Origin of the sequence: Marinobacter profundi (genome assembly GCF_002744715.1) — a bacterium.
Taxonomy (GTDB): Bacteria; Pseudomonadota; Gammaproteobacteria; order Pseudomonadales; family Oleiphilaceae; genus Marinobacter; species Marinobacter profundi.
Genome location: NZ_KZ319373.1, coordinates 115,344 through 220,440, shown reverse-complemented (window position 1 = coordinate 220,440; position 105,097 = coordinate 115,344). Strand labels below are relative to the sequence as shown.

The window sequence follows — 105,097 nt, the reverse complement described above, 5'->3', positions numbered from 1 at the left end:
AGGCCGCAGCGTGGAAGATAAAGTCCACGCCCCGGGTAGCATTCAGAATGCTGCTGTAATCCCGTACATCGCCAATGTAGAACTTAAGCTTGGGATTGGCGTAGCGCTTGCGCATGTCATCCTGTTTTTTCTCATCCCGGCTGAAGATACGGATTTCTTCGATATCGGTATCCAGGAAGCGGTTGAGAACGGCGTTACCGAAGGAGCCGGTGCCGCCGGTAATGAGAAGCGTTTGCCCGTTAAACATAAACCAAATCCAATTTGTACAAATTAAGAGGGAAGCGAGGTTAAAGAGGCATTACTCGTAATAACGTACCCGAGAATCCGGCTCGCCGGGATTGGAGGGAATACTGGTTGGTAGCCGACCAGTTTGTTCAATTTCAAACCGCTTATACTCCCACTGTCGGTATACCTCAGTACGCAGATGAGACCATATCCAGCCTACCTTGCCTGCTTTCCAAGCGCCCAGCACGAAGAAGTGGTAGCCAAATAAAATCAAATAACGCCCAGGCACTTTCCAGAAGTTACGTTTGAGCCACATCCGTCGCTCAAGAGCATTACCAAATAACTTCGGAGGCACTGCAAGTGGCTTGTTCTGAGATTGGCTGATTGCTTCAGCTGTTGTGTAACGATTCTGCTTAACTACCCAGTGATCCAAACTTGGGCTATCCATATGCTTGACCTCTCCAACTAATATACCTGGAGGATCTTCGCTGATTGCATGTTCATTCGCTTGAACGTCACTAAATTGCACCGTTCCTGTTTTCCAGAGTCTCAACAACCTGAGAACGCTCGAAAGCCTCTTTCCCATAAAATAAAGGCGAATTGGAACCGTAAAGCTTCTATCAGCTGCTTTTTCAACCTTTTCGATTATTTCTTGCTTGAGGCTGTCGCTCAACCTTTCGTCGGGATCCAGCTTCATCGTCCATGGCGCACAGATGGGAAGCTCCCTCAACGCGAAATTCCATTGATCGCCAAACCCGCGAAAAGGCCGCTGCACAACATGAACACCATATCTCAAAGCAATATCCACAGTGGCATCTGTACTGCAGCTATCAACCAAAAAAACCTCTTGAGCCCACCCTTTGAGATTCTCAAGCACAGCTTCCATATTGTGCGCCTCATTCAGAGATATCATAACCACTGACACAGGAGCAGTTCCCGGCTCCCAGGTGGAATTGACTAATGCCATACTTGAAACCTTGACCTGTAACTTCCGAGTTTAATCAATGATTACGTGGTCGGGCTTATCACCACGACACAAAAGCCATTGATAAGTGTCTAGCATGTTCTTGGCAACTCCACTCCAAGCGAACTCTTCTTCCATCCAAGCCCGGCCATTTTGACCCATCGAACGAAGTCGATCGGGAGGTAACGCCATTGCATTCCTCAGTGCTGCCGCCAAAGACTTCTCGCCGATCTCCGGCCACCACCCCGCATCCTTTAGCTCCAAACCCTGCCAAGGGGCTCCTTGGCTCACCACTGCAGGAGTTCCGCTAGCAAGAGATTCAGCTACGGTCATACCGAAGTTTTCCGAATGTGTGGGTAAAACATACAACTCTGCAGCCCGGTATGCCTCGAATTTACTATCGCCGTACAGCGGCGCATCAAAGGCTACCCTCTTAAGACCAAATTGAGCGGATATTGATTTAAGATGCCGTAGGTATTCCCCATCACCTTCGGGGCCCACGATCCTCAACCTCCACTCAGGGAAAACATTTTGAAGGTCTCTCCAGGCTCCCAATAGATGATCAATACCCTTAACCGGATGTAGTCGACCTAAGAACAGCAAGGTTCTCTCACTATCCGCTCGCGCTTTAAAGCTCTCAGGGAAGCCCGGCAAATCAATACCGTTAGGGATAAGCGTAACGGGTTGGCTAAAACCCATGCGCCGAATGTCCTCATATTCAGAATAGGCTGTGGCATGAAAACAGGCAGCGTGTTTTATCGAAGGTTTCTGGATTAGCGGCCAGAAAATTTTCTTGATACTGGAGCCACTACGCATCGCCCATTGCGATAAAGTCCCCCGTGGTGAGACAACATATGGAATCGGAGTCCCTTTGGTCTCCCACCCGGGATATACATTCGGCATCATCCAAAGACTATGATTATGAACAATATCAACGGAACAAGATGTGATCTCTTGATTCAACCAGCGGCGCATTGATGGAGAACAGCCCAGACGTTGTGGGCCAAAACCGCGCGAGAAAGACTCAATAAAGGGGGTATTATCAGCATTTCCTATCAGAGCCAGAGTAGTTTCTTGCTTCAATGTGTTCAGCGCCTTGCATAGGCGAACGACAGAGTAACTCGGCCCTGCTGCCTCGGCCCCGATGTCGGGCATCGTATGAATTAGTCTCATACCACCTTTTGATCTTTAATCAGTTTGAAGGGTTATCCAGAAAGCCCAACCAGCGCCTGGAAGGGGTTTAAAGGGAGCTATCACTAGCCTTCAATCTCACAGGCTAAAGACAAAAACTCCTAATGTCTGCAATCCGAAAGGCTATGGTGCATCCAAGGGGGTTGAGGTAGTTCCGTCACCCCATCAGTAGACCTAATAATGTCCGTAAGGTACCGAGCTCCCTTTTTCCCACCAACGCAACGAGCCCACTCCGCAAGTTCCAGAGTCTGCTGCTCACTTAGCCGACCTTCACGAATCTTTGCATTTAAAAGATCGACCAAGTCATCAATACTGCCAGACTTAAATACCCCACCATACCCACTAGCCTCGGCTACAACCGCCGAACCGCAGGCGTCACTACAAATGGCGGGCGTACCACTCATCAGTGCCTCAGAAACAACCGCACCCCAACCATCGTGGCGACTGGGCAGCACCAAACAGTCCGCCGCAGCCATCTGGACCCGCACGTCATCCATCGGCAAACTACCAATCCATTCCACTCGCTCTGGCAGGGTGTCTTCGGCCAACTGTCTTAACTGCCCCTCAAGAGGACCTGAACCTACAACCGCCAACTCCACGTTTTCAGAGTCTATACGAGACATTGCGGTGATTAACAAATCCAGTCGCTTTCGCTCAATAAACTGTCCAACAAAAAGTACCCGATAACGATCGGACCTTTCCCGTTGGGTAATGGAAGGCTTCGGTGCGGTTTCAGGTAAAAAGTACGCAAAGGGAAAAACCTTTTCCGCCGGCACGCCACGGTCAATCAGCCAGTCCCGCGTATTCTTGCCATTGGCCAGCACCCCTGAAAGATGAGGTGACAGCTTTTGGAACAGGCGCTCATAGACAGCTCTTTTGATAAAGCCTTGCCAGCCGGTATCGTCAACCGTTTCCAAGTTGACGAACTGTCGTCTACCCAAGTCCTTGAGTGCTTGTTGGGCAGGACCGACTACACCGTTTGCTCTCACTCCTTGGCAAATATGTACCGCTTCCGGCGGGGCGGCCTTGACCAACGAAACCGCAGTTTCCTGATCAGTCGCCAAAACAATCTTCGAGCCACCAACATCCGGTACTGTCCACCCTTGGCCAGCCCGATCTGCCGACATCTCTCGCTCGGCAACGAAGGTCACTCCATGGCCAAGTTCAGACAAAGATTTTGCAAGGTTCGCCATGTGGGGGCTTATTATCAACTGCCAAAACCAGATATCCATTGCAGTTAAATCACCTATTAATGCCTAACGTCGGCAAGCCTTCGGCCAGAACCAGCCCAGCTAACCCCAATAAGAATCAACATCCCCAAGCCGCCGGGTGAAAAAAAGGTACTCTCGCCCATATTGATCAAAAGGGCTGTGCCAACAAGCGCCACACCAGTTACACCGGAAAGAGCTGCTTTGCGCAATACTGAAACCAACCAGGCGAACACCAATAACGCTCCTGGAATACCCAACTCTTCAACAATCACTATTGGCAAAACGCCCTTTTCAACAGCTGCACTGACCGGTAGCCCGAGAACAGGATCACGTTCAACAACCATCAATTCAAGCTCAGAGCCAATACCAAAACCTATACCCGTCAGCGGATTTTCTTTAATGTTGGCGACCAGCCTGTCAATCAAACCGCCACGTGACTTGTCATAAGCCTCCGCAATACTCTCAACCGAACCTGCCCGCCCAGATTTTGAAATATAATGGCCAACTTTGTCCCCAATTTGCGGCGCGAACATGACGCCTAAACATAAGACGACACCTGCGATACCCCAGACACGCCGGCTACGCAGCCCAGGCAGAACGGCTACTACACGCCGGCCCGAAAGCACCGGCACAGACGCAATAGCCAGACAGAGCCCAATGATCAGTGCCAACCCCGCAGTGCGGGCTTCGCTTGCCATAATAAACAACAGGGAAACGCCAAATACACCCAGGTATTGCCAGGACGGCCTCTTCTCCGCGAACAGCTTGCTGGCCGAGATAGCGCCAAGTATCGCCATGGCTGGGCCAAAAGCTTGCGGATGGTTAAGAATGCCCTGAAAGCCACTACCGTTACGCAAGTATCCAAGAGGTAGCACAGTCAACGGCACACTCACGACCATAATGACCACCAGCCCAAAGTAAAGTTGCCGGAAAAGCATCTCTCGTTCCTCGTGAGCCAAGCCAGTCCAAGCAGAGAAAAGCGTTGCGGTAACCATTAACCAAGATACTGCTTTCAGAATGGAAACATCCGGCATGGGGCTGATAAACAGCGAATGGATTACAAAAAATACTCCAAGCCCAACCGTGGACAACACAATTTTTGAACCTCGTGGCTGCCCCGTCAGAATTCCGCTACGGACAAAGACCGCCACAAACGCCCCCATAAAAACGGCGTAGCGGCCCACGCTTCCGAGGGGCGCAGGTGGTGCTATTCCGGGGCTGATCATTGTGAGAAGCCAGGACATTCCTAACGCTCGAATTGCTTGGGCTCGACCGGTAGTAGCGTAAGCGGCTAAAAGGAAGAAGCTTAGGTTTGCGGTTGGGGTGGAACTGATTCTGAGAGCAAGGACTAGAAATAGCCCTATAATCTCTCCGGGAGAGCATCGAGAACTGGAAAGGGATATCAATGATTAAAACCCAAAATGTTAGACTTATTGAGACTAAAAGATCAGCCCAGAAGACTGAAGCAAAAAGCTAGACCCAAATCTTGTGAAGTATAGAAAATAACATTCCATAATTCAAAACAAGATTTATTTTTGGCGAATAAACCTCGCTGGATTACCACCAAACAAACAGCAAGATGGAATATCTTTAGTTACAACTGAAGCTGCTGCAATTATACTGGAGGAACCAATAGCGACCCCACCCAAGACGATTGATCCAGCTCCTAACCATACGCCACTCTCAATACTAACAGGTAACGAATAACCGCGACCCGCAGCTTTTCCATTCATCTTCCAAAGCTCATGAGTACCAGTAACGATAGTTACTCTAGGAGCAATATCAACATCTTCGCCTATGATAACTTTTGCATCGCCACCAATTATTAATACTTCATGGCCTATCCATGTCCCACTACCAATCTCCAACTCTCCACTCATATAAAACTTTGCACTAGATACAATTCTTACATTATTTCCTACTTTCGCTCCAGCCCAACGCAAGAGCCGAGCCTTAACAGAGAAAAGCTTGGTCGGAGGAAGTAAAGAAAATAGGACATTGACCAAGTTGAGACGAAGCGTATTCATCACAGTAACGTTCTTTTCCTCGCAAAACAAACAGATAGAAAGATGAGAATTAAGGAGGCCACACCATGTGAAACAGCTCCCGCCCAAACCCCTAAATCTGAAAATAATAAAGTGAGCGCAATCAAAGTGAAAAACCATAAAAATGTTATGGTAAACCAAGCTCTCTGTCCATCTCGTGCAACAATTGCATTACCAACGGTATTTGCGGGAGCGGACGGGATTGCCGCCACTAAGAATGCAGCAAGCAACCATTGATTTATGGCGAGATTGGTGCCGTAGAGAGCAATTAATAAGGGAGACAGCACAACGCCGATGATGGCTAAAAGTATCGCAAATATCAGAGCCAACATCGCACCAGAGCTAACAAGTTTTCGTGATTCCGAATCAGTTCCGTGCAATTCATTTTGCATTTTTACCAGACGAGGCAGTAGAACTCTAGACACCATTCCTGGCAAGAAAAGAGCCAGCGCCATCCACTGAATACCGATAGCGTACAGCGCGAAATTCTCTGGACCAGAAGGCCCAGAAAGTATAATCCGACCCACTAACCAGGATCCGGACGCAGAAAGTAGGGAAACACCTACCATCGGCCCTGCAAACTTTAAAATAGCTCCAACGCTGTCTTTACTTAACCTCGCGGAGCTAAGCAACCCTCCTATCCCAACGATATGTAAAGTAACCAGAAAGTTTCCTACTGCATTTATTGCATTCGAGATAACCAGCACCCACATCGCTGACACAGGAGACTGGAATTTAACTGCTGCATATGAACCAAAGAACAGAAAACTTGCAGTGACACACGCCACTGAAAACGCCTTCCTGTATTGTTCAAGACCTAAAACAGCTCCGGCCGGTACGATACCTAAAGATGTCGAGAATACCCCAACCGCGAGAAGCCAGCGAGGAATATCCAAATCCTCCTCAATGAGCCCGGCCGGTAAAATCAAGGTAACTACTAAGGCTACAACCCCTCCTATTATAGAAAGCACCCAAAGCGCACCAACAGGATAGCGTTTTACATTTGTAGCCCCTTGGAATTCCGAGAAAAATCGAGACGCAGTTACGCCGAACCCAAGTGCTGCGTATGCAGCAATCATTGATATTGTTAGTTGAAAAAGACTATAAGCTGCGAACCCTGAAGAATCTAAGTTTCGCGCAAGAATCATTGACACAACCACCAAACTCCCGCGCGCTAGCAGGTGGTTTGCTGCAGACCACGCGGCATTTTTGATTAAAACTTTACTGCTCAAAATAAAATACCACTTAATGTTCTATATCAGCTTTTAATTAATCTCTGATCAGCCTTTTAACGAGCACATCAAGATTTTTCGGCTCAACAATCGACTCATCCTAGATTATTAGATTCTAAGCTCGACACTCCAGCCATATTAGTGTGCACGCATCAAGATTAACAAAGCCTCACCATATGAGTGATTAAAAAACCAAGCCTTACCTTAAAACCTATGGAATATCTCTATCATTAAGATTGATAGTCGTAATTGTAGTAACCATAGCCATAGTTGGAGGCTTTCTTCTTTACGGCATTGAAGATTACACCCTTAACCTCTATGCCATTTTGCTCAAAGCGGCGCTTGGTAAGTTCCAGTTCTTTGGCAGAGTTGGCTCCGAAGCGGGCTACCAGCATTGTGGTCCCGGCGTGCTTGCCTACGATGGCTGGGTCCGTCACCGCCAGGATTGGCGGGGTGTCTACGATGACCAAGTCATAGCTGGCGCTAGCCTGCTTGAGGAGCTCGTCAAAGCGCTTGCTCATCAGCAGTTCAGAGGGGTTGGGCGGTACGGTGCCGCGGCTGATGAAGTCCAGGCCTTCAACACTGGAATGTCGCAAAGAGTCGTCCAAGGTGGCTTTGCCGGCCAGCAGGTCGGAAAGGCCGATGTGGTTGCTTACGTTGAATACATCGTGGGAGAAGCCACGGCGCAGGTCCGCATCTACCAGAAGTACCCGTTGGTTGGCCATGGCCATGACGGCGGCCAGGTTGACGGACACAAAGGTTTTGCCCACGCCGGGACTAGGGCCGGAAATCATGAGGATGTTGTTGCGCGCGTCCATCATTCCGAAGTGCAGGCTGGTGCGCAGGCTGCGCAGGCTTTCTACCGCCAGATCTGCCGGGTTGACGACGGCCAGTAGGCCGGAGGTGGGTTCCTGGCGGTTCCGTTTCTTTTTAGCCATGTCCGCCTGGGTATCTGACAGCGGTACGGTGGCGTAGACCGGCAGGCCGAGTTTTTCGATGTCGTCCGGGTTTTCTATGCCTCGGTTCAGCATAGCCCGCACCAACACAATGGCGGTGCCGATCATGCCGCCCAACAGCAAGGCTGCGGCGGCGATCATTCCGCGCTTCGGTTTTACCGGGGAAGTGGTGTTAACCACGGCTTCGTCGACGACCCTTACGTTACCTACAGTGCCTGCCCTAGCAATGTCCAGTTGCTGCACGTTGGACAGCATTTGCAGATAGATTTTGTTGCCCACTTCTACATCACGGCGCAGGCGTACCAGTTCTTGCTGGGTGGCAGGCAAGCGGCCCAATCGATCGTCCAGCTCAGCGCGGCGGGCTTTGAGTTCCGCCATTTGCGATGCCCAGGCTCGGTAACGGGGGTGTGTGGGCTGGAACCGTTGTTCGATTTCGGCACGCTGGAATTCCAGTTCGGAGATACGGGTTTCCAGGTTGACGATCTGCTCCAGCACGGCGGAACCTTCGGCCGTGATATCGATGGTTTCTTCTTCCACTTGGTACTGGTTGAATTTCTGCTCGGCCACTTCGAGATCACGCTTTACGTCCGGCAGGGAGCTGCGCAGGAATTCCAGGGATTTAGCGGCTTCGGCGCTGGCGCGCTCGACGTTCTGGCGCACGTAGTTCTGGCCGACTTCTGCCAGTACGTTTTCGGCCACATCTGGGTTGGTGTGCTCGTAGGCCAGCTCGATGATGCCGGAGCTTTTGCCTTTTTCTGACGCGGACACGGCCCTTTGTAGATCCATGGTGGCGGCGTAGTGGCTGCGCTTGGTGACGTTGAAGCGGGTACCGGGGCGGGCGACCAGTTCCGTTACCATTACGCCAAAGCCGTTTGCTTCGGCCGGGGTGTTAGTTTGGCCTTGCAGTATCGGTTCTTCATTTCCGTTGAGCAGTGTCCAGACGCCGTTCTCGCCGGTTTCGAGGATGTAGTTGCCAGAGCCACCGGGTACGTTCATGCGGGTGATAGTGAGCTTTTCGCCTCCCCAGGCGTAGCCATCACGCCCCCCTTCACCCCATAGAGGCTCTGCCAGTTCACCAGGCGCTCCGCTGAAGCGGCGGGCGATGGTGGCGCCAATGACCGGGAAGTAATCCGGGGTGGTAATGATGTCCAGGTTCAGGTTGTCTACCACCTGGCCCAGTACCCGACGGCTTTTGATCAGTTCGATTTCCGTAACCGCTTTTGAAGTGGACTCCAGCAAGCCGCTGAGGTCTTCCATGCCCGGCAGGCCGCCCTGCTTTTCTTCTACCTGGATCAGGGCATTGGCGCGGTATACCGGCGGCTGGATCAGGGCATAGAACACCCCGATGGCGGTGAGTACCACGGTGACGGCGGCAATCAGCCATTTGCCGTCCCACAGGGTGCCGATCAGCGCGAGCAGGTCGATTTCGTCGTCTTGCGGGGCGCTGTTATAGCCTGGGTTGGTAGAAAGATTGCCGGTCGGACTGGATGCGGTGGTATCGGTCATGTAATTCAGTTACCCAGGTATTTGAGCCAGCTTGCGGTGGCTTGGTCTATCAGTTTATAGGCGTGTTCGAAGGCCGGGCGCTGTTGCCGGTAGGGGTCTGGTACCGGCTGGTCATTCTGCCATTTGCCCAGTAGGAATGCGCGGCCGCGGATTTGCGGGGCGATTTCGTGCAGGCGTTTCAGGTGGCCTTCTTCCATGGCCAGTATCAGGTCTGCCCTGGCCAGCATCTCTTGCGTGACTTGCCGGGCCCGGTGGGCGCTGGCGTCTATGCCCTGCTCTTGCAGCAGCTCCTGCGCGGTAGCGTCTGCCGGTTTATCTACCAGCGCACCGATTCCTGCGGAGTGTACCTGTTTGCCGCTGTGTTCAGGCAGGCGCGCTCTCAGCAGGAATTCGGCGATGGGGCTGCGGCAAATGTTGCCCACGCATACGATGAGGATGTTGTTGAACATCGGGATTGGTTAGTCGGTCAGTTCACGTTCGGTGACGGAGCCGAAGTACACCATCTGAACCGTTGGCAGAATCTGCGTGATCAAACGGTTCCAGCGGGCGATGGGCGCGGCGGTTACGTAGACGATATCCCGCGGTTGCAGGACGAATTGGTCGGCCAGCACCAGCGCGGTGGCGTTGCGGGCGTGCAGCTGGAACACTTCGGCGATCTTGCCGGTATCGTCTGGCGCCTTGCGGACCACGAACACGCCGCTGGCATCGGCGGTAGCCTGGACGAAACCGCCGGCATCGGCGAGGGCTTCGGCCAGGGTGATGTCGGAGCGGCCAATGTTGAGGCTGGTGGGTTTGCCTACTTCCCCGAGTACAAAGATTTTGGCGGCGTCGTTACGGGCTACGTGGATGATGTCGTTGGGGCGCAGCAGGAGGTTTTCCCGGGTGTCGCCCTGGCGGTACAAGTCCCGCAGGGAGTAGCGCTTGGTTTCGCCGTTGCGGGTAAGAGTGACGTTGGTCCAGTCCGCCGCTTCGGTCAGGCCGCCAGCATTACTGACCGCTTCCAGCAGGGTGAGCGGTACGTTGGTGATGGGCTGGGTGCCGGGTTGTTTCAGTTCGCCGGTGAGGTACACCCGCTTGGAGCGGAACGAGGCGACGGTGACGTCTACCTGGGGTGTGGCGATGTACTTGGCGAGTTCTTTACGCAGGATGTCGCGGATTTCGGTGACTTTCAGGCCGGCGACTTTTACTTCGCCCACGTAGGGGTAAAAGATGGTGCCATCACTATGTACCCAGTTACCCGCTTCAGACGGGCTGCGGTCTGAGCCTGCGGGGATGGTGAGTTCCGGGTGGTCCCATACGGTGATGTTGAGGATATCGCCCCGGTTTACCGTGTAGTCGTAATCCTGGATTTCCATTTCCAGCTGGTGGTTGAACACCGGTGTGGTTTCCGGTTTGGCCATCCGCTCCCGGAGAAGCTTGGGGGTAATGGCGTAGATATCGACCATTTTCTCCAGGTCAATGCTGTCATCTTCTTCCTGATTAAAGGGAATATGCGCGCCGGGAATAACTGCGCAGCCGGACAGGCTGAGGATAACGAGCAAAGAGAATAGAGCTTTCATCCGGTTCTGGTTTCCGTGCTTACTTCAAAGTTGCATCGCCATGGGGCGATCCAGGGAATGATACGGGATTTTCTTGGGGGGGTAGGATAACAACAAGGGCTGGCAATGCCAGCCCTTGTCAGGCGACATGCCGATCAGGCAGTGCCGGTACCACCTGTTGCGCCGGTGGCGCCGGTGGGTTCTGTCGGCTCTTCAGTTTCTACCGCTTGCTGGATTTCTTCCTGGGCGACGGCATCTTCCGCAGCCTGGGCTTCGATTTCGGCGGTGGTCGGTGCGACCGGCACAGAGGCTGTAACTACGGAGTCGGTAGTGGCCGTCTTCAGTTCGTTAAGGGCCAGACCGTTGGTGTCGGTATCAACTGCTTCCTTGACGTCTACCACGTCCAGATTGTTGACGAGGGCACCGAACGCGGCGGTGGTGTCACCGTTGGCGTTGGCTTCGGCGGCCGGTACCAGGGTAGCGATTTGCTCAGACAGCACCTGGTTGATCAGGTGGAGCTTCGCAGCTGTTCTTTGTTCCTGGCTGGTCGCTGCGCTGTCTTTGGCCGCAATCGGATCAAAGGTGGTCAGGTCGAGGCCGTCAACACCGAGCTCGGTAGCCAGCTCTGCGGATGCCGCAGCTTTCAGTTCGGCCAGAGTCGCTGTGGAGCCGGTCGCCAGGGCGCTTTCGACTTTCATCTGGATCACGGTGCTGAAGCCGCTGATGGCCTGACTACCGGCAGGCGCCAGGAACTTCAGGTTGGGATCGGCCGGGAGACCGGTGTCCAGGTCAATGGTGTTTGCGTTGGCTTGCAGTACCAGCGGGGTCAGCAGCTGGGCGTCGGTCAGGCCTTCCAGATTGAACTTGCCACCTTCAACCGTGGTTGCCGTCGGCTCACCGGTATCACACTGCTTGTTCAGGTTCTCATCCACGCAAACCGTAGCACCAACCAGGTAGCCGTCGTAGGCGAAGCCTTCGGTGGTTCCGGTAGGTGTTTCAACAACCGGCGGCGGAGTGGTGCTGCCGTCGTTATCGGAGCAACCGACGATGGCCATCATCGGGGCCAGAATGGCGGTAGCGATCAGTTTGCGCTTGAAGGATCCGTTATTCGTCTGGGTCATGGTTAGCCTCTAATCTCCTGAATGAGCTTTTTGCACGTTTTTGATTTTGCTTGTTGGTATTGGCTGCGCCACCCGGATGCTGCGGCGCCCTGACGCTGGTGGCCGGTTAGGGCCGGTTGTGGTTTTCACTATAGGTACTGCATGTTAAAACGCAATGAAATCTTGGCCTTGGGGTAGAGCGGGGACAGACCTGAGGTCAGTCCCCTTTGGTCCGGCCTGGGGACTGACCTTGGGTCTGTCCCCTTTGGGGTTTGGCCTGATCGGGGACAGACCTGAGGTCAGTCCCCTAGTTTGGCAACCGCCCGCGGTTCAGGTACAGGTACTGAATCGGGTTGGCGGACCGGACGATGGCGGCACCTCCGAAGGCGGTGAGGTTCTGGTCTTCGTTAATGCGGGTCTGCACGCTGTAGTTCCAGTCGGCGTTGCCGCGGATCTGGGTGTAGCGGAATTGTTTGGTTTTCGTTGGCGTGAGCGGGATGACCCAGCCCAGGCTGATGAATTCCGCGTCGGTGTTCTTGTAGGACAGCGTGAGGGCGTAATCGCCGAACCAGAAGCGGCTGTCGACCCGGAAACCGGTGTCTTCGGCGAAGAACTGGCCGCCGTAGACGTCAAACTGGGTGTCCAGCTGCGGGTTGTAATAACTGTAGCGGGCCAGCATCTGGTCGCGCTCGACGTTGTCGTAGTCGCTGTGGCGGAAGGTGCCGCCCAGGTAACCCAGGCTATGACGGCCATTAGGGGTCAGCAACAACGTCTCGTTCAGCAGGCCATCCCAGTCCACCGCGTAGCGACCAGCATGGAAGCTGGTGTAGAGCTGGGGGTGCAGCTTGACGGTTTGCTGCACTTCCGCCTCGATCAGGTCGGTGCGCTGGCGTTCGTTGTAGAACACCCCGCCCTTCTCGAAGTCTTCCGTGGCGTAGATTTCCGCGTTGTAAGTGGCGGAAGCCAGGGCGCCGGTCCACAGGGAAACGGCAGTTTCCGCACTGACGCCCACGGAGGCATCCCACACACCGTATTCGGTGGCGACACCGGAGCTGATGGTGGGGCTCAGGGTAATGCGTGGCTTCCAGGTTGGCCCGTAGCTGCCTTCAAAGTCCCATTGGCGGGGCTTGCTGAACACGGTGGCCGGGGCGAATTGGGAGGCGATGGCGTAGAGTTTACTGACTTCTCGGCGCTCTTCTGCCTCACCGTGATTTATACCGCCCGCAGATAAACGGGCCTCAATTGCGCCGCTCTTATTTGTATCGCTCTCAATTGCATCGCGTGCTTTTACCTCGCTCCCATCTGACCCAGTCTCAACTGCGTCTTCGGCATTGGCACGGTCGTCCCTAAGAATCACCGTGCGTTCGGCGACCGGGATGTTCTGGTTCAGCAGGGTGAGCCTGGCGGTGGCGTGAGTGCCAGCGGCGGCGCGGACTCGCTTCGCCACATCGACAATGGCGTCCCGCTCATCGCGAACGTAAATGTTGTTTTCCCACTGGACGTGGAGGGTGTTGCCTTCACTGGCTACAGAAACGCGGTCGTAGCCGGCGGTGACGAGTTGTTGGCCGAGGGTATGAGCGGCGGCTTTGCCGAGGTCTACGACGTTTGCAGGAGTTCGTGCTGCAAAGGAGCTTTCCACCGGGGCTGATAACGCTGCGGATTCAACAGGCTTGGGCTGCAGGCGTTGCTTGGAAGGTGCGTTGCCAAAGGGCAAGGACACGCCCACTAAGAAGAAATTGCGACCGTTGTCCGAATCACCCTCGTCGTAGGCCAATAACTTGGCCTTTACTTGCAGCCCGTACGGCAGCCAACCTTGGGGCGATGATGCGCCAACACCCAGGCGCACGTCCTGGCTGTCGTGCTCCGCCATCAGGTTGAGCCAAGGCAGTGGGCGATAGGATACGGCACCAAATGCGCCATCCAGATAGCGGGGTTGTGTTTTCGGGTCGCCATAACCGAGCGCCAGCTCTACGGGACCTAAAGTTTTGCCAGCCACTAAGTAGACCGACTCAAAGTCGTCCGTCTCGCCACCCAGATCCTGGACACCAGCTGCGAGGGTAAACCAGTCCTCGGGAATGAAGGGGGCCTGGATTTTGAGGTTGGCGGAAAGATCCCGGATACCGCAATCAGACTCTGTATAGCCGTTGCAGTGCGTCTTTTCCCAGGTCAGCCGCCCACCTACTTCAACATTCGGGAAGATACCGAAGGTACCGCTGACATTGTTGTAGTACCCATATCCGTCACTACTATCCCGGGTATTAAGGGCCTGATCCGAATACTGGACATCCGCCTGGCCACGGGAAAGGACTGTCGCGGACGGCACGTTAAGAAAGCCGCTGTAACCGGGAAATGCCAGATCGCGCTGGGTTGCATGAGCAAGGCCTGACAGGAAAACTCCGGCCAACCCCGCCAGAATAACCGGCTTCAGGCACGCTACCGCCCCACCGACCAGGGTCCAGTGTTTTGAGGTCATATCAATCGTCTGTGTCTGAAAGGCAAAGCCAAGGCGGGAGCGTTGAGGCCCCGACTGAGTCCCTGTCAGGAATTTTTATGGTTTTGGGTGGCGCTATCGGGGACAGACCCGAGGTCAGCCCCCATAGTTGCCAGGCCGGTGGGGACTGACCTTGGGTCTGTCCCCAGTCTGTCCCCGCCTTTCCACCAATAATTGTAGAGTTTTGCAAATTTGTGACGGGATTCTACGCGAGATCGGGTTACAGACAAGTGACAAACGGTGAGATTGGCCTAAGTGACTGTCACTGCTGCGTAAAAAATTGTGAAATGGTTGCTTTGCGAACAGATAGGGTGCTTGGTAGGCCGGGGGCAAAGCACAGGGGACTGACCTTAGGTCTGTCCCCGATGAGGGATTGGGTGTTATTGGGGACAGACCCAAGGTCAGTCCCCTGAGAGATGCGGTCAGTCCCCGGAATGCACCTCGCCTTTCAGGATCTCGCATATTTTGAAATCCAGTTCTTCGTCTATGTCGAATGATCTGGACCGTGGCATCACCGAAGCTCGCAACTCCTCTGTGAACAGGGTGCCTTTCTCCTGCAATACACTTGTCGGAGCAACGTATACGGCGCCGTTCAGACGATACTCTTTCTGGTAATCCTGGGACCGCTTGCCAGTCACATCAATGCCTTTGAATCTGGCGCTGTCTCCGATAACGCCAACCCAGGCGCTGGGGTGGTCCACTTCGCAAACGGTTACTACGGTATCTGCACACCCGCCTTCACGGTATGTCTGCAGCGCGGCCTTGACATCCGCGGCGTTTCTGAGGGGCGAGGTGGGCTGGAGCAATATCAGGGTTTTGGGCTGCCGCCCTGCTCGCTGTTCAGCGGAGATTGCGTCGATCAGTGTGTCGGTGGTGGTGGCGGTATCCGTTGCCAACTCATCGGGTCGTCTGTGGGCGATCACGCCTCTGGACTCATACTGACGTGCGAGGGCGAGAATTTCCTCATCGTCGCTGCTGACCATGATGCGGGCTTCCAGGCCCGCTTCCAGCGCAGCTTCTATGGTCCAGCAGATGAGGGGCTTCCCGGCCAGCGGCAGTACATTCTTGCGCGGTAACCGTTTACTGCCGCCCCGGGCCGGAATTACGACAAGGATGTCGCCGAGCTCAGTCATTGAGCAGGCCCCGCACTCTGGTTTGCGCTTTATGGAAGTCATCCATACGCCCGATATCGAGCCAATATTCGTGGATGGGGAACATATTAACCGGCTTGTCGTTCTCGATCTGCTGTTCGAGCAAGGTTGGCATATCGATCCGGGTACCGGGTATCACGCTTTTCACCAGTTCCGGTGCGAGCAGGTAGATACCCGCGTTGATGAAAAACCGCTGCACCGGTTTTTCAACCATGGAGCGGATCCGGGTGCCTTCGCTGGTGATGACTCCGTAGGGCACCTGATGCTCGTATTCACGTACGCACATGGTGGCGAGACTGCCGTGAGATTCGTGGAACTCCAGGAAGCTGTGCAGGTTCAGTGACGTCAACAGGTCCCCGTTCATCATGAACATCGGTTCGTTAATTTCATCATGCGGCAATAAACCCAGCGCGCCGCCGGTGCCCAGTGGCTCCTCCTCGTGGACATACTGGATGGTCACCCCCCACTTATCACCGTTGCCGAAATACTCACGGATAACTTCCGGCATGTAGTGGGTGGAGATATAAAAGCGGTGAAAACCCGCCTCGACGAAATTGAGCAGGATCTGCTCCAGAATCGGCTTATCACCCACTTTCAGCATGGGTTTGGGGCAATTGTTGGTCAGCGGGCGCAAGCGGGTACCGAACCCTCCCGCCATCAGGAAAACCGGGTTATCGTGGCGGTGCTTGTTCAGCAGGTCGTGAAGGTTCTCCAGGCCAACCAGCCGGCCCTGGCTGTCCACCACCGGCATCTGCAGTAACTCATACTGTTCCATGACCGCCAGAATGCGGCTTTCGGTCCAGCTTTGCTCCGCCGTGCGCGGATTGGTATTCATGACTTCGCTGACCGCTGTTGCCAGGGACATATGCTTCAGCAACGCCCGCCGCACATCACCATCGGTCAAGGTGCCCTGTAACCGCCCCTCGTCATCCACAACCAGAGCAATGCGCAGGGCCGCTTTGTCCAGCACCTCAATGGCGCCCTCGAGGGTAACGTTGCCTTTCACAAGGGCATTACGCCATGACTTCATCGCTTGCTCCTTCTTTAAAGGGAGTTCAACTAGAAAGCTTCCGCGGCAGGAAGGTTATAAAAGGATTTCTTCAGAATTCGGTCCAGCGGGTATTCGGCCAGTACTTTGGTGATCGCTTCACTGGCACCGCCAGTGCCGTAGGGGTTTTCGACAGACGCCAGGGTTTGCTGGAATTGCGGAGAATAAAGGTGTTTGAGTGCCTTGCTGATCGCCTGCCTCGTGGGCTCACAATCGATCACACTCCGGGCCTGAAGGCGCCCCTTTTGCCGGTCGCCAATATTGATGGTGCCGATTCCGAAAGAAGGTGCCTCCGCCAAACCACTGGAGGAGTTGCCCACCACTGCGTCCACCTGGGCCAGGCAGGAAAAATACCGTAACTGCCCCAGCGAAGTGAACACCCGGGCGTTCGGATGGCTATCCACGAAGGCCTGCACCATGGCGCTCAATTCGCGGCCACCGGTATCAGCATTGGGCATGGTGAAAATCAGGTGGGTATCCTCAAGCGCTTCAAGGGCAGCCAACAACTCATCCATCTGAGCGGACGAACTTGCGCCGCCTTCCAGAGTTACCGGGTGGAAGGTAATCAACAGATTCCTGGCACCCAGTGTGAAATCGAGTGATTGCTCCAACTCCTCACGGCTCAGCAACTTGATGCGCTTAATCGCATCAATACCCATGCCACCCACGTTAAAGACCCGCTCGGGCTGCTCGCCCAACTGGATCACCCGGCGCCGATATTCATCGGCCGCCACGAAATGCAGATGTGACATTTTGGTGATGGAGTGGCGAATGGCCTCGTCGAACGCGCCTTCTGTGGTTTCTCCACCATGGAGGTGAGCCACCGGCAGGCCCGCAATCAAGGCAGCCGAGGTGGCCGCAAAGATTTCGAAACGGTCCCCGAGAACCACCACAATATCCGGTTGTAGCCGCTCATAGGCATCGGCAAAGCCAATGACACCCAGCCCCATGGACTTGGTTACGGCGGTATTGGTGTCGGCACTCAACAGCATCTCCACCCGGGCATCGATGACGAATCCGGCCTCCTCAATCTCCCGATAGGTGGAGCCGAATTCCGGCGAAAGGTGCATGCCCGTGGCCACCACCTGCAATTCCAGCGCCGGTGTGTTGGCAATCTCCTGCATCAGCCAGCGCAGCAGGCCAAACTCGGCCCGGGTACCGGTGACAACACAGACTTTGCGACTCATAGCTCAATCAACTCGTCGGCACAAAAGTCCCGGGGAGCCCGTCTGCCCATCACCTCGTCCCACAACATCGGGGATACGCCGGTGCCCGGGCGCTTCGCCGTCAGATTTTCAGGGCTGAAGGCCTCGCCGGCTTTGATGTCGCAGGCGGCCACCAGGGATTTGCGGGCAATGGGCTTGTTCTTCAGCTCGCTGGGGCTTGGCCGCTTGATGCCATCCCCCAGTGCCCGCTCGATATTGCGGATGCCCGCAACCATCGCCTTCAATTCGGCCGGCTCCAGGCTTGCCCGGTGATCCGGCCCGGGCAGGCTGCGATCCAGGGTAAAGTGCTTTTCGATCACGGTAGCACCCAGCGCAACGGCGGCGATGGGCACCTCAATACCCGGCGTGTGGTCCGAGTAACCCACTGTCACCCCCAGTGCCTTGCCAATGTTAACCATTGCCATGAGGTTGACGTCGTCCATCGGCGTTGGATATTCCGTGGTGCAATGCAACACAGTGATCTGGCTTCTTGGCGTGCCCGCCTGTTCAACCGCATCAATGGCGGCTTCGATATCCCCCAGATTCGCCATTCCGGTTGAGAGCAACAATGGCGTGCCCAGGCGAGAAACGTAACGCAGATAGGGCAGGTTGGTCAGTTCGCCGGACGGCACCTTGACCAGATCGCAGCAACCCAGCTCTTCCAGCAGATCAAAGCTGTCATTGTCGAATGCCGTTGAGAAAAAGCCGATGCCCCTTTTCTTGCACTCGGCGATCAGCTCAAGATGGTTCTCCCTGGTCAGTTCGAGCTTACGTATCATCTCCTGCTGGGACTCTTCCGGGTCCGTCGTGCCCTTCTGATACTCTGCCTTGGGTGCACTGCGAGACGTAATCTTGCTGGCAGTGAACGTCTGAAACTTGACGAGGTCCGCTCCGGCATCCGCAGCCACCGCGATAAGCTCTTTTGCCAGCGCCATATCACCGTTGTGATTGACTCCGGCTTCAGCAATGATAAGTGTCTTCATTTAATCCTCTTTGCCGGTACACCCGCGTAAACGCCATCTGGTTCACAGTCCCGGATCACCACGGCACCGGAACCAACCAGTGCACCTTCATGCACGGTGAGTTTACGATGATTGTCGCCCTGGTTGATGACTGCTCCGGCGCCAACCCAGCACCCGGCTTTCAGGTGAACGTTGCCTGAAATATTGGCACCGGGAGCAACATGGACATACTCATCGATGATGCAGTCATGAGCGACCGTAACGTTCTGGTTAAAAATGCTGAAGTCACCCACGGTTATCCCGCTGGTAAAGCGAGCGCCCGCCGCCACAATCACGCCCTGGCATTGATCCAGCCGGCTTTTCTGATCCCGCCCGAACGTGGCACTGGGGTGTACCAGGTTGGTGAACCGCACCCGATCGGCAAAGCGCTCGGCCACTTTACGGCGAATACGATTTTCTCCGATGCCAATGACAAACCGGAGCTCGGGGTCTTGTTGAAGGTAGCGCTCGACTTCACTCTCAAGGATGATGGCGCCGGGATAACCCCAGGTGTCCCTTTCGCTCTCATCGCGCGCAACGTAGACCGGCTCAAGGCCCAGGGCCCAGGCAATATCCCCGGCTTCCCTGGCCATGCCGGACGCGCCAAAAATTCCGACCCGGTTCATCAGCCCGCCTTGACCACGACACTACTCGGCAAATTAACCACCCGCGCCTCCAGCCACTCGGCGTTGTGCAGATCGCCCTTGCGGCACTGCTGATACATGGCCAGGTGGTTCATCAATGCCCAGATCGGCCTGGTCATCACGCCCTGGTCGTTGGTGCTCTTCAGCAAGGCATCCCGCTGGGCCTTGTTCTCACAAACCACAGCATTGAGCCAGTAATTGGAGCGGCATTCCGCCGGCTCCTTCACGAACTCGATGTCTCCGCCCCGGAAAAACGCTTCGTAGCCGGCGGCCAGGGCGCGCTTGGCTTCAATAAACGACTCCAGCTGCTCCAGCTGCGCACAGCCGAGCGCGGCATTCAGATTGGGCAGGCGGTAGTTATACCCCACCTCATCGTGAATATACTCGTAGGGGTGCGGCTTCTTGGCGGTGGTCGTCAAGTGCTTGGCATGGGCGCCCAGCTCCTCACCGGCCAGAATCATGCCACCGCCACCGGTTGTCATGATCTTGTTGCCGTTAAAGCTCAGGGTTCCCAGGGCCCCGAAGGTGCCGGTGTGCCGGCCCTTGTAGAAACTTCCCAGGGACTCGGCGGCGTCTTCAACCAGGTTAAGGTTCCAGCGCTGGCATACAGCCACCAGCCCATCCAGATCGGCAGGGTGGCCAAAGGTGTGCATCGGCACACACGCGCGGATAGCCTTGTTATCGGCCTTTGCACGGCACACCCCTTCAGCGTCAAGTTGTGCATTGTCTTCAAGCCAGGTTTCCAGAGCCTGCGGTGACAGGCCCAGCGTGTGGCGATCCACGTCTACAAACACCGGTTCGGCACCGCAATAGGCGATAGCATTACAGGTCGCCACAAAGGTCAACGGCTGGGTAATCACCAGGTCACCCGACTCTACACCCGCTAGCCTGAGCGCGATATGAAGCGCCGCCGTGCCATTGACTGTCGCGACCGCACGGGGAGCACCGGTGTAACTGGCCATGTCCTGCTCAAACCGGTCCACATAGGCACCCACGCTGGACACGAACGTTGAGTCGATGGTGTCAACAACGTAGTCTTTTTCCCGGCCGGAGAAAACCGGAGCATGCAGCGGGATGAAATCGCTGGTGCCAAAGTAATCCCGGATAAAACTGATCAGTTGTTCGTTCACCTCATCCTCACATTTTGCTATCGAGGTATTTGCCGGTTTCCTTGTGCCCGAAATCCGGAATCATTTTATAAAACAGCTCTACCAGGTCTTCCTTGCTCCAGGCCAGGTCCTGTTTCAGACCGGCGATGCGGGATTCAAACTCGCCCAGCAGCTGCTCATCGAAAACAGCGTCATTCTTGATGATACCCAGGTTGTTGAACCGGGCCATATCGAGCACTTCCCGGTCAGTGAAGAACTCCTCGAAGTCCTTTTCACCGGTGGTATCGCTGCCGGCAAACAGGCAAGGCCATTTGCCCTGGTGCGGCAGGGTTTTGGCCAGCTCGCGGGCTTCGTCTTCATCGCTGCACAGTACCGGCTCGAAGCCCTTCTGCTCAAGATACTTTATGGCAATGTCGGAAAACGAAATCAGGTGCAGGTTTTCACTGAGTTTCGGGAAGAAAATGTCACGATTATCGCCAAAAATACACGACATCAGGCACAACTCCCCGGACTCCTTGGGCGTGACAAAGTAACGCCGGACGTCATTTGGTGCCACGATCGGCTGGCGCTTTTCGAGGCGCTGGTTGAAGCCGTGCAGCAGAGAGCCGTCGGAAAACGCCACATTGGCGAAGCGGGCGGTAGAAATATCAATCTGCAGGCTGCGGCGCATCAGGAACATTTCCATAATCCGCTTGGACGCGCCCATCATGTTGACCGGGTTGGCAGCCTTGTCCGTCGACACGCAAAAATACTTCTTCACCCCGGCATCGACTGCCTGCTGCAGGGTTTTGTCAGTATTGAACACGTTGACGTCAACCATTCGCATCAACGTGAAAGGGTCTTTCTCACTGCGGACATGCTTGAGCGCGGACAGGTTCAGAATGTAATCGTACTGGCCGTCCGCCTTGAAAAAGGCATCGTACTCGACCGAGCCGATGTCCAGGGCAAAGGTGCGGAAATCCCCGGGAATGTAGCCAAAGCTGCTGCGGATGTCCCTTACCAGCTCCACCAGGTTGTTTTCGCTGATGTCCACTACGTGGAGCTTGGCAGGATTACGCTTGAAAATTTCCTTAGTAACCGCCTGCCCTATTGAGCCGGCGCCTCCCAGAACCAAAAATCGTGAATTGCCGACAATTTCAGACAATTGGGAATCGTGGGAAGCAATATCGACGGAAAACAGCTCTTTTTCTCTGCCGATCAAGTGAAGAATAGAGTTCATAGCGTAGTCCAAGAAATCCTTTGACCGAAGACAAATGGGAAATGAGCGTGCTGTCGGGCCGAGGCGGCTAAATTCAAGCACCCTGATAACAAGATTGGAACAGGGATCATACCGGTTTTTGTGCGAGCGGGAGAAGTTTGCGTGGTTCAGGGGTTACAGCTGGACGGGGGGGCATGAGTAAGGGGACAGACCGGAGGTCAGTCCCCAATAACAGGAGGAAAGGCTGGAGGTCATTCCCCTTTTCCGCAGTCAGGCCCAACCACAGCAACTACTAGCAAGCACGCTCTAGCTTTCCGGCGTCGATGCCATCAACTGATCCAGCGTTACCGCCCTGCCAACATGCCGACTTGCAAGCTTCTCGTCATCAGTCACCAATACAAATCCGCCGTAAATTGCTGTAGCAGAAATTATGCTGTCCGGAAGTTTGAGTGACGTGTTTTTTTCGAACCTTGACCGCAGCATCCTGTATCGGTGGATCCAACTCGATAACCGCCAGGTTCTGTAAAATTTCCCGAAGTTTGAGCTCGTCACCTGGAGTCAAGGCCGGCCAGGACAGCAGTTCCATTTTTGTAATCACGGACACAACATACTGGGCGACAGGAAGCTTTAATTTTCGGTTAAAGGCATAAATAATGGCATTGGTGTCAAGGAGGTATCTACCACTCATCCCTCATTTCCCTTTGTATGGCTACGGCATCCTTTCCCTTGAACGCCTCTATTTCTGTGTCACTAAAATCCAGAGGCGACTGCTCAACCATCGGTAGAGCTTCATCCCTCACCATTACAACAATTCGGGCGTGGGCATCCTTCAAATGAGCGTATTCCGCGGGGATCTTCACCATTCCGCTTCTAATGTCTGCCTCAAATTCGATAGCGTACATCGCTCAACTCCGTATTAACTCGCCTTCCGGGCACTATAGCAGGTAACCGCAAAAGTGGCATGGCTCAGCCAATGCAGCGGACAGCAACGGCGAGGGGACAGACCGAAGGTCAGTCCCCGGAAGCGAGGCCAAGCAAAGGGGGACCGACCTAGGGTCTGTCCCCGGAGGGAGGCAAAGCAAAGGGGACTGACCTTGGGTCTGTCCCCGGAGGGAGGCAATGCATAGGGGACTGACCTTGGGTCTGTCCCCGGAGGGAGGCAATGCATAGGGGACTGACCTTGGGTCTGTCCCCTACCCATCGAGTAAACCCAGAAGTTATGTGGCCACCCCGATAATCCAGGAACCGAGCCTGCCCCGAAGGTCCTGTAATCGCTCATCAGGAATATGGCCAAGGCTTCCGAGCAACAACGCTCCATCCAAAACCGCAATCCGGGACAGTCGAAATACGCTGGCTAATTTCAATCCGGAATCGGGAAATTCAGAATCGCCCTCGTGCAATACCCAATCCAAATCCGGATCGGCCTGACGTAATTGCGATGAAACCATACAAACAAGCCAGTCATCTTGGGAGTTATTCAATTTTCGAAGCAGCAGAACCGGCCGCCTCTTACTGTTTGCAAGATTAGTGTAGGGAAATGGCATGAGAGCAATCTGGCCCGGCTGCTTCACTACCACCGCTCCTTCAAATCGTCGTCAGAATAGAGCTCCGGCTCTTCCTCCAGGCCACGCATCGCCTGTTCAGCGCTCATTATTTCAAACTGCGCCCTAAACCAATCGGCGTGATCGTGGTTGGATACAGTACCGTATCGCTGCTCCAGAAAAGTCACAAAATCAATCACCTCCTGCTGCCGAGACGGCGGAAGGCGGCTCACTTTAGTGATCAGCTCATCTAGCTGCATGGCCAAAGCTCCTGCGGGGTTCTGCTCTTCAAATACCAACTCAAGATAGCATATCGGCTGCTACAGCGTATGCATCGCTTTTAGCAAGGGGACAGACCGGAGGTCAGTCCCCTGAGGGGAGGCAAAGCAAAAGGGGACTGACCTTGGGTCTGTCCCCGAAGACTGAGCGCGCAATACTTCATCCGCCAACCCGGTTATTCGAGCGCCGCCCCCACATCCTGATTACGAAGAATACGGACGATAATCACACCACTCTCATCAACTCGAAAATAGATAGAATGGCTTTTGTACACGCTAAGCCGATAACCAGCCCGGACATGATCTACAGCGAGGTACAGCTGCGGCTGATTAGCTATTTGTTCAAACCGCGCTTCAAGGCCATCGGCGTATGCATCCGCCTGAACCACGCCGAAATTCAGCAGTCCGTACACATAAATGGATTCGAAATCTTCATCGGCCCGCTCACTTAGCCTGTAACTTGCCATTCTTTTGTAGCCTCTCCATGGCTTCTTCGCGAATCTGTTTAGGGGTACGGTTGCTTAGTCCGCTCTGCTCACCCTCCAGAAGGGCAGCACGCAATTCTTCCAGCCCGGCATTACGCTCCTGGTCTCTGCGAATCAAATCGCGAAAATACTCGCTATCGTTCGTAAAATCGCCTCGGGCGATGCGGGACTTAACCCAGTTGCTCTGAGTGTCTGTCAGGGTAATTGTCTTGCGAACCGTAGCCATGAGACCTCCTGCACCAAAGTTCATACTATTGATACCAAAAAGCATACACCCGCGACAACATCGGAGAAAGGGTTGAAAATGGCCGCATGCCGGTTTTTCTAGCGGCGGGAGAGGTTTGCCGGGTGAAGGGGACACAATACCGGGGATGAGCAAGGGGACTGACCTTGTGTCTGTCCCCTGAGGGAGGCAATGCATAGGGGACTGACCTCGGGTCTGTCCCCGGTGAGGGATTGAATGCGGTTGGGGACAGACCCGAGGTCAGTCCCCTTTTCCGCAGTCAGCCCTGCCGCCGGATCGCTCCAACCGGCACTTTCACCAGCTGCTGCTTCTGCATAAAGCTGATCAGTACGATGGCCCGCTCTTCGCCGTCGTAGGCCTGGAAGATGGCGTTGATGCCTTTGAAGGGGCCATCGTCCAATTCCACTGCCTGGCCGGGCTTGATGCCGCCGTGCTCGGCGACGGTGTGGAGGCTGTCTTTGATGTGCAGGATGACGTCGTCGCTGATTGGCGCTGGTTTGTTGGCGAAGCTGACAACCCGCAGCACGCCCCGGGTGGAGCGGAGCTTGGCCCACATGGGGTCGGTTTGTTCAAGGTTGACGAACAGGTAGCCGGGGAACAGCGGCTCGAGTTTTTTGCTGCGCTTGCCGGCTTTGATTTTTTCTACCGTGATCTTGGGGTAGAAACAGGCGATGTCCTGGTTCTGCAGGTGCTCGACCGCACGGTCACCTTGGGCGGGTTTGTGTTGGAGGGCGTACCAGGTCATGTTCGAGTCCGTTCGGTTGGTTCTTTGGGGCAGCGGGGCAGACAGCAGGCCTGTCCCCTTTATGCCGCATATTACTCGGATCTGCCCTCTCTCGCACGGCCTGCAAGTTACCGCCCGGAGGCCACAAAGTGCGGGTTAAGCAGGTCTTCCTTGCCGTAGGTCAGTGGTTCGCCGTTGAGTTTGTTCACGGTGCCGCCCGCGGCGAGGAGGATGGCGTGGCCGGCGGCGGTGTCCCATTCGCTGGTGGGGCCGAGGCGTGGGTAGATGTCGGCGTGGCCTTCGGCGATGCGGCAGAATTTGAGGGAACTGCCGGCCTGGATCATCTCATGGGGTCCGAGGGCGTCGATGAAGGCGCGGGTTTCCGGGTTGAGGTGGTTCTTGCTGGCCAGCACGCGGACTTCTTCCTTCGGTGTGGCAACGCGGATGCGATGGATTTTGCCAGTGCGGTCGCGCTTGAAGGCCCCCTCACCTTTGGCACCCCAGTAGGCTTCCTTCAGAGCCGGCGCGGTGACCACCCCCAGCACCGGCTCGCCGAACTCGATCAGGGCGATATTGACGGTGAACTCCCCGGTGCGCTGGGTGAAGTCCTTGGTGCCATCCACCGGATCCACCAGCCAGAAGCGCTGCCAGCCCTTGCGCTCACCCCAGGCGATATCGGCGCCCTCCTCCGACAGTACCGGGATGTCCTGGCTGATACTTTTCAGCCCGTTCAGGATGATCTCATGACTGGCCTCGTCCGCCGCGGTAATCGGCGACTGGTCGGCCTTGAGGCGCACCTTGAAATCCGACTGGTACACATGCAGCACCTTCTCGCTGGCCGCATCAGCAATTTTCAGGACATCGGGGAGGAGGGAGCTGTAGTGCATGGTGTTATCCGTTCATAGTTAAGGTGGAATTGGGGACAGACCGAAGGTCAGTCCCCGGACTAGAGCTAGGGGACTGACCTTTGGTCTGTCCCCGGATTGGAGTTAGCGGACTGACCTCGGGTCTGTCCCCGGATTGGAGTTAGAGGACTGACCTCGGGTCTGTCCCCAGATCGGAGTTAGGGGACTGACCTTTGGTCTGTCCCCGAAAGGATCAGGATACCCCGTGGGGTTTCTTGGTGACAGACCTTCGCCCCGCTACCCACCTGGAGACTCGACCTGGTGGGCTTTGCGCATATGTTCGAGCGCCGCCTCTGTCAGAAAAGCAGACCTGGATCTCGCAGCTTCCGGGTGGTCCTGAACGTATCGGTCGATTTGGCGAAGCACGAGACTGGGTACGGTAATGTTGATTTTCTCCGCCTTGCCGAGAAATGGTGTGATGTCAACTTCAACAAAACCCCAGACAGCTCCTTCATAATCCGCATTACTGCGATGCTGAGCTATGGGCCTCGCGGACGGAATATCATTGCCCAGTTCAGCCAACACTTCCAAGTGCCCGAGAATCGCCTCCTTGGCATTGTCCAGCGCCTCATCCTCATTGTCACCAGCGGAAAAGCAGCCTGGGATGTCGGGCACAGTCACGCCGTAGCTTTTGCCATCATCTGTGTGAAGTGCAACCGGGAAACGCATAGGTATTACCTCATTAATTACATAAAAAGGAGACGGACCTTTCGGGGACAGACCCGAGGTCAGTCCCCTGGCTCCAGTCAGGGGCAGGTCGAAGGTCAATCCCCCGAGTACAGTCAGGGGCGGACCCAAGGTCATGCCTTTTACTCCAATCTTGGGGACTGACCTTCGGTCTGTCCCCTAGCTCCGGTCTGGGGACAGAGCTGAGGTCCGTCCCCGACACATGCGGATCTCCCGACACCTCAATTGTCCGGCCATGGGTTCATCCCCATGACCACCCGGCCTGCTTCCAGATACTCCGGAGCGTGCCTTTGGGTATATCCGACTTCGGGTGCGGTAGCGTGACAAGCCCGGGCTTTGTCGGGTGTTTGAAATGATAATGACTACCGTTAACCCGAACCAGTTGCCAACCGTCTTTCTCCAGCTTCCTTTTCACCTCGGAGCTCTTCATGGAATCTTCCTTAACTCCATAGTTGTTACTATACCCACCATTATGCGATTATCAACACTATACCCACCAATTCAGATACGCTCTCGATCAACCCATTCGGTATTGGTGACATGCTTCGACAGGTATAAATTCGCGGGGACAGACCGAAGGCCAGTCCCCAGTTGCATACCGGAAGCCAGGGGACTGACCTCGGGCCCGCCCCGTGATTGGTACCAGGGGACTGACCTCAGGTCTGTCCCCGTGATTGGCGCATGAGGCCGACCTCGGGCCTGCCCCGTGATTGGCACCAGGGGACTGACCTTGGGTCTGTCCCCGGAAGGCCTATCTCTACTCCACCTCCGCGGAGCCCGTCACCCGGTTGGTGGCGATGGCTTCCCGAATCACGCTATCTGCCGGTGACTCAGCGGTATCGGACACGAAGCTTCGATAGCAAGCAATCCGGCGGGCCGGGGTGTCGGCGAGCGCTGTAAATGCTGACGGCTCGTCGAGCCAGTCGGATATTTCACGTCCGATACGCGCCGGGTAGCTGGACCAGGGATACCGCTCTGCCTCATCAACCAGTCCGGCCTTTACGGGATTCAGCTCCACATAGCGACAGCAGCCCAGCAAATAGGCATCCGAGTCGATGGGACTGGTTTTGTAGCGGCCTTCCCATATTAAACCGCTGCGTTTGCGCCGTTGGTTCGTAAATCTCGTCTGCCGTCCTGCCAGTCGCTTCATAAACTCCGGGATAGTGGCAGTCTCGTCCGTTACGCCCACCACGAGGTGGACGTGGTTGGTCATCAGGCAATAGCTGTATACCGTAAGGCCGAGAGCCTGCTTCCACTCTTCCAGATTGGACAGGTAATACTGAAAATCCCGGTCATCCTGGAACACCTGCTGGCGATTGTGGCCACGCTGGACAATATGGTGGGGCAAACCCGGGATGATTAATCGCGGCTGACGGGGCATTGGCTTCTCCTTGCCGTGGTTGTGAGTTGGAATCCGTTCCGGGGGGGGTAGTTTAGTGGGATAGTTGGGCTGGGGACAGACCCAAGGTCAGTCCCCGGGATTGGCACTACGGGACTGACCTCGGATCTGCCCCCGGGATTGACACTACGGGACTGACCTCGGATCTGCCCCCGGGGAGAATCTGCGGAACTGGATATTGGGGACAGACCCGAGGTCAGTCCCCATAGCAACCCCCAGTCCTCATGCCCTCCCCTGCAAACACCTACACAGATCAATGACATTGCCAGTTTTTCCGGTGCATACTGGGAAAGGATTGGGGACAGACCGAAGGTCAGTCCCCGATATCCCGACCCAGGCTCGCAAGAACATTGATCACCCATTTTTCAGAAGGACCTTGCTATGAAACTGCGCTTCCTCGGCGGTGTAGGCACTGTGACCGGCTCCCGTTATCTGCTCTCAGATGACCGGCACCGGTTGTTGGTGGACTGCGGCATGTACCAGGGTGTGAAAACCCTGCGCCGGCGGAACTGGGCGCCGTTTCCGGTGGATCCGTCCACCATTGATGCGGTGGTGCTCACCCACGCCCATATCGACCACTCCGGCTACCTGCCGGCGCTGGTGAAGAACGGCTTCCATGGCAAGATCTACTGCACCAAGGCCACCCATGAGCTGTGCAAGGTGCTGCTGCCGGATGCGGGCTTCCTGCAGGAAGAGGATGCCAAGTACGCCTTCCGCAAAAAGTTCTCCAAGCACGAAAAGCCGGAGCCGCTGTTTACCGAGAAGGACGCTTGGGAGGCCCTCAAGCACTTCGAGTCCCTGCACTACCACGAGACCTTCGAGCCGGTGAAGGGCTTTGAGGTGCAGTTCACCCCGGCAGGCCACATCCTGGGTTCCTCGTGCGTGCATGTGCATCACAAGGGCGACGACCGCACCGTGGTGTTCAGTGGCGATCTGGGACGCCAGAACGATATCCTGATGCGCCCGCCCGAGCCGATCAACAAGGCGGACGTGCTGATCTGCGAATCCACCTACGGCGACCGCCTGCACGGTGAAGTGGACCCGGAGAGCGACCTGACCGAGATCATCACCAAGACCGCCGCCCGCGGTGGTATTGTGCTGATGCCGGCATTCGCGGTAGGTCGTGCGCAGATGCTGCTGTACCTGGTGCACAAGCTGATGGGCGAGCACAAGATCCCCAAACTGCCGGTGTACCTGAACAGCCCCATGGCCATCAAGGCCACCGAAATCTTCTGCAAGCACCACAAAGAGCATAAGCTCAGCGCCGCCCAGTGCGAGCTGATGGACGATAAAACCGAGTTTGTCCGCACGGTGGACGAGTCCATCGAGCTTAACAACGTGCGCTTCCCCTGCATCATCATCTCCGCCAGCGGCATGGCCAGTGGCGGCCGGGTGCTGCACCACCTCAAGACCCTGCTGCCCAATCCCCGCAACAGCGTGGTGTTCGCCGGCTTCCAGGCCCCCGGCACCCGCGGCGACGCCCTGGTCAACGGCGCCGATGACGTGAAGATCCACGGCGAATACTGGCCGGTAAAAGCCGAGATCCACAACATCGACTCCCTCTCCGCCCACGGCGACTACGCGGAGATTCTGGAATGGTTGGGGCAAGGCAAGCTGGCGCCGGAAAAGGTCTACATCACCCACGGCGAACAACTCGCCAGCGACATCATGCGCAAGCGGGTGTGCGAGCAGTTCGGCTGGGATGTGGAGGTGCCGGAGCTGTTTGAGGAAGTGGAGATTTGAGGGGGTAACACTGGCCCGGGGACTGACCTCGGGGCTGTCCCCGCGCAACATGAGTTAGGGACTGACCTTCGGTCTGTCCCTTCAGGCATCTGGCGGGGTTATTGGGGACAGACCCAAGGTCAGTCCCCAATAACCCCCCTACCGCATCTGAAACAACTCCTGATGGAAGTGCCGGGGTGAGAACCCGTTAGCCACAAAATCCTCCCGCAAGGACTGCCCGAATCCGGGCGGACCGCAGAACCAGATGCTGGCGGACTGCCAGTCCGGAACAGCGGCGCGAATGGCGTTGCCATCAAGCCGGCCGCCCTGCCCGCTCACCAGCAGGTGCAGACGCACCCCGGCGGCCGCGGCGTCCGCCTTGAGCTTCTCAATTGCCGCCGGCTCGAAATCCGCGGTGGGATGAAACAGGTCGATCTCCTTCATCCCGGGCGTGGCTGCGAGCTCCTTGAAGCGGGCAATAAACGGTGTAATACCGATACCGGCCCTCACCCAGATCTGCCGGGACGGAGAATCCCGGAAGTCAAAACAACCGTAGGGACCTTCCACTTCCACCGGCAGGCCAATCTTTAACCGGTCCCGCAGCCGCGCCGTGTGATCTCCCAGTGCCTTGGTAATGAACACAATGTGGCGATCATCCGGATTCCAGGCCGACGCGATGGTGTAGGGATGTGCTCCCTCCTTTTTATCCGAGGTGACAAAAGCAAACTGCCCTGCAGCATGGCCCGGCCATCCCTTCGGCAGCGACACCGCGGTTTCGAGCACCCTTAACGCCGGGTAATAGGTCAGCGAGTCCACAACACCCGACACCCGCCGGCTTGAGCCGATACGACCGGCGATGGAATACACCGCCGCCACCGTGCCGACCGTCAGCATCAGTGCCAGCACCCAGCCAACGGGCTGTGTCCAGTACTCAAATTCGGTCAGAATTACCGTGTGGAACACCAGCAACAGATACACCGGCGCCAGCAGCTTGTGGGTTTTGGCGAACAGGTGATAGGGGAAGCGCTTGACCAACGCCAGCACAATCAACAGCGCCGCACCATAGAACGCCCACTCCCCGACCGACTCCGCAAGCCCCCGCTGACTGCGCAGCGCGCCCTCGATCAGCCCGAGCTCGCTCCCACCACCACTGCCCCGCACCGGCTTCTCAAGCCAACCCCAGCCAACCATCCACTTGGTACCCTGCGCCCACCACCAATGCAACACCGCCACCACCAGCGCCGTAATCCCCAACCACTTGTGCAGCCGGTACATCTTGTCCAGCCCCTTCAAGTGCGGCTCCAGCCACTTCGGACGCATCGCCAGAAACATGGCCAGACTCATCACGCCCATGGCAATAACGCCACTGTACTGGATGAATACAGAGCGGAAGGCGAAGTAGGTGAAGGGATCTGGCACCAGGGTGTCGGCGGCGAGCCAGAGGGCTGTCAGGAATACCAGGAAAATCAGGTAGGTGTATTTGATGTTTTTCATGTATCAACCGATGCCGGGAGGTGTCGCAGGCTGGCGGTGGAGATAAAGACCGGGGACCGACACTGGGTCTGTCCCCCGTAGTCCACGTGCCTTTGAGGTGCCTGACTGGGAGCTGGCGGTTAGTGTAGCGAAAGTGGCGAGGGTTGGGCTGACTGGGCTCAATGTTTACGTGGATTTTACGCTTGGGGGACAGAGACGATGTGAGGTAGAAGGTAGTAGCCAGCCTTGGGGGTGTCTTCAGCCTCAACTGGTACGTGACTATTATTAATCCTGATAGGAACTCACCTTGCCGGAGGACAACCCGTGCTGCCAAAACCTCGGATAATACCGAACATTCGAATCCAATGTTAAATATTTATCAACACTCATTGACTTATAATACGACGCCACATCTTTTATCCAAAAAACCGAAACAAGAAAACATAAAGCGACAACAATTGAGCGCATCAGGACTTGACCGCCACCATTAACTCTATCAGAACTGACACTCTCAGCCTTGGCATATCCTAAAACCGCCCATAACATTGAAATACAGATCAAGCCTAAAGCCATGGACTTTGGCATGAGCAAGACACCCGATACTCCAGAATGAATTAGCCCACCCAAAACCGACAAACATAAGCCTGCAGCAAAAGTATTCGATTTCAATTCAGTATCATGCATCCTCAACTTGAAATCTGACACCCTTTTGAAAATACCAAAAAAGACAAGACACAGGCCGACAACCGCCATCCATCCATACTCAGCCGCAAACAATAGATACATATTGTGAGGGTGACCATGACGCAGTGGTTCATAAAAATTCTGTGAAATCACGTCATGCAACACCCAGGATTCCCCTCCCATACCAAACGGAAATCTCTGAAAACTCATTACTAAAGCTTCTTGCCAGAGCATTACCCTGCCCAAGTCATCGATTTTCACTAACCCTCTTGAAGCACTACCACCGAGATGGCCGCTTAGCCCGGCAACAATGCACCAAACAAAAACTGCGACAATCAATGAGAGAGCAGCCCACCTCGCACAACCTCTAATCCAATGCCAGTCATATATAGCCATAAAAATAAATGCCAAAACAACAGAGATTAATGTTCCCTTTACTGACACTGAGACTATTACAAACCAGAACAATGAAAGACTAAAAAACACTAACACCTTTGCCAACGTTGACTTAGAGATGCGTTCATCCAACATCCCCGCTGACAACAAAGGAATTACCCACGTCGCAACCTGGCCAAAAAAATTAATATTAACAAACCCGGAATTGATTAATATATTGTTATAATTTACGTCATTACCTATTGATAACGAAAAAACAAACAGATAAAGTGCCGAAAATATTAGAGTTCCTGACAATATCGCATAAAAAGCACAATATAAAACTTTCTCTCGTTCTTCAAACGGAAAACTAGAGAAAAAGAAGGGAACAAATAATAGCGAAAAGAAAAACAATATAAAATTAGAAAACCAATATTTTGACAAACTCTGACTAAGGTAATCAGACAATAGAGCGGAACACGAAAATATTATTACCCCAACCAAAAAAAGCAACCCACTCCTACTTGGACGTTTGAACTCCAACCGAACAAGAGAAAGCACGGTAGATACTGAAAGAAAAAGCACCAGAAGCCAACGCCCACCATCAAAAGAACCAAAACTTACTAGAGGAAACATCCCAGATAGAAAAGTGGACAAAACAACAACAAGAAGAAAAATACAGGAAAAGAAGAATATAACCGCCTGAGAAAGTGATCGGATGACCATTCCAACTCCTAAAAAAATCCGACCTCACCATTGGCAAGGTCGGATTTTCTCACTCAACTATATTAGGTTGAGGTAGCACGACGACATTCATTCGGAATTCGGTTGTAGAAAGAGGACGCAATATCTGTCCAGCAAACTACAGCCAAACCATTTGACGATGGTGTCAGGGTGAACTTCAGCTTTTTACCATCCAGATTTGTTGCATCACCAGTGTTACCCAAGGTGAGCTCTACCAAAGTAGCGTCGGAAGACGTTGCGCCAGCAGTGTAGTCGGCAGTCGCCACCAGATCTGAACTGTTTTGAACCTTGTCAACAATCACTTCACCGTCGGCATCAGCCGGCCAGCTGCCATCTGAAACCAACCGCTCGTAAATATCGACCTTAGCTGCTGACATCAATGATACCGGTTCAGCCATTCGAGCCCGAGTTGTATAGTCCTGATAGGCCGGAATCGCTACTGCGGCAAGAATACCAATGATCGCCACAACGATCATCAATTCGATCAAAGTAAAGCCTTGTTGAACTTTTTTCATATTTTTCTCCAAGTTTCTTTAGTGTCGCCCCTCATCAGAGCGGCTTAGCCATTCCCAAGCACGCATCGTGCCAGAACGACACCCAAATATAAAATCTCGTTAAATGACAGACGATTAGGGAATCCGGAACAGGAGATCAAGACAAAAAGCGGACTATTCCGACTGCCTTTTTCTGACACGACATGACAACTTTTGTCACATTGATTATGCGGTACAGCAGTTTTTGATATCCGTCATACCTCGTGCTTACGGGCTTTCAAAAGGCAGTCTAGCCATCTAAACTCACACTATTCCATTTGAAACCGTGTTTCAGCCACATAGCAGACGCTCTTAACTTCCTATGGCAACAAATAAAAGCAATGTAACTCTTACCGGCCTCGCGAGGCGGTTTGTAGACGATGGCCTACTCGACGAGACAACCGCCAAGGACGCGTTCATTCAGGCAGCTAACAACAAAATACCCCTGATCACATACCTGGTTCAGAACAACCTTGCGGCGAGCAAGGGGTTGGCCTATGCCGCTGCGATGGAATTTGGTGTTTCGGTTCTGGATCTGGGAGCATTTCTCCCGGAGATGCTCCCGGAGAAACTTGTCGATGAAAAGCTCATCCGGAAGCACAATGCGCTTCCGCTATATAAGAGAGGAAACCGGCTCTACATTGCCCTTTCGGACCCAACCAACATCCAGGCTCTTGATGAGATAAAGTTTAATACCGGCCTGAGTACGGATGCAGTGCTGGTCGATGACGCCAAACTCAGGGAGGCCATAGAGAAGTATCTCGAGTCCCAAGACACCACCATGGGAGACCTGAATGATGCAGATCTTGAAGGCGTAGAAACCGAGGGTGGTGAGGGCGAGGACGAGACCGCGATTTCAGCCAGCGACATTGACGATGCGCCGATCGTCAAATACGTAAACAAGATGCTTTTAGATGCTATCAGGGGGGGCGCCTCGGACATTCATTTCGAGCCCTACGAGAAAACCTATCGGGTCCGATATCGGACCGACGGCATTCTCAAAGAGATTTCAAGACCTTCGATCAAACTTGCGCCTAAGATAGCTGCTCGCGTGAAGATAATGTCGCAACTGGACATATCAGAGCGCCGGGTACCGCAGGACGGCCGCATCAAGATGAAGCTGTCCAAGACCAAGGCTATTGATTTCCGGGTTAACACGCTGCCCACTCTTTGGGGCGAAAAGATCGTATTGCGGATTCTTGACCCTAGCCAGGCCAAGCTCGGGATCGATGTACTGGGATATGAAGAAGACCAGAAACAGCTTTATCTGGATGCCCTTGAGCAACCACAGGGGATGATCCTGGTTACCGGGCCCACGGGCTCCGGCAAAACGGTATCACTCTATACCGGTCTCAACATTCTTAATACGCCTGAGCGAAACATCTCCACGGCAGAAGACCCAGCCGAGATAAACCTTGAAGGCATTAACCAGGTTAACGTCAACACCAAGGTAGGACTTGGCTTTGCCGAGGCGCTCCGGGCGTTCTTGCGGCAAGACCCTGACATTATCATGGTTGGTGAGATTCGGGACCTGGAGACCGCCAATATCGCCATCAAGGCGGCGCAGACCGGGCACCTCGTACTCTCAACACTACACACCAACAGTGCAGCGGAAACTTTGACGCGGATGATGAACATGGGGGTTCCAGCGTTCAACATCGCCACCTCTGTGAGCCTGATCATCGCACAGCGTTTGGGCCGTCGTCTTTGCAACTCCTGTAAACAACCGGCAGAAATCCCCAGAGAAGCACTTTTGGCGGAAGGGTTCACACAGGAACAAATTGATACAGGGTTCACGTTGTTCCGCCCCAAGGGCTGTGATAAATGCAATGGAGGATACAAGGGCCGCGTCGGGATCTACGAGGTGGTCAAGATAACTGACGAGTTGGCAAACATGATTATGGAAGAAGCCAGCTCCATTAAAATTGCAAAACGCGCAGAGGCCGAAGGCTTTCGCAATCTCAGGCACTCCGCCCTTCTGAAAGTAATGCAGGGCGTAACCAGTCTTGAAGAAGCCAACCGGGTGACGAAGGATTAAACATGGCAGAAAAAACACAAAAACTTGAAGCGTTCGTCTGGGAGGGCAAAGACCGACGCGGCAATAAGACGAAAGGTGAAATTTCGGGGACAAGCCTGGCGTTGGTCAAGGCGCAGCTTCGCAAACAGGGGATTCTTGCTGAGAAAGTAAAGAAGAAACCCAAACCGCTGTTCGGTGGCAGCAAAAAGATCACTCCTTTCGATATTGCTATGCTTACTCGCCAAATGGCGACCATGATGAAAGCGGGCGTGCCACTGGTTCAGAGTTTCGACATTGTCACCGACGGTTTGGAAAACCAAGGGCTTAAGGAGCTTCTAACAACCGTTCGCAATGATGTCGCTGCTGGCACCAGTTTCGCCAATGCGCTCCGCCGGCATCCCAAGCACTTTGACGACCTATACTGCAATTTGGTTGATTCCGGGGAAAAGGCTGGCGCGCTCGAGCAAATGCTAGATCGAATTGCTACCTATCTTGAGAAAACTGAAACCCTCAAAAAGAAGGTCAAGAAAGCGATGACCTATCCTATTGCCGTTATTGTGGTGGCCATTGTCGTCACAGCGATTTTGTTGGTAAAGGTTGTCCCTCAATTCGAAAGCCTGTTCCAAGGCTTTGGCGCGGACCTACCAGTCTTCACGCAGTTCATAATAAATATTTCGGAATGGATGCAGAAATGGTGGTTTATCGTTCTTTTGGGAATAGCAGGTTCGATATTTTTATTCAAGGAAGCCATACAACGGTCGAGAAAATTCTCAGATTTGGTTGACAAATATGTGCTTAAGTTACCCATCATCGGAGAAATCTTGGATAAATCAGCAGTTGCAAAGTTCGGCCGTGTTCTCTCTACAACATTCGCTGCAGGTGTACCTCTGGTAGACGCCCTGGAGTCAGTAGCGGGCGCCACCGGTAATGCCATCTACCGTGATGCAGTCTTTCAGATTCGTGACGAGGTCTCCAGCGGCACTCAACTCCAACAGGCTATGCGCTCAGTGGATGTTTTCCCCGTCATGGCAGTGCAACTCACTGCGATTGGTGAAGAATCGGGCAACCTCGATGACATGCTCGAAAAGGTGGCCGATCACTACGAAGGTGTCGTTGATGACATGGTCGATAACCTCACCGCCTTGATGGAGCCGATGATTATGGCGGTTCTTGGTGTGCTGGTAGGCGGACTTATCGTTGGCATGTACCTGCCAATCTTCCAAATGGGTCAGGTGGTTTAATCGGTTCTATGTCTGACCTTCAATTACTTGTGAACAACCCCTGGTTTCTGTATCCAGGGGTTGTGCTTTTCACCCTCTGCATCGGCTCCTTCCTAAACGTAGTCATCCTCCGCCTCCCGAAGATGATGCACCAGGACTGGCGTGGCCAGTGCGAGGAGTTTCTTGAGGTTCCCGAGGACCAGCGCACCCGGGAGGAAAAGATCACCCTGTCCTCCCCCAATTCCACCTGCCCCTCTTGCGGCCATGAGATCCGGCCCTGGGAGAACATTCCGGTGCTGAGCTACCTGTTCCTGCGGGGCAAGTGTGGTTCCTGCAAGAGCGGGATTTCGCCCCGCTATCCAATCATCGAGGCTATTACGGCGTTGTTTTCGGTGGTCACCGTGTGGCTGCTGGGCCCGACGGAAGCCGGGTTGTGGGCGCTGGTGCTGGTGTGGGCGCTGATTGCGCTGACGATGATTGATTTTGACACCCAGCTGTTGCCGGATAACATCACCCTGCCGCTGATGTGGCTGGGGCTGGTGTTGAATTACTTTGGCGTGATGACGGATTTTGCCAGTGCCTTCTGGGGTGCGGTGGCCGGTTACCTGTCCCTGTGGTCGGTGTACTGGTTGTTCAAGCTGGTGACCGGCAAGGAAGGCATGGGCCATGGCGACTTCAAGCTGCTGGCAGCACTGGGGGCGTGGCTGGGCTGGCAGTTGCTGCCGGCGGTGATTTTGTTGTCGTCCGTGGTCGGTGCCGTGGTGGGTATCAGCCTGATTGTGTTCCGCAAGCATGGCCGGGAGGTACCGATTCCGTTCGGGCCGTATCTGGCGGCGGCGGGCTTGCTGTGCCTGTGGTTTGGCGAGCAGATTCAGGCGGCCTGGATGGCCTGGCTGGGCATGTAAGTGCCTGAGTAAGTGCTGGAATTAGACGGGCCGGGCGTAAAAGGACAGGGCATTATGGCGGTTGTGATTGGCCTCACCGGTGGCATTGGTTCCGGTAAATCTACGGTGGCGAAGCTGTTCGGTGCACTGGGGGTGCACTGGGTGGATGCGGATAACGTGGCCCGGGAGGTGGTTGAACCGGGCACACCGGCGCTGGCCCGGATTGCGGACCATTTCGGCGCCGACATCCTGCAGGCGGACGGTTCGCTGGACCGCGCCCGGCTGCGGGAGATTGTGTTCCGCGCGCCGGAAGAGCGGGCCTGGCTGGAGCGCCTGCTGCACCCGGTGATCCGCGAGGAGCTGATCCGCCAGCTCAACCCGGCGGACTATGCCCTGCCCTATGTGTTGCTGGTGTCGCCGCTGCTGCTGGAGACCGATCAGCACCAGCTGGTGGCGCGGATTGTGGTGGTGGATGTGCCGGTGGAGGTTCAGCTCAGCCGCACCATGGCCCGGGATGATAACCCCCGGGATCAGGTGGAGCGGATCATCGCGGCGCAGATTTCCCGTGACGATCGACTGCAAAAAGCGGACGATGTGATCGATAATAATCAGAAGGTGGTGGATGTGGAGCGCCGGGTTGGTGAATTGCATGGTCGCTTTCTGGAGATGTTCGGTTCCGGTTCCGTTGATTAGGACTATTTTGCGCCACCTGCTTCCTGCCCGCTGTCGTTCATTCCTGCCTTTTGTGCTGTTCGCCACTGCCGCCTGTCCGGCGGGGGCGGAATCCCTGGTGAATCTGCAGGAACCGCCGCTGCAGGAGCAACTGTCAGTGGATCGTCTGCCCCTGTCGTTCTATACCTTTTCTCCCGATGAATACTGGGCCGAGCCCCTCGACTCCTACTGGCTGACGTTTTCCAACTGGGTACTGGGGCTGGAGCGCCGCCACGGTGCCCAGGTGCAGACGTTTGGCGAGTGGGCCGACCGCACCTTGTCTGGCAGCCGCCGCACCCTGCCCAATAACGAGAGCTACCTGCGGATCGGTTTTGCCACCGAGTCGGAGTACGGTAAGGTGGCGCAGTTTGAGCCGGAAGCCCGTTTCAAGCTGGACATTCCAACCGTGGAGGAGCGGCTGCGGCTTGTTATCGAGAGTGAGAGTGACGAACTGATTCCCCTGGAGGAACGGCGCCGGACCCGCCAGCTGACCGACGACGAGCGCTCCGATACCGAGGCCACCGGTGCCCTGCGTTACATCTCCGAGGTGGGCGATGCCATCAACCTGGAAAACGACATCGGTGTGCGGCTGCGCATCCCGGCGGATGCCTTCTGGCGGGCCAGTGCCAGCAAGCGCTGGGACCTGGATGAAGACTGGCACCTGCTGGCGGAGCAGCGGCTGTTTTACTTCCATCAGGACGGCTGGGGCGAGCGCAGCTGGATCGGTGCCGGGCGGGATATCGGTAATGCCTGGAAGTTCCTGGCGGCGGCGGAGCTGGAATGGGTCCACAAGGACCGCGAGTTCGTGTTCTCGCAGACCATGAATTTCTACAAGCAGCTGAACAACCGCTCCAACATCAACCCACGGCTGGGCATCCTTGGCGAGAGCCAGCCCGGCTGGCGGGAAACCAACGTGTTTGTGGACGTTACCTACCGCTATCGGCTGCACGACGACTGGCTGTTCGGCGAGATCATTCCGGCCCTGGAGTTCCCCCGGGAGGAGCACTTCAAGGACCGGGCCTCGCTGATTCTCCGTATTGAACTGTACTTCTCCGGCAACCTGGACCGTTAACCCCATGCCCCACAACCCGGGCTCCCGCCCTGCCCCGAAATCCCGCCCCGTTTCGCGGACCAATCCGGCCCGGCCGGCGACAGAAGCGCTGACCCTGACACCGGTTGCCTTTACCCGCTCCTGTTTCCGGGACAAGTTCGGCGTGCCACGGCAACCGGGGCTGACCCGACATGCCTGGGCGGACCTGGTGATCGAGCCACCGTTTGACCGGGAGGAGGCCTTTCGGGGGCTGGAGACCTGCAGCCACATCTGGCTCACTTTCCAGTTCCACGAAGCGGTACGGGAAGAATGGCGCCCGGTGGTGCGGCCGCCGCGGCTGGGGGGCAACAAGAAGGTGGGGGTGTTTGCCAGCCGCTCGCCGTTCCGTCCCAACAGTCTGGGGCTGTCGGTGGTGCGCAACGAGGGCCTGCAGCGGGTGGATGGCCGGCTGGTGCTGCGGATCCGCGATCATGACCTGATCGACGGCACCCCCATCCTCGATATCAAGCCTTACCTGCCGTTTGCCGACTCGATTCCCGATGCCCGCATCGGCTGGGCGGACTCGGCGCCCACCGAACGGCTGCCGGTGTTTTTCAGCGTCGAGGCGGAACAACAGCTGGCCGGCTTGCCCACGGAGCGCTATCCGGAGTTCCGGGCGCTGATCGAGGATGTGGTGAGTTACGACCCGCGCCCGTCGTTCCGTCGCGGCCGTGACGAAGCGCGGATTTATGGCGCCCATCTGTATGATTTCAATGTGCGGTTTCGCTTTGTGACACTGACGGACAGGGAGGAGGACGGGGCGGTGAACCGGGATTCCGCCGGGATTGACCGGGCCGCGGTTGATGGCGCTCACGATAGGGGTGTCGAGGTGCTTACCGTCTGTTAAACTACTGAGCGGGCGAATATTTAGACAGTTTGCCCGGAACCATTCATGGACTCTCGTTGTAGGGAATGACCCCAGGGAACAGGTGCTTTGCTTCTGACCGGACTCTTCAAGCGACTGGGCGTGCGCCCGCTGGCAGCACGGCTGCTGGCGTACGTCTTGTTGTTCAGCGTGGTGCTGTCGCTGGCGGCCACCGGCTTTCAGCTGATTGGCGAGTACGAGCGCCGTAACCAGGAGCTGGAGTGGTCGCAGCAGAAGGCCGCCAACCTGGTGTCGGGCAGCATCAGCAACAACATCTGGCTGATGAACTACAGCGAGGTAGCCAATACCCTCGATGACATGCTCGGATTGCCTTCCCTGCAGTTCGTCCAGGTGGAGATTGCCCAGGCGTATATGGACAGTGGTGACGTGTTCACCTCCGGTACCCAGCCCGAGGGTCGGGTGATCACCCAATCCTTCCCGCTGGTGTTTGACCGTTCTTCAGTTAACGAACCCCAGACCATGGGCACCCTCACCCTGGTATCGTCAGTTGAGCAGGTATACAGCGAGATGATGGGGCAGGCCCTGCGCACTCTGCTCTACCAGTCTTTCATTGTGATGCTGGGCACCCTGGGACTGCTGGTGATCGTAAGGCTGACCCTGTCCCGCCACCTGGAAACCATGGCGGATTACGCCGCCCGGCTGAACCTGGATGCGCTGATCGACCCGCTCAGGTTGCAGCGCAAACCACCCCGTACTCCGGACGAGCTCAGCGAGCTGGAGCAGGCGCTCAATACCATGCGCAAGCAGCTGCTGGAAGACACCCGGTCCCTGCGCCAGACGACCCTGCAATCCCAGGGCGAGCGGGACGAGGCGGTGCGGGCCAATCATGCCAAGAACCAGTTCCTTGCCAATGTCAGCCACGAGTTGCGGATTCCGCTGCAGTCGGTGCTGGGCTATGCCAGCCTGCTGTCGGATACCCGTCTGGAGCCGGATCAGCGGGAATACGTGCAGACCCTGCTCAATGCCTCGGAGAGCCTGTCGGCGATCATTAACGACCTGCTGGACATCTCCAGCATGGAAGCCGGCAAACTGATCCTCGACGAGATTCCCTTCGATTTGCGGGAAACCCTCAACGACCTGGTGCACATGCTGGGCAGCCGGGCGCGAGAGAAAGGCCTGGCCCTGGAGCTGCGCATCGACGAGAACCTGCCCTACGCCCTGCGGGGCGATCCGGTGCGGCTGCGGCAGATTCTGCTGAACCTGACCTCCAATGCCATCAAGTTTACCGACTCCGGCCATGTGCTGATCAGCATCGAGGTGCTGGGGCGACGCAACGGCGATGTGCGGCTGCGACTGGCGGTGGAGGACACCGGCGTCGGTATCAACGAGGAAGACATCCCGCTGGTGTATGAGCCTTATGTGCAGCTGGGCCAGCGCTTCCAGCGCCAGCTGCCCGGTGCCGGCCTCGGGCTGGCCATCTGCCGCCAGCTGGTGAGCCTGATGAACGGCACCCTGGACGTGGAGAGCCGTCCCGGCGAGGGCACCACCTTCTGGGTGGAGCTGGCGCTCCCGGTGGCACCGGACAACGCTACCCGCATCCGCCCCGATACCCGGATGATCCGTGGCAAGCGGGTGCTGGTGGTGGACTCCTACGAGCTGTCCCGCAAAATTACCCTGGAGATGCTGTCCCGCCACGAGGTGGATATCGAGGCGGTGCGCTCCGCCGGCGAAGCCCTGACGGCCCTGCGCCAGGCCGCGGACAACCAGCAGGATTTCGATGCGGTAATCCTCGACGGCTTTGTGCCGGACATGGACAGCGACCTGCTGTGCCGGCAGATTCGCAGCAATCCGAGCTGGGCCACCACCCGCCTGCTGATCCTGTCGTCCAATCCCCAGCGGGGCGATGCCGAGCACTTCCGCCAGGCCGGCGCGGATGCCTTCCTCAGCAAGTCCCTGCGGGAATCCTGCCTGACGCCGATCCTCCACCAGCTGTTCCTGGACGCCACCCGCAACGAGCGCAACTTTCTTACCCGCTTCTCGCTGCCCACGGTGATGAACAGCCAGCGCAAACAGGAATTGCCCTGCGGCCGGATGAGCGTGCTGCTGGTGGAGGACAACCCGGTCAACCGCACCCTCACCCGCCGCCTGCTGGAGAAACTGGGCTGCGACGTGATGACCGCCAACGATGGCGAAGCCGCCGGCAGTTTGTGGCAATGGCATCCGTTTGATGTGATTCTGATGGACTGTATCATGCCCCGGGTCGACGGTTTTGAGGCTACCCGCCGGCTGCGGGAGTGGGAGCGCCAGGAAGGCCGCCGACCGGTGCCGGTGGTAGCGCTGACCGCCAGTGCCATGGAGGAGGACGAGGAACGTTGCCGTCGGGCCGGGATGAATTCCTTTGTTGCCAAGCCTGTCAATATTGAAATGTTGCGGGCAGTGCTGGAACAATACTGTCGTGTGGCCTCCTGACCGGTCGTCCGGCTGCGCCCTGATCCATCTCCAGCACGAGTTCCCCCGTTATGAATGTTGATTGCCCCACCTGTAAGAAATCTGTCGAATGGGACACCGCCAACCCCTACCGGCCGTTCTGTAGCGAGCGTTGCCAACTGATTGACCTTGGCGCCTGGGCCAATGAGGAGTACCGGGTTCCGGCGGAAAACGCCGACCCGAGCGACCTGGACCAGGGCGGCGACCTGACGTCCCACTGATGGTTCACCCGTCGGGCGCCCGCCTCGCACTATCCCTGCACCATCTCTACACCCGCCTGGCGCCCGGCCCCGACGCAGGCCTGCAATCGCCCAGCGCACGCGATTACCGGGGGGTTACCCCTTTTTAAGTTGAGTGGCCACCGGCCCACCGCTACCATGGGCCGCATATATACACAGATCCGAAACAAGGAAAGAAAAATGAAATTTTATCGTATTCCGCTCGTCGCCCTGTCTCTTGCCGCCGCGCCGGTGATGGCCGCTGATGTGGATCTGAGCCTGACCAACGATTCGGTCAAAGGCCAGGTGAATTTCTTCGGCCCCAACTCGGACCTGGCGCTGGGCACCGGCTACACCTACCACGAAGGCAGCCGCCACATTGCCAACCTGGACTTCCACGCCCAGGGCCGCACTGCGGTCGGTAACCTGCCCACTACCGCCGGCATCGGCGTGCGGGCCGTGGGTTGGGACGACGACCACGTGGACGGCGGCGCCCTCGGCCTCGGCGGTTTCGCCACCCTGAATGTTCCGGATGTGCCCGGCCTGTCCTTCACCGGCAGCGCGCACTACGCCCCCAGCATCCTGTCCTTCGGCGACTCCGACGACATGAGCAGCCTGGAGCTGCGCGGCAGCTACCGGGTCATCCGCAACGCGGAAGTGTTCGCCGGCTACCGCTACCTGAACACCGACCTGGATTCGCCCTACCGCGGCGACATCAACCTGGACGAAGGCGTGATGGCGGGCATGAAGATCTTCTTCTGATGCCGTGCTGATCGACAGAGCCCTGCCGGGCCGGGCTGCGGATTCGTGGCCCGGCTCACTTTTTACCACCCTGCCCCTTGCTACACTGCTGCCTCACGTTCTGAATACGGACTCTCAGGCATGCAGACTCGTCAGCTCCGACCACGCTGTTTCACTCCCGTTCAAGGCCTCCCCGGCAGGACATTTACCAGTCTGCTGACCGCACTGACCCTTGCCGGCGCCACCCTGCTTGGCGGTTGTGGCAGCGGTGAGGATGCCATCGACGGCGCATCTGCCCAGCCCAACAGCTTTCCTCCCGCGAAGAATCCGGTGGACGATTTCCAGTCCGGCACCACGGGGGACTCCAGCAACACCATCGGGCTGGCAAAGAACGAGATCCGGGTTACCGTGGAGGTACCGGGAGCGGTGGCGCCCGACGGCGAGCTGACCCGCCGCAACCTGCGCATTGTGACCGCAGACCGCATTGAGGTGTATCGCACCAGCCAGTCCCTGCAGCCGCTGGGAGCGGTCAGTGTCACCCGGCGGACCGATGACAGCGGACGGGAAATCATCACCTTTCCCGACGGCCTGCCGGTTGGCCCGGATGTGGTGGTCGAGGCCGTGGTCGGCAATACCCGGATGCGGGCACTGGTGGCGGATGACGACCGTGATGTGAAGGTCAACCCCTTTTCCGAGTACCTGCTGGCCCGCTCCCTTGGCAGCTATACCGCCGGCGAGTTTGCCCAGGTGATGGACTGCGTGGAAAGCACCGACGACAACCTGTGCCTCAACAAGTATGTCTGGTCGACCCTGGCCGACCAGGTCCACGATTTCGAGATCGACATTCCCGGCACCCTGGATCTGCCCGCTGCGGTGGCGTTTCTGGACCAGCGCGCGGACTTTGCCGGCTACGTGGCGGCCATGGCGCGCTATGCCCTGCTGGGCAGCGAGTCGTCCGGCAAGATCACCGCCAGTGCCGCGGATTACAACACGGTGTGGGCCGGTTTCGAGCTGGGTCAGACCTTTCTGGACAGCGCGTTTGAAGGCGCCGGCCAGTGGGGGGTACGGACCGCCCAGGAGGAACGGCTGGAGGATGACAACGGTGTGGCCTGGGTCTATCCGGGGCTGACCCTGACCACCTTCGACGTCATCGGCATCAGCATCACCTCGCTGGCCAGCGATGTACCCTACGACCGCGAAACCCTGGCCCAGACCGCCGCCAACAGTTTCTATTCCCTGGGTTCCGATGTCTGGGATCGCAACAGCCATGCCTCCGCCCCGGGCGCCGCAACCCTGGCGGACAACACCCGGCTGCTGGCCGGACGGGCGCTCTACCAGAGCGTAACCGGCCGTGGCAGCTCGCGGATCATCGGCTGGACCCGCAACCCCTACTATTTGGACGCCTTTGTGGCGAGTGTTGCCGACGGTAGTGCAGACAGCAAGCCGGACCGGGTGCTGGCCAGCTATTTCAGCGCCGGCAAAGCCATCGAATTGCAGGCGGTGGACGGTGAGCTGCGCCGGGGTCGACTGCTGGAAAACCAGTATACCGGTGTGCTGGAGATGAACCTTGGCCGCGCCATGGACTTTGATACCGCCAGCCTTAGCGGTCGTCAGTACAACGTGGTCAGCCTCTCCAACCGCATGGGCAACAACGCCACCCCGGTAGTGATTGAATCCGGCGTGGGCAGCTGGCAGGTCAATGGCCAGACGGTGAGCCAGGCCTTGTCTACCCTGCGGTTGCTGCGGGACAGCAGCGGTGCGGTCACCGGCGGCAGCGGCAACCGGGATGGTGAACGGTTACTCACCGCGCGGCCCTCGGTGCTCAGTAGCGGCGTACGGAATATCGGCCGGCTGAGCCTGGACATCACCCTGCCCTCCAGCAGCACCGAAACACCCGAACTGGGCACAGGCGCCAGCGCCCCGGACGGCAGCCTGCTGGCCTTCAACCTGGACAACACCACCACCGGTGACGGCCTGCTGCTGGCCGGCGAACAGGCCACCACCGCACCCCCCGTCAGCGGGCGTTACCGGCTGCACGGAGTGATGCTGGGGATGGCCACCGGCAGTAACTGGCTGACCCAGTTGCAGGGCGCGGTGCTGACCATCAACTCCGCCAGCCAGGCGACCTTGTCCTGGCAAGGGGTAGAGGTTGTCCATCAGGTGGATGCCGGCACTGTCTCCGCGCCAACTGCAATCATCCCCGCCGACCTGCTGCTGGGCTACAGCAGCCCGGGCAACGGCCAGGTGCGGCTGAATGCCGATGGCCTGGTGCTGGAGGGCTTTGTAACGGCCGACCAGGACCAGTTTGTGCTGCGGGTGCACAAGACTGATGGTACGGAACAGGCAGTGGGGCTGGTGCTGGCGACACGGTTGCCGGAGTAAGGGGAAAATGTGGGTATTGGTCCAGCGGGTGAAGACGACGTATAACCTGTTACAATCATAGGCATATTTTTGTACGAGAGGTTGTATGTCCGTCGCTGGCCGCTCCCTGTTACTGCTGGTTCCGCTGCTCGTCGCCGCTCTTGCCGGCCTCTGGTATACCCCGAAACCGGTGGACCAGGCAGCGCTGCGGGATATCGCGACCCGGGGCCTGCCGCCACTGCCGAAGTGGGCAGCCGCAGAGCTGCCGGATTTCGCGGCGATTCGCGACACCACCGAGAAAAAGGCGGCGTTCTTTTCGTTCCTGTATCCCCGTATCGAACTGGCGAACAGCCGCATCCTGATGGAACGGGCGTACCTGGAATCCCTCGCAGGCAGGGACAAACTCACCAGCAGCCAGGTACGCTGGCTGGAAGCCCAGGCCGAACGCCTGCGGGTGGATGAGGAACCCGGCAGCCCCGAGCTGTTCGCCCGTCTGCTGAAACGGCTGGATGTGATTCCACCGTCGCTGGTGATGGCCCAGGCCGCCAACGAATCCGCCTGGGGCACCTCGCGCTTTGCCACCGAAGGCAACAACCTGTTCGGCCAGTGGTGCTTCAGCAAGGGCTGCGGCCTGGTGCCTCAGAGCCGGGTAGAAGGTGCGAGTCACGAGGTGGCACGATTCGCCTCACCCTACCAGTCCGTTCAGGCCTATATCCAGAACCTGAACCGTCACCAGACCTACCAGACGCTGCGGGATATCCGCGAGAAGGATCGCAACAACAGCGAATTCCCGGATGGCAACGCCCTGGCCGGCGGCCTGATCGGCTATTCCGAGCGCGGCGAGGACTATGTAAAAGAGATTCGAGCGATGATCGGCCACAACAATTTGGGGTATTATGACCGCAAATTTGCCAATTCTGGCCGCGAATCGAAGTAAAATTCGTAATTTCCGGGGACAGACCCAAGGTCAGTCCCCTGGCGGCAGAGTTAGGGGACTGACCTTGGGTCTGTCCCCGGATATCAGTGCAAGGGGACTGACCTCCGGTCTGTCCCCGGATATCAGTGCAAGGGGACTGACCTCGGGTCTGTCCCCGGATTTAAAAGCAAGGGGACTGACCTCCGGTCTGTCCCCGGACTTAAAAAGCAGGGCGACTGACCTCCGGTCTGTCCCCGGTAAACCCGAGCCCCGGAGAATCAATCCCAGATGCTTAACTTCCTGCCCGCGCCTCTGAAGGGCACGCTCGCAGTGTTGGCCATCCTGCTCAACACCCTGATCCTGTTCCCGTTCCTGATCCTGTTCGCCGTCCTCAAGCTGGTGCTGCCGCTGACACCGGTGCGCAAAGGCTGCACCGTGGTGCTGAACCGCATCGCTTACCTGTGGATCGGTTTCAACAACCGGCTGGTGGATATCCTCCACAAGGTGGAATGGGACGTGCGGGGCGCGGAGGGGCTGAGCCGGGAGCACTGGTATTTTGTCACCTGCAATCACCAGAGCTGGACTGACATTCCGGCCATTCAGTACATCCTCAACAGCCGCATCCCGCTGCTGAAGTTTTTCCTCAAGCAACAGCTGATCTGGGTACCGCTGCTGGGAGTGGCCTGGTGGGCACTGGACTTCCCGTTCATGCGTCGGCACACCCGTGAGCAGATTGCGAAACGGCCGGAACTGCGGGGTAAGGACCTGGAAACCACCCGCGCCGCCTGTGAGAAATTCCGTTATACCCCGGTCACCGTGTTCAACTTCATGGAAGGCACCCGGCTGACCCCCGCCAAGCACAAGGCCCAGCGCTCTCCCTACCGCAACCTGCTGAAACCCCGTGCCGGCGGTACCGGCTTCGTGCTGAGCGCCATGGGCGACACCCTGCACACCATGCTGGACGTCACCATCGTCTACCCGGACGGCCGCAAGGGAATCTGGGACTACCTGTGTGGCCGCATCCCGCGGATCATCATCGACATCCGCGAACTGGAGATACCGCAGCAGTTCCTCGGCATGGACTACGAGAACGACTTCGGCACCAAGAAGGCCTTCCAGGCCTGGGTAACCGAACTTTGGGCCGCCAAGGATCGCCGGATGGATGAGCTTAAATCGGAAGGGGACAGACCCAAGGTCAGTCCCCGGGAGGTACCCGCCTGACAAGGGGACTGACCTTGGGTCTGTCCCCGGAGAGGAGATTGCAGATTTGGGGACTGACCTCGGGTCTGTCCCCGGAGGGAATTGCAGATTTGGGGACTGACCTCGGGTCTGTCCCCGGAGGGAATTGCAGATTTGGGGACTGACCTTGGGTCTGTCCCCGAAAAACTAGCCTGTTGAGCAGGAAGGGGACAGACCTAAGGTCAGTCCCCGGGAGGTCCCCGCGGGGGCTATAGCAGCCCCAGTTCCCGCGCCCGGACAATGGCCTGGGTGCGGGAGCGCACTTCCAGCTTGGCGTTGATCCGGCGGGCATGGGTTTTCACCGTGTGCAGGGAGATGTGCAGACGGTCGGCGATGTCCTGGTTGGAGAGGCCCTGGGCGATGAGTTCCAGCACCGCCTGCTCCCGGTCGCTGATCGGCTCCGCGAGCTGGGCAACGGGCTCCTGACTCGCTTCCGGCAGGCCGAAAGCATGCCTCAGTGCGCTGGCAAATGCCCCGTGGGCCGCCGTCTGCGGTGCAGCAAGCACTTTCTGCAAGGGCTCGACCAACTCCTCCCGGAGCTCGAGGAAGGGGCTGATGTAATGCTCCGGCGCCGCCTCTTCAATAGCGGTCAGCAATCCGTTACGGGCGTCTGCTATCCGGCCACTGCGGTAATCCAGCACCACCTGCAGCAAGCGGACCTGTAGGGCCAGGCCAAAGGGTAACACCACATCGGCCGGCGCACGCTTACCCTCCTGACTCTCACCCTCCTGACTCTCACCCTCCTGACTCTCACCCTTCTGACCCTCACCAGCCTGGCCGGCGATGATGAACGGTTCCTGGCGAATGGCCTCCAGCAGCTTGGCGGCGGCCTTGTCATGACCCAGCCGCAGATCCAGACGCACCTGGAGGCAATCCAGCAGCCCCGGCATAACCGGAATCAGCTCCGGCGCGCAGCGTCGGCGGCGGTATGGCTCCAGGCGCCGGAGCGCCATCGCTGCGCTGTCCGGCTGATCGAGCGCCAGCCAGCAGTTGGCCTTGAGCGCTTCCAGCACCGGCACGTAGACGGTGTCATCCACCTGCCAGGACTGCATGGTACGTTCCGCCTGGCCGATCCAGGCAAAGGCGTCGTCCAGCCGTCCCTGGGAGCGGCAGATCAGTACCCGCAGCGCCATAATCAGCAGCAGGCCCAGGTCACGGGATTGCTCGGCGTAGCGACCGCAGGTCACCAGCAGGCGGTCGGCCTCCGCTTCCCTGCCCTGGTGCCAGAGTACGAGGGCGAGGTTCAGCTGCAGGCGGATTTCACCCACCCGGGCCGGCCGGTTAGAGACGTTCATGGCGGTGTCGAGGGCCGTCCGCAACAGCTGTTCCGAGTGCCGCAGGGACCCTTTACCCAATTCAATGCGGGCGTGGGCGTAGACCGCGAGAATTTCCGACCCCGGGTCACCCGCCTCCCGCGCCAGACGGGCGGCAATACGATTGGCACTGCGCGCCTCACTGAAACGGCCACGGGCACACATGGCGCTGGCGCGGATCAGCTGGGACACCAGTTGCGCCTGGGTCGACAACTCGCCGCAGGACAGTGCCAGGTCGGCCTCCTCGATGGCGGCCTCAACACTGCCTTCGCCCCGCAGGATCACCGCCATCAGGGCATGGATCCGGCCTTTCATTGCCAGCCGGTCTTCTTCCGGCAGGCCATCGAGCAAGGCCCGGGCCGCGCGGAACTGACCGCCAATGGCATGGACCCAGCCGTAGACGATCCGCAGCCGCGGACTGCGCTGGAACAGGCCCGCGGGCAACGAGCGCTGCAACCGTAACAGCGACGCCGTGTCCTGACCCACCAGCAAGGCCTCGGAGCCTTCCGCTGCGATACGCAGGGCTTCTTCGACGTCGTTGCTGATCAGCGCATAACGCAGCGCCTCGGGGAATTCGTCGCGCTTCTCAAACCAGCGACTGGCCACCATGGCACGGGCTTCACGGTCATCCAGCCCCGGCACCAGCAACCATTCCCGCAGCAACGGGTTGAGCCGGTACCAGCGGCCACGACCCGGAACACTGCGCATGGGCAGCCCGCTGGCCACCACCCGGGAAGGCCTGAACTGGCGGTCGCAGACGTCATCCGCCATCGCTGCGAACAGGTCATCGGAAATGGAATCCAGCTCCGCCATCATCGCCAGCGAGCGTTGTTGCGCCGGGGTCAGCCGGCCAAAAACCGAGTCCCGCAGGAAGCGTTCGACATTGAGGGTTTCCTGGATCGGAAAACGCTCGTTGGTGGCGGTGGCCAGTTCCCGGCGATACAGCGCCAGCGGGGTCAGCCAGCCTTCGGTCAGGGAATAGAGATGTTCCACCGCGACGGTGGTGAGCTTGCCGTCAGCAATCGCCGGCTCGAAAAACGCCAGCGTTTCCGAGCGGGACAGCTCGAGTGAGTCGCCGGCAATGCGGGTAAAGCGACCACCCAGTTCCAGGCCGTGGGTCTCGAAGGGCAGCGCCTTGCGGGAGATCAGTGCCAGCGACAGCCAGGGTGGCAACTCCGCCAGCAACTGCTCCAGCAAGGCAACCGCCGACGGACTGACCACCTGGTCCACGTTATCCAGCACCAGGGTGACGGGCGCTGGCTGGGTCTGTTGCGGTGTTTCGCCAAGTAACAGGGAAAGTGCATCGGCCATGCCGCCGACCCGCTGGCGACCGGCAGGAACGTCCTGCTGCCCCGGCGCCCGCAAGGCGATAGTGAGCAAGGCCAGCAGACGGACGGCGTCGTTGTCCTGGCTGGTCAGGGAAATCCACTGCAGATTCGGATGGCCTGATGACTCCGCCAGCGCGGCACTCAGGGCCAGGGTTTTGCCAAAGCCGGAGGGCGCTTCAAGGTGGAGAATGGCCCCCGGTGCCAGAGCACCCTGCAGCCTTGCGCTCAGGCCGGGCCGGACCAGGTAGTCGGAAGGTTGTTCCGGAGTACGGACACGCTGTCGCAGCAGGTCCCAGATCAGCTCGCCCTGGGTCGTACTGCCGAGTACGGACTGGAATTCGTCATTAGCCGCACAGCCATCGTCGAATGGTTTCACTCTCTGCCCCGTCCCGCCCCGTCGCAAACAGCCGGCAAACAAGGACCGGTAAACGCCCGGCCGGCTTTCAGGTGTTCTCTGCCATGACTTCTGAGTTGGCGACCTGCATCGGGTACGCCTTTAGTATGATACGGAGGAAGAGTAAACCAAACAGGGGGCGGGCTGCAAAAAATTGACGGTGCTGACGCGTAGTTGGTGACGTAATGCCAACGTTAACCGGTGGGTTTTGTGATGGTGTTCACAGGGAAAGGGGACAGACCAAAGGTCAGTCCCCGATTCTCAGCCAAGGGGACTGACCTTGGGTCTGTCCCCTGGGTTCAACATCCCTGCCGATTACCGGGTACCGGCGCGGCGCAGGGCTGCCGGGGTGTAATCCCGGGAGGAGCGCTCTACCCCGAAGGCGTAGGGATCGGTTTCCTCGTTGGTCAGGCCCAGGGCCAGGTAGCGGCCGGACAGCAGATCATAGAGGGTTTCGATGGCGTACCAGGGCACTTCCTGATCGTAGAAGTACATGCTGTGGGCCTCGGCAACCCGCCACAGTTCACCACGACCGTCGTAATGGTCGATTACGGTGGCCTGCCAGCTGTCTTCGTCGATGTAGAAGTCACGCTGGGCGTAGATGTGGCGCTCACCCGGCTTCAGGGTGGCCCGCACGTGCCACACGCGGTGCAGCTCGTAACGGGTCAGGTCCTGGTTGATGTGGCCCGGCTTGATGATCTGGTCATACTTGAGCTTGCGATCCACCAGCTTGTAGGAGTTGTACGGGATGTACATTTCCTTCTTGCCAATCAGCTCCCAGTTGTAACGATCCGGCGCGCCGTTGAACATGTCAAAGTTATCGGAGGTCCGCATGCCGTCCGCTGCGGTACCCGGTCCGTCATAGGCAACCTGCGGCGCGCGACGAACCCGGCGCTGGCCGGCGTTGTAGACCCACGCCCGGCGAGGCTCGGCAACCTGGTCAATGGTTTCATGAACCAGCAGGACGTTACCCGCCAGACGGGCCGGCCCGGTGATGGCCTGTTTGAAGTAGAACAGCACGTTGGGATCTTCGCTGGGCTTGTAGTCCTTCAGGTAGGCCCGCCAGGTCAGCTCGTCCTGGAACTTGACCACACTGTAGGCGCCACTTTCGGTCGGCGTTACCTGGCCCACGTTCCGCTGCACCGAACCACCGCGGTAACGGGTGATGTGGTTCCAGATCACCTCGAGGCCGTTCTGGGGAATCGGGAACGGAATGGCGTCCTGGTAGTTACCCAGGCCGTTACCGCCCTTGATCAACTCCACCTTGGTGGCGTTGTCGACGGACTTGTCCATGACCTCCTTCGGATAGGCTGCCGGACGATGGGTCGGGTAAACCGGGATCTTGTAGTCGCTGTACTTCTTGATCATCGCAACCTGGCCCGGGGACAGTTTGTCCGCGTACTGGCTGACGTTGCTCTGGTCAATGGTGAACTGAATCTTGTCGTTGGGGTACGGATCGACATAGATGCCGTCGCCCTTGTAACCCGCCGGGATCTGCTTGAGACCACCGTCCCAGGCCGGGATTTCTTTGCCGTTACCGGCTTTTTCAGCGCCGATGGGCGTCAGGGTGTCCCCGAGCTTGGCCGCTTCCTGTGCGGAGACTGCGCCAAAGGCGTTGCCGGCAAACAGTGTTGCAGCAAGTACGCCCGTGGCCAGTAGTGTCTTGTTCAATTTCATTTATTGTTACCTCGTTAAACGAATGTCGGGGCCGCTCAGAACGAGTAAGAGACGCTCGCACTTACGAAATCACGGTCGGTCAACTCGTTATACGGTTTGCCACCGAAAAAGTTTGTGTAACCGATGTTGCCGGTGATCTTGTTCTGGTAAACGCCCTGCAGCGAGACACCGATAGCCTTGTTGCCTTCGTTGAAGTTGCCACCCGGCTGCGGTGCATAACCTTCGACGTCGTGGCTCCAGGCCAGCTGCGGCGACAGGTTAATGCCGGCGATGGCGTTCGGATAATCCCACACCAGACGGGCGCGGTAGCCCCAGGAGAAGTCGGTGGTGAAACCGTCGTTGGTGCAGTAGCTGGTGTTGATGTTGAGCGCTGTCCCGGTGGTGCCGGTACCGTCGCAGGCGCCACCCGGCAGGGTACCGATACCGAAGGTACCGGAACGGCCGTAACGGGCCTCATCCAGGTCGGGCAGATCGTGCACGTAGGTGGCACCGAACTCGGTGATCAGCGACATCCGGCTGGCGCCCATGACCTGGTCGAAGAACTTGATCAGGGTGAACTGGGCCTGGGAGACGCCAAAGCTGTCATAACCCTTGGTGGCCTGGCCATCCAGTGACGCGCCATCCGCCTCAGCCTCGCGCTGCACCTGCAACAAGCTTGCCGGCAGCCCGGTCTCCGGGTTGATTACTTCGTTACCGCCGAAGATCAGCTCGAAGGCGTTCCACTGCAACGGCATTTTATCGCGATAGCTGTATTCCGCACCCAGCGACCAGCCACCCGGGGTAGTGGTGTTGATACTTACCCCGTAGAGGTTGATGTTCTCCGGGTATTCGATGAAGTACTTCGGCAGGTTCTCGCCGTTGGCAGGATCCCGCACCACACCGCTGACGTAAGGCAGACGGCTGTTGTACTTGATGTAGTAGAAGCCGAGCTCGGAGTCATTCAGGGCCGGCACATACCAGCGCATGGCCACACCGAACTGGTCCTTGCTGTCCGCTTCCTGGTCCGCCAGGCGGTCCGCCACCAGGCCCTGAGCCAGCACCACGGAATCCGGCAACTGGCCGGCAAGCAGTACCGGACCACAGCCATCGGCGGCAAAGTCGTTGGTGGAGAAGAAGGTACCGCAGTCATCCGGGCGAACCGGTTCCCAGTCGGCCTGTACGAAGGTCTCCAAGGTGATGTTCTCGGTAACACCGGCGGACATGTAGAACATTTCTACCGGCAGCAGGGCATCCTTCAGCTCCGATCCGGGGGCACGGAAGGCCTGAACGTCGACCGGGTTGATGGTGTTGATACCGCCCTGGATAAAGGTGCTCTCACCCCAGCTCAGCACCTGTTTGCCGTAACGGACGCTCAGTGGCACTTCACCGAGGTACCAGTCGGAGAACACGTAGGCGTCGAGCAGTTCGCCGCCGGAGGCATTGTCCTTGGCGTCTTTGTTCAGCTCACGGACCTGGCCCACGTCGTCCATCGCGCGGCTTTCGTCCTTGAGTTCAAAATCGTACCAGTAGCGGCCGCGGACAAAGCCGCCGACGCGGGTCAGGAAACTGCTGTCCACGTTGTAGTTGAGGAACAGCTCGGTGTTGCCCTTGACGATCTTGGAGACGGTATCACCCTTCTCGAAGTTGAGGTTGCCGTCGTCGTAGTTGTTGGTAGAGGCACCGATGGTGGTGTTGGCAAATTCAGGTCCTAGGTTACCCTGGGCGATCAGGCGCTTGTCACGGTCTTCGGTCCGCCAGGTGGCACCGGCTGACAGCGTGGTGTTCAACGACGCTTCGACATCCCCCACGTAAAACGAAAACGCCGATGCCTGGCCGGATACGCCTGCGGCAACAGCCACAGCCAGAGGCAATTTCGCCCATTGCTGCCATTGCTGAGTTTTTCTTGTCATTGGAAGGCTACTCCATTGTTGTTCTGAGTCGCTGCTCTGATTATTTGGTATTCACGATGTTTGGAGGTTTCATGCACAGTGCTCGTGATGATCGCACTATAGCTAACGCCATGGGGCGCTTTGATCGATCAAAAGTATGATTTTGCAGTCACACTCCTCTGGCCGTTCTACCGCGGGGGCTCGCACAGCAACAATATAGACAAGATTTGGGGATGCAACCAGCGGGGAGGATGGCGGGGGACAGGTTCGGGGACAGACCCGAGGTCAGTCCCCTGGGGAGCTGGTTCGGGGACTGACCTTGGGTCTGTCCCCTGGAGAGCGGGTTCGGGGGACTGACCTTGGGTCTGCCCCCCGGAGGGAAGGCTCAGAGCATTTCGATGGCCATGGCGGTAGCTTCGCCGCCGCCAATGCACAGGGCTGCAATGCCTTTCTTCTTGCCGTAGCGCTGCAGGGCGTACATCAGGGTCACCAGCAGGCGGGAGCCGGTGGAGCCGACAGGGTGACCCTGGGCGCAGGCGCCGCCGTGGACGTTGACTTTCTCCGGGTCCAGGCCCAGCTCCTGGATCGGCATCATGGCGACCATGGCGAAGGCTTCGTTGATTTCGTAAAGGTCAACGTCATCCTTGCTCCAGCCGGTCCTGGCGAGCAGGGTTTCAATTGCCCCTACCGGTGCGCAGGTAAATTCGGACGGGTGCTGGGACTGGGTGCTGTGGGCAACAATGCGGGCCAGCGGCTTGAGGCCACGCTTTTCCGCTTCTGATTCCCGCATCAGCACCAGCGCGGAGGCGCCATCGGAGATGGACGAGGCGTTGGCGGCGGTTACCGTACCGTCTTTGGCGAAGGCCGGGCGCAGGGTGGGAATCTTTTCCAGGTTGGCGTTCAGCGGCTGCTCATCGTCTTCAACGACCACTTCGCCCTTGCGGGTCTTGACGGTGACCGGGATGATTTCATCCTTCAGCAAGCCTTCTTTGATGGCGTTCTGGGCCCGCTTGAGGGAGGAGATGGCGTAGTTGTCCATGTCTTTCCGGGTGTAGCCTTTCTTGTCGGCCATTTCCTGGGCAAAGGCGCCCATCAGGCGGCCGGTTTCGGCATCCTCCAGGCCGTCCAGGAACATGTGGTCCTGGGGCGCCTGGCCCGGTCCCATGCGGTAGCCCTGGCGGGCACCCAGCAGGACGTAGGGTGCGTTGGACATGCTTTCCATGCCGCCGGCAACCATGATGTCGTTGGTACCGGCCTTGATCAGGTCATGGGCCAGCATGGCGGCCTTCATGCCGGAGCCACACAGTTTGTTGATGGTGGTGGCACCGGTGCTGTCCGGCAGGCCGGCCTGACGCATGGCCTGGCGAGCGGGGCCCTGCTTGAGACCGGCAGGCAGCACGTTGCCCATGATGACTTCCTGGATATCCGCAGGCTGCAGGCCGGCACGCTTGACAGCTTCGGCAATGGAGATGGCACCCAGCTCGGGCGCGGAGACCGGTGCCAGGCTGCCCATGAAGCCACCCATCGGGGTGCGGACACCGCTGACAATTACGACGTTTTCGTTACTCATATCAAGGATCTCTCGTTTTAGTTCACGCGTTGTAAGTTCACGTGTTATCGGTTCACGTTTTGCTGAAGTCGGGGCGATCCTTAGGGAAGCACCCCTGCGCTGTATGTGTCCGCTGTTGCCTGTCGATTCAGTGGTACTGAATTCTTATGGTTTATGGGGTGCTTCGAGGTATTCCCGGGACTGCATTTCCAGCAGGCGGGATTCGGTACGTTCGAACTCGAAACTCAGCCGGCCGCCGGCATAGAGCGCGGTGATCGGAGCGGCGGCCGAGATGATGACCTTGACATTGCGATCGTAGAATTCGTCGATCATGTTGATGAACCGGCGAGCCTGGTCGTCCTTGTCGCCGCCGAGCACCGGCACGTTGCTGACGATGATGGCGTGGAACTGGCGGGCCATTTCAATGTAGTCGTTCTGGCTGCGCGGGCCATCACAGACGTCCTTGAAGTCGAACCACACCACGTCATCGGCGTGGGCCTGGGCGGGGATCTTGCGACCGTTGATTTCCATGGTTTTACTGTGTTTGCCGGCTTCCACCGCCAGGGCATCAAAGCTTTTACGCAGGCTGATGTCGGCCTGCTGGTCCAGCGGCGAATGGTACAGTTCGGCCTGCTCAAGGGTACGCAGGCGGTAGTCGACGCCGCCGTCGACGTTTACCACGTCGGTATGCTTCTTCACCAGTGCGATGGCAGGCAGGAAACGGGCCCGCTGCAGGCCGTCCTTGTAGAGGCCGTCCGGTACGATGTTGGAGGTGCACACCAGGGTAACACCGCGACTGAACAGGCCATCCATCAGGGTGGCCAGGATCATCGCATCGCCGATGTCGGAGACAAAGAATTCGTCAAAGCAGATGACCCGGGTCTCATCGGCAAAACGTCGGGCGACCTGTTCGAGGGGGTTCTTTTCGCCCTTGAGGGTTTTCAGTTCGTTGTGCACCCGCTGCATGAAGCGGTGGAAGTGCACTCGCATTTTGCGCTCGAACGGCAGGGATTCGTAAAAGGTGTCCATCAGGTAGGTTTTGCCACGACCGACGCCACCCCAGAAGTAAAGGCCTTTGACCGGGTCTTCCTTGCCTTTCTTGAGCTTGCGACGCAGCTTGGCCAGCCCCTTGTTACGGTCGTTTTCGGCATCGACCAGCTTGTCGTAGAGGGCCTGAAGGCGTTTGACGGCGTCTTCCTGGGCGGCATCCTTGTGGAAGTCGGGGCGTTCCAGGTCGGCCTGGTAGCGTTGCCAGGGAGTCAGAGGGGCGTTGCTGTCTACACGTTCAACACTTGCAGCGGTCATTAATGCTTTCCCGATGGGTGGTCGTTCAATTTCGGCGGCGTATTGTCGCCGATTTTGGCTTTTTTGGCCATTCTGTGGGCAACTGCCCGCTTGCGATCGGCTTCCGGGGACAGACCCAAGGCCAGCCCCCTCGTCCGCTACTTGGCCGCGCTGTCCGGCTTCCGGGGACAGACCCGAGGTCAGCCCCCTGGCACGGTGCCGGGCCGCGCTGGCCACCTGTGGGGACTGACCTTGGGTCTGTCCCCGAACCCGGCATTTGCCCTCGCCAGGCTATCGGCGAGTAACAATACGACGATTGGCTCAGCCGGTAACAATGGGCGGGAGCGGATTGGGACGTTATACTCCGGTAACGGGCACTGCTCATCAATTTGTAAAAGGACGACACCGCTTATGACAAACCTGATTCTGGCCGCCGTAGCCGCTCTGATTGTGGGCGTTGTGATCGGGGTTCTGGTTGGCCGTTCCGGCCAGGGTTCCACTCTGCGTCAGCGCCGCGCCGAACAGCAGATAGACGAACTCAGAAGCGAATATACCCGCTACCAGGCTCAGGTTAACGAGCACTTCATGGAATCTGCCCACCTGTTGCGCCGGTTCAATGATGCCTACCGGGATGTAAACCAGCACATGGCCCGCGGTGCCAACCGGTTGTGCAACGATGAAGACTGGCAGGCAGAGCTCGAGCGCGAGACCTCCCGCGCCCGCCTGGAAGATGTCCGGGAAGATGGCGTCGAGCCGCCGCGGGATTACGCACCGAAAAGCGATCCCGGGGAAAAAGGCACCCTGGCCGAAGATTACGGTCTGCCGAAGAAGGAACGGGCCTGAGCGCCCTGGCGCTCAGACCGGATTGTCACAGTCGATGAACTGGTGGGCGATGCCAAACTCGCCTGCCAGCGCCTCCCCCAGCGCCTGCACCCCGTAACGTTCGGTGGCATGGTGGCCAGCGGCAAAGTAGTGGATGCCGCATTCCCGCGCGGTATGGGTGGTAGGCTCTGAAATTTCCCCGCTGATGAACGCATCCAGGCCCGCTTCCAGGGCTTTGGTGATATAGCCCTGCGCCGCGCCCGTGCACCAACCCACCCGCTTGATCAGCGCCTTGCCCTCACCCACGTGTAATGGCTGGCGACCGAGCTTTGCGGCGAGATGGCTGGCAAAGTCCGCCGGCGACATGGCGTCAGCCAACTCTCCCTGCCAGACCAGCCCTTCCAGCGGCCGGGCCTGGCCGATGCCCAGCACTTCAGCCAGGCGGCGGTTGTTGCCATAGTCCGGATGGTCATCCAGCGGCAGGTGGTAGGCCACCAGGTTGATGTCGTGGTCGAGCAGGGTCTTCAGGCGGCGCTTCTTCATGCCACGGACGTTCGGCTCTTCACCCTTCCAGAAGTAACCGTGATGGACCAGGATCATGTCGGCACCGGCGGCGACCGCGGCGTCCAGCAGGGCCTGGGAGGCGGTGACTCCGGTGACGATGCGGTTTACCTCGGCCCTGCCCTCGACCTGCAGGCCATTGGGGCAGTAATCCTGGAAGTTCTCCGGCAGCAGCCATTCATCGATCTTGCGCAGAATGTCGTCGCGGTGTGCCATTTGCCTTTCCTCCTTCAGCCTACAACGATTTCAGGCCGGCAATCAGGGCGTCGTTCTGCTCGGCAGTGCCGATGGTAATGCGCAGGAAATCACTGATTCGCGGCTTGTTGAAGTGGCGGACGATGATGCCCTGCTCCCGTAACCCCCGGGCCAGGGCTTCGCCCTCAACTCCCGGCTTGCGGGCAAAGATGAAGTTGGCCTTGGACGGCAACACTTCGAAGCCCAACGCCTCGAGGGCGCCGGTCACCCGTTCGCGTTCGCCGATCACGCCCTGGCAGCATTTCTCGAACCATTCGTGATCTTCAAAGGCGGCGACCGCACCGGCCAGGGCAAGGCGGTCCAGCGGGTAGGAGTTGAAGCTGTTCTTGACCCGCTCGAGGGCCTCGATCAGTTCCGCCTGGCCCACCGCAAAACCGACCCGCAGGCCGGCCAGAGAGCGGGCCTTGGAGAGGGTCTGGCAGACCAGCAGGTTCGGGTACCTGGTCACCAGGCGGATGGCAGTTTCGCCACCGAAGTCGACATAGGCTTCATCCACCACCACGACTCGATCCGGGTTGGCAGCAAGGATTTCCTCAACCTGGTCCAGCGGCAGGTAGCGGCCGGTGGGGGCGTTCGGGTTGGGGAAGATGATGCCACCGTTGGGCTGTTTGTAGTCTTCCGGGTTGATCTCGAAGCTGTCGGTCAGCGCGACGGGGTTACTGGGGATGTTGTAGAGGCCGCAGTAAACCGGGTAGAAGCTGTAGGTGACGTCCGGATACAGGATCGGCTGGCCGTGCTGGAACAGGGCGTAGAAGATGTGGGCGAGCACTTCGTCGGAGCCGTTGCCGACGAAGACCTGGTTGCGGTCTACCTGGTAGTAGCTGGCGATGGCGGCTTTGAGGGCATCGCCTTCGGGATCCGGGTAGAGGCGCAGGTTGTCATTGAGTTCGGTTTTGATGGCCTCGATGACTTTGGGGCTTGGGCCGTAGGGGTTTTCGTTGGTGTTGAGTTTGACCAGATTGGGGATTTTGGGTTGCTCGCCCGGGGTGTAGGGCACCAACGTTGCGACCAATGGGCTCCAGAACTTGCTCATGACACATACTCCTGAGGAAACGGAGGGCGGGTAGTCCTTCCCGGGAAACGCTGCAAGCACCTCCATGTGCGCTTGACTCCGGCCATCCATGGCCTCCGACATTCCCGGGAAGGACTACCCGCCCTCCTCCCATACTGTTGAGTTAACTTCAGCTCTCTTTAATACGATATTCAGCCGACCGCGCGTGTGCGGTCAGACCTTCGCCCCGGGCCAGTACAGAGGCCACGCGTCCCATGCGGTCGGCGCCTTTGGCGCTGAAGCCGATGATGGAGGAGCGCTTCTGGAAGTCGTAGACGCCCAGGGGTGACGAGAACCGTGCGGTGCCGCTGGTGGGCAGGACGTGGTTGGGGCCTGCGCAGTAGTCGCCGAGGGCTTCGGCGGTGTAGCGGCCCTTGAAGATGGCGCCGGCATGGCGGATTTCTTCGATCAGGGCTTCAGGGTCTTCAACGGACAGCTCCAGGTGTTCCGGGGCGATGCGGTTGGAGATGGCGGCGGCCTCGCTGAGGTCGGCGACTTCAATCAGGGCGGCACGGTTGCTGATGGAGGTGGCGATGATGTCGGCACGTTCCATGGTGGGCAGCAGTTTGCGGATGCTGGCTTCAACCTGGTCGAGGTAGTCGCGGCTCGGGCTGATAAGGATGGACTGGGCCTGTTCGTCGTGTTCCGCCTGGGAGAACAGGTCCATGGCGATCCAGTCCGGGTCGGTCTTGCCGTCGCAGATGACGAGGATCTCGGACGGGCCGGCAATCATGTCGATGCCGACGACGCCGAAGACTTCGCGCTTGGCAGTGGCAACGTAGATGTTACCGGGGCCGACGATTTTGTCGACGGCCGGTACGGTGTCGGTGCCATAGGCCAGTGCGCCCACGGCCTGGGCGCCACCGATGGTGAACACGCGGTCGACGCCGGCGATGGCGGCGGCGGCCAGTACCATGTCGTTCACTACCCCGGCCGGGGTCGGTACCACCATGATGACCTCGCTGACGCCGGCAACCTTCGCCGGAATGGCGTTCATCAGTACCGAGGACGGGTACGCGGCCTTACCGCCGGGTACGTAGAGGCCGGCCCGGTCCAGCGGGGTCACTTTCTGGCCGAGTACGGTGCCGTCGGCATCCTCGTACTGCCAGGAGTTCTGCAACTGACGCTGGTGGTAATCGCGGATGCGGTCAGCGGCCTGCTCGAGGGCGCGCCGCTGGTCCCGGGGGATGCGCTCAAGGGCTTCCTGCAGGCGGGCCTGGGACACTTCAAGTTCGGCCACGCTGGCAGCGCTGACCTGATCGAATTTTTCGGTGAACTCGAGTACCGCTGCGTCACCGCGGGTTCTGACCTGATGCAGGATATGACGTACCGCCTCGTTGACCTGGTGGTCGACGCTGTCTTCCCAGGCCAGCAGGGTGGAAAGAGCTGTATCGAAATCAGCCTGGGCGGCTGACAGGCGCTTGATGGTGACGTCAGTCATGGTCAGATTCCCGCTATGAGCTTTGGGTTGTGTCGTTCGGCAAAATTGAGCAGTCAGGCAATCTCTTCGGTTCTTCGGCGTTCTACCGCAACGCCCATCTTTTCGATGATGGGGTGCAGCAACTGGTGTTTCATCTTCATCGACGCGCGGTTGGCCACCAGGCGGGTGCTGATGTGTTCGATCAGCTCCCGCGGTTCCAGGCCATTGGCCTTCAGGGTGTTGCCGGTGTCGACGATATCGACAATTTCATCGGCCAGGCCCAGGATCGGGGCCAGTTCCATCGCGCCATAGAGCTTGATGATATCCGCCTGGCGGCCCTGGGACGAGTAATAGCGGCGTGCCAGGTTGACAAACTTGGTCGCGACCCGGAGCCGGCCCTGGGGTGGCTGCCGGTCCTTGGGGCCGGCAGTCATCAGGCGGCAGCGGGCGATGTTGAGATCGAGCGGCTCATAAAGCCCCTCGCCACCGTGCTCCATCAGCACGTCCTTGCCGGTTACCCCCAGGTCGGCGCCGCCATACTGCACGTAGGTGGGCACGTCGGTGGCACGGATGATCAGTACCCGCACGTTGGGGTCGGTAGTGGGAAACACCAGCTTGCGGGATTTTTCGATGTCATCCAGCAGCTCGATGCCCGCCTCTTTCAGCAGCGGCAGGGTTTCCTTGAGAATTCGCCCCTTCGACAGCGCGATGGTGATGGAGTCAGTCATGTCGCCTTCCGGTTAGTTAGCCCCTGCACGGGCTGGCAGCCGGCGGATAATGCCACCGAGCAGCTGCAGTTTCTCTTCAATGCATTCGTAGCCACGGTCGATGTGGTAGATGCGATCCACGATGGTGTCGCCTTCCGCGACCAGGCCGGCGATCACCAGGCTTGCCGAGGCCCGCAGGTCGGTGGCCATCACCGGTGCGCCGGTCAAATGGTCGACGCCCTTGATGATGCAGGCATTGCCTTCCAGGGTGATGTCGGCACCCATGCGGATCAGCTCCTGCAGGTGCATGAAGCGGTTCTCGAACACCGTCTCGACGATGGTACCGGTGCCTTCGGCCACCGCGTTCATGGCGGCGAACTGGGCCTGCATGTCGGTGGGGAACGCCGGGTACGGTGCGGTACGCAGGTTAACCGCTTTCGGGCGGTTGCCCTTCATGTCCAGTTCGATCCAGTCGGCCCCGGTACTGATGTGCGCGCCGGCCTCTTCCAGCTTGAGCAGGACGGCTTCCAGGATGTCTTCACGGGTGTCTTTCAGTTTCACCCGGCCGCCGGTTGCGGCGGCAGCCACCAGGTAGGTGCCGGTTTCGATGCGGTCCGGCAGCACGTTGTAGTGACAGCCGTGCAGCCGTTCCACGCCGTTGATCTCGATGGTCGCCGTGCCATGGCCCTTGATGTCGGCGCCCATGGCGATCAGGCACTCGGCCAGGTCGACCACTTCCGGTTCGCGGGCCGCGTTTTCGAGAATGGTCTTGCCGTCGGCCAGGGTGGCGGCCATCAGCAGGTTCTCGGTACCGGTGACGGTGACGGTATCAAGGAAGATATGGGCACCCTTGAGGCGACCGTTGGTCTTGGCCTTGATATAGCCATTCTCCACCTTGATGTCCGCACCCATCAGCTCGAGGCCGTGGATGTGCAGGTTGACCGGGCGGGTCCCGATGGCACAGCCACCGGGCAGCGAGACTTCCGCTTCACCGAAGTGGGCCAGCAGCGGCCCCAGCACCAGGATGGAGGCGCGCATGGTTTTCACCAGCTCGTAGGGCGCATGGAAGTGCTTGATGGTGTTGGCGTGGACTTCCACACTCAGCTTCTCATCAATCATCAGTTCCACACCCATGCGGCCGAGCAGCTCGATCATGGTGGTGATGTCGTTCAGGTGCGGCAGGTTGCCAATGGTGACCGGCTCGTCGGCGAGCAGGGTCGAGGCCAGGATCGGCAGTGCCGAGTTCTTGGCGCCGGAAATCCGGATTTCACCATCAAGGGGATTACGGCCCCGGATCAGAAGTTTGTCCACAATAGTTATCCTGTAATCAGAGACCGGTCATCAACCCTGGCGGGCCGCCCATTCAGCCGGCGTAAACGCTTTGGGATGCAGGGCATGAATGGTACCGTCGAGGACCCGGGAAAACAGGGCCTTGTTGATCAGCTGCTGACGCTTGATGGTCGACAGCCCTTCAAAGACCTCGCCCACCACAACAACCATGTAATGATTGCCGTCTACCTGCACCTGAACCTCGCAGTCCGGCAGGGCTTGTTTGACCAGTTCGACGACTTCGTGGGCTTCCATAAAACAGTCCTCAGGGTATTTTCAAATCAGGGGCGGGATTGTAACCAATTCTGCAGTCCGGGTCAGCTTTGCTGCAGCGGACCCGGTGATGGTTTATCAGTCAGCCGGCGTGATGGGCAGCGAAGCCCGGCAGATGATCCACCAGGCCACTGAGCGCAGCCAGGGAATGCAGGCGCTCGCTGACGCCGGAGAAGGTCAGTGTCAGGTTGCGGGAGGCGGCCAGGCGCTGCCAGCACAGCAGCAGGGACAGCACCACGCTGTGGGCGCACTCCACCGCGGACAGGTCGACGGTGAGATCCTGGCCTTCAGCCGCAATCAGTTGGTCACCGGCGGCACGGAGGTCGGCAACGTTATCCGGGGTCACAACGCCACTGAGGGCAAGACAATGGTCCCCTGCCCTGGTGACCGCGACAGCTGCGGCCGGTGCGTGGTTGTTCACGTGTTGTTGACCTCCTGGTCGAGATCCAGCGACTTCACCGCATCACCCCAGCCGTCAATCACCGCCTGCACCTGGCCACGATTCTGTTCCATTTCCTGGCTGAAACGATCACGGAACGCCAGGCCGATGTTGACGCCCTCGACGATGACATTCTCCATCAGCCAGCGGCCATCTTTGCTGAGATACATGGAGTAGGTCACCGGATAGCGGTTGCCGGTGGCGGAGATCACTTCCATCTGCACCGACGCGCGGCCGCTGTCCTGCTCGTTGATGACGGCTTCCTGCACGATGATCTGGAAATCCTGGCTTTCCACCAACGCCTGGGCGTAGCTGTCGAACAGGCTGCGCTTGAACTTCTCGACAAATTCATCCCGCTGCGCCGGTGTGGTCTGCCGGGCATAGCGCCCCATGACCCGTGCCGCGATACGGCGGAAATCGACGAAATCCCGCAGGGCATCGTCCATGCTGCGATAGAAGGCTTCCGGGTCGGCTTCATACAGGCCGCGCTCGGCGTTGAGCTTGTTGACCAGCTTCTGGGTATTGTCATCCACATACTGACGCAGGTCCTCTTCGGGACCGGCGTGTGCGGGCGCCATTACAACCGCCAGCACAAGGGCAAGGACGGGAAGTAATTGCCTGATCAAAACCATGATTCTCTCCTGTATATCCCGGGCACCTGCAGGTCGGCCCCGGTTCAGTTCCTGCGACGTGACGGGCATCCGGACGTCTGTTCTACAGCATAAGGGCCTGCGCCGAGCGCGATCAGCGGCCAGAGGCAAAGTTGCTGATCATGCGCTCGAGATTCATCGCAGACTGAGTTGAATAGAAAGCATCGCCCTGCTTCATTGATGTTTCGTCTGCCCCGACGGATATATCAATGTACTGCTCACCGAGCAGCCCGGATGTACGTATAATTGCGGAACTGTCGGTGGGAATGGTGTCCACCGCAGCGTTGATCTCCATCGCCACCACGGCCTGGAAGGTGTCCTTGTCGAGGTCGATCTCGCGGATGCTGCCAACGGTGACGCCAGCCATGGAAACCTTGCCCCGCGGGGTCAGGCCGCCGGCATCGTTGAAGCGCGCATAGACCGTGTAGGTCTCGCCCGGTGACTTAGGTGTCAGCCCGCTAACCTGCAGCGCCAGCACCAGCAGCGCGGCACACCCGGCAATGATGAACAGCCCGACAATGATTTCTGTTGTTCTCTGCGCCATTGCTGGCTCCCCTTTAAATATCCCGAAAAAGTATCCCGAAACACGCTGCTCAGAAGTTTCCGAACATTACCGCCGTCAGCACGAAATCCAGCCCCAGCACTGCCAGGGAGGAGTAAACCACCGTTTTGGTGGTGGCCGAGCTGATGCCGGCGGACGTCGGTATGCAATCGTAGCCCTGGTACACCGCAATCCAGCTGCACACGAAGCCGAACACGATGCTCTTGATGACGCCGTTGATGACGTCATCCACAAATTCGACGGAGGACTGCATGTTGGCCCAGAAGGAACCTTCAAACACCCCCAACCACTCCACGCTCACCAGCATGCCGCCCCAGATACCCACCACCGAGAAGATCAGTGCCAGTATCGGCATGGCGATAAAACCGGCCCACAGGCGCGGCGCAATCACCCGGCGCAACGGGTCCACCCCCATCATTTCCATGCTGGAGAGTTGCTCGGTGGCTTTCATCAGGCCGATCTCGGCAGTCAGCGCCGATCCGGCACGACCGGCAAACAACAGCGCCGTCACCACCGGGCCCAGTTCCCGCAACAGCGTCAGTGCAATCATCTGGCCGATCGCCGCCTCGGAGCCGTAGTCGGAGAGGATGGTGAAGCCCTGCAGCCCCAGCACCATACCGATGAACAGACCGGAGACAATAATAATGGCCAGCGACAGCACACCCACCGAATAGAGCTGGCGGATCAGCAGCGGCAGACCGACCCGGGGTTGCGGCACCCCCGCGAGGGTGCCGACCAGGAAGCGGCCGGAACGCCCGAGGGATGCGATCACATCGAGGCCGGTGCGGCCCAGACTGGCAATTCTGTCGATCATTGGCCGGCTCCTGTCACGCCCCAGTCGGTCACCGCATCCGGGGCCGGGTAATGGAACGGTACCGGGCCGTCCGGCTGGCCCTGGAGGAACTGCTGCACCTGGTCAGACGGGTGCTGGCGGAGCTCCTCCGGGGTACCCTGCCCGATCACCTTGCCATCGGCAATGATGCAGGCGTAATGGCAGATACTGAGGGACTCGGGCACATCGTGGGACACCAGCACACTGGTCAGCCCCATGGAACTGTTGAGATCCCGGATCAGTTTGACCAGCACCCCCATGGCAATGGGATCCTGGCCGGCAAACGGTTCGTCGTACATGATCAGCTCCGGGTCCAGCGCAATACTGCGCGCCAGCGCCACCCGACGGGTCATGCCTCCGGACAGCTCCGAAGGCATCAGGTCCCGCGCACCGCGCAGGCCGACGGCTTCAAGCTTCATCAGTACAATGTCGCGGATCATGTCTTCCGGCAGGCTGGTATGGACCCGCAGCGGAAAGGCGACGTTTTCAAAGGTGCTGAGATCGGTAAACAGCGCGCCGCTCTGGAACAGCATGCCCATCTTCTCCCGCAGGCGGTAAAGTGCCTTGCGACTGAGCTTGTGGACCCGTTCTCCGGCCACCACGATTTCGCCGCTGGCAGGGCGCAACTGGCCGCCAATCAGTTTCAGCAGCGTCGTCTTGCCGGTACCGGACGGTCCCATGATGGCCGTTATCTTGCCCTTCGGGATATCCAGGGTGACACCGTCGAAGATCCGCCGGTTTCCCCTTGAGAAAACCACGTCCCTGACTGATATATAGGTGGAAGACTCCATAAACCATCCGTTCCAAGCCGCCGCGTTGCGGGGGTGTACATTATGCCAACACAGCGCCAAGCTCAATGCGTTGAACCCAAAATATCCTGACCGCAATGTTCAGTTAAGCTGAACATGTGCGCCACCGGGCAACGCCACGGGCTTAAAGTGATATACTGCCGCCAACGTTTTCAGGCAGCCAATTTCCGGACCGGAACACCTATGACCACGTCCAAGACATCCGCCGCCCAGCCCGGCGCGCATTCCGACACTCGCCCTGACACCCCGGCCGGCGCCGGTGCCCGCCCCGGCAAGACCGCAGGTTACCGCGCCTCCGCCCTGCGCGCCGTTGAGATCGAGCGGGATGCCATTGACGCACTGAGCGGACGCATCGACGACCATTTTGAGCGCGCCTGCGAGGTTATCATGGATTGCCAGGGGCGCGTGGTGGTCACCGGCATGGGTAAATCGGGCCATATCGGCAACAAGATTGCGGCCACTTTGGCCAGCACCGGCACGCCGTCGTTCTTTGTCCACCCCGGAGAGGCCAGCCACGGCGACCTCGGCATGATCACCGGGCAGGACGTGGTGCTGGCGATCTCCAACTCCGGCAACACCAGTGAAGTGCTGACCATCCTGCCGCTGATCAAGCGCATGGGAGCACCGCTGATCAGCATGACCGGCAACCCGGCGTCCGTACTCGCCCGCGAGGCGGTGGCCAACCTTGACGTCAGCGTCGCCCAGGAAGCCTGTCCGCTCGGCCTGGCGCCTACGTCGAGCACCACGGCCACCCTGGTAATGGGCGACGCCCTGGCGGTGGCACTGCTGGAGGCCCGCGGTTTCAGCGCCGAGGATTTCGCGTTTTCCCACCCCGGTGGCAGCCTTGGCCGTCGCCTGCTGCTGCGGGTGGCCGACATCATGCACGCCGGCGACCGCATCCCCCGGGTCAACGAGGACACGCCCCTCAGCGGTGCCCTGCTGGAAATTTCCCGCAAGGGCCTGGGCATGACTACGGTGATCAACAGCGCCGGAGACCTGGTGGGCGTGTTCACCGACGGCGACCTGCGCCGCACCCTCGACCGCTCCATTGATGTCCACAGCACTCCGATCCGCGACGTGATGACCCGTAACGGCAAGACCATTCATGACGACCAGCTGGCCGCCGAGGCACTGAACATCATGGAAGAGATGAAAATCAACGCCCTGCCAGTGACCGACCGCAGCGGCCACCTGGTCGGCGCCATCAACATGCATGACCTGCTGCGGGCCGGGGTTATTTAGAGGGTTATTTAAGGGGTTATTTAATTTGAGCGCTTCAAGGAATCAATTGAGATGAGCAACCCGATGACTCTGCAGCCCCCCGAGTGGCCCGCCGCGGCACTGGAAAAAGCCCGCGGCATCCGCCTGCTGGCCCTCGATGTGGACGGCATCATGACCGATGGCAAGCTGTTCTTCAGCGCCAACGGCGACGAACTCAAGGCCTTCAACATCCTCGACGGTCTGGGGATGAAGCAGGTGATGGCGGCGGGCATTACCGTGGCGGTGATCACCGGCCGCACCTCGCCGCTGACCGAGAAGCGCATGCGAGACCTGGGTATCCCGCATCTGATGCAGGGCCGCGAAGACAAGCGGGTGGCGTTGCTGGAGCTGAACGAAACCCTCGGGATACCGGCAGCGCAGATTGCCTACATGGGCGACGACCTGCCGGACCTGCCGGCCATCCGCTATGCCGGCCTCGGCATAACCGTGCCTGACGGCCACTGGTTCGTCCGCCAGCACGCCGATTACTGCACCCGGGCAGCCGGTGGCAGCGGCGCCGTCCGCGAAGCCTGCGACCTGCTGCTGACCGCCAATGGCCAGCTCGACGCTGCCCTGGCCCGTTACCTGGAGCCCCGTTGATGGGGGCCATCCTGGATCTCGCCGGCCGCCCCTGGGTCAGAACCCTGGCGCTGATTGCCAGCATCCTGGCGCTGGCATCGTTGTTGTGGCAGAGCGACGAGCCCCGCGAACCGACGGCAGCGGCGGACCTGCGGGGCGCTACCGAGCCGGACGGTTTCGTGGTCAACGGCCGTTACCTGGCATTCAACGAAACCGGCCAGCTCACCAGCCACATCGAGAGCCCGCGCATTGAACAGTTTGAATCGACCCGGCTGGCGACTATGATGGCGCCGGAAGCCACCCTGTATGACGAGAGCAGTGGCGTACCCTGGACCCTTCGGGCCGATAACGGCCGTTTCACCGAGGGTACGGACATCGTTGAACTGGAGGGCAACGTGGTGCTGACCCGCCCTCTCGGGGGCGGCCGGGACGCGACCCTGATCACCGAACAGCTGACGGTGGACAACCGCAACCGTACGGTATACACCGACGCGCCCGTGGAGATGACCGACCGTTACAGCGTCACCCGCGCCACGGGCATGAAAGCCTGGATCGACGAACGCATCCTGGAACTGGAATCACAGGTAGAAGGACGTTATGAGCCTGCCAAACGCAACACACCGTAAGCCGAACCGGCCTGCCCTGGCTGCCGCCCTGCTGGCCGCGCTGGCCGGCCTCGCTCCCGCGGCCTGGGGGTTCGACCTGACCTCCGGCGCCCCGATCACCATCAGTGCGGACACCGCGCGGCTTGACGATGGCAAGGGTGTCGCCACCTACACCGGCTCGGTGGTGGTGACCCAGGAGCGCACTCGACTCAGCGCCGCCCGGGTGGTGCTGTACCGGGAACAAGGCGAACTGACCCGCATCGAAGCGGACGGCCAGCCGGCCCGCTACCAGCAACCCGCCCGCGACGGCAACGGCGAAACCGACGCCCGTGCCCGCAGGATCACCTACTCGGCGAAGGACAACGTGCTGACCTTCGAACAGGAAGCGGTGATCGAGCAGGACGGCAACCTGTTCCGCGGCGACATCATTCATTACGATACCGCGCAGCGGGTTGTTACCGCGGAAGGCGCTCCCCGGAACGGCGAAGGCCCGGGCCGGGTCGAGATGGTTATCCAGCCCCGCAGTAGCGACGGGCAGAAGGAAGGGCAATAAGCCAATGGCAGTTCTCAGGGCCAGTCACCTGGCGAAAAGCTACAAGCAGAAAAAAGTGGTCCTCGACGTCTCCCTGGAGATCCGCAGCGGCGAAATCGTCGGCCTGCTCGGCCCCAACGGCGCCGGCAAGACCACCTGCTTTTACATGATCGTGGGACTGGTGCCCGCCGACCACGGCCGCATCACCATCGACAATACCGACATCACGCCGCTACCGATGCATGGCCGGGCCCGCAAAGGGATTGGTTACCTGCCCCAGGAAGCCTCGGTATTCCGCAAGCTGACCGTGCGGGACAACATCATGGCCATTCTGGAGACCCGCAAGGGCCTGAAGAAGGCCGACCGCGAGGCCAAGCTGGAAGAGCTGCTGGAAGAGTTTCACATCACCCACATCCGCGACAGCGTCGGCATGGCACTGTCCGGCGGCGAGCGGCGGCGGGTGGAAATTGCCCGCGCGCTGGCCATGGAGCCCGCCTTCATCCTGCTGGATGAACCGTTTGCCGGCGTCGACCCGATCTCGGTCAGCGACATCAAGCACATCATCCGCCACCTGCGGGACAAGGGCATCGGCGTGCTGATCACCGACCACAACGTGCGTGAGACCCTGGACATCTGCGAGAACGCCTACATCGTCAGCGGTGGCCACATCATTGCCTCCGGCAACGCCACCGACATCCTCGCCAACCAGCAAGTCAAGGAAGTTTATCTCGGTAACGAATTCCGCCTGTAAATCCTCGGGTTGGCCGGGTTGCGCAGCGGAATCAGCTGCCCCGGCGACCCGGGCTGATTGTCTTGCCTGTCACGAACCAGTAAACTCGGCAGAAAACTTGCTTGTTATTTCGATCGGCGAGGCAAGTAGCTATCAAATAAGCATTTTTTATCCATCCGGGAAAATGGAACGACCGCCGAATGAGGAGTTACCCGGTGCCAGGTGTTATTGCATGACGGTATTCAGACCATGGTGATGAAAGCCTCTTTACAGTTAAAGCTCGGTCAGAGCCTGACCATGACGCCCCAGCTGCAACAGGCGATCAGACTGCTCCAGCTTTCCACCCTGGACCTGCAACAGGAAATCCAGCAGGCACTGGACTCCAACCCCATGCTGGAAACCTCCGAGGACGACGGTCACGACGACTTGCCGGAGACCAACGAGCCCGGCGGTGACGACCGGAGCACAGACGACAGCAGCAATCCCGCCGGTTCCGAAACCGACACCGATACCGGATGGGACGAATCCGAGAACGGCCCGGACTGGGCTTCCGAAAACGACATTCCCGACACCATTCCCGATGACCTGCCGGTGGATACCGCGTGGGACGACATCTATCAGTCGGCACCGGCACCCGCCGCCCGCAACGACGACGAGAACGACTACGACTTCGAGTCGCGCAACTCGCCGTCGGAAACCCTGCACGACCACCTCGAATGGCAGCTCAACCTGACACCGCTGAGCGAGCGGGACCAGGCCATTGCCCATGCCCTGCTCGACGCCGTCGACGACCACGGCTATCTCACCAGCCCGCTGGAGGAAATCCACGCCGGCCTGGCCGAGGACAGCGATGAAGACCCGCTCGAGCTCGATGAGGTGGAAGCCGTGCTGCACCGGCTGCAGCATTTCGACCCGCCCGGCGTGTTTGCCCGCAACCTGCAGGAATGCCTGCTGATCCAGCTCAACCAGTTGCCGCCGGAGACCCGCTGGCTGCCCCAGGCCCGGCTGGTGGTCACCCACTACATCAACCTGCTCGGTAACCGCGACTACGCCCAGCTGCTGCGCCGCAGCCGGCTGAAGGAAGAGCAGCTCAAAGAGGTGCTGGCGCTGATTACCGGGCTGAACCCGCGGCCCGGCGATTCCATTGACCGCGCCGAGCCCGACTACGTGATTCCGGACGTCATTGTCCGCAAGCACAACGATCGCTGGCGGGTCGAGCTCAACCCGGAAATTGCACCGCGCATTCGTGTCAATGCGAGCTATGCTTCCCTTATAAGGCGTGCGGACAGCAGTGCCGACAACACCTACCTGCGGGACCAGCTGCAGGAAGCGAAGTGGTTCATCAAGAGCCTGCAGAGCCGCAACGAGACGCTGCTGAAAGTAGCGACCCGGATAGTTGAACACCAGCAGGGTTTTCTGGACCATGGCGAAGAAGCCATGAAGCCGCTGATCCTGTCGGATATTGCCCAAGCGGTAGAAATGCACGAATCGACCATTTCTCGGGTGACCACCCAGAAATACATGCATACACCCCGGGGCATCTTCGAGCTGAAATACTTTTTCTCCAGCCACGTCAGCACCGACGAGGGCGGAGAGTGTTCCTCCACGGCAATCCGTGCCATGATCAAGAAACTGATTGCCACGGAGACCCCGAAAAAGCCCTTGAGCGACAGCAAGATTGCCGCCATGCTTGGAGATGAAGGGATCAAGGTTGCGCGACGGACGGTGGCCAAATACCGCGAAGCCATGCATATTCCACCGTCCAATGAACGGAAACGACTGGTCTAGGGTCTTATTTCACCGGCCCGGATCCACTAAACTACCGCCAGCCACTCCGGTGACCTGGCACCCGGCCGGCGCGGACTGCTCCGGCATGATGACAACAGGAGACGCCTATGCAACTCAACATTTCAGGCCATCACGTCGAACTGACTCCCGCTCTGAAGGATTACGTAACCGAAAAGTTCGAAAAGCTTGAGCGTCACTTTGACCACATTACCAATTGCCAGGTGACCCTGGAGGTGGAAAAAGTGCGTAACATGGCGGAAGGAACGTTGCATGTGAATGGTGGTGAAATCCACGCAAAGGCTGAAGAAGAGGACATGTATGCCGCAATCGACGCCCTCATCGACAAGCTGGACCGGCAGGTCCTGAAGCACAAAGAAAAGAATGTTGACCGGATGCACGGTAACGGCTCCCGCTAAGGCTCAGCAGTTCCGTCATATGCTTTAAAACGAGCTGCGGTACGAACCACGTACCGCAGCCTTTTTTTACGGAAAGCCCGTCGATTCATGACCGACACTACACTGACCATCGAAAATATCCTGGCACCAGACCTCGCGCTGTGCCGGGTTCAGGGTACCAGCAAGAAGCGCATCCTGGAGTTCATTGCCGAGCAGGTGAACCGGCATGACCCGGCGCTGGATGAGACCGAGATTTTTAACAACCTGGTCTCCCGCGAGCGGCTTGGCAGTACCGGCATCGGCCAGGGGATAGCCATTCCCCATTGCCGCCTGGAAGGTTGCGACCATGTCGTGGGTGTACTGATTACCCTCGAGGAAGGCGTCGCCTTCGACGCCATCGACAACCAGCCGGTCGACTTGCTGTTTGCCCTGATCGTCCCCAAGGAAGCGACCAGCGAACACCTTGAACTGCTCAGTCAGCTGGCCGAGAAATTCAACGATCGCGGCTTCTGCGACCTGCTGAGGCAATGCACCGATGCCGACTCGCTCTACCAGCGCATGATCTCTGCCAGCTAACCGGCACCAGCATGACGGGAGGTAATGCACCATGAAACTGATCATCGTCAGCGGCCGTTCCGGCTCCGGCAAAAGTACCGCGCTGCACGTGCTGGAAGACCTGGGTTTCTACTGCATCGACAACCTGCCGATCGGTTTGCTGTCACCCCTCATCCAGGAAGCCGCGGCGCAAACGTCGCCCGGCCGCCTGAAGAAAATGGCGGTGAGCATCGACGCCCGCAACCTGTCGGACGACATCGTCAATTTCGAAGACATCTATCAGCAACTGCAGCATGCCGGGATGACCATCGAGATCATTTTTCTCGATGCCACCGAACAATCGCTGCTGCAACGCTTTCACGCCACCCGCCGCAAGCACCCGCTGAGCAATGACCGCACCTCCCTGCGGGAAGCCATCAGCAATGAAAAGCAGTTGCTGGAACCACTGGCACGGCTTGCCGACCTTTACGTGGACACCACAGGGATGTCGATTTACCAACTGCGGGACATGGTGAAACAGCGGGTGGTGGGGCGCCGCGAGCAGGAAATGGCCCTGCTGTTCCAGTCGTTCGGTTTCAAGCACGGGGTGCCGGTGGACTCCGACTATGTGTTTGACGTCCGCTGCCTGCCCAATCCCTACTGGGACCCGGCACTGAGGGCCTTCACCGGCCTCGACCAGCCGGTTATCGAATTTCTCGAAGCCGACCCGATGAGCCGCCAGATGGTGAATGACCTGTCCGGCTTTATCGAGTCCTGGCTGCCATCGTTCGGCAAGAGCAACCGTAGCTACATGACCATCTCCATCGGCTGCACCGGAGGCCAGCACCGCTCGGTGTATATCTGCGAGCAGCTCGGGCGGATCTTCTCGGCCAGTCATGGCAACGTCCAGATTCGCCATACCGAACTGCCGCAACTGAACACCCGGGACGACTGAACCTGCCATGATCCGCAAGCCCGTTACTATCATCAACAAGCTCGGCCTCCATGCCCGAGCGGCCGCCAAGCTGGTGGCCACCGCCAGCGAGTTCGAAAGCGCGATCCAGCTTGGCCGTAACGGTCGCGAGGTGGACGCCAAAAGCATCATGCCGGTGATGATGCTGGCCGCCAGCAAGGGGACCGAGATCGACCTGATCGTCGACGGCCCGGACGAGGAACGGGCTGTGGCGGCCCTGGAAACCCTGATCAACGACTACTTCGGGGAAGGCGAATAGGAATCCGTACGGGATTCACCTACAAGTCTTTCTCACTACCGAAAGCTAAGTCCGCTATAATACTTGAGTTTCCGCCATCAGCACCGGGTGACTCATGACCGATATTCTGGAAAAAGGCCAGGCCCGCCAGCGTCTTCGCTCGTTGAGTGAAGCCCTGGACAGTGGTGCGCTGAAGCAGGTTGCGCGCATCCTGAACGGTGGCCTGAGCCCCAGTGATATCGCCCACCTCCTCGAATCCTCTCCGCCCCGCCAGCGTGCCCTGCTGTGGAACCTGGTGGACAAGCAGCTGGAAGGTGAAGTCCTCCAGTACCTCAGTGACGACATCCGGGGTTACTTCCTCAGCCAGCTGAACGCCCAGGAACTGGCGGACATTATTGAGGATTTCGAATCCGATGACCTCGCCGACCTGCTGCAGCAGCTGCCGGACACGGTCATCCAGGAAGTGCTCGACACCATGGACGAGCAGGACCGGCAGCGGGTGGAGGAGGTCCTGTCCTACCCGGAGGACACCGCCGGCGGTCTGATGAACACCGATACGGTGACGGTGCGCCCGGACATCAGTATCGACGTGGTGCTGCGCTACCTGCGCCGGCACCGAACCCTGCCGCCGATGACCGACAGCCTGATTGTGGTGAGCCGGCGGGACGAATTTATCGGGGTGCTGCCGATTACCAAGATGCTGGTCTCCAACCCCGCGACCACCGTGCGGGAGGTAATGGATACCGACATCGAAGCCATCCCGGTCAGCCTGAGCGATACCAAGGTCGCCACCCTGTTCGAACGCTACGACCTGATCTCCGCCCCGGTGGTCAGCGAGGAAGGCCGACTGCTCGGCCGGATCACCATCGATGACGTGGTTGACGTTATCCGCGAGGACGCGGACCACTCGCTGATGAGTATGGCCGGTCTCGATGAAGACGAGGACACCTTTGCCCCGGTGATGAAAACCACCCGGCGACGGGCCGTGTGGCTGGGGATCAACCTGCTGACGGCATTTACCGCCTCAGCGGTGATCGGGATATTTGAAGACACCATCGCCAAGGTGGTTGCCCTCGCCGTGCTGATGCCGATTGTTGCCAGCATGGGTGGCATTGCCGGCAGCCAGACCCTGACCCTGGTTATCCGCGGCATGGCCGTCGGCCAGATCAGCGGCGCCAACGTGCGCTGGCTGCTGAACCGGGAGTTCCTGGCAGGTGCCCTCAACGGTATCCTCTGGGCCATCGTGGTGGCCACCGCAGCGACCCTGTGGTTCCGCGACCTGCTGATTGGCGGCATCATTGCCGCCGCGCTGGTGATCAACCTGGTGGCCGCTGCCCTGGTGGGCACGGTCTTGCCCCTGTTCCTGAAATCCCGCAACATTGACCCGGCCCTGGCCGGCAGCGTCATTCTCACCACGGTGACTGATGTGGTGGGTTTCATGGCATTCCTTGGCCTGGCGACCATCTTCTACGGCTGACGCTCCGGTTGCCGCCGCGCCTCATAATCAACACATTCCGGATCACACCATGACCGACTACAACCACGACGAACACCCGGATCACGACGAGGAGTTTGGCAAGAGCAAATCCCAGCTCAAGCGGGAGATGCACGCCCTCCAGGAACTGGGCAAGCGGATGCTGGATCTGGATAACGACCAGCTGGCCACCCTGTCTATCAGCGACACCCTCCATGCCGCCATTGTGGAATCCCGCCGAATCCGCCAGCACGAGGCCCGGCGCCGTCACCTGCAGTACATCGGCAAGGTCATCCGCCAGGAAGCGGACCCGGAAGGCCTGCAGCGGGCGGTCGATGCCTTCGATGCCGGCAGCGAGGAGCACACCCGCCGCCATCACCTGGCCGAGCGCTGGCGTGACCGGATGCTCGCCGAAGGGGATTCGGCGGTGACGGAATTCATGGAGTACTGTCCGGCGGCGGAAGTCCAGCATTTGCGCAACCTTGCCCGCAATGCCCGCAAGGACGTCGAGAAAGGCAAGAACACCGGACAATCCCGCAAGCTGTTCCGCTACCTGCGGGAACGCATCGACGACGCGGAAGCCGGCTGAGCGCCCGCTTCCCTGCTGCCACCCGGCTCCATATGCGCCAGTTTACAGGCGCCGGTTTACAGGCGCCGGTGCTGCCAGACCGGCATCCGGGTGCGCACATGCTCCAGCTGGTCGGGATTGAGATCGGCAACCACCAGTCCCGCGCCCTCGTCGATTTCCGCCGCGATCCGGCCCCAGGGGTCAGCAATCAGGGTGTGACCGTAAGTGCGGCGCTTGGGACTGTTGTGGCCGCCCTGGCCGGCAGCCACCACCCAGACCTGGTTCTCGATGGCGCGGGCGCGGATCAGGGCATGCCAGTGGGCATCACCGGTCTGCCAGGTAAACGCGCTGGGCAGGGTCACCCAGTCTGCCCCCCGCTCCCGCAAGGCCCGGAACAACTCCGGAAAACGCAGGTCGTAACAGATCGCCAGCCCCAGCACCCCGACCGGGGTCTGCACCGTCACTACAGCATCGCCAGGCTCGAAGGTATCGGACTCCCGATACTGGCCATGGGCGTCGTCCACCATGGCATCAAACAGGTGGATCTTGTCATAGCGGGCGACTTCCTGGCCGTGGTCGTCGAACACCAGGCAGCTGGCGCGGACCCGCCCGGCAATCGGCTCGCCATCCGGCCGGTCAGCCAGCGGCATGGAACCACCGACAATCCACAGCCCCAGCGTGCGGGCCTGTTCCGCCAGGAACGCCCTCACCACGCCCTCGCCTGACAGTTCCCGGCGGCCGCATTCGACCATTTCCGAGGTCTGGAGTATGGCGAAGTTCTCCGGCAGCACGGCAACCCGGGCGCCCTGGTCTGCCGCCCTGGCCAGCAGCTGCGCCGCCTCGGCCAGGTTGGCCTGCAGGTCCCGGCCGCTGACCATCTGGATGGCCGCCACCCGGTGGGGAAACGAGCTGTTCGGTGCTTCGCTGTGCAGTGCCGTCATCAGTTGGTTCCTCCGCCGTCAGGTTTCATTCGCCGGTGTCGAACACGTTGCGCAACCGCACATCCGGCTCATCCCAGCTACCACTCACACTATAGGTGGCGCTGGTCAGTTTGCTCAACGGGTCACCCAACACCTTGTCGAGAACGAAGAGTGCCCCGCCAAGGGGTGCGGCACCCAGCAGGATCGCCGCCAGTGGCAGGTTCTGGGTCAATGGCAGTACCACCACCAGGCGCATGTTCAGGGTCTCTTCGGCGAGGTTGGTGCTGCCGGACAGCTTGAACGCCCCCGATGGCCCGACGATCTGCAGTTCCGGATCCAGGGTCAGGTTACCACTGGTCAGTACCGCCTTGCCCGACAGCGCATCAAAGGCGACACCGGCTTCGTAAAGGTCGGAGAAATCGAGCCGCAGTCGCCGCCAAAGATTGTCCGAATTGAGAATGTTGAAGATGCGGAATAGCTGGGCAGTGCTGTTCTGCTCGAGAATCACCCCGTCATCCAGTCGCAGGCTGACGTCGCCGCTGAGTTCGTCCAGGCCAAAGCCGTCCGGCCGCCCCGGCCATTCCAGGTCCAGCGCAATTTCGGTCTTCTGGTTGCGCAGTGGCATTTCGTCGGTCAGCAGCCCCTCCAGGTCAGACAGTCCGCCTCCCGTCAACTGGCCGGTAAGCCGGGTTCGCTCCCGCTCCCCGGCGATACTCCAGGCCAGTTCGCCATCAAAAGCCAGCGATCTCAGATTGCCGCGAAGCGCCTCGACCCTGAGCAACGTTGGCTGGGGACGCAGGCCGAATGACCATTGCCCGAGCGACTCCTCCCCCAGCCGCAGATCCGCGATCCGCACGTCGATGTCCGGCCAGTTTTCCAGCGCCAGGGCACGGAATGCCTCCAGCTGCTCATCCACGGTAAACTGCCGGCGTGATGGATCCTCGCCGTTGCTGGGGGCAATGCCGAGCTGCTGGAAATCGACATTCACCGGAGTCAGCGGTGAATCCGGAATGGTGATACGCCCGGTGGCTCGCTGCGACCGGGTATCGATCAGCCAGCTATCTGCCGTCGGTCGCGCGGTAACGGCAATATCCGGGAACGCCTGGCCAGCGACCCGCAACTCACCCAGTTCCAACTCCAGCAGACGGAACCACTGCCGCACACCGGTAGCGCCGGCGGAGGCTTGACCCGCCTCGGCGTCCCCGGGGGCCGCCGCCAGCCGGTCGAACGCCGCCTGCCAGAGACCAATATCCAGCACCGCCAGCGGCCCGCTAATGACCAGGCCGTTGGCCTCCGGCAACTCCACGGCGTCCGTTCCCAGGGCCACCCGGCCCCGCTGGAACTGGCCATCCGCCCACAGCATGCGAAATGCCAGCCGGTCCTGCAGCACACCGGACAACACCGGCCCCCGCTCATCGGCCAGGTCCAGCACCGCCTTCAGGGGCTGTTCTTCCCCGGCCGCCTTACCGAGCGGCATTGGCCAGTCCACGGCAAGATCCTGCAACCCCGAGTAGAAGGAAATGGCCGACGCGGTCTCCGGCGAGGCATCCAGGGTGGCGGTGTAGTTGATACTGCCTGCCAGCCCCGTAGCGCCCGGCAACGGCCACCAGGGCGCCGTACTGGCTTCGGCAACCCCGAGGGCCCCGGTCTGGCGGATGCGCAAAGCATTGCCCTCGGCGCGGCTTAACCCAATCCGCACCGGATGATCCATAAAGCGGCCAGCCAGCGGTTCGCCGGCAAATCCGCTGCCGCTGTTGTAGCTCACCCGCCCCTGCAGGTCCCGCCACTGCAAACCAGCGGGTTCATAGGTCACCGCGCCGCCGGCGGTGTCGATGCTGACGTCGACGTCCGGATCAGCCTGGCTGCCCAGTGGAATCCCCAGCGCAAGGTCGAGCTGGTAATTGCCGGCAAACTTCAGGTTGGCGGCGGCAGCCCCGGCCATCTCACCCAGGGGACTGTTGGTCATCCAGAAGCCAACCGCCTCGCCCGGCACCGGTGCCGAGGCGTCCACGAACACGGTCGTACCATCATTTGCCGGACTCACCCTGACCGCCCCACTGGCCAGGTCCAGGCCACCTATACGGGCCTGGTCGAGGGTAACCCGGGCGCTGGCGTTGTTAACGATGACCTCGCCACTGACTTGTTCTGCCGCCGGCCAGCGGGGATCATAACGGACCGTGGCGTCACGAAACCGGTACCGCATCGACGTGCCGAACGAACCCTTGCCGGCGGATTCGCCAATCAGGCCATGACCATAGAATTCGCCGTCGTCAATCCGGGCATCGGTGATTGCAATGTTCAGCCACTCATACAGGGCCGGGCTCACCACGTGAACCGGCACGAACTCTGCCAGCATGGCCTCGCTGCCATTTTCGACGGCCACTTTCAGACCGAGGTTATCCTCACCGTCCCGATCCAGCCGCAGATCGAACGCACCGGTCAGGCGCGCTGTGCCACTGTCAGGCGGGCTGTCAGCGCCGTCCGGACTCTCACTCGCGGCACTCCCATCGGGGCGCCAGTGCATGGTGATGTCGTCGGAAAATACCCGGGTGACCGGGCCTTCGAGGCGCCAGCCCACCGCGGCTTCCACATGATCAAAGGTCCACGCATTGGCAAACAGTTGGGGAAAGCCCAGCGAGGCATTGTCACCACGGACACGAACCTGGCCACCGCTGCGGTCCATCATCAGCACACCACTGAGCCCCGAGGCCCCCGGCGCGCCCCGATAGGCCGAGACACCGGCGTCGACCAGCCCGCTCACCAGCTCGAAGCCGCCCGCTGCCGGCACCCGCAGGCTCAAGTTGTCGAGCTGGCCTTCCGGCTGGTAGTTCCCCAGGGCCCGGTCAAAACGCTCCGGCAGCAGATTCAGGGTATCCACCAGGCGCGCGAGGGGGCCCACGGTTATGCCGTGACCATAGGCCGTTACACCCTCGGGGTCCCGGTGCAGACGGAGACTGAAAGGCTTTACCGTCTCACCGTTCCAGCGCCAGGTCAGGTTCCTGAGATGAAAGTCACCGGCCAGCCACGCCGCCTCCGGGTTGTCCGGACGGCGCCAGCCGAAATCGGCACCGATGGCCTCCAGGGGAGCCAGCGAGGCCTCGCCAGAGCGTAATTGCAGATAGGGGGTTTCGAGGCGCCCGGTCGCCTGCTGCAGGCGACCGTCCTGGAAGGTGAACCAGGCGCGACCACCGACATCGAAGCCCTCGGCGCTGAGGTCGCGCCAGGCAAGGTCGCCCACCAGCTCGTCAAACCAGCGACCGGAACTGAGCTCCAGGTAAGCCTGGCCGGTAAAGTCGCCACGGAAGAAATGGCGCCCTACCAGCCGGAAGCTTGCCAGCTGCTCGGTGGTGCCGGAACGCATGGCACGACCGGCAATATGAAACAGACCCCGGGAATACACCAGGTCGAGCTGGGGGATGGAGACGTAGCGGATATTGCTGCCATCGGTACGAATGCCGAGATCAACCCGGGTAATCCGCACCGACGGATCGGACAGCCAGGCCCCGGCCCGGTCCAGCCAGAGTGACAGGTCACCGGATTGCAGGCCATCGGCGGGAACACCACGCACGGCAATCTCGCCGGCGGAGTCCCGGGTCAGGGTCAGCTCGAGGCCATCCGCTTCGAAGTCACCGAACACCAGGCGGAAACGGAACAGCGAGGCCAGGCTGTCGAGGCGGACCCGTAAATGCTGGAGCGAGCCTGCCACGCCACTGCTGGCGCCGGGACCATGGACCCGGACATCACGGGCTTCCAGTACCGGGTCAAGCCATTGCCAGCTGGCCGCGAGCGTGCCAATGCTGACCTCCTGACCAAGCTGGGCTGACAGCCGCTGCTCAACCGTCGCGCGGTAGTCGTTGATGTTCTGGGTCAGCTGCCGGCCTACACCGACATAAATCGCCAGCAGCACCAGAACGGAGAGCAACAGCCACCAGACCAGGCTTGCCAGCCTGGCCACCAGACGTACCGGGGCGGCGGCAGACTCACTGCCGTCAGACGCAGTCATCGGTGAACGTCACCTCGTCATCCACTGCAACGACCGGCCGGCTGTCAGCGCTCCGCTCAGAGCAGGACCACATCATACTGTTCCTGGCTGTAGAACGGCTCGACCTGGAAGCGGATACTCTTGCCGATGAAGGTTTCCAGGTCGGCCACGTTGTCGGACTCCTCGTCCAGCAACCGGTCCACCACGCTCTGGGAGGCCATCACCAGGTAGTTCTCGGGCTCGTAGGCGCGATTGATCCGCAGGATTTCCCGGAAGATTTCGTAGCAGACGGTTTCCGAGGTTTTCAGGAAGCCGCGACCGTCACACACCGGACAGGACTCGCACAACACCTGGCCCAGGCTTTCAGTGGTGCGCTTGCGGGTCATCTCCACCAGGCCCAGCTCGGAGACCCCGGTAATCTTGGTCTTGGCATGGTCCCGCTCGAGCATCTTTTCGAGCATGCGATGGACCTGGCGCTGATGTTCCGGGTCATCCATGTCGATGAAATCGATAATGATGATGCCGCCGAGGTTACGCAGGCGCAGCTGGCGACTGATCGCACGGGCCGCCTCGAGGTTGGTCTTGAAGATGGTTTCCTCGAGGTTGCGATGCCCCACAAAGCCGCCGGTGTTGACGTCAATGGTGGTCATCGCTTCGGTCTGGTCAATGATGACGTAGCCGCCGGATTTGAGCTGCACCTTGCGGCTCAGGGCCTTCTGGATTTCGTCTTCAACACTGTAGAGGTCAAAAATCGGCCGTTCGCCCGGATAGTACTCGACCTTGTCCTGGAACTCGGTAACAAATTCGGCAACGAACTCGATCACCCGCTGGTAGCTCTCGCGGCTGTCGATACGCACCTTTTCGGTCTGCGGGCGGATCAGGTCACGAATCGTGCGGATGAACAGTGGCAGGTCCTGATAGACCACCGCCGGCGCCTTGACCCGACTGATGCGTTCGTTCACCGACTGGTTGAGCCGGTTGAGGAAATTCATGTCGGCAATCAGGTCCTGCTCGGCGGCAGATTCCGCCGCGGTGCGGATAATGTAGCCGCCGCTGCTGACCTTCTGTTCTGTCGTGCCTTCCGGGCTGCCTTCTGTTGCGCCTTCTACAGCACCCCCTATGGCACCTTCTACAGCACCGTTTATAGCACCTTCTACAGCACCCCGCTCAACAATTTCCCGCAGCCGGGCACGCTCGGTTTCGTCCTCGATGCGCTGGGAGATGCCAATGTGGCTGACCCCGGGCATGTACACCAGGTAACGGGACGGAATGGAAAGCTGGGTTGTGAGCCGGGCGCCCTTGGTACCGATAGGGTCCTTGGTCACCTGCACCACCAGCGACTGGCCTTCCCGCAGCAGGGTACGGATATCCGGCACGGTGCGGGGGGCTTCAACAGGCTCGTCGGAGCCGTTCTGCTGGCTTGCCACCACATCGGAGGCGTGGATGAAGGCGGCGCGTTCCAGGCCGATATCAACAAAGGCCGCTTCCATCCCCGGCAGAACACGGACTACCTTGCCCTTATAGATATTGCCGACGATACCCTTGCGGCTGGTACGCTCGATGTAGACTTCCTGCAGCATACCGTTCTCGACCAGAGCCACGCGGGTTTCCACCGGCGTCACGTTGATCAGGATTTCTTCACTCACTGTGGCTCTCCTTACTGCATGTACGACCCCAGGCCTGCCAGACCGGCTGACCGGCCTCCGCCAGCAAACCGGCGGTCTCTAGCAAGGGTAGACCAACTACCGCGCTGTAGCTGCCGGTGAGGCTTGCCACAAAAATACCACCCAGGCCCTGGATCCCATAGCCGCCGGCCTTGTCCATGGGCTCGCCGCTGGCGATATAGGCATGGATTTCATCGTCAGTCAGTTCGCGGAAGCGGACCTCCGTGGTCACCAGGCGGGCAGTACAGTGGTCGGCCGCGGCCAGGGCCACCGCCGTCATCACCCGGTGGGTATGGCCGGACAACCGGCGCAGCATGTCGGCGGCCATCGCTTCATCGTCCGGCTTGCCGAGTATCTGCTCCCCCAGCACCACCGAGGTATCCGACCCGATCACCAGGCTGTCAGCAACTGTGGTACGTTGCCGGCCGGCAACGGCTTTTTCCCGCGCCAGCCGCTCGACGTAATGGGCCGGCAGCTCACCGGGCAGCGGGGTTTCGTCGATATCCACCGGGCAGACGGTAAAATCCAGCCCCATCTGGCGGAGCAGCTCGGCCCTGCGCGGAGACGCCGAGGCAAGAATGATCGGGCGCATGGGAACTTCCTATCCCAGTTTTCGATTAAGGTTATCCAGCAGGATACACAACGGTGGCCATACCAGCGCGCTGGTCAGTGCCGGCCAGAGGTAACTGAACCCGGTACTGTCCGCCCCCAGTACCTGCTTGATGAAATGAACCAGCATCTGGTTGATCCCCAGAAGCAGGAACACCATCAGGCATTGCTGGGGTATCGGAAACATCCGCAGGCGCTGGTGCACCGTGAGTACCAGGAAGGCCACCAGTGCCATGGCCATGGCATTGACCCCCAGCGGGGTCGACTCCAGCACATCCAGCAGCAGACCGGCACACCACGCCAGCACGATGCCAAACTGCGCCGGGGCGCGGAACGTCCAGTAGAACACCATCAGCCCCAGCCACTCCGGACGGAACTCGAACCAGTCCACCGGAAACAGCGAGATACTCAGCACCAGCGAGACCAGCACGCTGAGAGCAAAAACCGGATAGCTGATCACCGACAGCATCAGTACTCCTCCCCGATAACGGCGTCGGAACCGACGGCGATGCCACTTTCTGCGGGCAGTTCGTCACCGGCATCATCCTGCGGCGAAAACACCACCAGCACCAGTCGGCTCTGGTTAAGCCGGGCCTTGGGGGTCGCCTGGATCTGGACAAAGGGGTCGCCGGGGTCCTTGTGAATGGCGCTGACCTCCGCCACCGGATAACCCCGCGGGAAGCGCCCACCCAGACCGGAACTGACCAGCAGGTCCCCTTCGCGGATGTCCACCGTGTCCGGCACGTACACCAGTTCGAGGATGTCGCTGTCGCCAATGCCCAGCAGGATCGAGCGCAGCCCGTTGCGGACCACTTCCACCGGCACGGCGTGGCTGCTGTCGGAAACCAGCATAACGCGGGAGGTAAAGCTGCTGGATTGCACCACCTGCCCCATCAGGCCGCCGGCATCCAGAATCGCCTGCCCAACCCGGACCCCGTCACGGCTGCCCTTGTTGATGACCACTTCATGGGAATAGGGGTCCGGTGACACACTGACGATTTCCGCCACGATAACCCGGTCGTCGAGCACTTCCGACGAGTTCATCAGCCGTCGCAGTTCATTGTTCTCTGCCGCCAGCGCGGCGTACTTGAGAGCCCGGCGTTCGAGGATCAGTAACCGGGCCTGCAGTGCCTCGTTCTCCTCCACCAGATCATCCCGGGTGGTGAACAGGCCGGATACCCATTCGCTGAAATCCCGCGGGGCATTGCCCAACCAGTACACCGGCGCCAGTACGGTACCCAGCGCACTGCGCACCGGTTCAACGCGGTCCAGGCGGGTATCGGCAACGATCAGACCAACAGAAAGCAGAATGACAAGAAACAACCGGAGCCCGGGAATCGGCCCCTGAACGAAGATGGTTTTAATAGCCCGTCCTCCTGCCGGCCAGCGCCAGGTACAAACGACAACCGCCGCTGTGCCTGGGCACCAGCGGCGGTTGGAAGCGAACGGGTGTCAGGCAACAGCCCTGCGCCACAGTTACCCCTCCTGGGAGAACATTCCGATGCCGCCGCGGTCGATCACTTCCAGCGCCTTGCCGCCACCGCGGGCCACACAGGTCAGCGGGTCTTCGGCAATGATCACCGGCAGGCCGGTCTCTTCGCTGATCAGCTTGTCGAGGCCACGCAGCAGCGCGCCACCGCCGGTCAGCACAATACCGCGCTCGGCAATATCAGAGGCCAGTTCAGGCGGCGACTGCTCCAGCGCACTCTTTACCGTCTGAACGATTTGCGCCAGCGACTCCTGCAGGGCGTCGAGGATTTCCTCGCTGTTCAGGGTGAAGGCCCGGGGCACGCCCTCGGCAAGATTGCGGCCACGGACGTCGATCTCGCGCACATCCAGACCTTCGTAGGCGCAGCCGATTTCGTGCTTGATGCGCTCGGCAGTGGAGTCACCGATCAGGCTGCCGTAGTTGCGACGCACGTAGGTAACGATGGCTTCGTCGAACTTGTCACCCCCCACCCGCACAGACTCGGCGTAGACAATACCGTTCAATGAGATGATGGCGATCTCGGTGGTGCCGCCACCGATATCCACGATCATGGAGCCACTGGCTTCCTCGACCGGCAGGCCGGCACCGATGGCAGCCGCCATCGGCTCTTCGATGAGGAACACCTCACGGGCGCCGGCTCCGAGTGCCGATTCGCGGATGGCCTTCTTCTCCACCTGGGTGGATTTGCTCGGCACGCACACCAGTACCCGCGGGCTCGGTGTAATGAAGCTGTTCTCATGCACTTTATGGATGAAGTGCTGAAGCATTTTCTCGGTAACAACAAAGTCGGCGATCACGCCATCCTTCATCGGTCGGATCGCGGTGATGTTGCCTGGGGTCCGACCCAGCATCCGCTTGGCTTCAGCGCCGACTGCTGCCACCATCTTCTGGGATCCGCTGGTGCGGATGGCCACAACGGACGGTTCGTTCAGGACGATACCCCGGTCGCGGACATAGATAAGAGTATTGGCGGTGCCCAGGTCGATGGACAGGTCGCTGGAGAATAAGCCGCGGAGTTTCTTGATCAACATTGATGTAGTTTCAACCTGAGAGTTGCAGTCGCAGAAATGATGCGGCAACTTTATCAGCGAGCACCCCCACAGGCAAGGCGCGATCAGGGATGGCGCCGGTTCTGTCACATTTCGACAACAGGGATTTGGTCCTGCCCAGCCACATCGAATCTGTTAAGATACGCGTTTATTTTTGAGTCACGTCCGGAGCACAAGCAGCCGGGATGGCGCTGTCCGGAACACGCTGTTAATACATCCGTGTACGCTTGGGCTCCGCCATCCATGGCTCCGCACAGTTCCGGACAGCGCCATCCCGACCGCTCCCGATCTACGGAGAGGGCTTCGAGCAACACGGGCTGACGTGCTGAGTGACGTGCTGTTTTCTTACCAAACTTTCATTTACCTGGGAGGCAATGTGACCATTTCCCGCAAGGACATAGAGAAAGTCGCGGTGCTCGCCCGCATCAAGGTGGACGACGAGCAGGTGGCGGCCCTGGAGAAAGACCTGGGCAACATCCTGGATCTGGTGGACCAGCTGGGCGCGGCCGATACCGATTCGGTGGAACCCATGGCCCACCCGCTGGACGCGGTTCAGCGCCTGCGGCCCGACGTGGTCACCGAGACCAATCAGCGGGAAGCCTTCCAGGCGATCGCGCCGGCTACCGAAGATGGCCTGTACCTGGTACCCAGGGTTATTGAATGAGCCACCGGGTTTACCGGACGATCTGACGAACAGCGATATCAGGACTCAACATGCATAACAAATCCGTAGCAGAGCTTTCCCGCGAGCTGGAGAGCGGCAAGGTTTCCAGCGTGGAGCTGACCCAGCAGTTCCTCGACCGTCTGAAGGCTGAAGACGGCAAGTACAACAGTTTTATTACCATCTCCGAAGAGCAGGCGCTGGCTGAGGCCAGGGCTGCTGATGAGCTGCGCGCAGCTGGCAAGGCCACGGCGTGGACCGGAGTGCCGTTTGCTCACAAGGATATTTTCTGTACCAACGGTATTCGCACCACCTGTGGCTCCAAAATGCTGGAGAATTTTGTGCCGCCTTACGACGCAACGGTAACGGCCAATTTCAAGGCTGCCGGTGCTGTGTGTCTGGGTAAGACCAACATGGACGAGTTCGCCATGGGTTCGTCCAACGAATCCAGTTTCTATGGCGCGGTGACTAACCCCTGGGGTCTGTCCAGCGGTGACAAGCGTGTACCGGGCGGCTCTTCCGGTGGTTCCGCAGCCGCGGTAGCTGCGCGACTGGTGCCGGCGGCAACCGGTACCGATACCGGCGGTTCCATTCGCCAGCCGGCGGCGCTCTGTGGCATTACCGGGCTGAAGCCCACCTACGGCCGGGTATCCCGCTACGGCATGATTGCCTTTGCTTCTTCTCTGGACCAGGGAGGCCCGATGGCCCGCACCGCAGAAGACGCGGCGCTGATGATGAATGTGATGGCGGGCTACGACCCGAAGGATTCCACCTGCATCGACCGCGAGGTGCCGGATTACACCGCCACCCTGAACGAGCCACTGAAAGGCCTGAAGATTGGCCTGCCGAAGGAATACTTCAGCGACCAGCTGTCGCCGGCCATGGAGGAGCAGGTCCGCAACGCCATTCGCGAGTACGAAAAGCTGGGCGCGACCGTAAAGGAGGTCTCCCTGCCCAACGCCAGGCTGGCCATCGCCGCCTACTACGTGATTGCACCGGCAGAGGCTTCCGCCAACCTGTCGCGGTTTGACGGCGTGCGTTACGGCTACCGCTGTGAAGACCCGAAAGACCTGATGGATATGTACACCCGCACCCGGGCAGAAGGTTTCGGAACCGAGGTGAAACGGCGGATTCTGGTGGGCACCTATGCCCTGTCGGCCGGTTACTTTGATGCCTATTACCTGAAGGCGCAGAAGGTTCGCCGCCTGATCCAGCAGGATTTCATCAACGCCTTCAAGGAAGTGGATGTGCTGATGAGCCCGGTGTCACCGACGCCGGCGTTCAAACAGGGTGAGAAGAACACCGACCCGGTATCCATGTACCTGGAAGACGTGTTCACCATCGCCATCAACCTGGCGGGCATTCCGGCCATGTCGGTGCCGGCCGGGCTTGTTGACGGCCTGCCGGTGGGGCTGCAGATTATCGGGGATTACTTCTCCGAAGCCCGCCTGCTGAACGCCGCCCATCAGTTCCAGCAGGTGACCGACTGGCACCAGCGTGAACCCCAATAAGCCCGCACAAGGAGACGAACACATGCAGTGGGATATCGTGATCGGGCTGGAAATTCACGTTCAGCTTGCCACCCAGACCAAGATTTTCTCCGGCTCCAGCATCGCCTTCGGTGCCGAGCCCAACACCCAGGCCAACGCCGTTGACCTGGCCATGCCGGGCACTTTACCTGTCCCCAACGAACAGGCCTTCCGCTATGCGGTGATGTTCGGCCTGGCCACCAACGCGGAAATCGGCCGCCGCTCGGTATTCGAGCGCAAAAACTACTTCTACCCGGACCTTCCCAAGGGCTACCAGACCACCCAGCTGGCCCAGCCGATTGTCGGCCCCGGTTACGTGGACATCGACCTGGCCGACGGCAGCACCAAGCGCGTGCGTATTCACCACGCCCACCTGGAGGAAGACGCCGGTAAATCCCTGCACGAGGATTACCACGGCATGACCGGCATCGACCTGAACCGCGCCGGCACGCCGCTGATCGAAGTGGTTACCGAGCCGGACATGACCAGTGCCGAGGAAGCGGTGGCGTTTGCCAGGAAACTGCACAGCCTGGTCACCTCGCTGGGCATCTGCGACGGCGACATGTCCCAGGGCTCCATGCGCTTTGACGTCAACATCTCCCTGAAGCCGAAAGGCTCGGATACCCTGGGGACGCGCACCGAAACCAAGAACCTGAACTCGTTCCGGTTCATGGAACAGGCCATCGCCCACGAAGTGGAACGGCAGATGGACATCCTGGAAGATGGCGGCGTGATCGTGCAGGAAACCCGCCTGTACAACGGCGACCGGGACGAATCCCGCTCCATGCGCAGCAAGGAAGAAGCCAACGATTACCGCTACTTCCCCTGCCCGGACCTGCTGCCGGTGGAGATCGACGACGCCTTCATTGAAGACGCCCGCGCCCGCCTGCCGGAATTGCCGGATGCCCGCAAGGCCCGCTTCAAGGAGCACTACGGTCTGAACGACTACGACGCCGGCATTCTGTCTGCTGACGCCAGGCTAGCCGCGTTCTTCGAGCAAACCGTCGAGCACGGCAAAGACGCCAAGCTGGCCGCCAACTGGATTCAGGGGGAGTTCTCAGCCCGCCTGAATGCGGAAGAGAAGTCGGTCGCCGAGGCACCGATCACCGGCGCGCAACTGGGCGCCCTGGTCACCCGCATCGCCGATAACACGCTGTCCTCTGCTGGCGCCAAGAAGGTGTTTGAGGCGTTGTGGTCTGGCGAGAACGACGATGTAGACGCCATCATCGAGGCCAAGGGCCTGAAGCAGGTATCTGACACTGGTGCCTTGGAGTCGATGGTCGATGAGGTGCTGGCCGGCATGCCGGATCAGGTTGCGCAGTATCAGCAGGAATCGGATCCGAAGAAGCAGAAGAAGATGCTGGGTGGCTTTATGGGGCCTTTGATGAAGGCCTCCAAGGGCCAGGGTAATCCGAAGCTGTTCAACGAGATTCTTGTTCGCAAGCTTGGTGGTTGATGGTTGCGGGCTTGGATCGAGGCTTCTTACTTCGGCCCTAGCCTGCCTGGCTTTGGGGAAGGGCGGGTTTGGCCCCCCTTCCCAAAAACCGCTACAAGCACATCCATGTGCGCTTGGGCTCCGCCATCCCTGGCTCCGCACATTTTTGGGAAGGGAGCCCAAACCCACCCAACCTGGCTCCTCGGATATAGGCAATAAAACACTCCAGCCAAGGACCTCAGCAGCAAGAACAAGGCTGGAACCAAAACAAGCCTCCGTCGCCAGCCAGTAAGTCAAACGCCATGCGCAGAAAGCCGCCGAAACAACCGCTCAAACTGACCAATATTCTGCTGGATATAATCAATGAACGCCTGCATCGCCGGAGTCGGGTGACGGGCCTGGGGGTAGACTACGCACCAGCTGCGGCGCAGGGGGAAACCCGTGATATCGACCACCCGCAACGAACCCAGCGCCAGTTCGGAAAGCACACTGAGCTTCGGTACCACCGCCACCCCCAGCCCTGCCAGCACCGCATGCTTTACCGCATCGTTTGAACCCAACTCGATGCCCGGCTCCATCTTCAGCCTCTGCTGCTGACAGAAAACCTCCAGCGCCAGACGGCTGCCGGAACCCTGCTCCCTCACCAGCAACTGGCTATCCAGAAACGCCTGCGGGCTCACGCTTTCCAGATCCAGCAACGGATGGCCAGCCGGCACGACTGGTATCAGCTCGTTGTCGAGAAACGGTAACGACGCCAGCGGCCGCTCTGGCGGCACCATACCCATGATGACCAGATCGTCGCTGTTGTCATTCAGCCGCTGCAGGGCGACAGCCCGGTTGACCACGGCGACCGAAACATGGACCTGGGGGTTCAGCTGGAGGAATGAGCGCAGCAGATAGGGCACCACATACTGGGCGGTACTGACCGCGACCAGCCGGAGATCACCGGCCACCCTGCCCTCCAGGGCCGCCAGCCGGTTCTGCACGTCCGCCAGCTCGCGGAACACCGAGCGCACGCAGGCAGCCATTTCCTCCCCCGCTGCGGTGCAGTAGAGCTGCCGCCCCACGTAATCGAACATCGGGGTGCCCAGGGCCTGCTCCAGGTGGCGGACCTGGCTGCTGACCGCGGGCTGGGTCAGGCCGAGCAGCTCTCCAGCGCGACTGTAACTCTTCAGGTCGTAAACCGCCTTGAACACCTGGAGCTGACGGAAGGTCAGCCGGTTGGCGAGTTTCTGGATACTCAGGGGCATGATTTCTCCCGAATCAGGCTATCTATAAGATATTAGTTATATATAAGCGAAATAATATCAATTTTTCGTGATCCGTCATCCCCGTTAACCTTTTCCCACCTTCATTCGGGACGACGAGACGAGGAATCGCCGATGTTGAAGCCCATGCTTAAAAAAGTTCTTATCGCCAACCGTGGCGAGATTGCGGTGCGCATTGTGCGGGCCTGTGCCGAACTGGGGATCCGTTCGGTGGCGATTTATACCGAGCCGGACCGCTACGGCCTGCATGTAAAACGTGCCGACGAAGCCTACTCGCTGGGCGAAGACCCGCTGGCCGGGTATCTGGACCCGGCGCGGATTGTGAATCTCGCGCTGGAAACCGGCTGCGATGCCATCCACCCGGGTTACGGCTTCCTCTCTGAGAACGCCCGCTTCGCCCAGCTGTGTGAACAACATGGGCTGACATTTATCGGCCCCAAGTCCGAGGTTATCCACAAGATGGGCGACAAGACCCAGGCCCGCGACAGCATGCGGGCGGCGGGCGTACCCATCACCCCGGGCTCCGAGGGCAACCTGGCGGATCTGGAAGACGCCCTTAGGCTGGCCAACGAGATTGGTTACCCGGTGATGCTGAAAGCCACCTCCGGTGGTGGTGGCCGGGGTATCCGCCGCTGCGACTCCCCCGAGGAGCTGAAAACCCAGTACCCACGGGTGATTTCCGAGGCCACCAAAGCCTTCGGCTCGGCCGAGGTGTTCATGGAGAAGTGCATCGTCAATCCGCGCCACATCGAGGTACAGATCCTGGCCGACAGCCAGGGCGACGCGGTGCACCTGTTCGAGCGGGACTGCTCTATTCAGCGACGCAACCAGAAACTCATCGAGATTGCCCCCAGCCCGCAACTGACACCGGAGCAACGGCAGTACATCGGCGGCCTGGCAGTCAAGGCAGCCAAGGCGGTGGGTTACGAGAACGCCGGCACCGTGGAGTTCCTGCTCACCGGCAACGAAGTCTACTTCATGGAGATGAATACCCGGGTGCAGGTGGAGCACACCATCACCGAAGCCATCACTGGCGTGGACATCGTGCGGGAACAACTGAGGATTGCCGCCGGCCTGCCGCTGAGTTACCGGCAGGAGGATATCGCCTACCGGGGTTACGCGCTGCAGTTCCGGATCAACGCGGAAGACCCGAAGAACGATTTCCTGCCCAGTTTCGGCCGCATCACCCATTACTACGCCCCCGGCGGCCCGGGAGTGCGGGTGGATACCGCCATCTACACCGGTTACGAGATCCCGCCCTACTACGATTCCATGTGCCTGAAACTGGTGGTCTGGGCGCTGACCTGGGATGAGGTCATCGCCCGTGGCAAACGGGCGCTGGACGACATGCGCCTGCACGGCATCACCACCACCGCCAACTACTACCAGCAGATCCTGGACCACCCGGATTTCCGCAAGGGCATGTTCGACACCAGCTTTGTGCCGAGCCACCCGGAGCTGCTGAACTATTCCACCAAACGTCATCCCAGCGAAATCGCACTGGCCATTGCAGCCACCATTGCGGCCCACGCCGGCTGGTAATCCGCAGGAGGATTGAACATGAGCAACGCAAGCAAGATTGCCAAGAAAATTGAAGTCACCGACGTTATCCTTCGCGATGCGCACCAGTCGCTGATTGCCACCCGCATGCGCACCGAAGACATGCTGCCGATCTGCGACAAGCTCGACCAGGTCGGCTACTGGTCGCTGGAAGTCTGGGGGGGTGCCACCTTTGACGCCTGCGTGCGTTTCCTGAAGGAAGATCCCTGGGAGCGCCTGCGCCAGCTGCGCAAGGCCCTGCCCAACACCCGCCTGCAAATGCTGCTGCGGGGCCAGAACCTGCTGGGCTACCGCCATTACGCCGATGACGTCGTGGAAGCGTTCGTCCAGAAGGCGGCGGACAACGGCATTGACGTGTTCCGGATTTTCGATGCGTTGAACGATCTGCGCAACCTGGAAACCGCCATGAAAGCGGTCAAAAAAGCCGGCAAGCACGCCCAGGGCACCATCTGCTATACCACCAGTCCGGTGCATACCCCCGAACTGTTTGTCCAGCAGGCCCAGGAGCTCAAGGCCATGGGGGCGGACTCCATTGCCATCAAGGACATGGCCGGCCTGCTGACGCCCTACGCCACGTTCGAACTGGTGCGCGCGATCAAGTCCGCGGTGGATCTGCCGCTGGTTATTCACAGCCATGCCACTGCCGGTCTGGCCGCCATGTGCCAGCTCAAGGCCATCGAGGCGGGCGCCGATCGTATTGATACTGCCATTTCATCGTTTGCCAGCGGCACCAGCCATCCGGCTACCGAGTCCCAGGTTGCCGCTCTCAAAGGCACGGAATACGACACCGGCCTGGACCTTGAACTGCTCAGCGAAATTGCCGACTACTTCCACGACGTGCGCAAGAAGTATCACCAGTTCGAGAGCGAATTCACCCGGGAAGACGTATCGGTCCAGATCAACCAGGTGCCGGGCGGCATGATGTCCAACCTGGCCAACCAGCTGAAAGAGCAGAACGCCCTGGACCGGATCCGGGAGGTGTTTGATGAAATCCCCCGGGTACGGGCTGACCTCGGTTATCCGCCACTGGTAACGCCGACCTCGCAGATTGTCGGCACCCAGGCGGTGTATAACGTGCTGGCCGGCCAGCGCTACAAGACCATCACCAATGAGGTGAAACGCTACCTGCAGGGCGGTTACGGCCACCCGCCGGCCGAGGTAAACGGAGACATCCGGAAGAAGGCCATCGGCAACGAGACGGTAAACGAGGGCCGACCCGCCGACCAGCTCAGCCCCGAGCTGAACAGACTACGGGAAGACATTGGTAGCCTGGCGACCAGTGAGGAAGATGTGCTTACCTATGCCATGTTCCCGGACCTCGGGCGCGAGTTCCTCCAGCAGCGCAAGGACGGCACCCTCAAGCCCGAGGAATTGCTGCCGGCGGAACACAAGGGCCGCGACCGGATGGGGACTGCAGTGGCCACCGAGTTCCGCATTGATGTTCATGGCGAAACCTACGAAGTGGCAGTGACCGGCGTCGGTGCCTCGGGCCCCGGCAAGCGCAAGCTCTACCTGTCCCTGGACGGCATGCCCCAGGAAGTGGTGTTCGAATCACTCAATGAGTACGAAGCTGCCACCGGCGGCAGTGGCCGCAAGCGCGCCACTGATCCGGGCCACATCACCACCACCATGCCCGGCAACGTGGTGGATGTACTGGTACAGGAAGGCGATACGGTTACTGCCGGCCAGGCCGTACTGATCACCGAAGCGATGAAGATGGAAACTGAAGTACACACCAGCGTTGACGGCACCGTGCAGGCGGTTTACGTCACCAAAGGTGATCGGGTAACCCCCGGGGAAATTCTGATCGAGATTGCCTGAGCGGCAGGAGGAGAAACCATGGACCACATTGTTCGCGGCGTACTGGATTTTCGCAAGAACGTTTATCCGGAGCACAAAGACCTGTTTGGCGCCCTTGCCGACAGCCAGAATCCCGACGTGCTGTTTTTCACCTGTTCGGATTCCCGAATCGATCCGAACATGGTGACCGGCTCGAACCCGGGGGATCTGTTCATCTGCCGCAATGCCGGCAACGTGATCCCCCCCCACAGCAACGAAACCGGGGGTATGACGGCGTCCATCGAATACGCGGTAGCGGTGCTCAACGTGCGGCACATCATTGTCTGCGGGCACACCGACTGCGGCGCCATCAAGGGCGCACTCAACGTCCCCGCGTTGAAGGGGCTGCCCCACGTCAAGGAATGGCTGGGCCACTGCCGTTCCGCCATGGAGATCGTGCGGGAGCGCCACGGCATCCCCGGCGATGAGCCTCTGGACCCGAAATACCTCAACGAAGCCATTGAGGAAAACGTGCTGCAGCAGGTTCAGCACCTGCGCACCCACCCGGTGGTTGCCGCCAAACTGGCCACCGGGAAAATCGAGATTCACGGCTGGGTGTACGACATCAAGTCAGGCAACATCCGCTGCTGCGGTCGCGACAGCGTTGAGTTCAAGAACTTCAACGAGTATTACGCAGACATCATTACCCGGGTAAGCAAGGACTGAACCTGAAAAAACAAAGCCCCGGATGACCGGGGCTTTGTTGTTCAGGGCATGACCGGGTTTATCGGACCAGTTCGGCCCACAGGTCATGCTCGTCGGCGTGTTCTACCACCGCGCGGACAATCTGGCCCGGCTGCAAGTCGGTCTCGCCATTGAGATACACCATGCCATCAATCTCCGGCGCATCCGCCTTGGAACGACCAATGGCACCTTCCTCGTCCACTTCGTCGATCAGCACATCGATGGTTTTGCCGATCTTCGCCTGCAGGCGAGCGGCAGAGATTTCCGCCTGCTTGGCCATAAAGCGCGCCAGGCGCTCTTCTTTGACCTCCTCCGGCACCGCACCTTCCAGTTCGTTGGCCCTGGCGCCCTCGACCGGGCTGTAGGTGAAGGCGCCCACCCGATCAAGCTGGGCCTCGTCGAGCCAATCCAGCAGGTACTGGAAATCTTCCTCGGTTTCGCCGGGGAAACCCACAATAAAGGTGGAGCGGATAGTGAGCTCGGGGCAAATCTCCCGCCACTTGCGAATACGCTCCAGGGTCTTGCTGTCGTGGGCCGGACGCTTCATGGCCTTGAGTACTTTCGGGCTGGCGTGCTGGAACGGAATATCCAGGTACGGCAGGATCTTGCCCTCGGCCATCAGCGGGATGATGTCGTCCACGTGGGGGTAGGGATAGACATAGTGCAGGCGAACCCACACGCCCATCTCGCCCAGCGCCTCACACAGGGACTGCATCCTGGTTTTCAGGGGCCGGCCCTGCCAGAAGCCGGTGCGGTATTTGATATCCACGCCGTAGGCAGAGGTGTCCTGGGAGATCACCAGCAGTTCCTTGACGCCGGCATCCACCAGGCGCCTGGCTTCATCCATCACGTCGCCGATCGGGCGGCTGACCAGGTCGCCGCGCATGGACGGGATGATGCAGAAGGTGCAACGGTGATTACAGCCCTCGGAGATCTTCAGGTAGGCATAGTGCCGCGGCGTCAGCTTGACGCCCTGGGGAGGCACCAGATCGATAAACGGATCGTGGTCCTTTTTCGGCGGCACGTACTGATGAACCGCACCGACCACTTCCTCATAGGCATGGGGGCCGGACACCGCCAGCACACCGGGATGGGTTTCGCGGATCTTGTCAGCTTCCACACCCATGCACCCGGTTACGATGACCTTGCCGTTTTCACTGATGGCCTCTCCGATGGCATCCAGGGACTCCTGCTTGGCCGCATCAATAAAGCCACAGGTGTTGACCACCACAATGTCGGCATCGTCGTAGGTGGGCACCACTTCATAACCATCGAGCCGCAATTGGGTGAGGATACGCTCGGAATCCACAAGCGCTTTCGGGCAGCCGAGGCTGATAAAACCGACCTTGCCACCGCCGGTGCCGGGAGAAACGGGTTTGTCTGTCATAAACCATCAGGGAGAAGAGTGAATTAGGGGAGGCAGTTTACCTCAGCCGGGGAGCGGTCCGAAACAGCAACGTCCTAAGTAAATGCCGGGTGCGCTGCCGCCCGCCACGGGACATCTGTCACATTTCTGCCACACAACTGCCACCACCGGCCATTAACATGCCCGACCGCACGACAGGTCTCTTGCTGATCAATTTGCAAACAATTAAACTTTCAGTCGTTTACGTTTACTCCGAACATCAGAACATTCCGGATCGATACCCATGGGCAAGGCAGCATACCTACAAACAGAAAATGCCAGGCGAGTCACCATGAAGCCAGTTTCCTCCAAAACCAATCTCAGGAAGCAACAACGAGCGGATGTCTCGATCGAAGTCGCCATCAAGAAATCCGACGGCGATGTGCTTAACTGCAGAACCGCCAACCTGTCCCGCGCCGGCATGATGCTGCTCTGCGACCAGGAAACCGCCAAGAAACTGGTCCCCAGCCAGACCACGCCAGCCCCCGGCGCGTGCATTCCCGTCGCCGCCCGTTTCGCGGTACCCGTGGTTGCCGCCCAGACGGTGGCGGTGGCTGCCGCCGGTCACATCGTGCACTTGCGGCGGATTGCCCGGGACCAGTTCCAGCTGGGTGTTCAGTTCACCGATTTCGAGAATAACGGCTACGATTACGTGGACCAGTTTGTCAGTCGCGTCCTGGCGACGCCGATCTGAATCCACGGCGGACGCCCGCAACCACCGGTCACGCATTGATTATTTTTTGACCAGCCATTTTGCACACCATCCCGGCACACGGCCATTCGTGTGCCGCTATATTATTATGATCTAAAAGTCTAACCAGACTGCTTCTTATGCCCTGACGCCCTCTGTTAAAGTGGAGATCTCCACTCGTACCGGCCGCAAAGGCCAGCAAGGCGACAGCAGGACACGATGACCACTTACAACCTGACCCATCTCAAACAGCTGGAAGCTGAAAGCATCCACATCATCCGGGAAGTTGCCGCCGAGTTCGACAACCCGGTGATGCTCTACTCCATCGGCAAGGACTCCGCGGTCATGTTGCACCTGGCCCGCAAGGCCTTCTATCCGGGCAAGCCGCCGTTCCCGCTGATGCACGTGGACACCACCTGGAAGTTCCGCGACATGATCGAATTCCGCGACAAACAGGTCAGCAAGTACGGTCTCGATCTGATTGTCCACATCAATGAGGATGGTGTGAAACAGGGTATCGGCCCGTTCACCCACGGCAGTGCCAAACACACCGACGTGATGAAAACCCAGGCCCTGAAACAGGCGCTGGACAAGTACAAATTTGATGCGGCCTTCGGCGGCGCCCGCCGCGATGAGGAGAAATCCCGCGCCAAGGAGCGGGTGTACTCGTTCCGCGACCAGTACCACCGCTGGGACCCGAAGAACCAGCGCCCCGAGTTGTGGAACACCTACAACGGCAAGATCAACAAGGGCGAGAGCATCCGGGTCTTCCCGCTGTCCAACTGGACCGAGCTGGACATCTGGCAGTACATCTACCTGGAAAACATCGACATCGTTCCGCTGTACTACTCGGCCGTGCGTCCGGTGGTGGAGCGCGACGGCACCCTGATCATGGTGGATGACGACCGCATGCCCCTTAAAGAGGGCGAAACGCCGATGATGAAATCCATCCGCTTCCGCACCCTCGGCTGCTACCCCCTGACCGGCGCCATTGAGTCCGAGGCCACCACACTGCCGGAAATCATCCAGGAGATGCTGCTGGCCACCAGCTCCGAGCGCCAGGGCCGCGTGATCGACCACGATTCGGCCGGATCCATGGAACAGAAAAAGCGGGAAGGGTATTTCTAAGATGTCACACCAGTCTGATCTGATTGCCGAAGATATTCAGGCCTACCTGAAACAACACGAGAACAAGGAACTGCTGCGGCTGCTGACCTGCGGCAGTGTGGACGACGGCAAGAGCACCCTGATCGGCCGCCTGCTGCACGACACCAAGATGATCTACGAAGATCACATGGCGAGCCTGAAAACCGACAGTGCCAAGATGGGCACCACCGGCGAAAAGCTGGATCTGGCACTGCTGGTGGACGGCCTGCAGGCGGAACGGGAACAGGGCATCACCATTGATGTAGCCTATCGCTACTTTTCCACCGACAAGCGCAAGTTCATCATCGCCGACACCCCGGGCCACGAGCAGTACACCCGCAACATGGCCACCGGCGCGTCCACGGCACAGCTGGCCATCCTGATGATCGATGCCCGCCACGGCGTGCTGACCCAGACCCGGCGTCACTCCTTCATCGCGTCGCTGCTGGGCATCCGGCACATCGTGGTGGCGGTGAACAAGATGGACCTGGTGGATTTCAGCGAACAGCGGTTCAACGAAATCAAAGAGGAATACCTGGCATTTGCCTCCCGGCTGGGTCTGAGCGACATCCGTTTCGTGCCGATCTCCGCGCTGGAAGGCGACAACGTGGTCAACCGCAGTGCCAGCACACCCTGGTTCAGCGGCCAGCCGCTGATGGAAATCCTCGAAACGGTGGAAGTGTCACGGGACAAGAACCTCGAACACTTCCGCTTTCCGGTCCAGTTCGTCAACCGGCCGAACCTGAATTTCCGCGGCTTTTGCGGCACCGTTGCCTCCGGGGTAATCCGCCCCGGCGATCCGGTAATGGCCCTGCCCTCACGCCGCACCAGCACGGTGAAAGAGATTGTCACCTTTGACGGCAACCTGGACGAAGCCTACACCGACCAGGCAGTGACCCTGACACTGACCGATGAGATCGACATCAGCCGGGGCGACATGCTGGTCCGCCCGGCGGACGAGCCGGAAGTGAGCAACCGCTTCCGCGCCAATCTGGTGTGGATGACCGATGCCCCGCTGGAAACCGGCCGGCTGTACGACATCAAGCTCGGCCCGACCTTTACCTCCGGCACGGTCAAGACAATCCTGCACCAGACGGACGTCAATACCCTGGAGCAGCACGCCAATCCGGACCGCTTGCAGCTGAATGAAATCGGCCTGTGCGAGCTGACCCTGAGCCAGCCGGTGGCGTTCGATGCCTACCCGCGCAATCACGCCACCGGCAGCTTTATCGTGATTGACCGGCTGACCAACGTGACCATTGGCGCCGGCATGATCGCCGGCACGGCCGGGGACGCGGAATCCCGGGAGCCGGTCAGCGCTGAAGACCGCGCCCGCCGCCTGGCCCAGAAGCCAGCCATCATTGCCTGTAACGGTCGGCAGGCGACTGCACTGGCACTGGCCGTGGAACGGGCACTGTTTGACCAGGGTAAGACCACGGTGGTGCTCAGTGAGGACAACGCCGGCACCCCGGAGGATCGCCGGCGCACGGCACAGCTGCTGGCGGCCCACGGGCTGATAGCGATTGCGGTAAACCTCGGATCCGATGTTGCCCATGTCACGGCATCGGCGGACCATGAGGCGGATATACCGGGCGCCGTCAGTGCGCTGGTACAGGAACTGGTCCGTAACCAGCGGATCTGACATTGCCGCCCCGCGCAAAGGTGACGGGTCGCATAAAACCGGTACAATGCAAAGCCCCGAGGGTCAGCCTTCGGGGCTTTGTCCGTTTATCAGCCTTTGACCGTTTTTCAATCAGGGAACCAACGATTTCATGGCCATCAAGCAGCTTCGTACTCTCTTTGCCAGCCAGTATCAGCCGGGACAGCCGGCCCGGGTACGCCCGGGTGCTGCCCTCGCCGAGCCGGGGGGCGACTACGAGGCCCTTCACAAGCAGATGAAGCGGCTGTTCAACAGCAAGCCCGGGAAAAAGTACGGCCGGTTCGCCGAAGACATCGGAGAAAGCCCGTTCAGCAGCTGGCTGAAAGACTACCTGGAGGACAAGCAATCGTTCGCATCGCTGACCGACCGGCTGTTCGGCCAGTGGCAGGAATTGTTGAACGCTGCCCAGGAGGAATTCGAAGGGCACCTGATGGTGGTGCATGAAGCCCTGGCCGATGCGGACGTGGTCTACCTGTTTATCCTGGAAAACGACAGCGCCATGCGCTTTGACGGCGACCAGGCGCTGGACGCCACTGACGTGCTGAGCCTGTCGCGGCTCAACCTGGCGGTGCGGATCGAGCTGGACGACTGGCAGGCGAACAACGGCGAGAACTACCTGACCCTGGTACACGCCCGCGGCACCGGCGAAGGCGGCGATCTGTTCATCAAACTCTGCGGCTTCACCAACCAGGTGGATGTCGAGAAAGAAACCCTCACCTTCCTCGATGCCGTAGAAGCATTCGCCAAGTCGTCCGAACCGGAAAAGGCCGGCGAAGTCCGCACCCGCGCCTATGAATTCTGCAAGGAACAGCATGCCCTCGGAGAGCCGGTGGCCATCGAGGCCCTGTCAGGCTACCTGGACGAGAACCAGCCCGAGCGCTTCAAGGACTTCGCCAGCCAGAACGCCGAACTGCCGGAAAGCGGCGTCCTCCACCCGGATCACCGCAAAGTCAAAAAACTCGTGCGCATCGCCGGCTCCGGCGGCGGCATGAGCGTGTCTTTCTCATCAGACCTGGTCAACCAGGCGGTCTACTACGACCGCGACAAAGACGCGCTGACCATTACCCGCTTGCCCAAGGCATTGCGCGAACAGCTGCAGCGCTACCTGGAAGCCCGCGAGGAATAGCGGCAGGCAGCACATCCCTGCCAGCCTGATCCGGTGGCGGGGAGCTGACATCACGGACGCCCCCCATGATCATTCTTCGAGGAGCGATTCTGCCTTATCGCTCCATCGTGGCCGATTGGCCCGCAGCTTTCTGACCTCCTGCATCCAGCCTACGCCGTCGACCAACTCCCCGGTTTCCGGATCGAGGGGCGGATATGGCAGGTTGCGGTCGTCGCAATAGCGTTTCACCGTTGGCTGACACCAGCGAAACAGCAACCGCTCGTATTCCTCATCCGGCAACCGGCGCTGATCAAAGAGCCCCGCCACCTGCCGCTGCCGCTGGGCTTCCGACAGGATAATCGCGCAGGCAGCAGACACATTGAGCGACTCCACCATGCCCATCATCGGGATCACAATATGCTCGTCAGCCCGGGCCGCCGCGTCCGGACTCACACCGTCGACTTCGTTACCCATGATCACCGTACACGGCACCGTAAAATCCGCCTCCCGGAAATCAATCGCCCGTTCGGACAACTGCGCGGCATAAAGTTTATGCCCCTGCCCCTTCAGGTGACTGACCGCCTCGTCCATACTGCGGTGGGTGTGGGTTGTCACCCAGTTGAAACTGCCACCGGCCGTCTTGCGAAACGCCCGGAAGCCCTCCCGTGGCCACACCACATGCATGTTCGCCAGCCCGAAGGCATCGCAGGACCGGATAATGGCCGACAGGTTACGGGGTTTGTGGACCTGGTCGGTGAGCACACACAAATCAGGCTGGCGGGTATCGAGGGTTTGCTTGATGCGGGCAAGGCGTTCAGGAGTCATATTAAAAGTTTTGCTGAATTGAGGATTACTCAGGCGCCGGAGAAGGGCTTGGGGAGGCTTTCCAAAACTGTGCGAAGCCAGGGATGGCGAAGCTCAAGCGCCACATGGATGTGCCGCCAGGAGCGTGTTTTGGAAAGCCTCCCCCCAAGACCTTCATGCACCCGAAGCCGAAAATGATACCACACCAAAACTAGCAACAACCCGAGACAACTCTGGTTGCAGAATGATCACCCCGCTATAATACGCAGTCCACTTTCTCCAGCGCCGCCCAAACCCTGCCGGCGCCAACACACCAATTGCGTTGAGACCCATGGCCAAAAAGCTGTACATCAAGACCCACGGCTGCCAGATGAACGAATACGATTCATCCCGAATGGCAGACCTGCTGCGCACCGGCGAACAGGTCGAAATGACCGACAACCCCGAGGACGCAGACATCCTGCTGCTCAACACCTGCTCGATCCGGGAAAAAGCCCAGGAAAAAGTATTCCACCAGCTCGGCCGCTGGAAAAACCTCAAAAACAGCAAACCCGACCTCATCATCGGCGTCGGCGGCTGCGTCGCCAGCCAGGAAGGCCAGGCCATCATCGACCGCGCACCCTACGTCGACATGGTCTTCGGCCCGCAGACCCTGCACCGCCTGCCCGACATGATTACCGAAGTACGCATGAAAGGTAACGGTGTCGGCGTCGTCGACGTCAGTTTTCCCGAGATCGAAAAGTTCGACAACCTGCCCGAGCCCGGCGCCGACGGCCCCTCCGCCTTCGTCTCTATCATGGAAGGCTGCAGCAAATACTGCACCTTCTGCGTCGTGCCCTACACCCGCGGTGAAGAAGTCAGCCGCCCGGTAGACGACGTGATCGCAGAAGTCGCACACCTCGCCGGCCAGGGCGTACGGGAAGTCAACCTGCTGGGCCAGAACGTAAACGCCTACCGCGGTGCCACCCACGATGGCGACACCATGGACCTGGCCGAACTGATCACCCTGATCGCCACCATCGACGGCATCGACCGCATCCGCTACACCACTTCCCATCCGGTGGAGTTTACCGATGCCATGATCGAGGTGTACGCCCAGGTACCCGAACTGGTCAGCCACCTGCACCTGCCGGTACAGAGCGGCTCCGACCGCATTCTCGCCGCCATGAAGCGGGGCCACACCGCGCTGGAGTACAAATCCAAGTTACGCCGCCTGCGCAAGATCCGCCCGGACATCAGCTTTTCATCCGACTTTATCGTCGGCTTCCCCGGCGAGACCGACAAAGACTTTGAAGACACCATGAAACTGATTAACGACATCGGCTTCGACGTCTCTTTCAGCTTTGTCTACAGCGCCCGCCCCGGCACCCCGGCATCCGACCTGCCTGACGACACCCCGATGGAGGTCAAGAAACAGCGCCTCGCCATCCTGCAGCAGCGCATCAACCAGCAGGCCATGGACATCAGCCGCAAAATGGTGGGCACCACCCAGCGGATCCTGGTGACCGGACTGTCGAAAAAAGACCCGGGCGAGTATGCCGGCCGCACCGAGAACAACCGCATCGTGAACTTCCGTCACGACAACGCGGACGTGATCGGACACTTTATTGACGTTGAAATCCGGGAAGCCCTCCCCAACTCCCTGCGGGGCGTACCCGTAGATTCCCGGCTGTACTGAGGAGACCGATTGAACACCACCGATACCCGACAATTTGACCTTCATCCCGTTGACCAGCGTCGGCTGGCAACCCTGTGCGGCCCGTTCGACGAGCACCTGAAGCAGATCGAACGCCGCCTGAACGTCAAGGTAGGCCGCCGTGGCCACCACTTCCGCGTGGAAGGCGAGACCGAGCACGTGGCCGCGGCAACCGAAGTCATCCGTCACCTGTACCGGGAAACCGAGGCCAGTGACGACATCAAGCCGGACACCGTGCACCTGTTCATCCGCGAGACCGGGTACGAGCGACTGCCTGATGACCTGCCGTTCGACGGCAGCCAGACTGTCATCAAAACGCCGAAACTGCAGGCCCGGCCCCGCGGCGCCAACCAGCAAAAGTACGTGCACAGCATCCGCACCCATGACATCAACTTCGGGATCGGTCCGGCCGGAACCGGCAAGACCTGGCTTGCGGTCGCCTGTGCCGTGGAAGCCCTCAAGGACGAGCAGGTCAAGCGCATCCTGCTGGTCCGCCCGGCGGTGGAAGCCGGCGAAAAGCTCGGCTTCCTGCCCGGCGACCTGGCCCAGAAAGTGGATCCCTATCTGCGCCCTCTGTACGACGCCCTCTACGAGATGCTCGGCTTCGACCAGGTCACCCGGCTGATCGAGAAAAGCGTGATCGAGATCGCGCCACTGGCGTTCATGCGTGGCCGTACCCTCAATAACTCGTTCATCATTCTCGACGAGAGCCAGAACACCACCCGGGAACAGATGAAAATGTTCCTGACCCGGATCGGCTTCGGCTCCACCGCCGTGATCACC

97 protein-coding genes (1 of these 97 running past the window's edge) are annotated in these 105,097 nt (G+C 59.4%); 38 read left to right on the top strand and 59 right to left on the bottom strand.

Annotated features, from left to right (window positions below; translation table 11 throughout):
- The 30 genes from CLH61_RS14195 to CLH61_RS14050 all read right to left on the bottom strand — a co-directional run.
- A partial coding sequence (locus CLH61_RS14195) for a polysaccharide biosynthesis protein (protein ID WP_143752157.1) occupies nucleotides 1-247 on the bottom strand: 247 nt, incomplete at its 3' end.
- Between the two features lie 51 nt (nucleotides 248-298).
- Nucleotides 299-1,192, bottom strand: coding sequence for a glycosyltransferase family 2 protein (locus CLH61_RS14190; RefSeq protein ID WP_099615409.1), 894 nt, complete (start codon nucleotides 1,190-1,192; stop codon nucleotides 299-301).
- A 30-nt stretch (nucleotides 1,193-1,222) separates the two neighbouring features.
- Nucleotides 1,223-2,344 carry a glycosyltransferase gene (locus CLH61_RS14185; RefSeq protein WP_211289125.1) on the bottom strand — a complete coding sequence of 374 codons (1,122 nt, stop codon included), beginning with the start codon at nucleotides 2,342-2,344 and terminating at the stop codon, nucleotides 1,223-1,225.
- A 137-nt stretch (nucleotides 2,345-2,481) separates the two neighbouring features.
- A complete protein-coding gene (locus tag CLH61_RS14180; RefSeq protein ID WP_099615407.1) occupies nucleotides 2,482-3,612 on the bottom strand; it encodes a glycosyltransferase family 4 protein in 1,131 nt (376 codons plus the stop codon).
- 17 nt (nucleotides 3,613-3,629) lie between these two features.
- Nucleotides 3,630-4,775 (bottom strand): hypothetical protein, encoded by a 1,146-nt coding sequence (locus CLH61_RS14175; RefSeq protein WP_099615406.1) that lies wholly within the window; start codon nucleotides 4,773-4,775, stop codon nucleotides 3,630-3,632.
- 345 nt (nucleotides 4,776-5,120) lie between these two features.
- Nucleotides 5,121-5,618, bottom strand: a complete 498-nt coding sequence (locus tag CLH61_RS14170) for an acyltransferase (RefSeq protein WP_170003748.1) — start codon at nucleotides 5,616-5,618, stop codon at nucleotides 5,121-5,123.
- Nucleotides 5,618-6,868: an oligosaccharide flippase family protein gene (locus CLH61_RS14165; RefSeq protein ID WP_170003745.1), complete on the bottom strand. Its 1,251-nt coding sequence runs from the start codon at nucleotides 6,866-6,868 to the stop codon at nucleotides 5,618-5,620. Before CLH61_RS14165 ends, CLH61_RS14170 begins: the two co-directional genes overlap by 1 nt.
- 230 nt (nucleotides 6,869-7,098) lie before the next feature.
- Nucleotides 7,099-9,330, bottom strand: a complete 2,232-nt coding sequence (locus tag CLH61_RS14160; protein WP_099615403.1) for a polysaccharide biosynthesis tyrosine autokinase — start codon at nucleotides 9,328-9,330, stop codon at nucleotides 7,099-7,101.
- A 5-nt stretch (nucleotides 9,331-9,335) separates the two neighbouring features.
- Nucleotides 9,336-9,779: a low molecular weight protein-tyrosine-phosphatase gene (locus tag CLH61_RS14155; protein ID WP_099615402.1), complete on the bottom strand. Its 444-nt coding sequence runs from the start codon at nucleotides 9,777-9,779 to the stop codon at nucleotides 9,336-9,338.
- Between the two features lie 9 nt (nucleotides 9,780-9,788).
- Entirely contained in the window at nucleotides 9,789-10,889 is a 1,101-nt protein-coding gene (locus tag CLH61_RS14150) for a polysaccharide export protein (RefSeq protein ID WP_099615401.1), read from the bottom strand.
- A gap of 134 nt (nucleotides 10,890-11,023) precedes the next feature.
- Nucleotides 11,024-11,989, bottom strand: coding sequence for a hypothetical protein (locus CLH61_RS14145; RefSeq protein ID WP_099615400.1), 966 nt, complete (start codon nucleotides 11,987-11,989; stop codon nucleotides 11,024-11,026).
- A gap of 286 nt (nucleotides 11,990-12,275) precedes the next feature.
- Complete coding sequence (locus CLH61_RS14140; protein ID WP_099615399.1) at nucleotides 12,276-14,441, bottom strand: YjbH domain-containing protein; 2,166 nt, start codon at nucleotides 14,439-14,441, stop codon at nucleotides 12,276-12,278.
- A 440-nt stretch (nucleotides 14,442-14,881) separates the two neighbouring features.
- Nucleotides 14,882-15,592, bottom strand: a complete 711-nt coding sequence (locus CLH61_RS14135) for an acylneuraminate cytidylyltransferase family protein (protein WP_099615398.1) — start codon at nucleotides 15,590-15,592, stop codon at nucleotides 14,882-14,884.
- Nucleotides 15,585-16,640 (bottom strand): nucleotidyltransferase family protein, encoded by a 1,056-nt coding sequence (locus CLH61_RS14130; protein WP_099615397.1) that lies wholly within the window; start codon nucleotides 16,638-16,640, stop codon nucleotides 15,585-15,587. Before CLH61_RS14130 ends, CLH61_RS14135 begins: the two co-directional genes overlap by 8 nt.
- A gap of 29 nt (nucleotides 16,641-16,669) precedes the next feature.
- On the bottom strand, nucleotides 16,670-17,845 hold the full coding sequence (neuC, locus tag CLH61_RS14125; RefSeq protein WP_099615396.1) for a UDP-N-acetylglucosamine 2-epimerase: 1,176 nt from the start codon (nucleotides 17,843-17,845) through the stop codon (nucleotides 16,670-16,672).
- A complete protein-coding gene (gene neuB, locus CLH61_RS14120) occupies nucleotides 17,842-18,846 on the bottom strand; it encodes an N-acetylneuraminate synthase (protein WP_099615395.1) in 1,005 nt (334 codons plus the stop codon). The genes neuC and neuB overlap by 4 nt, the downstream gene beginning before the upstream one ends.
- Nucleotides 18,843-19,490, bottom strand: coding sequence for a NeuD/PglB/VioB family sugar acetyltransferase (locus tag CLH61_RS14115; protein ID WP_099615394.1), 648 nt, complete (start codon nucleotides 19,488-19,490; stop codon nucleotides 18,843-18,845). The genes neuB and CLH61_RS14115 overlap by 4 nt, the downstream gene beginning before the upstream one ends.
- Nucleotides 19,490-20,638, bottom strand: a complete 1,149-nt coding sequence (locus tag CLH61_RS14110; RefSeq protein WP_099615393.1) for a LegC family aminotransferase — start codon at nucleotides 20,636-20,638, stop codon at nucleotides 19,490-19,492. Before CLH61_RS14110 ends, CLH61_RS14115 begins: the two co-directional genes overlap by 1 nt.
- A 7-nt stretch (nucleotides 20,639-20,645) precedes the next feature.
- Nucleotides 20,646-21,836, bottom strand: a complete 1,191-nt coding sequence (locus tag CLH61_RS14105; RefSeq protein ID WP_099615392.1) for a UDP-N-acetylglucosamine 4,6-dehydratase — start codon at nucleotides 21,834-21,836, stop codon at nucleotides 20,646-20,648.
- Nucleotides 21,837-22,200: 364 nt separating this feature from the next.
- Nucleotides 22,201-22,503 (bottom strand): PIN domain-containing protein, encoded by a 303-nt coding sequence (locus tag CLH61_RS14100; protein WP_228152647.1) that lies wholly within the window; start codon nucleotides 22,501-22,503, stop codon nucleotides 22,201-22,203.
- On the bottom strand, nucleotides 22,493-22,717 hold the full coding sequence (locus tag CLH61_RS14095) for a hypothetical protein (protein WP_099615391.1): 225 nt from the start codon (nucleotides 22,715-22,717) through the stop codon (nucleotides 22,493-22,495). The genes CLH61_RS14100 and CLH61_RS14095 overlap by 11 nt, the downstream gene beginning before the upstream one ends.
- A 315-nt stretch (nucleotides 22,718-23,032) precedes the next feature.
- Complete coding sequence (locus CLH61_RS14090; protein WP_099615390.1) at nucleotides 23,033-23,386, bottom strand: type II toxin-antitoxin system PemK/MazF family toxin; 354 nt, start codon at nucleotides 23,384-23,386, stop codon at nucleotides 23,033-23,035.
- The gene (locus CLH61_RS14085; protein ID WP_099615389.1) at nucleotides 23,386-23,616 is read right to left on the bottom strand and encodes a DUF2281 domain-containing protein; all 231 of its coding nucleotides are present in this window, start codon (nucleotides 23,614-23,616) and stop codon (nucleotides 23,386-23,388) included. The genes CLH61_RS14090 and CLH61_RS14085 overlap by 1 nt, the downstream gene beginning before the upstream one ends.
- 194 nt (nucleotides 23,617-23,810) lie before the next feature.
- Complete coding sequence (locus CLH61_RS14080; RefSeq protein WP_099615388.1) at nucleotides 23,811-24,101, bottom strand: type II toxin-antitoxin system RelE/ParE family toxin; 291 nt, start codon at nucleotides 24,099-24,101, stop codon at nucleotides 23,811-23,813.
- Nucleotides 24,079-24,345, bottom strand: coding sequence for a type II toxin-antitoxin system ParD family antitoxin (locus CLH61_RS14075; protein WP_099615387.1), 267 nt, complete (start codon nucleotides 24,343-24,345; stop codon nucleotides 24,079-24,081). The genes CLH61_RS14080 and CLH61_RS14075 overlap by 23 nt, the downstream gene beginning before the upstream one ends.
- A 277-nt stretch (nucleotides 24,346-24,622) precedes the next feature.
- Nucleotides 24,623-25,108, bottom strand: coding sequence for a transcription/translation regulatory transformer protein RfaH (gene rfaH, locus CLH61_RS14070; protein WP_099615386.1), 486 nt, complete (start codon nucleotides 25,106-25,108; stop codon nucleotides 24,623-24,625).
- A 107-nt stretch (nucleotides 25,109-25,215) separates the two neighbouring features.
- Complete coding sequence (gene cysQ, locus CLH61_RS14065; RefSeq protein WP_099615385.1) at nucleotides 25,216-25,974, bottom strand: 3'(2'),5'-bisphosphate nucleotidase CysQ; 759 nt, start codon at nucleotides 25,972-25,974, stop codon at nucleotides 25,216-25,218.
- Nucleotides 25,975-26,229: 255 nt separating this feature from the next.
- On the bottom strand, nucleotides 26,230-26,661 hold the full coding sequence (locus CLH61_RS14060; protein WP_099615384.1) for a type II toxin-antitoxin system HicB family antitoxin: 432 nt from the start codon (nucleotides 26,659-26,661) through the stop codon (nucleotides 26,230-26,232).
- A 259-nt stretch (nucleotides 26,662-26,920) separates the two neighbouring features.
- Complete coding sequence (locus CLH61_RS14055) at nucleotides 26,921-27,109, bottom strand: type II toxin-antitoxin system HicA family toxin (protein WP_099615383.1); 189 nt, start codon at nucleotides 27,107-27,109, stop codon at nucleotides 26,921-26,923.
- Between the two features lie 327 nt (nucleotides 27,110-27,436).
- Nucleotides 27,437-28,060, bottom strand: a complete 624-nt coding sequence (locus CLH61_RS14050) for a transposase (RefSeq protein WP_099615382.1) — start codon at nucleotides 28,058-28,060, stop codon at nucleotides 27,437-27,439.
- Between the two features lie 399 nt (nucleotides 28,061-28,459).
- On the opposite strand from CLH61_RS14050, the gene CLH61_RS14045 reads away from it, so the two are divergent.
- Nucleotides 28,460-29,821 (top strand): MBL fold metallo-hydrolase, encoded by a 1,362-nt coding sequence (locus CLH61_RS14045; protein WP_099615381.1) that lies wholly within the window; start codon nucleotides 28,460-28,462, stop codon nucleotides 29,819-29,821.
- A gap of 138 nt (nucleotides 29,822-29,959) precedes the next feature.
- Here the strand turns inward: CLH61_RS14045 and CLH61_RS14040 are convergent, their stop codons facing one another.
- From CLH61_RS14040 to CLH61_RS14030, 3 genes are all read right to left on the bottom strand, one after another.
- Entirely contained in the window at nucleotides 29,960-31,294 is a 1,335-nt protein-coding gene (locus CLH61_RS14040) for a ferredoxin reductase family protein (protein ID WP_099615380.1), read from the bottom strand.
- A 264-nt stretch (nucleotides 31,295-31,558) separates the two neighbouring features.
- Entirely contained in the window at nucleotides 31,559-33,058 is a 1,500-nt protein-coding gene (locus tag CLH61_RS14035) for an O-antigen ligase family protein (RefSeq protein WP_099615379.1), read from the bottom strand.
- A gap of 62 nt (nucleotides 33,059-33,120) precedes the next feature.
- Nucleotides 33,121-33,591, bottom strand: coding sequence for a pilin (locus tag CLH61_RS14030; RefSeq protein WP_099615378.1), 471 nt, complete (start codon nucleotides 33,589-33,591; stop codon nucleotides 33,121-33,123).
- A gap of 340 nt (nucleotides 33,592-33,931) precedes the next feature.
- Here CLH61_RS14030 and pilB point away from each other — a divergent pair, with 340 nt between their 5' ends.
- The 12 genes from pilB to CLH61_RS13970 all read left to right on the top strand — a co-directional run bounded on the left by pilB (nucleotide 33,932) and on the right by CLH61_RS13970 (nucleotide 48,301).
- Nucleotides 33,932-35,647, top strand: a complete 1,716-nt coding sequence (gene pilB / locus CLH61_RS14025) for a type IV-A pilus assembly ATPase PilB (protein ID WP_099615377.1) — start codon at nucleotides 33,932-33,934, stop codon at nucleotides 35,645-35,647.
- 2 nt (nucleotides 35,648-35,649) lie between these two features.
- Entirely contained in the window at nucleotides 35,650-36,867 is a 1,218-nt protein-coding gene (locus tag CLH61_RS14020) for a type II secretion system F family protein (protein WP_099615376.1), read from the top strand.
- A gap of 8 nt (nucleotides 36,868-36,875) precedes the next feature.
- Nucleotides 36,876-37,751, top strand: a complete 876-nt coding sequence (locus CLH61_RS14015; protein ID WP_099615375.1) for a prepilin peptidase — start codon at nucleotides 36,876-36,878, stop codon at nucleotides 37,749-37,751.
- Between the two features lie 54 nt (nucleotides 37,752-37,805).
- On the top strand, nucleotides 37,806-38,423 hold the full coding sequence (gene coaE / locus CLH61_RS14010; RefSeq protein WP_099615374.1) for a dephospho-CoA kinase: 618 nt from the start codon (nucleotides 37,806-37,808) through the stop codon (nucleotides 38,421-38,423).
- A gap of 97 nt (nucleotides 38,424-38,520) precedes the next feature.
- The gene (locus tag CLH61_RS14005; protein ID WP_228152646.1) at nucleotides 38,521-39,513 is read left to right on the top strand and encodes a hypothetical protein; all 993 of its coding nucleotides are present in this window, start codon (nucleotides 38,521-38,523) and stop codon (nucleotides 39,511-39,513) included.
- 4 nt (nucleotides 39,514-39,517) lie between these two features.
- Nucleotides 39,518-40,378: a tRNA (N6-threonylcarbamoyladenosine(37)-N6)-methyltransferase TrmO gene (gene tsaA, locus CLH61_RS14000; protein WP_099615373.1), complete on the top strand. Its 861-nt coding sequence runs from the start codon at nucleotides 39,518-39,520 to the stop codon at nucleotides 40,376-40,378.
- 93 nt (nucleotides 40,379-40,471) lie between these two features.
- On the top strand, nucleotides 40,472-42,826 hold the full coding sequence (locus CLH61_RS13995) for a response regulator (RefSeq protein ID WP_228152651.1): 2,355 nt from the start codon (nucleotides 40,472-40,474) through the stop codon (nucleotides 42,824-42,826).
- Nucleotides 42,827-42,876: 50 nt separating this feature from the next.
- Nucleotides 42,877-43,065 (top strand): DNA gyrase inhibitor YacG, encoded by a 189-nt coding sequence (gene yacG / locus CLH61_RS13990; RefSeq protein ID WP_099615372.1) that lies wholly within the window; start codon nucleotides 42,877-42,879, stop codon nucleotides 43,063-43,065.
- Between the two features lie 198 nt (nucleotides 43,066-43,263).
- Nucleotides 43,264-43,824: a YfaZ family outer membrane protein gene (locus CLH61_RS13985; RefSeq protein ID WP_099615371.1), complete on the top strand. Its 561-nt coding sequence runs from the start codon at nucleotides 43,264-43,266 to the stop codon at nucleotides 43,822-43,824.
- Between the two features lie 120 nt (nucleotides 43,825-43,944).
- Complete coding sequence (locus tag CLH61_RS13980; protein WP_228152645.1) at nucleotides 43,945-46,185, top strand: hypothetical protein; 2,241 nt, start codon at nucleotides 43,945-43,947, stop codon at nucleotides 46,183-46,185.
- Between the two features lie 85 nt (nucleotides 46,186-46,270).
- Nucleotides 46,271-47,101: a glucosaminidase domain-containing protein gene (locus tag CLH61_RS13975; protein ID WP_099615370.1), complete on the top strand. Its 831-nt coding sequence runs from the start codon at nucleotides 46,271-46,273 to the stop codon at nucleotides 47,099-47,101.
- Nucleotides 47,102-47,368: 267 nt separating this feature from the next.
- Nucleotides 47,369-48,301 (top strand): acyltransferase, encoded by a 933-nt coding sequence (locus CLH61_RS13970; protein WP_099615369.1) that lies wholly within the window; start codon nucleotides 47,369-47,371, stop codon nucleotides 48,299-48,301.
- 227 nt (nucleotides 48,302-48,528) lie between these two features.
- On the opposite strand, the gene CLH61_RS13965 is transcribed toward CLH61_RS13970, so the two are convergent.
- The 5 genes from CLH61_RS13965 to zapE all read right to left on the bottom strand — a co-directional run bounded on the left by CLH61_RS13965 (nucleotide 48,529) and on the right by zapE (nucleotide 57,711).
- Complete coding sequence (locus tag CLH61_RS13965) at nucleotides 48,529-51,336, bottom strand: LuxR C-terminal-related transcriptional regulator (RefSeq protein WP_170003742.1); 2,808 nt, start codon at nucleotides 51,334-51,336, stop codon at nucleotides 48,529-48,531.
- A gap of 333 nt (nucleotides 51,337-51,669) precedes the next feature.
- Nucleotides 51,670-53,031, bottom strand: a complete 1,362-nt coding sequence (locus CLH61_RS13960; protein ID WP_099615368.1) for a DUF1329 domain-containing protein — start codon at nucleotides 53,029-53,031, stop codon at nucleotides 51,670-51,672.
- Between the two features lie 35 nt (nucleotides 53,032-53,066).
- Entirely contained in the window at nucleotides 53,067-54,920 is a 1,854-nt protein-coding gene (locus CLH61_RS13955; protein ID WP_099615367.1) for a DUF1302 domain-containing protein, read from the bottom strand.
- A 364-nt stretch (nucleotides 54,921-55,284) separates the two neighbouring features.
- Nucleotides 55,285-56,469, bottom strand: a complete 1,185-nt coding sequence (locus tag CLH61_RS13950; RefSeq protein WP_099615366.1) for a thiolase family protein — start codon at nucleotides 56,467-56,469, stop codon at nucleotides 55,285-55,287.
- Between the two features lie 144 nt (nucleotides 56,470-56,613).
- Complete coding sequence (zapE, locus tag CLH61_RS13945; RefSeq protein WP_211289126.1) at nucleotides 56,614-57,711, bottom strand: cell division protein ZapE; 1,098 nt, start codon at nucleotides 57,709-57,711, stop codon at nucleotides 56,614-56,616.
- Nucleotides 57,712-58,143: 432 nt separating this feature from the next.
- On the opposite strand from zapE, the gene CLH61_RS13940 reads away from it, so the two are divergent.
- On the top strand, nucleotides 58,144-58,575 hold the full coding sequence (locus CLH61_RS13940) for a Z-ring associated ZapG family protein (RefSeq protein WP_099615364.1): 432 nt from the start codon (nucleotides 58,144-58,146) through the stop codon (nucleotides 58,573-58,575).
- 12 nt (nucleotides 58,576-58,587) lie between these two features.
- Here CLH61_RS13940 and CLH61_RS13935 read toward each other — a convergent pair whose 3' ends face one another.
- The 11 genes from CLH61_RS13935 to CLH61_RS13885 form a co-directional block, all read right to left on the bottom strand.
- Nucleotides 58,588-59,331: a Nif3-like dinuclear metal center hexameric protein gene (locus tag CLH61_RS13935; RefSeq protein ID WP_099615363.1), complete on the bottom strand. Its 744-nt coding sequence runs from the start codon at nucleotides 59,329-59,331 to the stop codon at nucleotides 58,588-58,590.
- A 19-nt stretch (nucleotides 59,332-59,350) separates the two neighbouring features.
- Nucleotides 59,351-60,403 carry a histidinol-phosphate transaminase gene (gene hisC, locus CLH61_RS13930; RefSeq protein ID WP_099615362.1) on the bottom strand — a complete coding sequence of 351 codons (1,053 nt, stop codon included), beginning with the start codon at nucleotides 60,401-60,403 and terminating at the stop codon, nucleotides 59,351-59,353.
- Nucleotides 60,404-60,551: 148 nt separating this feature from the next.
- Nucleotides 60,552-61,862 carry a histidinol dehydrogenase gene (gene hisD / locus CLH61_RS13925; protein WP_099615361.1) on the bottom strand — a complete coding sequence of 437 codons (1,311 nt, stop codon included), beginning with the start codon at nucleotides 61,860-61,862 and terminating at the stop codon, nucleotides 60,552-60,554.
- A gap of 53 nt (nucleotides 61,863-61,915) precedes the next feature.
- Nucleotides 61,916-62,569, bottom strand: coding sequence for an ATP phosphoribosyltransferase (gene hisG, locus CLH61_RS13920; protein ID WP_099615360.1), 654 nt, complete (start codon nucleotides 62,567-62,569; stop codon nucleotides 61,916-61,918).
- A 12-nt stretch (nucleotides 62,570-62,581) separates the two neighbouring features.
- Nucleotides 62,582-63,859 carry a UDP-N-acetylglucosamine 1-carboxyvinyltransferase gene (gene murA / locus CLH61_RS13915; RefSeq protein WP_099615359.1) on the bottom strand — a complete coding sequence of 426 codons (1,278 nt, stop codon included), beginning with the start codon at nucleotides 63,857-63,859 and terminating at the stop codon, nucleotides 62,582-62,584.
- A 30-nt stretch (nucleotides 63,860-63,889) separates the two neighbouring features.
- Nucleotides 63,890-64,132 carry a BolA/IbaG family iron-sulfur metabolism protein gene (locus CLH61_RS13910; protein ID WP_099615358.1) on the bottom strand — a complete coding sequence of 81 codons (243 nt, stop codon included), beginning with the start codon at nucleotides 64,130-64,132 and terminating at the stop codon, nucleotides 63,890-63,892.
- A gap of 100 nt (nucleotides 64,133-64,232) precedes the next feature.
- A complete protein-coding gene (locus tag CLH61_RS13905) occupies nucleotides 64,233-64,571 on the bottom strand; it encodes an STAS domain-containing protein (RefSeq protein ID WP_099615357.1) in 339 nt (112 codons plus the stop codon).
- The gene (locus tag CLH61_RS13900) at nucleotides 64,568-65,221 is read right to left on the bottom strand and encodes an MlaC/ttg2D family ABC transporter substrate-binding protein (protein WP_099615356.1); all 654 of its coding nucleotides are present in this window, start codon (nucleotides 65,219-65,221) and stop codon (nucleotides 64,568-64,570) included. Before CLH61_RS13900 ends, CLH61_RS13905 begins: the two co-directional genes overlap by 4 nt.
- 112 nt (nucleotides 65,222-65,333) lie before the next feature.
- Nucleotides 65,334-65,783 (bottom strand): outer membrane lipid asymmetry maintenance protein MlaD, encoded by a 450-nt coding sequence (gene mlaD / locus CLH61_RS13895; protein WP_099615355.1) that lies wholly within the window; start codon nucleotides 65,781-65,783, stop codon nucleotides 65,334-65,336.
- A gap of 49 nt (nucleotides 65,784-65,832) precedes the next feature.
- On the bottom strand, nucleotides 65,833-66,615 hold the full coding sequence (gene mlaE / locus CLH61_RS13890) for a lipid asymmetry maintenance ABC transporter permease subunit MlaE (RefSeq protein WP_099615354.1): 783 nt from the start codon (nucleotides 66,613-66,615) through the stop codon (nucleotides 65,833-65,835).
- Nucleotides 66,612-67,424 carry an ATP-binding cassette domain-containing protein gene (locus CLH61_RS13885; protein WP_099615353.1) on the bottom strand — a complete coding sequence of 271 codons (813 nt, stop codon included), beginning with the start codon at nucleotides 67,422-67,424 and terminating at the stop codon, nucleotides 66,612-66,614. Before CLH61_RS13885 ends, mlaE begins: the two co-directional genes overlap by 4 nt.
- A gap of 201 nt (nucleotides 67,425-67,625) precedes the next feature.
- Between CLH61_RS13885 and CLH61_RS13880 the strand changes: the two genes are divergently transcribed.
- The 12 genes from CLH61_RS13880 to yjgA all read left to right on the top strand — a co-directional run bounded on the left by CLH61_RS13880 (nucleotide 67,626) and on the right by yjgA (nucleotide 77,139).
- Nucleotides 67,626-68,684, top strand: a complete 1,059-nt coding sequence (locus CLH61_RS13880) for a KpsF/GutQ family sugar-phosphate isomerase (RefSeq protein WP_099615352.1) — start codon at nucleotides 67,626-67,628, stop codon at nucleotides 68,682-68,684.
- Nucleotides 68,685-68,735: 51 nt separating this feature from the next.
- Nucleotides 68,736-69,302 carry a KdsC family phosphatase gene (locus CLH61_RS13875; RefSeq protein ID WP_099615351.1) on the top strand — a complete coding sequence of 189 codons (567 nt, stop codon included), beginning with the start codon at nucleotides 68,736-68,738 and terminating at the stop codon, nucleotides 69,300-69,302.
- Nucleotides 69,302-69,907: an LPS export ABC transporter periplasmic protein LptC gene (gene lptC / locus CLH61_RS13870; protein WP_099615350.1), complete on the top strand. Its 606-nt coding sequence runs from the start codon at nucleotides 69,302-69,304 to the stop codon at nucleotides 69,905-69,907. Before CLH61_RS13875 ends, lptC begins: the two co-directional genes overlap by 1 nt.
- On the top strand, nucleotides 69,879-70,439 hold the full coding sequence (gene lptA, locus CLH61_RS13865) for a lipopolysaccharide transport periplasmic protein LptA (protein WP_099615349.1): 561 nt from the start codon (nucleotides 69,879-69,881) through the stop codon (nucleotides 70,437-70,439). Before lptC ends, lptA begins: the two co-directional genes overlap by 29 nt.
- A 4-nt stretch (nucleotides 70,440-70,443) precedes the next feature.
- Complete coding sequence (gene lptB / locus CLH61_RS13860; protein WP_099615348.1) at nucleotides 70,444-71,169, top strand: LPS export ABC transporter ATP-binding protein; 726 nt, start codon at nucleotides 70,444-70,446, stop codon at nucleotides 71,167-71,169.
- 228 nt (nucleotides 71,170-71,397) lie between these two features.
- Nucleotides 71,398-72,936 (top strand): RNA polymerase factor sigma-54, encoded by a 1,539-nt coding sequence (locus tag CLH61_RS13855; RefSeq protein ID WP_228152650.1) that lies wholly within the window; start codon nucleotides 71,398-71,400, stop codon nucleotides 72,934-72,936.
- A 107-nt stretch (nucleotides 72,937-73,043) separates the two neighbouring features.
- Entirely contained in the window at nucleotides 73,044-73,352 is a 309-nt protein-coding gene (gene hpf, locus CLH61_RS13850) for a ribosome hibernation promoting factor (RefSeq protein WP_099615347.1), read from the top strand.
- Nucleotides 73,353-73,439: 87 nt separating this feature from the next.
- A complete protein-coding gene (ptsN, locus tag CLH61_RS13845) occupies nucleotides 73,440-73,907 on the top strand; it encodes a PTS IIA-like nitrogen regulatory protein PtsN (protein WP_099615346.1) in 468 nt (155 codons plus the stop codon).
- A gap of 31 nt (nucleotides 73,908-73,938) precedes the next feature.
- On the top strand, nucleotides 73,939-74,820 hold the full coding sequence (rapZ, locus tag CLH61_RS13840) for an RNase adapter RapZ (RefSeq protein ID WP_099615345.1): 882 nt from the start codon (nucleotides 73,939-73,941) through the stop codon (nucleotides 74,818-74,820).
- A 7-nt stretch (nucleotides 74,821-74,827) separates the two neighbouring features.
- Nucleotides 74,828-75,097 (top strand): HPr family phosphocarrier protein, encoded by a 270-nt coding sequence (locus CLH61_RS13835; protein ID WP_099615344.1) that lies wholly within the window; start codon nucleotides 74,828-74,830, stop codon nucleotides 75,095-75,097.
- Nucleotides 75,098-75,191: 94 nt separating this feature from the next.
- Entirely contained in the window at nucleotides 75,192-76,553 is a 1,362-nt protein-coding gene (mgtE, locus tag CLH61_RS13830) for a magnesium transporter (protein WP_099615343.1), read from the top strand.
- Nucleotides 76,554-76,602: 49 nt separating this feature from the next.
- On the top strand, nucleotides 76,603-77,139 hold the full coding sequence (gene yjgA, locus CLH61_RS13825) for a ribosome biogenesis factor YjgA (protein ID WP_099615342.1): 537 nt from the start codon (nucleotides 76,603-76,605) through the stop codon (nucleotides 77,137-77,139).
- Nucleotides 77,140-77,195: 56 nt separating this feature from the next.
- Here the strand turns inward: yjgA and CLH61_RS13820 are convergent, their stop codons facing one another.
- From CLH61_RS13820 to CLH61_RS13790, 7 genes are all read right to left on the bottom strand, one after another.
- Complete coding sequence (locus tag CLH61_RS13820) at nucleotides 77,196-78,059, bottom strand: carbon-nitrogen hydrolase family protein (RefSeq protein WP_099615341.1); 864 nt, start codon at nucleotides 78,057-78,059, stop codon at nucleotides 77,196-77,198.
- A 25-nt stretch (nucleotides 78,060-78,084) separates the two neighbouring features.
- Nucleotides 78,085-82,041: a YhdP family protein gene (locus CLH61_RS13815; RefSeq protein ID WP_099615340.1), complete on the bottom strand. Its 3,957-nt coding sequence runs from the start codon at nucleotides 82,039-82,041 to the stop codon at nucleotides 78,085-78,087.
- A gap of 56 nt (nucleotides 82,042-82,097) precedes the next feature.
- On the bottom strand, nucleotides 82,098-83,666 hold the full coding sequence (locus tag CLH61_RS13810; protein WP_099615339.1) for an Rne/Rng family ribonuclease: 1,569 nt from the start codon (nucleotides 83,664-83,666) through the stop codon (nucleotides 82,098-82,100).
- A complete protein-coding gene (locus CLH61_RS13805) occupies nucleotides 83,659-84,276 on the bottom strand; it encodes a Maf family protein (RefSeq protein ID WP_099615338.1) in 618 nt (205 codons plus the stop codon). Before CLH61_RS13805 ends, CLH61_RS13810 begins: the two co-directional genes overlap by 8 nt.
- 9 nt (nucleotides 84,277-84,285) lie before the next feature.
- A complete protein-coding gene (gene mreD / locus CLH61_RS13800; RefSeq protein WP_099615337.1) occupies nucleotides 84,286-84,762 on the bottom strand; it encodes a rod shape-determining protein MreD in 477 nt (158 codons plus the stop codon).
- Nucleotides 84,762-85,649 (bottom strand): rod shape-determining protein MreC, encoded by an 888-nt coding sequence (gene mreC / locus CLH61_RS13795; RefSeq protein ID WP_099615336.1) that lies wholly within the window; start codon nucleotides 85,647-85,649, stop codon nucleotides 84,762-84,764. Before mreC ends, mreD begins: the two co-directional genes overlap by 1 nt.
- A gap of 120 nt (nucleotides 85,650-85,769) precedes the next feature.
- Nucleotides 85,770-86,810 (bottom strand): rod shape-determining protein, encoded by a 1,041-nt coding sequence (locus CLH61_RS13790; protein ID WP_099615418.1) that lies wholly within the window; start codon nucleotides 86,808-86,810, stop codon nucleotides 85,770-85,772.
- A 397-nt stretch (nucleotides 86,811-87,207) separates the two neighbouring features.
- Between CLH61_RS13790 and gatC the strand changes: the two genes are divergently transcribed.
- From gatC to gatB, 3 genes are read left to right on the top strand one after another with little or no spacing between them, the layout of a single operon-like run.
- The gene (gatC, locus tag CLH61_RS13785) at nucleotides 87,208-87,495 is read left to right on the top strand and encodes an Asp-tRNA(Asn)/Glu-tRNA(Gln) amidotransferase subunit GatC (protein WP_099615417.1); all 288 of its coding nucleotides are present in this window, start codon (nucleotides 87,208-87,210) and stop codon (nucleotides 87,493-87,495) included.
- Between the two features lie 50 nt (nucleotides 87,496-87,545).
- On the top strand, nucleotides 87,546-89,003 hold the full coding sequence (gatA, locus tag CLH61_RS13780) for an Asp-tRNA(Asn)/Glu-tRNA(Gln) amidotransferase subunit GatA (RefSeq protein WP_099615335.1): 1,458 nt from the start codon (nucleotides 87,546-87,548) through the stop codon (nucleotides 89,001-89,003).
- Nucleotides 89,004-89,025: 22 nt separating this feature from the next.
- The gene (gene gatB / locus CLH61_RS13775) at nucleotides 89,026-90,477 is read left to right on the top strand and encodes an Asp-tRNA(Asn)/Glu-tRNA(Gln) amidotransferase subunit GatB (RefSeq protein WP_099615334.1); all 1,452 of its coding nucleotides are present in this window, start codon (nucleotides 89,026-89,028) and stop codon (nucleotides 90,475-90,477) included.
- Between the two features lie 272 nt (nucleotides 90,478-90,749).
- Here gatB and CLH61_RS13770 read toward each other — a convergent pair whose 3' ends face one another.
- Complete coding sequence (locus CLH61_RS13770; RefSeq protein WP_099615333.1) at nucleotides 90,750-91,706, bottom strand: LysR family transcriptional regulator; 957 nt, start codon at nucleotides 91,704-91,706, stop codon at nucleotides 90,750-90,752.
- A gap of 144 nt (nucleotides 91,707-91,850) precedes the next feature.
- Here CLH61_RS13770 and CLH61_RS13765 point away from each other — a divergent pair, with 144 nt between their 5' ends.
- The 3 genes from CLH61_RS13765 to CLH61_RS13755 are packed head-to-tail and all read left to right on the top strand — an operon-like array spanning nucleotide 91,851 to nucleotide 95,789.
- Nucleotides 91,851-93,266, top strand: a complete 1,416-nt coding sequence (locus CLH61_RS13765) for an acetyl-CoA carboxylase biotin carboxylase subunit (RefSeq protein WP_099615416.1) — start codon at nucleotides 91,851-91,853, stop codon at nucleotides 93,264-93,266.
- Nucleotides 93,267-93,302: 36 nt separating this feature from the next.
- Nucleotides 93,303-95,105, top strand: coding sequence for a sodium-extruding oxaloacetate decarboxylase subunit alpha (oadA, locus tag CLH61_RS13760; protein ID WP_228152648.1), 1,803 nt, complete (start codon nucleotides 93,303-93,305; stop codon nucleotides 95,103-95,105).
- Between the two features lie 18 nt (nucleotides 95,106-95,123).
- Nucleotides 95,124-95,789: a carbonic anhydrase gene (locus CLH61_RS13755; protein WP_099615331.1), complete on the top strand. Its 666-nt coding sequence runs from the start codon at nucleotides 95,124-95,126 to the stop codon at nucleotides 95,787-95,789.
- 58 nt (nucleotides 95,790-95,847) lie between these two features.
- On the opposite strand, the gene rimO is transcribed toward CLH61_RS13755, so the two are convergent.
- Entirely contained in the window at nucleotides 95,848-97,194 is a 1,347-nt protein-coding gene (gene rimO, locus CLH61_RS13750) for a 30S ribosomal protein S12 methylthiotransferase RimO (protein ID WP_099615330.1), read from the bottom strand.
- A 310-nt stretch (nucleotides 97,195-97,504) separates the two neighbouring features.
- Between rimO and CLH61_RS13745 the strand changes: the two genes are divergently transcribed.
- From CLH61_RS13745 to CLH61_RS13730, 4 genes are all read left to right on the top strand, one after another.
- Nucleotides 97,505-97,906, top strand: coding sequence for a PilZ domain-containing protein (locus CLH61_RS13745; RefSeq protein ID WP_099615329.1), 402 nt, complete (start codon nucleotides 97,505-97,507; stop codon nucleotides 97,904-97,906).
- Nucleotides 97,907-98,122: 216 nt separating this feature from the next.
- Nucleotides 98,123-99,031 (top strand): sulfate adenylyltransferase subunit CysD, encoded by a 909-nt coding sequence (cysD, locus tag CLH61_RS13740; RefSeq protein WP_099615328.1) that lies wholly within the window; start codon nucleotides 98,123-98,125, stop codon nucleotides 99,029-99,031.
- Nucleotide 99,032: 1 nt separating this feature from the next.
- The gene (gene cysN, locus CLH61_RS13735) at nucleotides 99,033-100,691 is read left to right on the top strand and encodes a sulfate adenylyltransferase subunit CysN (RefSeq protein ID WP_099615327.1); all 1,659 of its coding nucleotides are present in this window, start codon (nucleotides 99,033-99,035) and stop codon (nucleotides 100,689-100,691) included.
- A gap of 130 nt (nucleotides 100,692-100,821) precedes the next feature.
- Nucleotides 100,822-101,835, top strand: coding sequence for a nucleoid-associated protein (locus tag CLH61_RS13730; protein WP_099615326.1), 1,014 nt, complete (start codon nucleotides 100,822-100,824; stop codon nucleotides 101,833-101,835).
- Nucleotides 101,836-101,904: 69 nt separating this feature from the next.
- On the opposite strand, the gene trmH is transcribed toward CLH61_RS13730, so the two are convergent.
- On the bottom strand, nucleotides 101,905-102,639 hold the full coding sequence (gene trmH / locus CLH61_RS13725; protein WP_099615325.1) for a tRNA (guanosine(18)-2'-O)-methyltransferase TrmH: 735 nt from the start codon (nucleotides 102,637-102,639) through the stop codon (nucleotides 101,905-101,907).
- Nucleotides 102,640-102,949: 310 nt separating this feature from the next.
- Between trmH and miaB the strand changes: the two genes are divergently transcribed.
- Together miaB and CLH61_RS13715 are read left to right on the top strand one after the other, a co-directional pair.
- Entirely contained in the window at nucleotides 102,950-104,296 is a 1,347-nt protein-coding gene (miaB, locus tag CLH61_RS13720) for a tRNA (N6-isopentenyl adenosine(37)-C2)-methylthiotransferase MiaB (protein WP_099615324.1), read from the top strand.
- A 9-nt stretch (nucleotides 104,297-104,305) separates the two neighbouring features.
- Nucleotides 104,306-105,097, top strand: partial view of a PhoH family protein gene (locus CLH61_RS13715; protein ID WP_099615323.1) — the 5' portion only. Its footprint extends 192 nt past the window's final position; 792 of the gene's 984 nt are visible here — the first part of the coding sequence; the start codon lies at nucleotides 104,306-104,308; its stop codon lies beyond the right edge, outside the window.

Excerpts from the sequence above, each read along its gene's own strand:
- CLH61_RS14145 (WP_099615400.1), bottom strand. The coding sequence starts at position 11,989 with ATGACCCAGACGAATAACGGATCCTTCAAGCGCAAACTGATCGCTACC.
- CLH61_RS14190 (WP_099615409.1), bottom strand. The coding sequence starts at position 1,192 with ATGGCATTAGTCAATTCCACCTGGGAGCCGGGAACTGCTCCTGTGTCA.
- CLH61_RS14080 (WP_099615388.1), bottom strand. The coding sequence starts at position 24,101 with ATGGCAAGTTACAGGCTAAGTGAGCGGGCCGATGAAGATTTCGAATCC.
- hisC (WP_099615362.1), bottom strand. The coding sequence starts at position 60,403 with ATGAGCAAGTTCTGGAGCCCATTGGTCGCAACGTTGGTGCCCTACACC.
- CLH61_RS13765 (WP_099615416.1), top strand. The coding sequence starts at position 91,851 with ATGCTTAAAAAAGTTCTTATCGCCAACCGTGGCGAGATTGCGGTGCGC.
- neuB (WP_099615395.1), bottom strand. The coding sequence starts at position 18,846 with ATGAAGACACTTATCATTGCTGAAGCCGGAGTCAATCACAACGGTGAT.
- CLH61_RS14035 (WP_099615379.1), bottom strand. The coding sequence starts at position 33,058 with ATGGTCATCCGATCACTTTCTCAGGCGGTTATATTCTTCTTTTCCTGT.
- CLH61_RS13730 (WP_099615326.1), top strand. The coding sequence starts at position 100,822 with ATGGCCATCAAGCAGCTTCGTACTCTCTTTGCCAGCCAGTATCAGCCG.
- miaB (WP_099615324.1), top strand. The coding sequence starts at position 102,950 with ATGGCCAAAAAGCTGTACATCAAGACCCACGGCTGCCAGATGAACGAA.
- CLH61_RS13960 (WP_099615368.1), bottom strand. The coding sequence starts at position 53,031 with ATGAAATTGAACAAGACACTACTGGCCACGGGCGTACTTGCTGCAACA.
- gatA (WP_099615335.1), top strand. The coding sequence starts at position 87,546 with ATGCATAACAAATCCGTAGCAGAGCTTTCCCGCGAGCTGGAGAGCGGC.
- CLH61_RS14085 (WP_099615389.1), bottom strand. The coding sequence starts at position 23,616 with ATGCAGCTAGATGAGCTGATCACTAAAGTGAGCCGCCTTCCGCCGTCT.
- hisD (WP_099615361.1), bottom strand. The coding sequence starts at position 61,862 with ATGACTGACGTCACCATCAAGCGCCTGTCAGCCGCCCAGGCTGATTTC.
- CLH61_RS13985 (WP_099615371.1), top strand. The coding sequence starts at position 43,264 with ATGAAATTTTATCGTATTCCGCTCGTCGCCCTGTCTCTTGCCGCCGCG.
- CLH61_RS13950 (WP_099615366.1), bottom strand. The coding sequence starts at position 56,469 with ATGAGTAACGAAAACGTCGTAATTGTCAGCGGTGTCCGCACCCCGATG.
- CLH61_RS14030 (WP_099615378.1), bottom strand. The coding sequence starts at position 33,591 with ATGAAAAAAGTTCAACAAGGCTTTACTTTGATCGAATTGATGATCGTT.
- yacG (WP_099615372.1), top strand. The coding sequence starts at position 42,877 with ATGAATGTTGATTGCCCCACCTGTAAGAAATCTGTCGAATGGGACACC.
- rfaH (WP_099615386.1), bottom strand. The coding sequence starts at position 25,108 with ATGACCTGGTACGCCCTCCAACACAAACCCGCCCAAGGTGACCGTGCG.
- CLH61_RS13745 (WP_099615329.1), top strand. The coding sequence starts at position 97,505 with ATGAAGCCAGTTTCCTCCAAAACCAATCTCAGGAAGCAACAACGAGCG.
- CLH61_RS14115 (WP_099615394.1), bottom strand. The coding sequence starts at position 19,490 with ATGAACCGGGTCGGAATTTTTGGCGCGTCCGGCATGGCCAGGGAAGCC.
- yjgA (WP_099615342.1), top strand. The coding sequence starts at position 76,603 with ATGACCGACTACAACCACGACGAACACCCGGATCACGACGAGGAGTTT.
- CLH61_RS13815 (WP_099615340.1), bottom strand. The coding sequence starts at position 82,041 with ATGACTGCGTCTGACGGCAGTGAGTCTGCCGCCGCCCCGGTACGTCTG.
- CLH61_RS14155 (WP_099615402.1), bottom strand. The coding sequence starts at position 9,779 with ATGTTCAACAACATCCTCATCGTATGCGTGGGCAACATTTGCCGCAGC.
- rimO (WP_099615330.1), bottom strand. The coding sequence starts at position 97,194 with ATGACAGACAAACCCGTTTCTCCCGGCACCGGCGGTGGCAAGGTCGGT.
- CLH61_RS14045 (WP_099615381.1), top strand. The coding sequence starts at position 28,460 with ATGAAACTGCGCTTCCTCGGCGGTGTAGGCACTGTGACCGGCTCCCGT.
- CLH61_RS14055 (WP_099615383.1), bottom strand. The coding sequence starts at position 27,109 with ATGAAGAGCTCCGAGGTGAAAAGGAAGCTGGAGAAAGACGGTTGGCAA.
- CLH61_RS14150 (WP_099615401.1), bottom strand. The coding sequence starts at position 10,889 with ATGAAAGCTCTATTCTCTTTGCTCGTTATCCTCAGCCTGTCCGGCTGC.
- CLH61_RS13835 (WP_099615344.1), top strand. The coding sequence starts at position 74,828 with ATGATCCGCAAGCCCGTTACTATCATCAACAAGCTCGGCCTCCATGCC.
- CLH61_RS13820 (WP_099615341.1), bottom strand. The coding sequence starts at position 78,059 with ATGACGGCACTGCACAGCGAAGCACCGAACAGCTCGTTTCCCCACCGG.
- tsaA (WP_099615373.1), top strand. The coding sequence starts at position 39,518 with ATGCCCCACAACCCGGGCTCCCGCCCTGCCCCGAAATCCCGCCCCGTT.
- CLH61_RS13975 (WP_099615370.1), top strand. The coding sequence starts at position 46,271 with ATGTCCGTCGCTGGCCGCTCCCTGTTACTGCTGGTTCCGCTGCTCGTC.
- CLH61_RS13770 (WP_099615333.1), bottom strand. The coding sequence starts at position 91,706 with ATGCCCCTGAGTATCCAGAAACTCGCCAACCGGCTGACCTTCCGTCAG.
- neuC (WP_099615396.1), bottom strand. The coding sequence starts at position 17,845 with ATGAGTCGCAAAGTCTGTGTTGTCACCGGTACCCGGGCCGAGTTTGGC.
- lptB (WP_099615348.1), top strand. The coding sequence starts at position 70,444 with ATGGCAGTTCTCAGGGCCAGTCACCTGGCGAAAAGCTACAAGCAGAAA.
- CLH61_RS14020 (WP_099615376.1), top strand. The coding sequence starts at position 35,650 with ATGGCAGAAAAAACACAAAAACTTGAAGCGTTCGTCTGGGAGGGCAAA.
- CLH61_RS14060 (WP_099615384.1), bottom strand. The coding sequence starts at position 26,661 with ATGCGTTTCCCGGTTGCACTTCACACAGATGATGGCAAAAGCTACGGC.
- pilB (WP_099615377.1), top strand. The coding sequence starts at position 33,932 with ATGGCAACAAATAAAAGCAATGTAACTCTTACCGGCCTCGCGAGGCGG.
- CLH61_RS14170 (WP_170003748.1), bottom strand. The coding sequence starts at position 5,618 with ATGAATACGCTTCGTCTCAACTTGGTCAATGTCCTATTTTCTTTACTT.
- CLH61_RS13805 (WP_099615338.1), bottom strand. The coding sequence starts at position 84,276 with ATGCGCCCGATCATTCTTGCCTCGGCGTCTCCGCGCAGGGCCGAGCTG.
- ptsN (WP_099615346.1), top strand. The coding sequence starts at position 73,440 with ATGACCGACACTACACTGACCATCGAAAATATCCTGGCACCAGACCTC.
- CLH61_RS13955 (WP_099615367.1), bottom strand. The coding sequence starts at position 54,920 with ATGACAAGAAAAACTCAGCAATGGCAGCAATGGGCGAAATTGCCTCTG.
- CLH61_RS13885 (WP_099615353.1), bottom strand. The coding sequence starts at position 67,424 with ATGGAGTCTTCCACCTATATATCAGTCAGGGACGTGGTTTTCTCAAGG.
- CLH61_RS13940 (WP_099615364.1), top strand. The coding sequence starts at position 58,144 with ATGACAAACCTGATTCTGGCCGCCGTAGCCGCTCTGATTGTGGGCGTT.
- CLH61_RS13980 (WP_228152645.1), top strand. The coding sequence starts at position 43,945 with ATGCAGACTCGTCAGCTCCGACCACGCTGTTTCACTCCCGTTCAAGGC.
- cysQ (WP_099615385.1), bottom strand. The coding sequence starts at position 25,974 with ATGCACTACAGCTCCCTCCTCCCCGATGTCCTGAAAATTGCTGATGCG.
- hisG (WP_099615360.1), bottom strand. The coding sequence starts at position 62,569 with ATGACTGACTCCATCACCATCGCGCTGTCGAAGGGGCGAATTCTCAAG.
- CLH61_RS14050 (WP_099615382.1), bottom strand. The coding sequence starts at position 28,060 with ATGCCCCGTCAGCCGCGATTAATCATCCCGGGTTTGCCCCACCATATT.
- lptC (WP_099615350.1), top strand. The coding sequence starts at position 69,302 with ATGGGGGCCATCCTGGATCTCGCCGGCCGCCCCTGGGTCAGAACCCTG.
- CLH61_RS13900 (WP_099615356.1), bottom strand. The coding sequence starts at position 65,221 with ATGGTTTTGATCAGGCAATTACTTCCCGTCCTTGCCCTTGTGCTGGCG.
- CLH61_RS13970 (WP_099615369.1), top strand. The coding sequence starts at position 47,369 with ATGCTTAACTTCCTGCCCGCGCCTCTGAAGGGCACGCTCGCAGTGTTG.
- CLH61_RS14160 (WP_099615403.1), bottom strand. The coding sequence starts at position 9,330 with ATGACCGATACCACCGCATCCAGTCCGACCGGCAATCTTTCTACCAAC.
- CLH61_RS14180 (WP_099615407.1), bottom strand. The coding sequence starts at position 3,612 with ATGGATATCTGGTTTTGGCAGTTGATAATAAGCCCCCACATGGCGAAC.
- CLH61_RS13755 (WP_099615331.1), top strand. The coding sequence starts at position 95,124 with ATGGACCACATTGTTCGCGGCGTACTGGATTTTCGCAAGAACGTTTAT.
- CLH61_RS14015 (WP_099615375.1), top strand. The coding sequence starts at position 36,876 with ATGTCTGACCTTCAATTACTTGTGAACAACCCCTGGTTTCTGTATCCA.
- CLH61_RS14105 (WP_099615392.1), bottom strand. The coding sequence starts at position 21,836 with ATGAACTCTATTCTTCACTTGATCGGCAGAGAAAAAGAGCTGTTTTCC.
- mgtE (WP_099615343.1), top strand. The coding sequence starts at position 75,192 with ATGACCGATATTCTGGAAAAAGGCCAGGCCCGCCAGCGTCTTCGCTCG.
- coaE (WP_099615374.1), top strand. The coding sequence starts at position 37,806 with ATGGCGGTTGTGATTGGCCTCACCGGTGGCATTGGTTCCGGTAAATCT.
- CLH61_RS13910 (WP_099615358.1), bottom strand. The coding sequence starts at position 64,132 with ATGGAAGCCCACGAAGTCGTCGAACTGGTCAAACAAGCCCTGCCGGAC.
- cysD (WP_099615328.1), top strand. The coding sequence starts at position 98,123 with ATGACCACTTACAACCTGACCCATCTCAAACAGCTGGAAGCTGAAAGC.
- cysN (WP_099615327.1), top strand. The coding sequence starts at position 99,033 with ATGTCACACCAGTCTGATCTGATTGCCGAAGATATTCAGGCCTACCTG.
- CLH61_RS14040 (WP_099615380.1), bottom strand. The coding sequence starts at position 31,294 with ATGAAAAACATCAAATACACCTACCTGATTTTCCTGGTATTCCTGACA.
- CLH61_RS13880 (WP_099615352.1), top strand. The coding sequence starts at position 67,626 with ATGACCACGTCCAAGACATCCGCCGCCCAGCCCGGCGCGCATTCCGAC.
- CLH61_RS14100 (WP_228152647.1), bottom strand. The coding sequence starts at position 22,503 with ATGAGTGGTAGATACCTCCTTGACACCAATGCCATTATTTATGCCTTT.
- CLH61_RS13875 (WP_099615351.1), top strand. The coding sequence starts at position 68,736 with ATGAGCAACCCGATGACTCTGCAGCCCCCCGAGTGGCCCGCCGCGGCA.
- mreD (WP_099615337.1), bottom strand. The coding sequence starts at position 84,762 with ATGCTGTCGGTGATCAGCTATCCGGTTTTTGCTCTCAGCGTGCTGGTC.
- rapZ (WP_099615345.1), top strand. The coding sequence starts at position 73,939 with ATGAAACTGATCATCGTCAGCGGCCGTTCCGGCTCCGGCAAAAGTACC.
- CLH61_RS14140 (WP_099615399.1), bottom strand. The coding sequence starts at position 14,441 with ATGACCTCAAAACACTGGACCCTGGTCGGTGGGGCGGTAGCGTGCCTG.
- CLH61_RS13935 (WP_099615363.1), bottom strand. The coding sequence starts at position 59,331 with ATGGCACACCGCGACGACATTCTGCGCAAGATCGATGAATGGCTGCTG.
- mlaE (WP_099615354.1), bottom strand. The coding sequence starts at position 66,615 with ATGATCGACAGAATTGCCAGTCTGGGCCGCACCGGCCTCGATGTGATC.
- CLH61_RS14130 (WP_099615397.1), bottom strand. The coding sequence starts at position 16,640 with ATGAAGTCATGGCGTAATGCCCTTGTGAAAGGCAACGTTACCCTCGAG.
- hpf (WP_099615347.1), top strand. The coding sequence starts at position 73,044 with ATGCAACTCAACATTTCAGGCCATCACGTCGAACTGACTCCCGCTCTG.
- CLH61_RS14075 (WP_099615387.1), bottom strand. The coding sequence starts at position 24,345 with ATGGCTACGGTTCGCAAGACAATTACCCTGACAGACACTCAGAGCAAC.
- CLH61_RS13855 (WP_228152650.1), top strand. The coding sequence starts at position 71,398 with ATGGTGATGAAAGCCTCTTTACAGTTAAAGCTCGGTCAGAGCCTGACC.
- mlaD (WP_099615355.1), bottom strand. The coding sequence starts at position 65,783 with ATGGCGCAGAGAACAACAGAAATCATTGTCGGGCTGTTCATCATTGCC.
- trmH (WP_099615325.1), bottom strand. The coding sequence starts at position 102,639 with ATGACTCCTGAACGCCTTGCCCGCATCAAGCAAACCCTCGATACCCGC.
- gatB (WP_099615334.1), top strand. The coding sequence starts at position 89,026 with ATGCAGTGGGATATCGTGATCGGGCTGGAAATTCACGTTCAGCTTGCC.
- lptA (WP_099615349.1), top strand. The coding sequence starts at position 69,879 with ATGAGCCTGCCAAACGCAACACACCGTAAGCCGAACCGGCCTGCCCTG.
- CLH61_RS14185 (WP_211289125.1), bottom strand. The coding sequence starts at position 2,344 with ATGCCCGACATCGGGGCCGAGGCAGCAGGGCCGAGTTACTCTGTCGTT.
- CLH61_RS14135 (WP_099615398.1), bottom strand. The coding sequence starts at position 15,592 with ATGACTGAGCTCGGCGACATCCTTGTCGTAATTCCGGCCCGGGGCGGC.
- CLH61_RS14095 (WP_099615391.1), bottom strand. The coding sequence starts at position 22,717 with ATGTACGCTATCGAATTTGAGGCAGACATTAGAAGCGGAATGGTGAAG.